General features: G+C 47.1%; 83 protein-coding genes. 20 read left to right on the top strand and 63 right to left on the bottom strand.

All coding sequences use genetic code 11. From position 1 onward, the window contains the following. Positions 1–123: 123 nt before the first annotated feature. From PAHA3_RS05050 to PAHA3_RS05030, 5 genes are all read right to left on the bottom strand, one after another. On the bottom strand, positions 124–3204 hold the full coding sequence (locus tag PAHA3_RS05050) for a X2-like carbohydrate binding domain-containing protein (RefSeq protein WP_062833747.1): 3081 nt from the start codon (positions 3202–3204) through the stop codon (positions 124–126). A 391-nt stretch (positions 3205–3595) separates the two neighbouring features. Then, positions 3596–4477, bottom strand: a complete 882-nt coding sequence (locus tag PAHA3_RS05045; RefSeq protein WP_062833746.1) for an SMP-30/gluconolactonase/LRE family protein — start codon at positions 4475–4477, stop codon at positions 3596–3598. Between the two features lie 15 nt (positions 4478–4492). Then, entirely contained in the window at positions 4493–5155 is a 663-nt protein-coding gene (locus PAHA3_RS05040; protein WP_062833745.1) for an SGNH/GDSL hydrolase family protein, read from the bottom strand. Positions 5156–5190: 35 nt separating this feature from the next. Beyond that, on the bottom strand, positions 5191–5979 hold the full coding sequence (locus PAHA3_RS05035) for an alpha/beta hydrolase (RefSeq protein WP_062833744.1): 789 nt from the start codon (positions 5977–5979) through the stop codon (positions 5191–5193). A gap of 144 nt (positions 5980–6123) precedes the next feature. Beyond that, positions 6124–6957 (bottom strand): AraC family transcriptional regulator, encoded by an 834-nt coding sequence (locus PAHA3_RS05030; protein ID WP_062833743.1) that lies wholly within the window; start codon positions 6955–6957, stop codon positions 6124–6126. Between the two features lie 128 nt (positions 6958–7085). Between PAHA3_RS05030 and PAHA3_RS05025 the strand changes: the two genes are divergently transcribed. The 3 genes from PAHA3_RS05025 (at position 7086) to PAHA3_RS05015 (ending at position 11234) form a co-directional block, all read left to right on the top strand. Continuing rightward, complete coding sequence (locus tag PAHA3_RS05025) at positions 7086–9113, top strand: beta-galactosidase (protein WP_062833742.1); 2028 nt, start codon at positions 7086–7088, stop codon at positions 9111–9113. A gap of 442 nt (positions 9114–9555) precedes the next feature. Then, the gene (locus PAHA3_RS05020; RefSeq protein ID WP_062833741.1) at positions 9556–10509 is read left to right on the top strand and encodes a helix-turn-helix transcriptional regulator; all 954 of its coding nucleotides are present in this window, start codon (positions 9556–9558) and stop codon (positions 10507–10509) included. Between the two features lie 38 nt (positions 10510–10547). Next, positions 10548–11234, top strand: a complete 687-nt coding sequence (locus PAHA3_RS05015) for an AlkZ-related protein (RefSeq protein WP_062833740.1) — start codon at positions 10548–10550, stop codon at positions 11232–11234. A 101-nt stretch (positions 11235–11335) separates the two neighbouring features. Here PAHA3_RS05015 and PAHA3_RS05010 read toward each other — a convergent pair whose 3' ends face one another. Both PAHA3_RS05010 and PAHA3_RS05005 read right to left on the bottom strand, forming a co-directional pair. Then, positions 11336–12850, bottom strand: a complete 1515-nt coding sequence (locus PAHA3_RS05010; RefSeq protein WP_201028070.1) for a UxaA family hydrolase — start codon at positions 12848–12850, stop codon at positions 11336–11338. After that, the gene (locus PAHA3_RS05005) at positions 12847–14364 is read right to left on the bottom strand and encodes a tagaturonate reductase (RefSeq protein ID WP_062833739.1); all 1518 of its coding nucleotides are present in this window, start codon (positions 14362–14364) and stop codon (positions 12847–12849) included. The genes PAHA3_RS05010 and PAHA3_RS05005 overlap by 4 nt, the downstream gene beginning before the upstream one ends. A gap of 141 nt (positions 14365–14505) precedes the next feature. On the opposite strand from PAHA3_RS05005, the gene PAHA3_RS05000 reads away from it, so the two are divergent. The 3 genes from PAHA3_RS05000 (at position 14506) to PAHA3_RS04990 (ending at position 18295) form a co-directional block, all read left to right on the top strand. Continuing rightward, positions 14506–15432, top strand: coding sequence for an AraC family transcriptional regulator (locus PAHA3_RS05000; protein WP_082762720.1), 927 nt, complete (start codon positions 14506–14508; stop codon positions 15430–15432). 182 nt (positions 15433–15614) lie between these two features. Beyond that, complete coding sequence (locus tag PAHA3_RS04995; protein WP_062833737.1) at positions 15615–17603, top strand: elongation factor G; 1989 nt, start codon at positions 15615–15617, stop codon at positions 17601–17603. A 14-nt stretch (positions 17604–17617) separates the two neighbouring features. Next, positions 17618–18295 (top strand): tetratricopeptide repeat protein, encoded by a 678-nt coding sequence (locus PAHA3_RS04990; RefSeq protein WP_036670276.1) that lies wholly within the window; start codon positions 17618–17620, stop codon positions 18293–18295. Positions 18296–18407: 112 nt separating this feature from the next. Here the strand turns inward: PAHA3_RS04990 and PAHA3_RS04985 are convergent, their stop codons facing one another. From PAHA3_RS04985 to rpiA, 12 genes are all read right to left on the bottom strand, one after another. Beyond that, on the bottom strand, positions 18408–19466 hold the full coding sequence (locus PAHA3_RS04985; protein WP_153028176.1) for a phosphotransferase: 1059 nt from the start codon (positions 19464–19466) through the stop codon (positions 18408–18410). 92 nt (positions 19467–19558) lie between these two features. Beyond that, positions 19559–20185 (bottom strand): GDSL-type esterase/lipase family protein, encoded by a 627-nt coding sequence (locus PAHA3_RS04980; protein WP_062833735.1) that lies wholly within the window; start codon positions 20183–20185, stop codon positions 19559–19561. A gap of 200 nt (positions 20186–20385) precedes the next feature. Continuing rightward, positions 20386–23553, bottom strand: coding sequence for an MMPL family transporter (locus tag PAHA3_RS04975; protein WP_062833734.1), 3168 nt, complete (start codon positions 23551–23553; stop codon positions 20386–20388). Continuing rightward, positions 23550–24008 (bottom strand): MarR family winged helix-turn-helix transcriptional regulator, encoded by a 459-nt coding sequence (locus tag PAHA3_RS04970; protein WP_062833733.1) that lies wholly within the window; start codon positions 24006–24008, stop codon positions 23550–23552. Before PAHA3_RS04970 ends, PAHA3_RS04975 begins: the two co-directional genes overlap by 4 nt. Positions 24009–24229: 221 nt before the next feature. After that, positions 24230–24667 (bottom strand): GNAT family N-acetyltransferase, encoded by a 438-nt coding sequence (locus PAHA3_RS04965; protein ID WP_062833732.1) that lies wholly within the window; start codon positions 24665–24667, stop codon positions 24230–24232. Positions 24668–24730: 63 nt separating this feature from the next. After that, positions 24731–25717 (bottom strand): N-acetylglucosamine kinase, encoded by a 987-nt coding sequence (locus tag PAHA3_RS04960; protein ID WP_062833731.1) that lies wholly within the window; start codon positions 25715–25717, stop codon positions 24731–24733. 203 nt (positions 25718–25920) lie between these two features. Continuing rightward, positions 25921–26898: an alpha/beta hydrolase gene (locus tag PAHA3_RS04955; protein ID WP_062833730.1), complete on the bottom strand. Its 978-nt coding sequence runs from the start codon at positions 26896–26898 to the stop codon at positions 25921–25923. Between the two features lie 38 nt (positions 26899–26936). Further along, positions 26937–28652: an ATP-binding protein gene (locus tag PAHA3_RS04950; RefSeq protein ID WP_062833729.1), complete on the bottom strand. Its 1716-nt coding sequence runs from the start codon at positions 28650–28652 to the stop codon at positions 26937–26939. 12 nt (positions 28653–28664) lie between these two features. Then, positions 28665–29753, bottom strand: coding sequence for a cobalamin B12-binding domain-containing protein (locus PAHA3_RS04945; RefSeq protein WP_062833728.1), 1089 nt, complete (start codon positions 29751–29753; stop codon positions 28665–28667). 283 nt (positions 29754–30036) lie between these two features. Beyond that, complete coding sequence (locus tag PAHA3_RS04940) at positions 30037–30498, bottom strand: MarR family winged helix-turn-helix transcriptional regulator (protein WP_062833727.1); 462 nt, start codon at positions 30496–30498, stop codon at positions 30037–30039. 15 nt (positions 30499–30513) lie between these two features. Beyond that, positions 30514–31074, bottom strand: coding sequence for a GNAT family N-acetyltransferase (locus PAHA3_RS04935; protein ID WP_235599370.1), 561 nt, complete (start codon positions 31072–31074; stop codon positions 30514–30516). Positions 31075–31099: 25 nt separating this feature from the next. Then, the gene (rpiA, locus tag PAHA3_RS04930; RefSeq protein WP_062833725.1) at positions 31100–31771 is read right to left on the bottom strand and encodes a ribose-5-phosphate isomerase RpiA; all 672 of its coding nucleotides are present in this window, start codon (positions 31769–31771) and stop codon (positions 31100–31102) included. A 512-nt stretch (positions 31772–32283) separates the two neighbouring features. On the opposite strand from rpiA, the gene PAHA3_RS04925 reads away from it, so the two are divergent. Both PAHA3_RS04925 and PAHA3_RS04920 read left to right on the top strand, forming a co-directional pair. Then, a complete protein-coding gene (locus tag PAHA3_RS04925; RefSeq protein ID WP_062835977.1) occupies positions 32284–34026 on the top strand; it encodes a methyl-accepting chemotaxis protein in 1743 nt (580 codons plus the stop codon). A gap of 79 nt (positions 34027–34105) precedes the next feature. Then, complete coding sequence (locus tag PAHA3_RS04920; RefSeq protein ID WP_062835976.1) at positions 34106–37780, top strand: non-ribosomal peptide synthetase family protein; 3675 nt, start codon at positions 34106–34108, stop codon at positions 37778–37780. Positions 37781–37893: 113 nt separating this feature from the next. On the opposite strand, the gene PAHA3_RS04915 is transcribed toward PAHA3_RS04920, so the two are convergent. The 3 genes from PAHA3_RS04915 to PAHA3_RS04905 form a co-directional block, all read right to left on the bottom strand. Then, a complete protein-coding gene (locus PAHA3_RS04915; protein WP_235599369.1) occupies positions 37894–38514 on the bottom strand; it encodes a TraX family protein in 621 nt (206 codons plus the stop codon). 51 nt (positions 38515–38565) lie between these two features. Further along, positions 38566–39066, bottom strand: a complete 501-nt coding sequence (locus PAHA3_RS04910) for a GNAT family N-acetyltransferase (RefSeq protein ID WP_235599368.1) — start codon at positions 39064–39066, stop codon at positions 38566–38568. 266 nt (positions 39067–39332) lie between these two features. Further along, positions 39333–39806: an RbsD/FucU family protein gene (locus tag PAHA3_RS04905; RefSeq protein ID WP_062833723.1), complete on the bottom strand. Its 474-nt coding sequence runs from the start codon at positions 39804–39806 to the stop codon at positions 39333–39335. Between the two features lie 257 nt (positions 39807–40063). Between PAHA3_RS04905 and PAHA3_RS04900 the strand changes: the two genes are divergently transcribed. Together PAHA3_RS04900 and PAHA3_RS04895 are read left to right on the top strand one after the other, a co-directional pair. Continuing rightward, positions 40064–40486, top strand: a complete 423-nt coding sequence (locus PAHA3_RS04900) for a MarR family winged helix-turn-helix transcriptional regulator (protein WP_062833722.1) — start codon at positions 40064–40066, stop codon at positions 40484–40486. 30 nt (positions 40487–40516) lie between these two features. Then, positions 40517–41857 carry an MFS transporter gene (locus PAHA3_RS04895; RefSeq protein ID WP_062833721.1) on the top strand — a complete coding sequence of 447 codons (1341 nt, stop codon included), beginning with the start codon at positions 40517–40519 and terminating at the stop codon, positions 41855–41857. 164 nt (positions 41858–42021) lie between these two features. Here PAHA3_RS04895 and PAHA3_RS04890 read toward each other — a convergent pair whose 3' ends face one another. The 4 genes from PAHA3_RS04890 to yicI all read right to left on the bottom strand — a co-directional run bounded on the left by PAHA3_RS04890 (position 42022) and on the right by yicI (position 49844). Then, positions 42022–43323, bottom strand: a complete 1302-nt coding sequence (locus PAHA3_RS04890) for an MFS transporter (RefSeq protein ID WP_062833720.1) — start codon at positions 43321–43323, stop codon at positions 42022–42024. Positions 43324–43481: 158 nt separating this feature from the next. Continuing rightward, on the bottom strand, positions 43482–46421 hold the full coding sequence (locus PAHA3_RS04885; protein WP_062833719.1) for a glycoside hydrolase family 3 C-terminal domain-containing protein: 2940 nt from the start codon (positions 46419–46421) through the stop codon (positions 43482–43484). Positions 46422–46440: 19 nt separating this feature from the next. Further along, on the bottom strand, positions 46441–47451 hold the full coding sequence (locus PAHA3_RS04880; RefSeq protein WP_062833718.1) for a phosphotransferase family protein: 1011 nt from the start codon (positions 47449–47451) through the stop codon (positions 46441–46443). 74 nt (positions 47452–47525) lie between these two features. Beyond that, positions 47526–49844, bottom strand: coding sequence for an alpha-xylosidase (gene yicI, locus PAHA3_RS04875; protein ID WP_062833717.1), 2319 nt, complete (start codon positions 49842–49844; stop codon positions 47526–47528). A gap of 172 nt (positions 49845–50016) precedes the next feature. Between yicI and PAHA3_RS04870 the strand changes: the two genes are divergently transcribed. Beyond that, positions 50017–50937, top strand: coding sequence for an AraC family transcriptional regulator (locus PAHA3_RS04870; protein ID WP_062833716.1), 921 nt, complete (start codon positions 50017–50019; stop codon positions 50935–50937). 173 nt (positions 50938–51110) lie between these two features. Here the strand turns inward: PAHA3_RS04870 and PAHA3_RS04865 are convergent, their stop codons facing one another. From PAHA3_RS04865 to PAHA3_RS04770, 20 genes are all read right to left on the bottom strand, one after another. Further along, on the bottom strand, positions 51111–52031 hold the full coding sequence (locus PAHA3_RS04865; protein WP_062833715.1) for a hypothetical protein: 921 nt from the start codon (positions 52029–52031) through the stop codon (positions 51111–51113). Between the two features lie 394 nt (positions 52032–52425). After that, complete coding sequence (gene ade, locus PAHA3_RS04860; protein ID WP_062833714.1) at positions 52426–54285, bottom strand: adenine deaminase; 1860 nt, start codon at positions 54283–54285, stop codon at positions 52426–52428. A 313-nt stretch (positions 54286–54598) separates the two neighbouring features. Continuing rightward, positions 54599–56974: an RNA polymerase recycling motor HelD gene (gene helD / locus PAHA3_RS04855; RefSeq protein ID WP_062833713.1), complete on the bottom strand. Its 2376-nt coding sequence runs from the start codon at positions 56972–56974 to the stop codon at positions 54599–54601. A gap of 256 nt (positions 56975–57230) precedes the next feature. Further along, entirely contained in the window at positions 57231–57692 is a 462-nt protein-coding gene (locus PAHA3_RS04850) for a hypothetical protein (protein WP_062833712.1), read from the bottom strand. 316 nt (positions 57693–58008) lie between these two features. Then, complete coding sequence (locus PAHA3_RS04845; RefSeq protein ID WP_062833711.1) at positions 58009–59076, bottom strand: FUSC family protein; 1068 nt, start codon at positions 59074–59076, stop codon at positions 58009–58011. A 344-nt stretch (positions 59077–59420) separates the two neighbouring features. Next, positions 59421–60146 carry an HD domain-containing protein gene (locus PAHA3_RS04840; RefSeq protein ID WP_082762719.1) on the bottom strand — a complete coding sequence of 242 codons (726 nt, stop codon included), beginning with the start codon at positions 60144–60146 and terminating at the stop codon, positions 59421–59423. Between the two features lies 1 nt (position 60147). Beyond that, complete coding sequence (locus PAHA3_RS04835; RefSeq protein ID WP_062833710.1) at positions 60148–61587, bottom strand: NAD-dependent malic enzyme; 1440 nt, start codon at positions 61585–61587, stop codon at positions 60148–60150. A 210-nt stretch (positions 61588–61797) separates the two neighbouring features. Beyond that, the gene (locus PAHA3_RS04830) at positions 61798–63870 is read right to left on the bottom strand and encodes a beta-galactosidase (protein WP_062833709.1); all 2073 of its coding nucleotides are present in this window, start codon (positions 63868–63870) and stop codon (positions 61798–61800) included. Positions 63871–63921: 51 nt separating this feature from the next. Then, entirely contained in the window at positions 63922–65007 is a 1086-nt protein-coding gene (locus PAHA3_RS04825) for a glycoside hydrolase family 53 protein (protein ID WP_082762718.1), read from the bottom strand. A 33-nt stretch (positions 65008–65040) separates the two neighbouring features. After that, positions 65041–65919 (bottom strand): carbohydrate ABC transporter permease, encoded by an 879-nt coding sequence (locus PAHA3_RS04820; protein ID WP_062833707.1) that lies wholly within the window; start codon positions 65917–65919, stop codon positions 65041–65043. A gap of 29 nt (positions 65920–65948) precedes the next feature. Further along, positions 65949–66839 (bottom strand): ABC transporter permease, encoded by an 891-nt coding sequence (locus PAHA3_RS04815; RefSeq protein ID WP_062833706.1) that lies wholly within the window; start codon positions 66837–66839, stop codon positions 65949–65951. 190 nt (positions 66840–67029) lie between these two features. Then, positions 67030–68715, bottom strand: coding sequence for an extracellular solute-binding protein (locus PAHA3_RS04810; RefSeq protein ID WP_062833705.1), 1686 nt, complete (start codon positions 68713–68715; stop codon positions 67030–67032). A 123-nt stretch (positions 68716–68838) separates the two neighbouring features. Next, positions 68839–70467 carry a response regulator gene (locus tag PAHA3_RS04805; RefSeq protein WP_062833704.1) on the bottom strand — a complete coding sequence of 543 codons (1629 nt, stop codon included), beginning with the start codon at positions 70465–70467 and terminating at the stop codon, positions 68839–68841. 72 nt (positions 70468–70539) lie between these two features. Then, positions 70540–72294 carry a sensor histidine kinase gene (locus tag PAHA3_RS04800; RefSeq protein ID WP_062833703.1) on the bottom strand — a complete coding sequence of 585 codons (1755 nt, stop codon included), beginning with the start codon at positions 72292–72294 and terminating at the stop codon, positions 70540–70542. Positions 72295–72597: 303 nt separating this feature from the next. Further along, the gene (locus PAHA3_RS04795) at positions 72598–73296 is read right to left on the bottom strand and encodes a hypothetical protein (protein WP_062833702.1); all 699 of its coding nucleotides are present in this window, start codon (positions 73294–73296) and stop codon (positions 72598–72600) included. Positions 73297–73476: 180 nt separating this feature from the next. Next, the gene (locus PAHA3_RS04790; protein ID WP_062833701.1) at positions 73477–75006 is read right to left on the bottom strand and encodes an ABC transporter substrate-binding protein; all 1530 of its coding nucleotides are present in this window, start codon (positions 75004–75006) and stop codon (positions 73477–73479) included. 131 nt (positions 75007–75137) lie between these two features. Beyond that, positions 75138–76046, bottom strand: coding sequence for a carbohydrate ABC transporter permease (locus PAHA3_RS04785; RefSeq protein WP_062833700.1), 909 nt, complete (start codon positions 76044–76046; stop codon positions 75138–75140). A gap of 17 nt (positions 76047–76063) precedes the next feature. Then, positions 76064–77050 (bottom strand): ABC transporter permease, encoded by a 987-nt coding sequence (locus tag PAHA3_RS04780; RefSeq protein WP_062833699.1) that lies wholly within the window; start codon positions 77048–77050, stop codon positions 76064–76066. Positions 77051–77235: 185 nt separating this feature from the next. Next, positions 77236–78849: a response regulator transcription factor gene (locus tag PAHA3_RS04775; RefSeq protein ID WP_062833698.1), complete on the bottom strand. Its 1614-nt coding sequence runs from the start codon at positions 78847–78849 to the stop codon at positions 77236–77238. Continuing rightward, positions 78824–80623 (bottom strand): sensor histidine kinase, encoded by a 1800-nt coding sequence (locus tag PAHA3_RS04770; protein WP_062833697.1) that lies wholly within the window; start codon positions 80621–80623, stop codon positions 78824–78826. Before PAHA3_RS04770 ends, PAHA3_RS04775 begins: the two co-directional genes overlap by 26 nt. Positions 80624–80964: 341 nt before the next feature. On the opposite strand from PAHA3_RS04770, the gene PAHA3_RS04765 reads away from it, so the two are divergent. Next, positions 80965–82374, top strand: coding sequence for a hypothetical protein (locus PAHA3_RS04765; protein WP_062833696.1), 1410 nt, complete (start codon positions 80965–80967; stop codon positions 82372–82374). A gap of 21 nt (positions 82375–82395) precedes the next feature. On the opposite strand, the gene PAHA3_RS04760 is transcribed toward PAHA3_RS04765, so the two are convergent. The 5 genes from PAHA3_RS04760 to PAHA3_RS04740 all read right to left on the bottom strand — a co-directional run bounded on the left by PAHA3_RS04760 (position 82396) and on the right by PAHA3_RS04740 (position 87360). Then, entirely contained in the window at positions 82396–82995 is a 600-nt protein-coding gene (locus PAHA3_RS04760) for a DUF4269 domain-containing protein (RefSeq protein ID WP_062833695.1), read from the bottom strand. Positions 82996–82997: 2 nt separating this feature from the next. Then, positions 82998–83204 (bottom strand): YwbE family protein, encoded by a 207-nt coding sequence (locus PAHA3_RS04755; RefSeq protein ID WP_062835973.1) that lies wholly within the window; start codon positions 83202–83204, stop codon positions 82998–83000. Positions 83205–83429: 225 nt separating this feature from the next. Continuing rightward, positions 83430–84218, bottom strand: coding sequence for a polysaccharide deacetylase family protein (locus tag PAHA3_RS04750; protein WP_062833694.1), 789 nt, complete (start codon positions 84216–84218; stop codon positions 83430–83432). A 66-nt stretch (positions 84219–84284) separates the two neighbouring features. Next, positions 84285–85223, bottom strand: coding sequence for an aldo/keto reductase (locus PAHA3_RS04745; RefSeq protein ID WP_062833693.1), 939 nt, complete (start codon positions 85221–85223; stop codon positions 84285–84287). 112 nt (positions 85224–85335) lie between these two features. Beyond that, positions 85336–87360 (bottom strand): Na+/H+ antiporter, encoded by a 2025-nt coding sequence (locus tag PAHA3_RS04740; RefSeq protein WP_062833692.1) that lies wholly within the window; start codon positions 87358–87360, stop codon positions 85336–85338. Positions 87361–87802: 442 nt separating this feature from the next. On the opposite strand from PAHA3_RS04740, the gene PAHA3_RS04735 reads away from it, so the two are divergent. Then, entirely contained in the window at positions 87803–88102 is a 300-nt protein-coding gene (locus tag PAHA3_RS04735) for a hypothetical protein (RefSeq protein ID WP_062833691.1), read from the top strand. A gap of 97 nt (positions 88103–88199) precedes the next feature. On the opposite strand, the gene PAHA3_RS04730 is transcribed toward PAHA3_RS04735, so the two are convergent. Further along, positions 88200–88682 (bottom strand): MarR family winged helix-turn-helix transcriptional regulator, encoded by a 483-nt coding sequence (locus tag PAHA3_RS04730; RefSeq protein WP_062833690.1) that lies wholly within the window; start codon positions 88680–88682, stop codon positions 88200–88202. Between the two features lie 270 nt (positions 88683–88952). On the opposite strand from PAHA3_RS04730, the gene PAHA3_RS04725 reads away from it, so the two are divergent. After that, positions 88953–90068 (top strand): FAD-dependent monooxygenase, encoded by a 1116-nt coding sequence (locus PAHA3_RS04725; protein ID WP_062833689.1) that lies wholly within the window; start codon positions 88953–88955, stop codon positions 90066–90068. Positions 90069–90216: 148 nt separating this feature from the next. Here PAHA3_RS04725 and PAHA3_RS04720 read toward each other — a convergent pair whose 3' ends face one another. The 8 genes from PAHA3_RS04720 to PAHA3_RS04685 all read right to left on the bottom strand — a co-directional run bounded on the left by PAHA3_RS04720 (position 90217) and on the right by PAHA3_RS04685 (position 102332). Beyond that, positions 90217–90450: a hypothetical protein gene (locus PAHA3_RS04720; protein WP_062833688.1), complete on the bottom strand. Its 234-nt coding sequence runs from the start codon at positions 90448–90450 to the stop codon at positions 90217–90219. Between the two features lie 212 nt (positions 90451–90662). Beyond that, on the bottom strand, positions 90663–93239 hold the full coding sequence (locus tag PAHA3_RS04715) for a beta-mannosidase (protein WP_062833687.1): 2577 nt from the start codon (positions 93237–93239) through the stop codon (positions 90663–90665). A gap of 90 nt (positions 93240–93329) precedes the next feature. Continuing rightward, positions 93330–94913 (bottom strand): helix-turn-helix domain-containing protein, encoded by a 1584-nt coding sequence (locus PAHA3_RS04710; protein WP_062833686.1) that lies wholly within the window; start codon positions 94911–94913, stop codon positions 93330–93332. Next, positions 94910–96691 carry a cache domain-containing sensor histidine kinase gene (locus PAHA3_RS04705; protein ID WP_062833685.1) on the bottom strand — a complete coding sequence of 594 codons (1782 nt, stop codon included), beginning with the start codon at positions 96689–96691 and terminating at the stop codon, positions 94910–94912. The genes PAHA3_RS04710 and PAHA3_RS04705 overlap by 4 nt, the downstream gene beginning before the upstream one ends. Positions 96692–96721: 30 nt before the next feature. Beyond that, positions 96722–97597, bottom strand: a complete 876-nt coding sequence (locus PAHA3_RS04700; protein WP_062833684.1) for a carbohydrate ABC transporter permease — start codon at positions 97595–97597, stop codon at positions 96722–96724. A 15-nt stretch (positions 97598–97612) separates the two neighbouring features. Further along, complete coding sequence (locus PAHA3_RS04695) at positions 97613–98494, bottom strand: carbohydrate ABC transporter permease (RefSeq protein WP_062833683.1); 882 nt, start codon at positions 98492–98494, stop codon at positions 97613–97615. 186 nt (positions 98495–98680) lie between these two features. After that, on the bottom strand, positions 98681–99994 hold the full coding sequence (locus tag PAHA3_RS04690; RefSeq protein ID WP_062833682.1) for an extracellular solute-binding protein: 1314 nt from the start codon (positions 99992–99994) through the stop codon (positions 98681–98683). 253 nt (positions 99995–100247) lie between these two features. Next, the gene (locus tag PAHA3_RS04685) at positions 100248–102332 is read right to left on the bottom strand and encodes an acyltransferase family protein (protein ID WP_062833681.1); all 2085 of its coding nucleotides are present in this window, start codon (positions 102330–102332) and stop codon (positions 100248–100250) included. 802 nt (positions 102333–103134) lie between these two features. On the opposite strand from PAHA3_RS04685, the gene catA reads away from it, so the two are divergent. Further along, on the top strand, positions 103135–103782 hold the full coding sequence (gene catA, locus PAHA3_RS04680; RefSeq protein WP_062833680.1) for a type A chloramphenicol O-acetyltransferase: 648 nt from the start codon (positions 103135–103137) through the stop codon (positions 103780–103782). Positions 103783–103864: 82 nt separating this feature from the next. Here the strand turns inward: catA and PAHA3_RS04675 are convergent, their stop codons facing one another. Beyond that, complete coding sequence (locus tag PAHA3_RS04675; protein WP_062833679.1) at positions 103865–106483, bottom strand: adenosylcobalamin-dependent ribonucleoside-diphosphate reductase; 2619 nt, start codon at positions 106481–106483, stop codon at positions 103865–103867. Positions 106484–106970: 487 nt separating this feature from the next. On the opposite strand from PAHA3_RS04675, the gene PAHA3_RS04670 reads away from it, so the two are divergent. The 3 genes from PAHA3_RS04670 to PAHA3_RS04660 all read left to right on the top strand — a co-directional run bounded on the left by PAHA3_RS04670 (position 106971) and on the right by PAHA3_RS04660 (position 111099). Continuing rightward, the gene (locus PAHA3_RS04670) at positions 106971–108731 is read left to right on the top strand and encodes a DEAD/DEAH box helicase (RefSeq protein WP_062833678.1); all 1761 of its coding nucleotides are present in this window, start codon (positions 106971–106973) and stop codon (positions 108729–108731) included. A gap of 3 nt (positions 108732–108734) precedes the next feature. After that, positions 108735–109928: a YqhG family protein gene (locus tag PAHA3_RS04665; RefSeq protein WP_062833677.1), complete on the top strand. Its 1194-nt coding sequence runs from the start codon at positions 108735–108737 to the stop codon at positions 109926–109928. Positions 109929–110109: 181 nt separating this feature from the next. Then, positions 110110–111099 (top strand): hypothetical protein, encoded by a 990-nt coding sequence (locus PAHA3_RS04660; RefSeq protein WP_167350844.1) that lies wholly within the window; start codon positions 110110–110112, stop codon positions 111097–111099. A gap of 106 nt (positions 111100–111205) precedes the next feature. Here the strand turns inward: PAHA3_RS04660 and PAHA3_RS04655 are convergent, their stop codons facing one another. Continuing rightward, positions 111206–111424 carry a YqzE family protein gene (locus PAHA3_RS04655; RefSeq protein ID WP_062833675.1) on the bottom strand — a complete coding sequence of 73 codons (219 nt, stop codon included), beginning with the start codon at positions 111422–111424 and terminating at the stop codon, positions 111206–111208. 195 nt (positions 111425–111619) lie between these two features. On the opposite strand from PAHA3_RS04655, the gene PAHA3_RS04650 reads away from it, so the two are divergent. Next, on the top strand, positions 111620–112408 hold the full coding sequence (locus PAHA3_RS04650) for an N-acetylmuramoyl-L-alanine amidase family protein (RefSeq protein WP_062833674.1): 789 nt from the start codon (positions 111620–111622) through the stop codon (positions 112406–112408). On the opposite strand, the gene PAHA3_RS04645 is transcribed toward PAHA3_RS04650, so the two are convergent. Next, positions 112383–113177 (bottom strand): divergent polysaccharide deacetylase family protein, encoded by a 795-nt coding sequence (locus PAHA3_RS04645; RefSeq protein WP_371327925.1) that lies wholly within the window; start codon positions 113175–113177, stop codon positions 112383–112385. The two genes, PAHA3_RS04650 and PAHA3_RS04645, sit on opposite strands and share 26 nt — an antisense overlap. Positions 113178–113592: 415 nt before the next feature. Here PAHA3_RS04645 and PAHA3_RS04640 point away from each other — a divergent pair, with 415 nt between their 5' ends. Beyond that, complete coding sequence (locus tag PAHA3_RS04640; RefSeq protein WP_062833672.1) at positions 113593–115278, top strand: carbohydrate-binding protein; 1686 nt, start codon at positions 113593–113595, stop codon at positions 115276–115278. Positions 115279–115343: the final 65 nt, after the last annotated feature.

The following is a 115343-nucleotide window of genomic DNA, read 5'->3' as shown; positions in this document are numbered from 1 at the left end:
GCAATGGTAACTCTCTATAGTTTACACTATATTTCGACAAAATAAGAAGCCCTGAATCGCCTTTCGATCATTTGGCGAAGCAGGACTCCTATTTTCAAACCTTTATTTCGTTACAATACACACTTAAGGTTCGATTCCCCACTGAAGACTTCCCGCTATATGACCGGTAACTTTGGTCCAGTCCGTATAGGAAGTCTGACTAGCTGCAAAGGAGTAATCATCGGTTTGTGTATAGTTGGTCCAATTGCTCTTGGAGATGCGAGTGTGGATTTCCGTGCTTTGTCCCGCATTCAGTGTTCCAGCCGAAGCCGTGAAGCCGATCTCAAGCACGTGGTCAGCACCTGTCCGTACTGGATTGAGTGCACTGAACGTGCCTGTTACATTCGCACTACCAGCAGTCGCCCAGTCAGCGAAGAAGTTCTGAGGCTGTTCCCCGTTAATCGTGTAATAGTATCTGATTTTCACATCGGACAGATTCAATGCTGTAGTCCCTGTATTCGTCAGTTTGAATTTGGGACTAATGGAACTGCCCGTCGCCTGAGTGTTGCTATTAAACATCTCAATGCGTATGGTTCCAGATGGTATAGCTGTCGTGTCTTTAATGAGCAGATTCAAGGTCGCAGGAGCGCCTGCGCTGAATTGAAAGGTTAGCGCCGCTGCGCCATTTGGCAGTGAAGCCAGGTAATTTTTACTTAAAACGACCTCATTGCCTGTTAACGTGTAATCTGTACCTGAAACCAGCGTTGCATTCCCGTTGCGAATGGATGCAAGTGTATTGCCGTTAAGTGTTAACGTGACTGGAATATTAACCTGATTGTCTGCTTTACGATCAAATTCGGCTGTAACCGGTGTAATCACCGAGTTGGTCACTGGTGTACCCCCGCCGTCACCTCCGCCATTGTTACCTCCAACACGGTCAGCATACAAAATTCCGCGGCCATTCGTTCCGAGATATACTCTTCCATACAGACGCGGATCACCCGTAATCGTGGTTACACGAGCATACTGATGCTGATCATCGTTGATCCGGACCCAATTGGCCCCACCGTCATCGGAACGGAAGAATCCACGTGTTCCATCGATCTGTGCAACCGTGTATAACGCGACAACGCTTTGCCCAGGGGCAGCTTTACCAAATCCGATACTATCTGCTTCCTCTACATTGGCAAGCTTCGTGAATGTCGCTCCTGAATCCGTGGAATGCCATAACCCGTAAGGACCTTCTTCCTCACTACCGCCAGCAAACCACAGTTCGCCTTCAACACCCGGAACAGCATCCAGATCTGCATTTCCTTCGATCGGAAGTCCGGTAGCCGCCGAGGCAGTGAAGGAAGCTCCACCATTTACACTCACATAGATTTTACCCGCTGCAAATCCATAGAATTTGTTTGGATTTACACGATCCGAAATCACTTTCGCCTGTGCAGGTATCCCCGTACTTGCCGTCCAGGAATTACCGCCAGTCGAATAATGTACGCCTTTGTCTGACGTGCTCCATACCAATCGGTTACCATTTGCAGAGATGGCTACAGTACCGCCTCCAGTTGTGCCAGCAGGTTCTGCATTGGCTTTATACCATGTAGTACCTCCATCACTGGATAAACCAATGGATTTCGCATTTGGATCAGCAGCATAATCTGCTTTACCTACGCGAACCATCGTATTCGGACTTAACTCTGCAAAATCCAGACTTTCTGTGGAAGAATAGTTCGGGCTCGTAAATATGGTAGCTGGAGCCTGATCCAGATTGTTATGACGGAATCCTGAGACATCCCCCACTCCACTTAACAAATGTGCACCACTTGGCGGGCTGATTAGATCCAGCACAGCAATCTCCTCAACACCCTTCGCCATCACTGAAATATTGATTTTCTTATCATCATCCCAGTCCGTCAGGTTCTTCGTTCCATAGATCGTAGCACCCGTTCCATACATCATGCGATCCGAATCAAACGGATCAATCTCCAGATCACCGATCATCCAGCCCAGTTTTGGAGATGGTTCAGGCGGGGCAGGCGTGATACCAAATGTGAGCCATGGCGCTGCCGATATATCCTGTGTATACCGCAATTTCCGGTTCGGATATCCTTCGAATTCCCATATGCGGGTCCACGTCGCTCCACTATCTGTACTGCGGAACAAGGTAGCGTCCGGCCACCAGGAATTCAATGTCGCAACCATCAATGTACCTGGATTCTGTGCATCGACAGCCAACCCGCCATATCCAAAATAATTATCCGTGCTGCTGCTTGGCACAGGACTAATGTTGGTCCAGACACCTGTCGATGTGTTCAGTTTCCAAACGTCACCTTCCTCCCCATCATAGGGTCCAACACCATCGCTATACGTAATATAAAGGCTTCCATTGGAATCAAGCACACCATGATGCGGAATAAAACCCGTAGGTTGACCAGCAATAGCTGACCAGGTCAGGCCACCATTCGTGCTGCGATATACGCTTTGAGCTTTATCCGCAACACCCACATAGATTGTCTGGGTTGCCTGCCCTGCCGAACCTGTTGTTTTGTCAAACGTAATCCATGCCAGACCTACGATGTCACTGGTATATTCATTCGAAGGATCTTGCACATAGTTTCCCGGATTCGGGAAGCTTGTTACTTCGTTCCAAGTCACACCGTAATCGGTACTTTTCCAAAGTCCGTGACCACTTCGTGCACCGAAATACAGAATACTGTTATCGTTCGGGTCCACGGTCAGACGTTCTCCCATCGAACGTCCCGGCATGTTGCCGCCCACTTTGAACGGAAGTGTTGTGGTCTGCCATGTATCTCCCCGGTCCGTAGAGCGCAAGATGGAGCCATTATTTTTGTCCCATGAATTCGTATACGTCCCGACTGCCATATACACCCGATCGGGATCAACCGGATCCGTAGCCAGTGCGTCTACACCGTTTTTGTTCCAGTCATCCCACCCGACAAAATCAGTTAACGGGATCCAGCTCTCGTTAGCCGCATTCCAGCGATAAGCTCCCCCGATATCTGTACGGGCATAGATCAGATCCTTTTCCGACTCGTTGAAAATAATGCCCGGTACAAATCCGCCTCCTGCACCAGTCACTACATTTTTCCACTCATAAGCTTCACTCGGTGCAGCTGCTGTGGTTCCAGCAAGTCCTCCCAGCGAAGCCGTTACCACGGCAACCGTTAGACTCATGATCCGTAATTTCCCCATAAACGTTCTCATTTTTACTCAGCCTCCTCTTCAACTCGGTAACTGCATTCCGGTCTTCCCGCTGTCTCAGCATGCTGATAATGGCGTGTCAGACGAATTCATGCATTCAGATTACAAGAAATATCACCCCCTTTCAGCCCTTTTATTAAGCGCTTACAAAACTACTCTTCATTCGTCGTTATATGGATAATTCTTTCAATAAATAACATTCGATAGCAAAAGACAAACACCTCTGTCCAAAATCCTATTTTTGTAAAATATTTTCAGTGTTTTATCTTGTTTACACAACAAAAAAGATGCTGTTTTAGCAGCATCTTTCGACATTTCATATAAAAGTTTAAAAAATAGCATCGTTTCTTTCCTGGCAAACCAGGCAGAAGTTCATTGCATGACTGGCAACCGTTTATTTCTGGCTACCATAAGCGTGAGTCTCCTGGCCTTTAACCCCTGGTCTGATGACAAAAAGTGAGCCAGCATCAGGTGTCTCCTTCAGACGTTCTTCCTTAATACCGGTACGTGCTGTTGTAATGTACAAATCTTCAAGCTCCGGTCCACCAAAACAGCAGGATGTTACTTGATCTGCGGGCACTTCGATCTGCTGTAACAGTTCTGATGTATCCGGGTTCCAGCGTGTGACTCTTCCTCCGCCCCAGTGCGCAACCCACAGCATGCCCTCACCATCGACCGTCATGCCATCCGGAAAACCGAATTCCTCGGGTATGTGAATGACGCTTGTCCGATTCTGTATCGTCCCGGCTGCCAGATCAAAATCAAACCGGTCAACAGCACGTGTCGGGGTATCAATGTAATACATGGTCTGCCGATCCGGACTCCAGCCCAAGCCGTTGGATGTAGACACGTCTTGTACCATCGTGCGCACAGGTTGTCCTTGTTCCAAACAATACAGTGATCCTGCTTTACTCTCATTATTCAAGCTCATCGTGCCTGCCCAGAATCGCCCTTGTGCATCACATTTTCCATCATTAAAACGATTGGTATCCTTATCTTGTTCAGGGTCCTCAATGGCATGTAGCTCACCCGTAAGCAGATTATACGTATGGAATCCACTGCGTAAAGCAACCACAACCTCGTCACCACGATACGGAACAACTGCGCCGACATGTTCACCGACATCATAAGTCTGATCCTGCCCTGTAACCGGATCATACACATGCACCTTGAAGCTTTCAATATCTACCCACAATAATCGATTGTTCTCCGCATCCCAGCTCGGGCCTTCCCCCAGTAAGGCCGGGGTTCGCACTGCTACAGTTACGTTGCTCATGCCATCACGTCCTTTTTAAGATTTGACGCCGCCTGACCATTCGAATCCGATGGCATCCAAGAATGCTTTGGACAGTACCATATGGCCTGTTGCATCCGGATGTACTCGGTCATAAGTCAAGACAGCCGTATAGAAATGATCCCAAAATGGAGCAAATGCAGCCTGTGTATCCACATACACCGCATCATACTCGCTGGCTACCCTGCGTACCGCTTCTCCGTAAATATCCATCGTTGCCCGCATCGGGTCTTCCGGATTGGCCTCAAGATAATAAGGAGACATCAGTATCAGACCCTTCAGATTGGGACGAACCGAAGCCACCAGTTCACGCAATGTGGATTCGTATTCTTCCAGAAACACATGGGAGTCTGTTGACAATGGGTTGTCAAACTGACGCCACACATCGTTAATGCCGATCATGATCGTCAACCAATCTGGTTTTAGGTCCAGCACATCACGATCCCAGCGCTGTTTCAGATCACGAATCGTATTCCCACCATTACCCACATTCTGGATACGCAACATCAATTCCGGATAGATAGACCGCAATAGTGCATGGACTTGCGCAACATAACCATGGCCCAGACCTGAACTGCCCTCGCCTACAGGATGTTCCCGACCACAATCCGTAATCGAATCTCCGATAAACAGAAGCTTGTCATTTTTCTGAAATTTCATCGTCATTTCTCCTTCGCTCCAAAGCGCTAATATGATTACCAGCCTTGATTTTTAAGCCAAGTCAAGCATAGATCAGACCAGGCTCGAACCGCGTGGTTGTCTTCAGCCAATCCGAGACCATGTGAACCTTTCTCAAAAACATGCAAATCATAGGGAATCCCATGCGCACCCAAGGCAAGGGCGTAACGCAAGCTATTCTCCACAGGTACAGCCTGGTCATCGCTGGTGTGCCAGATGAACGCTTCTGGAGCATCCGCTCTCACCTGTTGTTCCGCACTGAATGCCTTGATCTGCTCGGCAGACGCGTCAGATCCAAGCAAATTTTCACGGGAACCAGCATGTCCATAAGACTCCATCGTAATGACCGGGTAACAGAGGATAACCCGATCGGGGCGTGAACTTTGACGTTCAATGAGGTCCTCATGATCCGGTTGTCCCTCGTCATACAACGTTCCCAATGTTGCTGTAAGATGTCCGCCTGCGGAGAAACCAAGTACTGCAATCTTGGCAGGATTGATGCCGTACTGCTCGGCATGTGCACGAACATGACGTATGGCACGCTGACCATCTGTTATCGGTGCAGGATGCTGGTGAGGTGCTACCCGATATTTCAGGACAAATGCGCTTATGCCTGCACGGTTTAACAGTTCGGCTATTGGAGCACCTTCGTGATCCGCCAAAAATCCGTAGCCACCACCTGGACATACAATGATAGCGCTCTCGGAACCGGGCTGAATAAATGGAATCAAATGTGGCATTTCGTCTTCATGGCCTTGCGCTGCATAAGGTGCAGTATGGTCCCATAAGGGTATCGTTGTTGTCATCTTCAATCATCCTCTCTAGGTAGAACGGATACAAGGTGTCCGTTTAAACGTTTTCGAATCTCAGGAATCGATACCATCATAACGGCAATGACCCTCATGCATCAATACCTTCCTGGCATCACTTTTTATTCAATTCGTTACAGATTAGTATAAATTCCGGAATTGTTCAGGAGTGACTCCCTCTATCCTGCGAAAGGTAGCTACAAAATGGCTTGAATCCCGAAAGCCCACCCGAACTGCAGTTTCCCGGATCGTCAGGGCAGTATCCCCGGTCATGATTTCCTTGGCTTTGCGAATACGCAGCAGAATGAAATAACTATAGGCTGTCATGCCAAAGGATTGTTTGAATAAGGTGTTCAGATGTCTGGATGAGATCCTCGTGACGTCAGCCATATGTTCGAGACCAATCTCGGGATTCGCATAGTGCTGTTCCATGAATGCAATGAGCGGAGCGAGCCTCTCGACGGCATGAGAGATCGAAGACCGATTGCCTGTCATGCCATATTTTTTGAGTAAAATCAGAAATCGGTATATACCCGCTGACGCTTCGAGTCCCGACAAATCCTGATCACTGCTGATCGAATCCAGCACTTCCTGGCCGTAATCGTTGAACGGGCTGCTCTGCTCCCACTGATAGAACGCCGCTTCACCCAGACCCAGCGACTCCATAATTCCCGGACACTGGGAACCGCCAAATGTAATGTAAAGTGTCTCCCACTCTCCTTGGGCACGCACATATTCATGTGGCTCATTCGGGGGCAACAAAATACCTGATGCTTCCGCCAGTATGACCGTGGACCCAGCAAACTTGAATTCTCCCGCTCCCTTCACGGTCTGAAGCCAGTGGTAACATGGATACCCCACAGGTCTGGATACCTTCTCCTGATTGCCATTATAGCCAAGGCTCTCGATATAAAGCGGCAGCGGCTGATCACGTGATGTCATGAAATATCGTTGATGTCGTGGTGAGATAAACATGAGATGCCCCCTTGGATATAAGCCGAATTATACTTCCGTATTCTTATATACGTCATTACTTTTATTATATTTTAAAAGTCATATGTATCATATAGTATAGGATTATTCTTATACAAGAGGTGAACACATTGATTAGCAGCAAACTACCCAAAATGTTCTACGGGGGCGATTATAACCCGGAACAGTGGGATCACGAAACGCACCTTGAAGACTTGCGTATGTTCCAATTGGCAGGCATTGATATTGCCACAATCAACGTATTTTCATGGGCACTGATTCAGCCTGATGAAGTTACTTATCATTTTGAAGAACTCGACCAACTTATTAATCGTCTATATGAAAACGGTGTCTATATATGCCTAGCAACGAGCACTGCTGCCCATCCGGCCTGGATGGCGAAGAAATATCCAGACGTACTTCGTGTAGATGCCGATGGACGCAAACGCAAATTTGGTGGGCGCCATAATTCCTGTCCAAACAGCCCGACCTATCGCAAATATTCCGAGAAGATTGCAGATAAACTGGCCGAACGATACAAGGATCACCCCGCTGTTCTCGTATGGCACATCTCCAACGAATATGGCGGTGACTGTTACTGTGACAACTGTGAGAAAGCATTCCGCGTCTATCTGAAAGAACGCTATCAGACCCTGGAACAGGTCAACAAAGCATGGAACACGAATTTCTGGGGGCATACCTTCTACGATTGGGACGAGATTGTTCTACCAAGCAACCTGAGCGAACACTGGGGTAACAACAATTCAACGTTCCAGGGAATCTCGCTGGACTACTCCCGCTTCAACTCCGACAGCATGCTGGATTGTTATCGGTTGGAATACGATGCAATCAAGAAACACATTCCCGACTCCGTCGTGACTACCAATCTGATGGGATTCTTCAAGCAGTTGGACTATTTCAAATGGGCAAAATATATGGATATCGTCTCTTGGGACAGCTATCCTGGTCTCGCTACACCCGTCAGCTTCACAGCAATGGCTCATGACCTTATGCGCGGACTGAAAGATGGTCAACCATTCATGCTGATGGAGCAAACACCAAGTCAGCAGAACTGGCAGCCATATAACTCATTGAAACGCCCTGGTGTCATGCGTCTGTGGAGTTACCAGTCTGTTGCGCACGGGGCTGATACCATTATGTTCTTCCAGCTTCGCCGCTCCATCGGTGCCTGTGAGAAGTATCATGGTGCAGTTATTGAGCATGCCGGACACGAGAATACACGTGTATTTCGCGAAGTCGCTGAGCTGGGCAAGGAATTGCAGATCCTTGGTGACACCACGCTGGATGCATCTGTTGAATCCAAAGTAGCGATTGTGTTCGACTGGGATAACTGGTGGGCCATCGAAAAATCAAGTGGACCTACGGTTGCCCTGAATTATGTGGATCAGATTCATAAATATTACGCCGCTTTCTTCCGCCGCAACATACAGGTAGATATCGTCAGTGTGGATACGGATATTAGCAAATACGACATCGTTCTTGCGCCTGTGCTTTACATGGTTAAACCAGGATTTGCCGACAAACTGGAGAAATATGTTGAAGCAGGTGGAACATTCCTGACGACCTTCTTCAGCGGCATTGTCAACGAGAACGATCTCGTGACCACTGGTGGGTATCCGGGAGAACTCCGTAAACTGCTCGGAATCTGGGTGGAAGAGATTGATGCCCTGCTGCCTGACCAAAAGAACCGCATAGTCCTCAAAGAAGCTTACGGCGATCTTCAAGGAGAATATGGCTCCGGCATGCTGTGTGACCTGCTGCACAGTGAAGGAGCCGAAGTCATCGCGGAGTATGGAGACGACTTTTATAAAGGCATGCCTGTTGTAACACGTAACATTTATGGTCAAGGTGAAGCCTGGTACGTTGCATCCGACCCGGATGAACGTTTCCTCGATGGTTTGCTGGGACAGCTTGCAGCAGCCAAGAATGTAGAGTCCCTACTGGAGACACCGGAAGGTGTCGAAGTAAGCGCACGTACCAAAGACGGCAAACCCTACCTTTTCGTCATGAACCATAACGCTTCCACGCAATCCTATGATCTTGGTACAGCCAAGGCACTTGATCTGCTCACCAATCGCGAGCTTTCGGGAAGTGTTGAGATTGAAGCCCGTGGGGTACAATTGCTTGAAATGAAATAAGGTATTTCGCTATATGGGTCATAATGGAAGCCTATATTGCAAAGGAAAAGCACGTGATACAAAGTGTCACATGTACATCTCTTTTAAGCTTATTTTTGTCTTCAGTGAGGATATTGGTATAGATTCCATACCTTTATCGTCTTCTGTAAGCCAAAAGCTGCTACTTCCCGTATCCGTCTACATCGGATACGGGTTTTTGGCATTATCTGTGGTATTTTTGATAGAAGGAAATATCAGTATGTAAAGCGAATTGGACGAGACACACATTTTAATGAAGCCCGCCGGAACTTGCTTGTGTGAACCATGTAGCTGATCCATTGGAAAATAATGATGCAGCTGAAATATTGGTGACACTCATGATGTCACTTATAAGCTGTTACAATAGAATTATAACTACGACATCACTTTCCGGCGGGGCAATGAACGAAACGGAGTGGCTGACATGAACAGAACAAATCGGCTTGCCGCCATCGTTATGGCATTACAGCATGGTCACGAAACAGCACACTCATTGGGCGAGAAATTTGAAGTTTCCCGTCGCACCATTCTCCGGGATATTCAGTCCCTCTCGGAGATGAATGTGCCTATTATTGCCATTTCCGGTCCGGGAGGCGGCTTCAGACTTATGGAGGGTTACGTATTGCCCCCATTGCAGCTGGACCCGGTTGAGGCAGCGACGCTCATATTCGCTCTTGAGGGTCTGAGTCGCTACGCCGACACGCCCTTTCATGAGAAACGCTGGACCCTGATGAACAAAGTTAAGGCCATCATTCCGGATGATATCATGTCGCGTATCGATCCCATGCTCCAACAGCTGCATCATCATATTCCAGACCGCAATTACATCCTTCCTCATCTGGACGCGCTGCTGGCATGCATACCTGAACATGGATGGATCAATGTGCTATATCGATCCGTATCGCGTCAGCGATGGTTGCATATCTGCCCTTCACGGGTGTATGCTTCCTCCGGCTTCTGGTACTGTGAAGCATATTCCATCGAACATGGTGAGCAGCGTCTGTTCCGGGTCGACCGAATTATCGATGTCAAGGCGATCGAACCACAGGATACACAGGTGCTGAACGAACAGGCACAGCAACAGCAGAGCAAGCCGATCCCTCCAGAACAGCCGCCAACTCGGGTGACGGTGCGACTGAGTTATCGGGGGATGATTGAAGCCGAACAGGATGAGCATATCGGCGAAAAGATGATTGAAATTGCCCCGGATCTCTGGGAATTGTCATTCATTTGTCCACCAGGAGAATGGGACTGGGCCGTACGATTCTTTTACCGCTTGGGACGTGAAGCTGAAGTGATTGAACCTCTTCAACTTCGCAGCGAGATTCGTCAGCATGCCGAGGAAGTGAGCCGGATATACCTTGCTTCAACCAAGTAATCGCTTCACCATACTGCATAAAGGAGCCTGCTGATATCATGACATATGAACCCGTTGTAACGTACGAAGAAGCAGTACAGCGTATCCAGTCTATAGGACTGCTGCCTCTTGCTCCCCTATTTACCGAATACCCTTCACTGTCATCGCTAACCCCCAAAGAACATTGGCACAAGGATGATGATTTGGATCCCTGGTTATGGCGTTCACGCCTGGCCGAAGAGGGCATTGCTGCATATGGAAAGTTCGTCAAAAAGAAAGCGCTTCTTGTCTCGAGTGAATACTTCCCTTGGGTACACCGACTGCTTGCCGACTCCAGAACCATCGAGGAACAGTATGAGGCGGGTATACTGTCCCGTGAAGCGTTCAAACTCCATGCGTTAGTTGCAGAACAGGAAGGCATCGATGGACGTGCCCTTCGTTCTCAAGCAGGATTCGGAGCAAAAGAAGATAAAAAAGCATTTGACCGTGGACTTCTCGACCTTCAGGGCTGTTCAGCCATTGTGATTAGTGGCACCAAAGAAAAAGAAGGGCTCGCAGAAGGCAAAGTCGCCTGGAATAGCTCTGCGTACGAGACTGCTGGTCACTGGATGGAACGTCACGGCATTCAGCCGTTTGAAGGAACTGTTGCCGAAGCGCGTGAACTGCTGGTGGCTCAACTGCAACAACATGCTTCACCAGCGGCATTATCAAGCATCGCCAAAGCCCTTGGCATCCGTGGGATCTAAATAAAGCCAATTCCGGTTGTAGTGCACATTTCAACCGGAATTGGCTGCGGTTCACCAGATAATGCATCGCAGACGATAAACAACATCCAGCCAGATTGGGTTCAGAGAATTACGCCATCCTTGAATATGGCAATCTCCCGGAATCCATGCTGCTCACTGAGTGTGTGTGACCGTCCTGAAGCAATGTCAATCAGTTGGCTGAACAGCTGTACTTTCACCTCATCCATCGTGCGACCCTCCAACAGCTGGCCTGCGTTGAAGTCAATCCAGTGTTTTTTGCGATTCGCCAGATCGGATTGGGTCGCAATCTTGACAGTAGGTACCGGACCTCCGAAGGGAGTCCCTCGCCCTGTTGTGAAGAGCACAATATGTGCACCGGCTGCAGACAGTGCCGTAACAGACACCAGATCATTACCCGGTGCTTCTACAATGTTCAGACCGTTTTGAGTTACACGTTTGCCATAGCGCAGCACGTCGACTACCGAAGAACGTCCTCCCTTTTGTGTACATCCAAGTGACTTTTCCTCCAGCGTTGTGATGCCGCCAGCCTTATTACCAGGAGAAGGATTTTCATAGATGTTCTGGCCATGGTTCACAAAATATTGTTTGAACCCATTCACAAGGTCCACCAAATCGTGAAAGACCTGCTCATTGGCAGCCCGATTCATTAAAATCGTCTCCGCACCAAACATCTCCGGAACTTCCGTCAGAATCGCCGTACCACCGGCAGCCACCAGCATATCAGCAACTGCACCGACCAGCGGATTGGCTGTAATACCGGATAAACCATCGGAACCACCACACTTCAAACCAATTTTGAGTTTACTGAGCGGAAGCGGCTGCCGCTGTTCATGTTCAGCGATCTCCACAAGTTCTTCCATCAGTCGAAGCCCTTCCTCAAGCTCGTCATCTGTTTCCTGCGCTTTGAGAAACCGTACTTTGCCTCGGTATTCCGGAGCAATACATTCACGGAACTCGTCTACTTGGTTGTTTTCACAGCCCAGACCGATGACCAGCACGCCCCCTGCATTCGGATGTTCCACCAAGGAGGCCAGCAACTGTTGGGTATATTTCAGGTCATCACCAAGCTGTGAACATCCGAATGGATGCGGAAAGTGATATACACCATCTACCCGACTTCCAAACTGGGACTGACCCATACGTGCCAATGCTTCACACACTTTATTAATACACCCAACCGTATTCACAATCCAGATTTCATTACGGATACCGGCTTCACCATTAGGACGTAAATATCCATCGAATGAGCGTAGATGTTCCGGAGGCATATCCGTCTGAACCCGTGCTCCCGGTTGGTACTCATATTCAAGCAAGCCGTGCAGACCCGTCTTCAAGTTGTGACTATGAATCCAGCTTCCCTGCTCAATCTGCTCTTTGGCAATGCCGATGGAGAAACCATACTTCATCACATCATCACCCGGTGCCAGGATATGCACAGCAATCTTATGCCCTTTGGGCACGTCATCCAGCAAGGTAAAAGAAACTCCGTCTGGCAGTGTAATGCGTTCTCCTTTGGCATAATCCCGAAGCGCTATAATGACGTCATCCTGTGGTTGAATGGCAATCCAGTCATTGATTGTACTTGTGGTGTTCATTTCCCTTCACCTTCCAACAAACTAATTTCACGAACAAGTGCTGCACGCAGCCCTTCTCTTGCATCCAGATTTTCGCCCCAGATCAGGGTATCCGACAACACAGCCGCTACCCGCTCAGCCAGTTGGTTCTGATTCCTGTTAAGCGTGTCATAACCTTCCCAGTGTGCAGCCAAAGCGGCCAGGACATCCGGATCATCCCGCAGCAGAATGTCCTCCCCATTCAGTCGTTGTGCTTTGTAACCTTCTGGCGTATTTACAGGACGATAGAGACACAGTAATCCCGCAAACCCCTGAATTAAACGTTCTGGCCAGCTTCCCTGGTTTAGCTCATAGGATAATAGTGTAGGCAGCACACGCACCTTGAATTTTCCGATCGTATTTAATGCAATATCTTGCAATTTGTGATCAATGTACGGGTTAAGGAACCGTTCGAATACTTCTTCTGCGTACTGATCCAGCTGATGATCCGGCATATCCAGAGCAGGTACGATCTCCTGATGTACAGCTTCCCGGATCCACGGGCCAAAGTGCGAATCTTCCATCGTTTCTCTCACATGTTGCTTGCCTTGCAGAATTCCGAGTGATGACATTAGGGTATGTGCACCATTCAAAATCCGAACCTTGCGTATCTGAAACGGCTTCAGATCTTTCACCCAATGTACATTGAGGCCCGCTTGCTTGAGTGGTAGCTTTTTGTCCAATGATTCATCACCCTGAATGGCCCAGAAATGATATGGCTCTGCCGTATTAATCAACTGGTCCTCATAACCCCAGCGATTCGTCAGGGAATCGGCTTCCTCCTGGGTCGGCGCACCTGTGACGATTCGATCTACCAGATTGTTCAGGAAATGATTATGGTTCTCGATCCATGAACGGAAGCCATCGGAATACCCATAATCCTCACTGTGACGGAGGACACAACTGCGCAGCACATCACCATTGCCTTCGAGCAGCTCGCATGGCAGATGAATCAAACCTCTGGATGGGTCCCCATCAAATTTCAAGTATCGCTGATGCAGGAAAACCGTTAATTTCCCCGGAAATGATTGGACGGGTTCACCCTCGATATAGTCTGCCTGCATATATTTCAATCCTGATTCGGTTGTATTCGAAATAACGAACTCAAGTGAAGGCAGTTCCGCCAAGTTCAGAAAGGCATCCCATTCCTCATACGGATTGATACACTGTGAGAAAATGGAGATCAACTCTGTCCGCTCAACCGGCTTCCCTTGAGACAGCCCACGCGTGATCATGGTATATAACCCATCCTGATCGCGAATCTGCTCCAGCTTGGCTTTGCCTCCAGGCCGTGGCTGAGTAACAGCTACACTCCCATGGAATTTGCCTTGTCTGGCACTCTCATGAAGCATCCAGTCTGCAAATCCCCGCAAGAAATTACCTTCTCCGATCTGCAAAACCTTCACGGGACGCTCCATAATCTCCTTGCACTTGCGCTGACCGTCGTTCCCGAGCAAATTCAGCTTCAATCTTGGCCGTTTCGTGCTTGCCGACATGGACACTCACCTCATCGATTATTTGTACACTCTGAATGCCGCCCAAAGGCTTAGCACCCTTATATTGTAAACGCTTTAAATTCATTGTATCATCAATAAAAGGAAATTAAATTGCTTATATTGCGGTAAATATACTCTCTCATGACTAGCTATAACATCTCGTTGAAGACGCTGGTTTGGAAAGGAGTCTCTATGGAGCGTTCACCTGTTCGTACGACTATTCAGGCAGAATCCGGTATTCCGTTCCGCTTGGTGTACAGCGATACAAAATCCCCTCAGAACGAATTGCCGGATCACCTTCACGATTGGCATGAGATTATCTATGTATATCGTGGTCAGGGCAGCATCTTTATTGATACAGGTCTTGAGGATATGCAGGAAGGAGATCTGTTCATTATTCCAGGCAGTACGGTTCACCGCGCCTTGCCGGATGCAGGCAACCCTGTCACATCTTCCGCTTTGTTCTTCAGCCCGGGATTGCTGGCATCGACCGCCGGGGGAGCTGCTTCTTCCTTGCTGAGTCTGTTTGAACGTTGTCGCAGACAACGGGTGTATAAGAGGCATCTGGACACAGAAGAGCAATCACAGGTGGCCGCCCTTATTGATGATATTCAGACCGAATTTCAGCTCGGACATCATCTGAGTGCACATGCGGCCCTGTTAAGGCTGCAACTATTGCTTATTTTTCTGGAACGTCTGGAAGCCTCGGGACCTGCGAATCCGAGTAAATCTACTCCCGGTCCCTCGTGGCTCTCTTCTACGATCTCTCATATTGACGATAACCTTCGGAATGGCCTATCCCTGCATGAACTGGCCCAGTACGCCTCTGTATCCCCTGCTCATTTCAGCCGTGCCTTCAAACGATACACGGGCATGACTCTGACGGATTACGCATTAGCGCGAAGGGTCATTATGGCGAAAGAACATCTGGTGCAAGGCGATGAGACAATGGCAGCCGTAGCTGATGCTTGCGGGTTTGACAGCCTGCCCCACTTTTACCGTCAATTCAAAAAATTAACCGGCACAACGCCCGCAGCCTACCGTAGAACCATGAACAGTTCACGTTAAAATAGAAATAGCCCAGAACATAGGTGCCGGGTCTAGGGCGTGTCTGAAAACTCCGCAAGTTTTCAGACACGCCCTAATCATATATATCCACATATTCTTCCATATGGAAGATGTGGTATGATAATCTGGATTATTAATTGTCGGAAACATTGCATTCCGTTGTCAGAGGAGCTTAACATTCCATGTTAAACGAATTGAATCGCAGGAATATCGGCATCTTCGCCCATGTGGATGCGGGCAAAACAACTACCACCGAGCATATGTTATATGAAAGTGGTGTCGTCCGCAGTCCGGGACGCGTGGATGACGGAACAACAGCCACAGACTCGCTGGACATTGAGAAAGAACGTGGCATATCCGTTCAAGCAGCTATGACCTCTCTGATCTGGAAGAACACCATCATTGACCTTATTGATACGCCTGGGCATATTGATTTCAGCTCCGAAGTAGAGCGAACACTGCGCGTAATGGATGGCGCTATTCTGATTCTATCAGCAGTGGAGGGGATTCAGTCCCAAAGTGAAGCCATCTGGCATGCCCTTCGTTCACTTCGCATTCCTACCATCATCTATATCAATAAAATGGATCGGATTGGCGCGTCTGCACCAGCAGTAATGGAGCAGATTCGTTCCACCCTGTCTCCCTTCGCTTGCGAAATCCAAACGTATCAACTTCATGAAGAGTCATTTCATGGCATCGACTCCCTATGGAATGAGAATCAAGATACGCTGTCCGGTGGTACACCTTCCATTCCAGGTCTGTTCGAGATACTTGCCGAGCTGGACGAAAAAGTTATGGAAGCCTACATTCAAGAGACTGCGTTATCCCAAAAGGATCTAAATGAAGCATTCCTGCGGTATGTGCATAAAGGTGAGATGTTCCCTGTCTGTTACGGTGCTTCCGGCAAAGGAATTGGCGTCACGGCATTGCTGGATGCAGTCCTTGCATTTCTGCCTCCACCTGCACAGCCAGTGGATTCTCCCGTATCGGGTGTTGTGTTCAAGATTGAACGTGACCGCACGATGGGACGCACGGCCTACGTCCGCATGTATGGTGGTAGTCTCCACAACCGGGATACCATCTATAATTCGACGCGGGAGCTTGAGGAGAAAATAACGCAGATTCGCCGCATGGATGGACGGAAATGGGCAGATACCGGTGCCGTTCACGCGGGGCAGATCGCTACGCTGTACGGACTAAGTGACACCCATGTGGGTGACATTATCGGCAATCCTGAGGGTGTACCTCCACTGCCACAGATGGCTGTGCCTTTGCTGACCGTACAAGTACATGGCAAGGACCCGGCACGTTACCCCGATCTTGTGGCTGCATTACAGGAGTTGACGGACGAAGACCCCTTGCTTGATCTGCAATGGTTGCCGGAGGAACGAGAGCTGCATCTCAAGGTTATGGGAACTATTCAGCTTGAGATTTTATCCAGCTTGTTAATGAGTCGTTTCGGACTGGATGTCGTATTCGACCCGCCATCCGTCATCTATAAGGAAACGCCACGTGCAGCAGGAGAAGGTTATATTGCCTACACGATGCCTAAGCCCTGCTGGGCCATCCTACGCTTCAGAATTGAACCTTTGCCTCGTGGAAGCGGTCTGATCTATACCTCAACCGTAAGGACAGATGATCTGCTGCTACGTTATCAGAATGAAGTCGAACGGCGGATTCCCGAAGCACTGTCTCAAGGCATGCTCGGTTGGGAAGTAACCGATCTGCGAATCACGCTGGTGGAAGGGGAACATCATGTCTGGCATACCCATCCGCTTGATTTTGTCGTAGCCACGCCGATGGGAATCATGGATGGATTGGCGAGAACAGGTACCACTTTGTTAGAACCCCTCCTTCAGTTCAGACTGACGGTCCCGGAAGAATATGGCGGAAAAGCCCTCAGCGATCTGGTATATATGCGTGCAACCTTCGAAGCCCCCGTCATTGGTAGCGGACGTTGTATTATTGAAGGAGTTATGCCTCTTGCCACCTCAATGGATTATCCGGTGAAACTGCGTTCCGAGACAAGTGGCCGCGGGGTGCTCACGACTTCATTTGCCGGATATCAGGAATGTCCTGCAGATGTGACTCATACTCGCAAACGCAGAGGGGTTAACCCGCTGGATCAATCGAAGTATATTTTAAGTGTACGAAACGCGATTACATCATAAATGGAGTTGACTTTGTGCTTATTAAATTTCTTATCTTTGGCCTTCTATGGCGGATTATAGGTAATCCGTTCATTGCCATTCTGATTTTACTCGTAATACTATACTTCCTAGATCGTCGCTATGTTGGCGTATTCCCAAGCTTCACGAAACCCCTCAAGCGTATGCGTAACATCTCCCGGCTTCGCCAACAGCTTGCCATGAGTCCCAATGAAGTTTCTTCCAAACTGGAATTGGCTCGCCTGCTGATTGAGCGCAAACGTTACAGCGAGGCACATGCGTTATTGCTTGAACTGGAACGCCCCTATGAGCAATCAGCTGAGTATTGGGAGGCATTAGGGACGACTGAGCTTCATTTGGGCAACATCGAAAAAGGCGAACGTCATATTCTGCAAGCCCTCGAGATCAACCCCAGAGTCAAGTATGGACGTCCGTATCTCACCCTTGCTGGAGCCTTTAAAGATACGCATGAGGACAAAGCGCTGGATTATGTGCATCAGTTTCAGGAAATTCATTCCTCATCCAGTGAAGCTTATTATCTGCTCGGCTCAGTTCATCGTTCCCTCGGACGCAATGCAGATGCGAAGCAGGCTTACGAGCAATCCTTGAACGTGTACCGTTCATTGCCCAAATACAAGAAACGTCAGGAGCGCCGTTGGGCTGTCCGCAGTTGGTTCCGTAAGCGTGGATTGTAATCTCGTTTGATTCACGCAATAACACGCGTTTATCACTCTTCTAACCAATAAAGTGCACTGATCTCTGCCCTCGTTTGAGCAGAAACAGTGCACTTTATTAATAGCAACGATATTAATACACCAATATCTCACGCAGTTGTTCTTCATGATGACGCATCCAGTCGATCCGCTGTTTGAGCTTCACAATCTGATCCACAGCCACTTCCGGCTCATCTGTACCCTCGAACATGCGACTGATGAAATGCAAGACCACATCCAGACTGCGCAGCAAAATCAATTGAGGTATGGCCAGCAACTCTTCCGGTTTCAGGCTGACCTGTTCCCGAAATCCCCTGATCAGTCCCTCCTGTGCCTGCCACATCCAATCTTCACTCTTGTCCATGGTAAGGAGGTCAGACATCGGAACAGCCAGCTCCATTACCCGCAAATCCCATGTCGCAAATTCAAAATCCAAAATGGCACAGATTTCACCCTGCTGATCTGCCAACACATTCGAGGCATTCACATCCCCATGAACCAATTGATGCGGCAACTGTTCCATACCCCGCAGGGCTTCAAACAGTTCTGGCAGCACATGCCTCAACTGCTTCAGTTCATTCGAGCATGCGACCAATTGCTCCGGTGGTGATGTGCATAGCTGTAATAATCGTTCTGGTGAACAGAGCGGATACGCATCCTGAATTCGATAGTATGGTGGATACACAGGTTCAAGTGGTATATCCAGCGTAGCCATAACAGAAGACAGGGCCCCCGCCGCTTTACCGAGCCCTATCAATTGATCTGGTGTATGCCAGATGGGATTGACGCCTTCCCGATAATGAAACAAAGTCACGATTTTGGTGTGACCTGTGAGGTTTTCTTTTACAGCAAGGAATGTACCTCCCTCACTAGATAACCGTCCTACAGGTGAAGGTGTATCAAGCTTAAAGTTCGAACGTTGGAGGGCTTCCAGCACCTCGTGTTCAAAGGCGATTTTCATCGAATCATTATGTGTTTCATATTGTCTCATGACGTAATTAGCCCCGTCTACATGGAGCATGTAGGTAGAATTATTCATCCCACCCTTTCCACGCTCACCTTTCCAGTCCGATGTGAAACCATATAAGGCCAACACTTCGGATATGCGCTGCTGCTCTGAATGATGGAGGGAACCGGAATCGATGTTTTGCACCAAATATTAACCCCTTTATCTCACATAATGGAACTGTCCTCTAATTATCTTAAAGGAAGTCCATCACTCGGTCTAGTTCTGTTCCAAAGTGATCAAGAGAATGGATAGTATCCGGTCCGATTAAGCTGCTCTGCAATGACACGATACCCTCTTGCATTGGGATGCACTCTGTCCCAGAACAACAGTTCACGTTCACGGCCCTCAAACCTGTCATAGACTTGAGCACACGCATAGTTGCCTGATCCCGCTCCATTCAGAAACGAATTATATTGGCGCACCCAGTACGCAGCTTCCGTCGCTTGTGGATACGGGTTGTACAATCCGATGGATCGGACCATATACTCACTGTTGCCCTTTAACTGCCGAATGTGCCGCATGATCTGGGATACATTACTACGGGTTTCTCCGAGCACCTGTGTCATTTTGCTGGCATTTGGAATGCCATTACTTGCTTTAAACGTACGAATCAAATCATTTCCGCCAATGGATATGGTAATGATATCCGCTTCACGGAGCGATTGCCGCACTCGGGGATGCGAAGAGATCATCTGCAACATTTCCCCCGACGTCAGTCCATTCACGCCCATATTTTCCATGGATACAAACGTACGAACATTCATTTCCGCCATTCGCCGATATAAAGGAACAAAGCCGGTGCCCAGCAACGCTCCTGTACCTACCGTTAATGAATCTCCTATAGCCACATATCGATATACCATCCCGTCGCCCCTCTCTGCTGTGATTTCTCTGAACAATAATGAACTGCTCTATATCTTATGATGAGCGGCAAGCCAAGGCGCGGGATGGTGTCCTTAGGCATGCACCTTTCTTTTGCACAAGACCGTGCTTCTTCTGTTGAGGTAAAAAAAAGAAAAAGCCCTGCCGCATAACGCGGCAGAGCCTAATCCATTGCAATGCATTACATACCTATGGTCCGATCCGAATCAACGGAATCCGCCTGTTCCTTGTTAGGGAACGGCCACCAGTTGGCCCGGCCAAACATCTTCACCATCACTGGGACGAAGAATGGCAGGAACAACAGAGAGTACAAGACCAGTCCGCTAAGGACTACTGTGGCAATCTGCATCATCGAGAGAACACCGGATGGATACATGGCAGCAAATGTACCGCTCAGAATGACGGCTGCGGATAGAATTACGGTTCCCATGTTCTTCATGGCGTACAACATCGCATCCTGTACCTTCATGCCTTTGTTCTCATTGAAACGGTCCATCAGGAAGATGCTATAATCCACACCCAGTGCAATTAGCATGACAAATCCGAAGAACGGAGTAACCCAGCTAATGCCTGCGAATCCGAGAATATTAACAAACACCACTTCGGTTACCGCCATCGATGTGAAATAAGCCAGTAATAAGGAAACGATCAGATACAATGGCATAATCACGGAACGAAGCAGCACGACCAGAATAATAAATGTGCCCGCCAGCATCAGCATTACAGTACGTGTATAGTCGTTATTTGAGATCTCCTGCAGATCTGCAAACGTACTGGTAACCCCACCTACGGCAATATCGGCTTTTTCAAGCGTACTGCCCTGTACCGCACGATGTACTGCCGCCTCAATGTCAGGAACACGATCAATGGCTTCTGTTCCGTATGGATTTTCGGCGAAAATAACATCAATCGTCATCGTCTTCCGGTCTTGGGACAGATACGTATCAAATACCTGTGTGAAGTCTTTGCTGTTCAGGGCTTCTTCAGGAACGTACCAGCCTGCCAGATCGGAATCCGGTGAATTTTGTAATTGCGTCAGGTAGTCCTGCGCTGAATCCAGTCCACCGGATACCTGTTTAATACCATCGACACTTTGATTCAGGCCATCTGTTAATTGTGTCAGCTGACCACTCAGATCCGAGAAGCCTTGCTGGATTTTCTCCTGTCCACCTTGAAGCTGACCAAGCCCGTTCTGGATGGAAGGTATCTCCTTAATCACTTTTCCTTGACCATCAGCGGCCTGTTTCAGACCTGTCTCAAGCTGACTGATTCCCGTTACAATCTGGCTTAGACCATCGGCAAGAGCCTTCTGTCCGGCTGCTGCGGAGGCAAAGCCTTCATTGGCCTGATTAATTCCAGCAGCGGCTTCTCCAAGCTTGGTCTTAATCTGACCCAAACCTTGAGCGAGCTGCGCTGTACCCGAACCTGTTTCACCAATCGTACCTTTGATACGCTGGTAGTCCGCATCCTGCTGCAACTCAGGATAACGCTCTTCGAGTGCTGTGAAAGATTCAGACAGACTGGTTAAAGCCGTTGAAACCCCGTTCAGCTGTTGCTCCAGTTCTCGGGTTCCATCGCCCAGTGCAGCGACTCCTGCTCCTGCCTGACGATAGGCTTCAAGCAACTGATTGTTCGCCTGCGCGAGTTGATCTGCGCTCGTTTTGGCTTGCTGAAGTCCTGCTTTCAAATCACCCGCACCTGCGGAACCATCCCGGATACCTTTTTCAATCTGTCCAAGCCCCTCACTGAGTTGCGTGATACCCGATTGCAACTGGGTGGTTCCTTTGGTCAGTTCACCTGCTCCATCAGCAGCTTCTTTTAACTGTGGTTCATTTTTACTTAGTTGACTGCTGGCTTCACTCAGACCATCACGGATTTTGTCCAGACCCGTCTTGCCTTCTCCCAGTCCATCCGATAATGTTCCCACTTGCTGTGTAACTTCAAAATCTTTGATCTCATCACCCGTAGGTCGTGTCATACTGCGGACACCTGAGATCCCAGGTACTTTCTCTACTTCCCGGCTAATTTTCTCAGCAACGGCCATATACTTCGCATTATCCATCGCTTCATCGTTCTGAATGACGATCTGACTTGGAAGTGATTCCCCCGGACCGAAGCTGTCGGAGATAATATTGAATGCTTTTACTGAATCATATTTCTCCCCAATTTCATCCAGACTGTTGAACGACAGTTTGCCATCGTAGGTTGCCAGAAGTGGAACACAGACAGCTGCCACGATGAGCAGCGCAGCCCATGGACGTTTCAGCGAGAAGCGACCAGCTGCACCATAAATCTTGCTCTCGGCATGTTCCAGTGAACCTTTCGATGGCCAGAACATTTTTTTGCCAAGCACAGCCATAAAGAACGGTACAATAGTTCCCAGTGCAAGCATCATAACTGCAATACCAACAGCCACAGCAACCGCAGAGCGGTATAAAATAAACTGGGCAAAACCGATCGCAATGAATCCAACCAGCACGGCAAGTGCGGAGAAGAGTACCGTTTTACCGGCAGTACGATAGGTAGCAATGATAGCATCCCACGTATTCTCATGATGAGCCAGTTCTTCCTTGAACCGACTGATCAGCAGAATGCAGTAATCTGTACCAATCCCGAACATAACAGCGACCATAAAGATCTGGGTAAACGTGGATATCGGGAAGTCGAGCCCATCCACCAGGAATGCAACAATCTGTTGGGATACAATGTAACTGATCCCTACCGTCAGCAGTGGTACAAACGGAGCTACAAACGAACGGAATACCAGGAACAGAATGAGTAAAATAAAGACTACTGTAATATATTCCGATTTCTTGAGCCCCTCTTGGGAACTTTCAATGGTATCCTCGTCAATCAGACCTTTACCGGTTATGTAATGCTCCACATTGACGGACTTCAATGCCTCATTCAGGTCTTCCCGCATTTCCTTGACTGTTCGATCGCCCTGATTAATGGATAGCGATGTTAGAATCGTTTTGCCGTCAGCCGAGATCATCTTCTCGGACAATTCAGGCTGAGAGAAAGGTTCCAGAATGGACAGAATGCCGAGCTTCTCCTTATCGGCCTCCAATTGCTTAATGGCCTTCTCTGCCTCTTGTTTCCCCGAGGTACCCAGACCATCGGGATTATAGAATACAAGGGCAATCTGGCTGCCCTGCTGTTCTCCTTTTTGTGCTGCAGCTTCATCCAAAATCGCTGATGCCTTGGTCGAAGAGTATCCTTCAGGAACCGAAATCTGTCCTTTCTCCCGAATCAGTTCACTCATGTTAGGGGCGGTAAACATTAATACGGCAGCTACAACAACCCATAGCCCCATTAACCACCATCGTGCTTTCAATATCGCTCTCATTCGTTCTCCTGTCCTCCTTCATGCGTTAGCAAAGCTGCAAGCTTCTCAAATGATTCAATGAAATTACGAACCTCTTCTGGTGTAAAATGAACCAGATATGGCTCCAGAATCTGCTGTATTTCCTGTTCTGTTTCCCTGTACACTTCTCTTCCAGTCTCTGTCAGAGTCAAATACACAACTCTGCGGTCACGTTCATCTCCGGCCCGATGAACCAGATCACGATCCACCAACTTGTTGACCAAAGCAGTAATGCTGCTCTTGCCTATGCACAGAAGATCTGCCAGATCAGAGGGCGTACAAGACTGCTTCTCATTAATGAGTCGAAGTGAACAGAACTGATCCATCGTCAAAATCTGTCCTACACGTTCACGTATCTGGGTATCAAACCGTTTGGTTACCAGGAAAGAAGCATCCAAATAGCGGTTAACCAAACTTCCAGCATCGGGTGTGCTCATTCTTCATTCTCCTTTCCAAATACATATAGTTCACTTAACGAACTATTCTTCTGTGAAACTATTCTATAATGAAACAATCTCTTAAAGCAATACTTTTTTCCTGCTTTTTTGATGAAAACGACAAAAAAAACAGGACGTCCGACTCAGCTCATTGCCAAATCCAACATCCTGCTTTAATGATAATCGGTTTTCTATGTCAGACAGTAGAGACTGCGTTCGCGTTACTCTTCGTCTGTATCTTCCTCTTTTTCAAGCACACAACGGAACCGCTCCACACCTGGATACAGTTCGCCCAGACTATATACGACGAATCCCGTATTCCGATAAAACTCCACGGCCTCCAGATCCGTCTCTGCTATCAATGTGTCGGGATTGTATTTCTCCAGCAATTGTGAAATCATGCCCCGACCATAATTTTTGAAGCGGTTCTCCGGCAGAATGGCTATATGGTGGATGGTGATCTCGCTTGAGCCAGTATGCTCATAACCGATCAGACCGATCAATTGCTCCTCTGCTTCGTATCCGGCCAGATACAGTTCGTCATTCTCTACATATTGTTTTAACGCACGTTTCAGATGATCCGGGTCAGGAAAGACCGAGTAAGATAACAGCTCCTGTACTACCGGCTCTTCTATGCGTGATTTCAAATTAATTAACACCTTTATTCCTCCTATACCTTGCTTGTTTCCGTTATCGTATTGTAGTCGTTAGCCTCTCAAAGTTCAAGTCGTATAACGATTCAGCTCCGATTGAAGCACTGTCGGGATGTTATCCGATACGTTGATCTGCGCCAAATGATAGGCATCCAACAGTGCACCGCCAACTGCCGGCAAGTTGCTTGTTATGTATTGGATTTTTTTCCCTTCGGGCCTATAGGCAGCATCAAGTCCTTTCTGAACAGCCTCCACCATGTACGGTGAATTCAGACAGCTTCCGGTAAGTGCGATAGACACTGTTGGCTGATTGAAACAGCATGCCAGCATGAGGATACCGACAACAGCCGTATCGGCAGCAGAGTCACATACCCTAACCGCGAGGGGAATATTCCGGGCAGCTGCTTCAGTCACCAAAGGTGCCATTTTCCCAAACCTCCGATTGGTAGCCTGTTTATTTTCAGCAAAACCAGACACTCCCAGCGCAGCAAGCTCCCGGATCGAGCTTACATGCCAATACGTTAAAACCTGCTCAATCCATTCTTGATCCTGCGACTCATAACGTCCTGCCAGTATGGAATGAACCGTGTCGTAAGCCAGAAAACGTGCTGCTGTCGGCGCATAATGACCAAACTGATCGTTGCGGAGCCAAGCGCCCCGTTCCGTCCTGCCAAGGATCAGAGAACCTGTACCTCCAATAGCGACAATACCCGGCTCACCGTCGAAAGCCGCAGTATGTGCGATATGCGTATCATTTACTGCACTGATTCTGCCAGTAATCTCCGTTCGAGCAAGTAAGGTTTCAGCCCAAACCGTATCTTCAGACCGATCCAGACCTGCCATGCCTGCTTGAATAGAGGCGATCTGGTCTGGCTTGAGCCCAGCCTTGGTTATGGCTTCAGCGATACCTTCCAGCACATTTTGCTCAGCACGGGTATCGTGATAACGGTTGCAACCACCCTTTTGCACATAGGATAAAAGCTTCCCGTTCTGATCGGCGACAGCCACACGCGTGTGGCTTCCTCCTCCATCCATCCCAATCACGTATGTATTCATTCTTAACTAATCCCCTTCCCAACGGAACAATAAGAGTGCCGGGCTATTACTAGGTCCCGGCAGAGAGTTTATTGCTTTTGTACAGCAAAACGAAGCAGTTCACAACGAAACTGTGTTGGTTCATCATACTTTGCTTCTTCAATCGTCGCGATCGCCTCAGCTGTGGACAGATTCAGTTCAATTAACGGCTCAATGTCACGGTTTCACTTGGCTTCTGAACTTTCGGATACGAAGTTCGAAGGTGAAAGGTTCTTTTCTAAGAAGGATTCCACTACCGCTTCATATCCAGTACGATCGACTTGAAACGCTGTACCATGACCCGCACGGGGAACGGTCAGCAATTCCTTTTCGGTTGGGCAAGCTTCATACAACCTGTACACCATTTCCGTTGGTACGAACGTATCGGCCTCACCATGGATGAACAGCACAGGCACGTTGACTTTGGCAAGTTGTTTGAGAGCGGATGCCTCTTTGAAGGAATATCCTGCTTTCCATCTGGAGATCAGACTGGTGACAGGGATAAAAGGAAATGCAGGAAGCTTGTATAATTGCTTCAACTGGAACGTCAGTTCTTCTTCCACAGATGTATACGCACAGTCAGAGACAATCGCTTTAACCTGAATCGGCAGGGCTTCACCACCTGTCATCAGTACGGTTGCTCCTCCCATGGATATGCCGTGCAATACGATTTCTCCTTGTGTCCCCACTTTTTCAAGCACCCAGTTGGTCCACTGGACATAATCCTTCCGATCTAACCAGCCGAAACCAATAATGTCACCTTCGCTCTGTCCATGACCCCGATCATCCGGCATTAACACGTTATATCCATGCTTCTTCCCATAGAATCGGGCAAATCCGGCCATCTCTCTGCCTTTCCCCGAATAACCATGTGCCAGAATAACCGTCTGATCTGACCCGCTATTGGAACTAAGCCATGTACCGTGCAGTTTTAATCCATCATGCGATTGAATAGATATCTCTTCTGCAGGCTGAGCATCCAGCCACTTTAGGTCAGCAGCACTGCTGATAATTTCATTGTCCGGTTCTGGCATCAGATTTGGGTTGTCCACCAAAAACGTTTTGGGCGTACGCCGAATGGCAGTTTTGAAAAAGTAGAGCCCTCCTGCCCACAGAAGAGCAAGAACGATCAAGATCAGTGCCGCAAGTACGTAGAATAACATGAACGTGCCCTACCTTTCTTTCCTAGCTTAAGATGTGATCAATCTTTACTTACTCGTTGCAGCGCAGCACATGCCGTTTGATACGCGGGAAGCAAAGCGTCGAGCAACGGTTCTGCTTTACGCGACTGGCCTTCCTTCGCGAACTGCTCGATCTGAGAGAATAAAGTCGCTAGATAACGAATTCCCAGACTCAAACTCCCTGATTTCAAATCATGTGCTACCTCCCTTGCAGCAGTATGGTCCCCTGAGACAATATGTCTGCGCAACACTTCGATCTTGCCAGGGGTGTCTGTACGATACATGTCCAATAACATACCGAGGAGTGTACGACCACCATCGGTGTTTAATTCCGCAATCTCATGCACGATGCTCATATTCAGCACCTCTGTAGGTTCAGCCGATTGCTGCCACTTCTGGATCATTGTACTCAGAATCTCGAGCGTAAACGGTTTGCCAATGAAGTCATTCATCCCAGCTTCCCTACACTTGTCTTTCTCTCCTTGCATGACATTACCAGTCATTGCGATGATTGGCGTGATATGACGCATTTCATCCATTTCTATCGAGCGGATTTTGCGTGTTGCTTCCAAGCCGTCCATTAGTGGCATCATATAATCCATGAGAATCAAACTGTATTTTTTGCTGAGAAAAGCAGCTACTGCCTCTTCCCCATTTAAGACGGCATCCACTTGGGTAATTCCCAGTTTTTTGAGCTGCAACATCACAAGTTGCCGGTTAATGACATTATCATCGGCCAGCAAGACAGATACGGAAGGGGCTTCATCACGTACAGGTTGACCCTGAATCTCCTGAGACGCAGATGTGCTAAACTCGTGAACGGACTGGTTATCGTGTTTCTTGCCCAGTACAAGTTCGAACCAGAATGTTGATCCTTCACCCTCTATACTGTCCACTCCAATCTGACCTTCCATGAGGACAACAAGCGATCTGCAGATCGATAGTCCAAGACCTGTTCCTTCATACTCCCTCGAACGTCCTCGTTTTGTCTGCATATAAGGTTGAAATAGTCGGGTCTGATCTTCTTCCGAAATACCAATGCCCGTGTCTTCAATTTCAAATCGAATCGTTTGTGTACTCTCATCATCTTTAACAAGAGCCACTCGTATCCCTACAGAGCCTTCTGATGTGAATTTGTTTGCATTCTGAATTAGATTGATCAAAATCTGTGTAATTCTCGTTGAATCCCCTTCAAGAGGAGAAGAGATTCTGGGGTCACAATCTACCGATAACTGATTTCCGTTCTTTCTGACTTGGGGGTCGAGCAAACGAACAATATAATTGATCGACTCTTGCAGATGCACTTCTCCAAGTTCAAGTTGCATCTGACCTGCCTCAAGTTTGGACACATCCAGAAGATCCTGAATCAGCTTAAGCAGTAGTCTGGCAGCATCCTGTATAACGGAAACCGAATTCTCCTGTTCTTCAGACAACGGAGACAGCTTAAGCATCTCCGCCATCCCCAATATGCCATTTAATGGCGTACGAAAATCATGACTGATGCCTGCAATAAATGCGCTTTTGGATTCCCCTGCATCTACTGCTTGCTGACGTGCAGCTTCAAGACTGTTATTGTTCTTCGCAAGCAGACGCTGGAGTGTCACCAGTTCATTATTCATATCCGAGAATTCCGCAAGCGTCCGTTCCTCTTGCTCTTTGCTCCGGATCATCTGATCCGATAACTGCTCAATCGTTCTGCGTAGCCTCTGTATCTCTCCATTCTCATTAGACAACACATCATCCCTCTCCTAATCCCTAACCATGTCTAGATGATTACATGTAGCTGGCTGCGCCAATAATTGTTCTGCAACCGCAACTGCCTCATCGGCTCCCGGAGCATAACCGTCGGCTCCTATCGTTTTCCACAACTCCTGATCAATATTAAAGGGATATCCCCCAACCATAATCTTCACATGTGCCGTTGACGGATGATGACGAATCAGATGAATCAATTCTTTGGCCAGATGAAGGTGGTACGTCATCGTAACTGAAATCGCAACCACATCGCCTTGATGTCGTTCTATGGCCTCTACTACACTTCCATTGGGGACATTGGCTCCCAGATAGTGCGTATCCCAGCCTTCCATCTCGAACACATCTGTGAGCATACGCAGTCCGATCTCATGTTGTTCACTGCCTACACAGGTGGCAACTAACCTTTTATCCTGACCCGTATGAATCAACCAGCGAGAATAGAGACGTGATATGAATGACTGGGTCGCTGCCGTACAAAAGTGTTCTTGCCCCACACTGATCCGATGGCATTGCCACAATCGCCCCACTTCATATTGGGTGGGCTGAAAGATATAACGATAAATATCACGAATCGTCACCCCAGCCTCTAACTGAGCTTCAATGATCTCAAAGGCTTCTTTCCTTTTATTCTCAAGCAAACACTGCAAGTACGATTGTGCGGCCTCTCCATATGGCATAGATTCGTTGATATAACCCGCCTGTGACTCCATTTGTGTTGTTCTATATATTCCCATCTCCAGATAATCGAGCAGAAGCGCCTTTGACGGATGGTCAAATTCTTCTTCCAATGTCTCTTTGATCAGATTGAGATTAATTGCCAGGTCTTCTTGTGATACCTGATAACCTTCAAGCAGAACTTTCAGCCAGGCAATGTAATGAGTAAATAGGCCTGGACTCTGTACGAGCGCACTTTCTGCCAAATAGTTCAAGCTATACTGCGAATCTTGTTTGGTTCGCATTTTTCCGTTCTCACCAAATCGCTCAAGTAAATCGGGTTGTCTGAGATACTGTTTCTCCGTTATTTTATCAGCTAAGTTCCCCGATTCCTGGAGTAAACGTTCTCCTGCTTCTTGATGACTCATAGATGCACCCCTCCTCTACCCGCATCACATTGCATCATCATTCGTAACTAATCCAGAATGAGATCAATGTTAACTAACTTACAATCGGGATAGGTTCTTCCACTTGATCCAATCCATCCATTCCGCTCTTAATCGTCCTGTTCCATTATACATGAACTTTTGATGATCATGTATTTTACCGTATATTGTATAGAACAATCTTCCTATATTATGGAGGGCCTTGCAAGTCAGTCAGCCAGTATATGTCTATACTTTTCGAGTTACACAAAAAAACTGACCTGCGTTATGAACGCAAGTCAGTTTTCCCTTCTGCTGCCAGTCCCAGCTTCTTCAACATCTTAATCGCATCCACTTTCTCGGAAGGGTCAAGCCCTTCCAAAGCATCAATGATAACCTGATGATGTTGAGGAAATATCTCTGTAAACAATTGCCTTCCTTCCTCGGTTAATTCAGCGTAAATAACACGCCGATCTTCCTTGGATGGCCGACGAAACAGCAGATTTTTATTCTGCAACTTATCGACTACATACGTAATATTACCACTGGACATTAACACCTTTTCACCGATCTTTTGCAAAGCCTGTGGTCCCTTATGATATAACAAATCAAGCACACCAAATTCTGTCGTATTCAGTCCGTGACTCTGGATGTCCCGATTGGAACGTGAGGTCACAGAATTGTAGGCCCGAACAAGAACCACGAATAATTGTAACGACAGCTCCCGGTTGTCCTCCGTGTTCAGCATTTCAATAATCCTCCATCAGTTGTTTACATTTCGGCTCGCATTAGAGGACAGCTTCTGCTCCCACTCCCCGCGAACGATACGACACTTCCGCATTCGCCCCTCCACCTGTAATCCGGCTTTTACAGCCGCACGCATCATTCGTTCATTACCGGACCAAGTAGTCAATCCAACCCGAACCAAAGGCAGATGTTCAAACAAATGACTTGACCACATGACAAGTGAACGTGTGCCAATCCCGCGTCCCCTCTGGGCAGATCTGTATATTACAATCCCCATTTCCAGCCACATGGATGACTCATCTTCTATATAATAGCTGATCGTGCCTACAATTTGTTTGTCGGATTCAATGATGCGGATCGATACCGGTTTGGAATCACTTGGATCAACATTCATACGTTTCAACATGCCTTGTTCGAAACTTTCATAACTTTCGTGTTTGAGTGGGTAATAGGGTGCATCCCATTGCTTCCATTCAGGTACGTCATCACTGTAGATCAATTCATAGAGTTCTTTCAGATCCTTGTTCTCCGCACACCGAAGAACAAGTTCACCATCGACGAGTGGTAGTTCTTTCATACGATGCAAAGCACCCTCCTCCGTATTAAGAACGATGAAGTTCTTCGATACTACCGTCCGCATTAGCAAGAATGACTGTGCTTGCCATATCAACAAATAGTCCATTATCAACTACACCCGGTAACATGTTCAGTTGAACATTCAGGTCCGCAGCATGATCAATCGCTTCCATATGGCAATCCGCGATCAGGTTTCCATTGTCTGTCAGGTAACGCCGCTCTCCATCCATCCGCCACTGTGGTTGACACCCCAGTTTTTCGAGCGCCTGGAAGGTCCACTCTGAAGCAAATGGAACAACCTCAACTGGCAACGGGAATTTACCCAACTTTTGCACTGCTTTGCTGCCATCCGCTACAATAATTAATTTGTCACTATTGGCCGCCACGATTTTTTCACGCAAAAGAGCCCCGCCGCCACCTTTAATCAGGTTAAATTCGGGATCTACTTCATCTGCGCCATCAATGGTCAGATCCAGACGACCAATCTGGTCAAATGGAACAATGGGAATACCCCATTCCCGTGCAAGCTTGTCCGAAGCTTCCGAAGTGGCAACCGCTTGAATATTCAAGCCATCGCGTACCCGCTCACCAATTCGGCAGATGGCATAATAAGCTGTTGAACCTGTACCCAATCCAACCTTCATGCCATCTTCAACATATTCTGCCGCACGCTCCGCTGCTATCTGTTTAAGATTCATCTATAAACCCCCGCCTGCTCATAATTTGAGAAATGCATATGTAGTTATTATAGATAAAACCGCTTCCGATGTATATCCGTGCCTTCTGTTGCATCTTTGCATCTTATTTTTTCCAATGTTTAAGGATGTATTTTTACCCACCATGTTATAGAATACAGAATGGAGCTAAAAAATGGGAAATTTTTAAATAAACAGTTCTAAATACCTATAATTCGTCTGATATGTCCATAAATACGTAAAATATTAAAAAAAATTTAACGATACTATTCAATTTAACGACATTTTATACGACATATTAATTATAGATGTGTTTTAATATTTAGACACCTATGGTTCATACGGTACATAAGTCTCTACGAAAGCGACTAATAAACCAAGACCATGGTCGCATAAATTTCCTTTTGGAGGGGATCACGGAATGATCTAGTTCACTGTACCAAAGCAACCCTAAAGTTTCTTAATTTAAAGAAGATCAGGAGTGGAATTTAGTGAAATCATTAAGTTGGAAAAGCATGTCGTTTTTCTCCAAAAACTTGTTACTCTCATTTACCAATATCATTATCATCGGGGTAGCACTGATTGCAAGCAGTTACTATTTTCAAAAAACAGTTCTGGTTGATCAGCTACATGGACAGGTGGAACAAATTACCAAAAAGTGGGCTGAAGATATCAATCCCACCGAAGTACAAGCTGCTATTGCGGAAGGCAGCTATGATGGAGCGACACAAACAAAATTACGAGCGTATTTCGATGAAATGCAAGAATATTATCCTAACATTGCACAAGCCTACATCTTCGGTGTTGAACTCGGTGGCGATAACAAGAGATTAACTTCGCTTGTAGCAATGCCGACCAACCTAAGAGAAGCTTTTCAAAGTGAGAACGTAAATATCGGTGACATGTATGAGCAGCCAGTCGTTGTAGCCAATGCACTGAAAGAAATGCTCAATACGGATCGTCCAACATTCACAACGTTCTATTCTGATGATTTCGGAACATGGACAACCATTGCATATCCAATTAAAGACAGCAACGGAAAAATATTCTCCTATTTTGCCATCGATGCAGATGCAACAGCCGTACCGGCAGGACTGAACTCCTTGCTCAAGAACGGAATTATCATCTTGGTGGCTTTCTTGCTATTATTCCTGATTATCCAATACCTTGTGGTTAAAAACACACTTTCCCCTATCCGTCACTTGATCAAAGGAATTGATGACGTAAGTCGGGGTAATTTGAATGTCAACATTCCGACAGGCAAGGACGATCTGGGACTCGTTAACGAGAAGTTCAACACGATGGTTCGCAAAATCAACGATACTATCGTAAAAGTGCAAATTACATCACAAGAAGTGAATCAATCGGCCAAAGAACTATATGAAGTTTCTGAACGTAACAGTGAAAATGCAGATTCTATCAATAACAATGTTACCCAAATCACATCCAACATTCGTTCACAGGAACAGGCAACCCGTGATAGTGCACGTGCCATGTCCGAGATGGCTACTGTAATCCAGACAATTGCCAGCAGCTCCGCAAGTGTAGCGGATGAAGCCTATGAGATGGAACGTCGTTCACAACAAGGTAACAGCGTTGTCCGTCAGGTATCTGAGCAGATGAATCTGATTACGGAATCGGTTAAGAATACCGCTTCTGCCATTGAGGTTCTAGAGAGTCGTTCACAGGAAATTGGCGATATTCTGAATATTATCTCGGGAATCTCAAGCCAAACGAACTTGCTTGCCCTTAATGCATCCATTGAAGCAGCACGTGTCGGTGAAGAAGGAAGAGGATTTGCAGTTGTCGCAGGTGAAGTACGCAAACTTGCCGAGCAGTCTGAACAAGCGACCAGCCAGGTTGGCGTATTGATCCAAGAGATTCAAGCTGGAATTAAACAAGCTGTACGTGCTATGGAACAAGGTACGTCAGAAGTAGATACAGGGCTCAGCGTAGCCGATCAAACAGGACAATTGTTTGAGGATATTTTAGAAGCAGCGAAAAAAGTGTCTAATCAGATTCAGGAAGTTTCAAGCGCAACAGAAGAAATCTCTGCAGGTACGGAGGAAATGACCGCTACAGCAGATGACTTGTCTTCAAGCGTAAGTAAAACAGCAAATAGCAGTGAACAAATCTCCTCATCTGTTGATGAGCAAAAAGCATCTTTGATTACACTGGTAGACTCCTCCACACGCCTTAATAGCATGTCTGAGGAACTCCAGGAACTGATCTCTCATTTTAATGTAAGCAAACAATAATTCAAATCCACAAACATTCGGTTTGAACCAAGGAGGAATAACTGAAGTGATTGAAAACCAATCATCATCTTCCCATTCCATGGAATCTAGCTTGCCGGTTCTGCAGATTCCACTGGATTTCGGGCGACGTCAACAATCATTCTCTTATCAATCTGCTCAAATTACATTACATGCTTCTCTGAGTCGTGATCTTAAACAGAAGTTTGGAGAACAGATGGTGTACCCGGTACTCCTCTCAGCTTATGCAGCCTTGTTATTCCGATTGTCAGCTGAACAGGAACTTGCCATAGGTGTGCTAGCTCCCGATCAGGCAGCTTCCTATCTCTCATTACAGATTCAAGGCAAATTGACCTTTGGCGAACTATGTCATCAGGCTTCAGAGCAGCTCAAGATTGATTACACGCTGCAAACCGGTGGATATCCTGAAACGTTGTTTATGCTGAATAGTGTACAGTTGCCTCAAGCTCCACAAATATTGAATTGGAACGTTCGAGATGATCAGAACTTGCTCATTCTCGATCTGTTCTATGATAGTTCACTGTTGAAAGAATCTACCGTGCTGAGATATGCAGAATACTATCAGACTCTTCTACTCGCCCTCGTGCGTGACAGTGACAAAACCATCGGTGCGGTGGATATACTTTCCGCCTCAGATCGATTGCTGTACCGTGAAATGAATGATACTTCCGTTCTCGAACCAGCGAATCAGACGGTTCATGGCTGGTTCGAAGAAACGGCAGCAGCATATCCGGATTCGCCAGCGATTACATCGCCATCTACAAGTTATACGTACAGAGAATTGAATGAACGAGCTAATCAGGTGGCACGTGTTCTAATATCCAATGGATTGCAGAAAGGTGAATTCGTCAGTATCTTTATGGATCGAAGTCTGGAAACCATCATCTCCCTGCTAGGTATTCTAAAGGCAGGTGGTGCGTATGTTCCGATCGACCCTGAGCATCCACAAGAACGTAACAGTTATATTGTGGAAGATACGGCGTCATCATTCGTTCTGACAACGGAGGCTTCTTATGACCAAGCTTCCAGCTTGTTCTCCAGTATAGCTACTGTCCGCCAGATTCTCGCTGTGGATGGTCGTCTAGCCGGGTTCGCAGCAAGCAACCCCAATCTCGATATTCAGCCAGATGATCTTGCGTATATCATCTATACGTCAGGTTCAACAGGTAAGCCCAAAGGTGCGCTGATTGCCCATCGGGGTGTAACCAATCTTGGCAGTGTCGTACAGCGTGATTGTGACATTCAACCAGGTGATGTATTAACCCAGTTCGCTACATACAGCTTCGATGCATCTGTGTGGGATACCATTGGCGCCTTGTTCTATGGAGCAGAATTGTATCTGTTGTCCGCGGAAGAACGTGTATCTGTTGAAGAATTCGCTAGTGCAATTGAACGGACAGGAACAACCATTATTACAATACTGCCTACGATTTTCTTCAATCAGCTTGCTTCCTACTTATCTGATGAAGGTTTCCACAAGTTGGCCAAAGTCAGAATCATTACTGTAGCCGGAGAAGCTCTCTATGGTGAACAGGTTCGCGCCTTCCAACGCAAATTCGGGAACCAGATTGATATTGTTAATGTGTACGGACCTACCGAATGTACGGTAGCCACAGCCACTCACCGCATCAGTGAGCAGGTTCCTGAACATGTGGTGAACATCCCTATCGGTAAACCGATTCATAACTACAAAGTATACATTGTGAATGAAGAACATCAGCTCTGTCCGGTAGGTGTGCCTGGTGAGGTATATATTTCTACCCCTGCACTGGCCAAAGGTTATCTGAATCAGCCAGAACGTACAGAGCAAGCATTCATTGAGAATCCGTTTGCGATAGGTGAGAAAATCTACAAGTCTGGCGATATTGCCAAATTGCTCGATACTGGACTACTGGAATATGTCGGTCGCAGTGACTCACAGCTAAAAATTCGTGGTCACCGGATTGAGATCGGGGAGATTGAAGATCACTTTGCGCGTCTGGATCAGATCCAGAACGTTGCCGTTATTCCGAAGAAAGAATCTGACGGACAAAATATGCTGGTGGGTTACTTTACTTCGAAAGATGGCAGCACCCTTTCTGTAGCGGATATCAAGGCAGAACTGACGGAAAAACTGCCTTCTTATTTTGTACCAAAATGGATCTGTCAGCTGGATGAAATGCCGATTGCTCCGACTGGGAAAATCAATCGCAAAGCGATGGTATCCCTGCCTCATGTGGAACGACATGAAGATCGCCCTGATCGGGTCATGCCTGAGACGGAAACGGAATCCATTATCCTGGACGCATGGAAAGAAATTCTTCAGCACGATGACTTCGGTGTCGAAGACAGCTTCTTCAATGTAGGTGGTGATTCACTCCGGGTCATTCATGTACTGGTCATTCTGAAGCCGCATTATCCACAGCTGAAAATTGCCGACTTCTTTGCCGAGAAAACAGTCCGTGCTCTCGCTCGTCGTGTTGGAGTACTGTCTCAAAGTACAGCAGAAGTTACACATTCAGCGGTGATGGATGGCATGATCACACAATTATCCGAACATCCTGTGGAACTGGCGTCCCAGTTAGGGTATCCGGTCATTCGTGAACCTGAGCATGTGTTACTGACCGGAGCGACCGGTTATCTGGGCTCTCATGTGCTGCAACAGTTAATTCTGAATTCCAGTACACGAATCTACACGCTGGTTCGTCGACCATCCAATGGAATAACTGCAATCGAACGTTTGACTAAAGTGCTGGAAGGTTATTTCGGCAAACAACTAACTGATCAACTCTCAGCTCGCGTGGAGATTATTGAAGGGGATCTCGAACAACCCAATCTTGGTCTGTCGGCTGATCAAACGGCTTATGTCCAGGAACGAATTGACCGTGTCATCCACTGTGCTGCAGACGTACGTCATTTCGGGGATGCTGAGCAATTCGCCAAAACAAATGTGGCTGGAACGGTCGCATTGCTGGATCTGATTCGTAGTAAACCTGGGGCTTCATTCCACCATGTATCCACGATGGGTATTCCAGAAGATCTCGCACTTAGCGGACAGTGGGAATCCTCCCTGCAATATGATCGTTTCCCGGCTGACTTGCATGTGGACAACCTGTATTCGGACAGCAAGCTTGAAGCTGAGAAAGTGCTCATGATTGCCGCAGAGGAAGGTGTACCTGTCAGCATCTATCGTGCAGGTAATCTCACTTGTCACTCTGAGACTGGACGCTTCCAATCCAATATTGACAGCAACGCCTTCTATCGTATGATCAAAGCGATGTTATTGCTTGGCAAGGCTCCTGCTGCTGACTGGATGGTTGATTTTACACCTATCGATTATGCGAGTGAAGCCATTGTTCATCTGGCCTTGCGTCAGGATACAGCCGGTCGTGTATTCCATATCTGTAATCCAGAGCCAATCCGCTATGATGAACTGATCCGTTCTGTGAATCGGGCTGGTTATGCAGTCGAAACACTATCTTTCGCGGAATACACACGTTGGTTGTTTGATGCAAACATCAGCAAAGAGCCCGAAGCTCTTCAGTTGGCTATTGCGCAGCTTGAAGGCGACGGTGCTAAAGATTCAGCTTATGTCTATGCCTGCCCTGTCACAACTGCTTATGTGGAACCTGCCGGAATCTCATGTGCGAAAACAGATGATCGCTTCATCTCCGCCATGTTAGACTACGCCGTTCAGATTGGTTATTTCCCGTCTGCAATCCGGCGCCATAACGGCACTTCTACAGCAATGGAGTAAGTTCACTTTATCATTAGCATTTAATTAATATAGTTACACGAAGAGAAGCCACCTTCATCGTCATTCACTGACGACAAGGTGGCTTCTTTGCTTCGTGTGCCTGGATTCATCTTTTACATCCAGCGGATTATTGCAATGATGGCGAGATGCGCTGGATAGAAATAGCGCCATACCCAACGCGGGCCCTTCATGCGGAATCCTGCTTGGTAATACTGAGCAATGGCTATACCGGCGGTTGCGAGCACACTATACATTTGCACAGAGCTGTTATGCAGCAGAAGATATAGTGCATTCAACACGACATGCGCCACGACAAGTACAGGACCTTGGAAATAACGGAATAACAGGACCAATAATAACCCATACATCCCGTAATCCATCTGGCTAATTTCCATGAACCAACCTGCTCCAATTACAATCGGAATGCTCAGTAGGCGGGATCGCAGTTTATCGATAACGAACAGGACCAAAAGAGCTGACCACAGGGTCCATACCACATTCAAGGAGTAATGATTAAACGCGGCCATGAACGGTACTTGCGATATAATTGCAATCCAGAACAGCCGCCATATGTATTTTTGTACGTCTCGTGTATGTTTATACCCGATATACACTGCAAAAGCATAGATTGGAAAAGCGATACGACCTATAATCCTCAACTCTATAATATGTGGAAAAAAGACAGCCCCTATATGATCAATCAACATCGTGATCATGGCAATCCACTGCATCATGTTGCGACTCCCCCTCCCTCTTTCCCGACTTCACGGGCCTGCCATTCATGCTTATAGACTAAGTTCATAATACATGAATTTGGTATCCAGTGCATATCCTTCGGATTCATATAAAGCTTGAGCTTGCTTGTTACTTAATTCAGTCGAGAGCGATATACGAAGAACTCCACGCTCAGATGCCAATCGCTTGGCCGCTTGCAGCAACTTCCTTGCTATACCTTGCTGACGATAATCAGATTGAACATACAGATCATTAAGCACCCAGATGGGCCCCATCGATACCGAGCTGAAACTGGGATACAGCTGAACGAATCCGGTACAATTCATGCGCTTCGAGAGTGGCGTACCGTCGCTTTCAGCTGTCCCCTGATCACTTTCCACATCGGTTTCTGCTACCAAAATCACCGATTCATGGCTTTCCATTCGTTCTTTAATATACTGACATGCTGCCTCAACATCTGTATTTTGTTTGTAGAATATCCGGTATTCATTGAACAATCCCCCCACTTCATTACAATCAGGGAGGCCTGCTTGTCTGATTCGGTGCTGCACTTCCTTCAACTCCTTTGGGATGGAGACAATCGTCCCATCGTTTGTGTGTATACCTATTGTAAAACAATCCCTTCCCTTTCCCCATTCATCATCTGCATCAAAGTTTGTAGTATCTTGGACATGGACTCGCTATTCGTTCATACGCACTTCCAGTTTGCATCTTGCTTATCGGTCCATGGCAATTCTGTGTGTTTTGTTATATTGACTTCGAATTGGAAAAAATAAAAAGGCGACCAAAGCATCCGTTGCTCCGTCGCCGTAAATATTCAGTTCGATTCAGCATTCTGCTGTTGCTGACCAGAATCAGCATCAGGAAAAATGACGCCTTTCTTCAAAATCAGATTGGCATATTGTGCACGCTCCCCGGTTGCAACAATCACATAGGCGCGCGAAGCACGTTCATAAAAATCAAATCGCTCTTCATGATCAAAAGCATCCGTAATGCCTTCGTATTCTTCAATCAACCTGCGGTAGTCTTCCCATATGATCGGTATCACCTGATCCCCTTTCACAACCTGCATGACAGCAGCCGGACGCTCGGCATAGGTATCCAGTGGATATAATTGCAGGATGGCTTCCAGCAGTTCGACGACTCCCAGTGCATCACAGCGTACCAGTCTTTTCGCGTGACTGGCTGCCGGAAAATTGCCATCAGCTAGAACCAGCTCGTCCCCATGCCCCATTTCAGACATGATTTTGAGTAGTTCGGGAGGGATTATTGCAGGAATATTCTTTAGCATACACAGCTCTCCTTGGTCTTCTCCAACATCGGTTAGAGCGAATTGATTTTCTCCATTCTTCAAGCACTGTGGACATGGATTCCATAGAAGCGGTTTCATTTCCATTCTAACAGTATTTTTGGATCATTGCATCGCGTACACATATGTTCGATATAAGAATATTTCATTTTGACAAAAATACTTGTTTGCCATATAGTTGTTATAACAACTAATTGATTGGAACATTTTTATTATGGAAAGCGAGGTCTCGCAATCACATGGACTATACACTGGAACAATCTGTTGGATTCATGCTGGGTTTCACGCATCGTAAAGCTGTAGCTTTACTTGCTACGCGGTTCAAACCTTATGATATTACGACAGAACAATTTTCTGTCCTTTTTAATGTTGACCGAGGTGAAGGTGTGAATCAGAAGGAGCTCGCTGCACGTGTCTTCAAAGACCAACCCACCACTGCCCGGATTATTGATCTGCTTGAAAAGAAAGGCTGGGTAGAACGCCGGACTAGCGAACAGGATCGCAGAGCCTATCTGTTATATCTCACCAAGGAAGGCAAAGCGTTAATCGATATCCTCGTTCCGATTGAAAGAGAAATGAATAAAGAACTTGCTGAAGGTATATCCGAAGACCAGATGGAAGCATTTAAACATACTCTTTCCCTCATTAACCGCAACTTGTAATGAATCACAACTCAGGGGGAATATATCATTATGAAAGAAAAATCTACACAAGTTAGGCTATGGACCACCGATTTTATTCTGCTAATGCTGTGCAACTTCTTGCTGTTCTTGCAGTTGCACATGATCGTCTCTCCACTTCCGTCCTACGTTCAGGAACGGTTTCACGCAAATGCGTTTGAGGTCAGTCTCTTCACCTGTCTGTTTGCCCTAAGTGCCATTGCAGCCCGTCTCTATTCCGCGAAAGCATTGGAGAAGGGCCTTCGTAACGCTATGATCTATATAGGACTTTCCATAGCCCTGCTGGCAACACTCGGCTATTATTTTGCTGCAGGTATAGCCGTGCTCTTATTACTGAGAATGTTGTTCGGTATCGGGTTTGGTATGAGTAGCACCGCTTTTCCAACGATGGCCTCGGACATTGTGCCCGTTAAACGAATGGGTGAAGGCATGGGTTACTTCGGGCTATCGACTAGCCTGGCTATGTCTATGGGTCCAATTATAGGGGTCACTCTGCTCCAAGGTGCAGGATTCGTAACCCTGATGTTATGTACTGCGGGTGTGCTCGTTGTCATCTATCCACTGAGTTATTCGCTGACGCGCAAAAAAGCCAGCAGAACCGATAACAGTGCGAACATTATGCCACAGGCTACAACCAGCGCTTCAGGATCGCAATCGAAGCAGAAGACACCTTTCAACCGCAAGCTGATTCTGCCCAGTGTGCTGAATTGCCTGTTATCCATCACGTATGGTGGGCTTGTTGGATTCATCGTCTTGTATGGCAAGGAAGCCAATCTGGCCAATCCTGCGCTGTTCTTTTTGTTCAATGCACTCGCCGTGTTACTGGTTAGACCATTTGCAGGACGGATCTATGACAACAAAGGTCCCAAAGCGTTGCTCATTCCAGGGGCCATATTTATTGCTATCGGGCTCATTCTGCTCTCATACGCAACCTCCATGTCCACCCTGTTCATTGCTGCCTTTATCTACGGGATTGGTTATGGTTCCATGCAGTCTTCTCTCCAAACCTGGATGATTCAGGTGGTCTCTCCTTCACAACGGGGGATGGCTAACGGCATGTTTTTGAACTCGCTGGATCTGGGTATTGCGACTGGTGCACTTCTACTTGGTGCCATTGCGTCCTTGACCAGTTATACCGATATGTACCGTTATTCCGTGATGTTCATGATTTTGTTCTTGCTTATATATCTGGTTCAGGGAAAACGAAGCGGCAGCTTCTCCATTGAACCTCATGCTCTGCTCGCTCATACTCATATCCCTGCAACGGAATCACCTCAAGATCAATCCAAGAATTCAGAATCTGGAGCCGGCAATACCGAAACTAGCCAGTCGAATACGAGCAAACACGAATGATTGGTTAAAGTCATTCTGCTCATAGAAACGAGAAACGCGTTTACACCGAGAAAGCAAACTCATCTGCTTTCTTAGGCGTAAACGCGTTTTTTTAACGGAACAGATTCGGTTGTTTAACCTTAAGGCAGTACTGGAATGAAAGTGGCTTATCAGCAACCATCTATTTAGAAGGGACTTTTTTTGCGACCTATTGGACCATACCCTCTACTCGTCTCGATCATATCCATATGTGTTTCATCCTTTTTTGGCTCGCTTCCTGAAGTAGGCTGGTCGCCGTGATCCGGCTTAACTGCGAACAATGTGAGCAATCCGCCCACTGCGCCGGACGCGGCGAGCACACCAAAAAGCAGAAAATGATGAGATCCGATCAGCAAAGACACTACAGGTGGACCAAGAGATACGCCAATGAAGCGCATGCTGCTGAACAGAGCTGTAATCGTGCCCCGCTGTTTTTTGTCCACTCCCTCTGTAATCAAGGCATCCAGACACGGCAACGTTGCGCCTATTCCGGCGCTTCCCAATGTGAATAGACCTACTACAACATAGATATTATCGAATAAACCTATAACGCCAAGGGATACCGTCAGAAGCGCAAGCCCTGTGAAGCCAAGCCATTTCATTCGTGTTTTGTTTTTGCCAATCCACTTCCCTGCCAGGAATGAAGACAGACATAACGCTGCCAGCGGAATCGCAAGGACAAGTCCTTTGAGAACACCTTTCAAGGCGAATTCGCTCTCGAGTGTCTCGGACAGGTAATATAACACACCAAAGATGACAAACATGCAAATACCACCGATTGCAAACAACGCATACAACCAGCGTCCCTTTTCTTTCAGTACGTCACGAATGGAAGCCACAAATTCAGGAAAGGTGGGAGGCTTTTCTTTTTTTCGGGGTGTTTTCACCAGGAAAATAACCAGGATCAACGAAAGCACACATAGTACAGGAATAGCCATAAATGGTGCATACCACAACCAGACGGCCAGCGCTGCACCCAAAATTGGACTTATTACTTTACCAAATGTATTGGAGGTCTCGATGATTCCCAGGCTTTTACTTACCTCATTCTCATCATTGAACATGTCCCCAACCAATGGAATGACAATAGGGAACGCACCGGCTGCGCCAATTCCTTGCAATAACCTGCCACCCAGAATGGTCCAGTAGGCTATATTTCCATTGAGCATCCATGCTGCCACGCCAGCCACAGCACCTCCGATGGCTGCAATGACGAGGCTGGGAATGATCACTGCTTTTCTGCCGAAACGATCCGACAAATAACCTGCGAGAGGAATAAGCAGGATGGCAACTACAGCGTAGACTGTAATGAGCATGCTGACCTTGAATGCAGATACCTTCAATTCACGTTCAATCTGTGGCAGGATCGGTATAAGCATGGAGTTACCCAAGGTCATAATTAAAGGGATGGAAGCAAGTGCGACGAGGTCCCACTTTTTATCGTTCATACCACAACCACCTTTACAGGTTCTACACACAACAGCATTATTGTGGTTGTTTCGGAGGTTGATTATGCAGGACATGCTGGATGTTACCGCTTGTTCACACAAAAAAGCTGCCCTGCACGTATTCGTGCAAGACAGCTCCTTTGGTTCAATATTTACAACTACAACAACCTAAAGTGCCGTAACGCTGCTCCACCTTTGAAAATAATATACAGCTCATTCACATCATGTGGCGCCTCAAGCGAACACTGAATTGTTGTCCACTTGATATCTTTCCCATTCACACTGCCTCCAGGTCCGGGAACTTCACACACACCAAGCAGATCGCCCTCCGGTCCTCCAGAACGAATCTCCAGTATCCCCACTTCTCCAAAGGCTGCAACTCTGGCTTCAAATCCGTGCAGTTCCTGAACAGCATTATGGTTGAAAGAGATCCAAGATGACTGACCATCTCGATATAAGGGTTCTTCCCGAGTGATTGCCCGAACTGCGGAACGTCCTTCCAGACATTCATCCAACAGAACACCTGCACAAGCATCATAATTCTCGGCAAAGGTAAGCAAGTGCAGCGGACGATCAGGAATCGTCTCACCTTCAATCTCAATGTCAGCCGACTGGCCTATATCTGCGGAAGAACGCCCTGCAAGGATGGCCCACGTCGCTGTCTCCAGGCAGTATCGATCTCGGGTAACATCCCATAGCGCCAGCTTCTGAACAGGAACCTCGAAACTTATCGTAACACGCGTTCCTGCTTTGACATGAACACGACGGAAAGCAAGCAATTGCTTCTGAGCGCGTTTCACACGTGAGGTATGTGCAGATCCATAGATTTGAACGACTTCATCACTGTCACGTTCACCCTTATTGTATACCTCCACTTCAATCTTCAATTGATCAGTGGTGGCTTCCGCCGTAGTATCACGACTTACACGAATCGCCTCGTATTCGAATTCCGAATAGGTCAGACCATGACCAAATGCATATTGTACCGGTCCCTCATGATACATATAGGTCATTTCATTCTGTATGATGTCATAGTCCATCATGTCAGGGAGCTGGGATTCATCTTCATACCATGTCATGTTCAATCTGCCTGCCGGGGCATAATGACCTAACAGCACATCCGCAAGCGCATTCCCCAATTCCTGACCTGCATGTGTCATATAGACGATTGCCCGGGCAATATCTTTCAACTCCTGCAAGGCAAATGGATAACTGCCCATTATGACAACCACCGTATTAGGATTGGCCTCACACACGGCTTTGACAAGTGCGACCTGATCTGGGGGAAGCAACAGACTTGGGCGGTCAATTTCTTCTTTGCCGTTGATATATGGACTATTGCCGACAACAACGACAGATGCCTGGCTATGGCGTGCTGCATTTACGGCCTGTTCTATTCCGCATGTCACCATATCGATCTCGAAGGTCGCAGATTTTGTTGTGTTGCTTGGTAATTGACTTGTACATCCAGAGTCACTGTTTTCATGCAGAGTTGTACCGGTCGCTTGTTCTGTCTGCGGTGGTATTGGTGATAAAACAGAACGTCCCTGATATTCGCTCAGTCCAACGGGAATGCTATTCCATGTCAGCAAGATGTTGCTCCCGTCCGTTTGGGGATCGAATTGTACAACTTCCTTCACGAACCAGCCACCGATTTCTGGTGCGTTCGCCTGATAGATGCCTTGCTCGGTTAAACTTACATATCGATTATTGTTCACACTTCTCAGCGTATGACTTCCCCAGCCCCAATCCTGATGTACGAACTGGGCTGCAGGTGCACTACTCTCTGGTATAGCAGCGAGTGTGCCTTCGGCACCGAGGGTTATAACCTGTCCGTCTGATGTCTTCAGACCAATACGGTCATTCCCATCGGCATAGGTCACGTCTGCTTCAGGTAGCCGATTGCGCAATCCATCGAGGATGGATACACGATAAGGCAGTGTGCCACTGTACCAATCGGTATAGACAACATCCGCAAGTGGTCCAATGACACTGATCTTCTGCAATGCTTCTGGTTGCAAAGGAAGCAAGCCATCATTTTTTAGCAAAACAATTGATTCGGCAGCAGCACGATAACTGAGTTTGGCATGTTCTGGTGCACATAATACCGACTCAGGTATGGAGGCATAAGGATTACGTCCCGACTGATCCAGTTGTCCAAGTCGCATCCGGACACCGAAGATGTTGCGGATCGCTCGGTCCAGATCAGCTACCTCCAACAGATCCCGACCCAGAGCTTCCTCCAGAGCAGATACGACAAGATCAACTTCATCTGTGAGACAGTCCACCCCTGCCTTCAACGCACCTGCTGCTGACTCGGCATGGCTGGTATGGTAACCGTGATAATCGACCGTCTGAGACAGGTCCCCACCATCACATACAATAAAACCAGGCATCGACCACTCACCCTTAACCACATCATTCACATATGGGCTTTCAATGGCAGGTGTACCGTTAATGGAATTGTAAGCTGTCATCATGGACAAGGCTCCGCCTTCCACGAATGGTGTCTCAAATGCTTTTAAATAATATTCACGCAGATTGCGCGGATCAATGCTGGATGAACAATTTAGCCGATCTTTCTCATTATTATTGGCAAAAAAGTGTTTCAATGTAGCGACCATTTTCAGATAAAAAGGATCGTTTCCCTGCATGCCTTTGACGAGTGCTGCCGACATCTCTCCAGTGAGGACCGGATCTTCCCCGTATCCCTCCTCCGTTCTGCCCCAGCGTGGATCACGTTCCAGGTCAACTGTAGGTGCCCATAATGTTAACCCGTGAACCTCAGGATCACGGTGATGGTATGCCCTCGCTTCATCGCCAATAACGGAACCAATCTCCCGCATGAGCCGCGTATTCCAGGTACTTGATAGACCGAGAGGTTGCGGAAACACCGTTGCCTCCCCTTTCCACGCCACCCCGTGGGCAGCTTCGCCCCCAACATTGTAGGCTGGAATGCCAAGTCTTGGTACAGCTGCTTCGCGCGTAGGAATTAGTCGAATTTTCTCCTCCGTTGTCAATCGTGCAATCAGATCATCCAACCGTTCCTCAAGTGAAAGTGATGCGTCCCACATCGGGTATTGATGATACTCCTTCATCCTTCATTCCTCCTACAAATTAGTTGTGTTCAAGTTGCTTCCATTGATCCAGTAAATCCAGTGTACGCTGGCGATACTTCTGACCATCTTCGGGTTGAATGACCTGATGTTCATGAACGTAGGCATTAAAATACGAAGACAGTATTCGGTACGCAAGCCTGCGTGCCTGTCCATCAGCTGATGGATCGAGTGCACGATTATATCCTTCATGAAAAGCCACCGATTCTGTTGACAATATGGCTTCAAACTCCCTGTCGGCAAACATGGAACGATCTCCGTCGATGATGGCCGCAATATTTAGCTCACCGTTTTCCACATGAACAAGTACGTTAGCTTCCCACAGGTCCTTATGAACGAGTACCGGACGGGTCACCTGATCGAATAAGTCTTTATTTTTAGTGAAGATAGCTGTGATTTCTTCCCCCACACCTGGCATATACTCGGCTTGTTTCGCTTTAAGTGCCGTTTCTTCTGCAAAAGAGTGCAACACCTCGGACCATTGATCCGAGCCTTTAATTGAACCATCCCCCTGCGGCCAGCCAAACGATGCACCCTCGATCTGATGCATGGTGGCCGTATAGACGCCAAGCTGATGGTACAATCGCTCTTTGTCTGTCTCCGAAATCGATGAATGATCCAGCTGCTTACTAGGGATAAACGCCATAAACATGTAGGTTCTCGGAATAATTGATCCACTGTCATCACAGGTGATAATGTTTGGAGCAGGGATGCCTGCCTTGCGGTAATATTCATACACGATCGGTTCAGCCGCCATCATCGTGCGTTCGAACGAAAAAAGCGGATCACTCGCAGAACCGGCCGCCATCTCTGCCCGCTCTGGAGCCAAACGTAAAATTACATCCGTATATGATGCGTTTTCAAGTTGAATCCGATAGGTTGTATTAAAAAGTCCACCTTGCAGAAGTGCAAACTCTTTCACTTTGGTAGCGTTTCCAAAATTTTTCTCCACCAAGTGGTGCAGCACCTCTGCTGATATCGTGCAGTGCAAACCGGAATTTGTTGTGCTCATTTCATTCAATCTCCTATCATCGTAGACAAACAGACGGCACCTTGCGGCACCGTCCTTTCTTCTACTATATCATTTTACAGTTGAATTGTAAGCGAGGTTGCGCCTGTTGCTGCCGTAACGACAACACCATTTGCACCAGACACTTGGGAACCACCTTCAACACTGGAGACACTCTCAATGCCGCGAAGCACGATGTTCCATGGTTTGCCTGCGCCTTCAGCACGAACTTCCAGCACTGATCCATTACGTGTAACGTTTACAGTCAGCTCCTGTTCAGCAGCTTGGTTCACAACGACAGCTTGAGCCGTTTGACCGTCAGCCAGTTCGAACAAGTGCAGGGACACATCATTGGCAAAGTCATAATCCGGTTTGCTATCTACAGCACCGACAGCGATCAGACTGTTTGGCTTAACCATCATTGGCAGTGTTTTGAAGTCATGGTTTTCACTGATCCAGCGTCCACCTTGTACTTTCGCTCCTGTCAGATAGTTCGTCCAAGTTCCTTCAGGCAGGTAGTAACGCACATCGCCTTCCTTGTTGAAGATTGGAGCCACCAGAATCGAATCACCGAACATGTATTGCGTATCCAGGCTGTATGTTGTTGGGTCCTCTGGGAAGTCCAGAAGCATAGCGCGCATCATCGGAATACCTTTTACGGTCGACTCCACCGCAGAATTGTACAGGTACGGCATCAGGCTGATTTTGAGTTTCGTAAAGTCACGGACAACGTCCACGGATTCCTCGTCAAACAGCCAAGGCACACGATACGATGTACTTCCGTGCAGGCGGCTGTGAGAAGATAACAGTCCGAATTGTACCCAGCGTTTGTAGACGTCAGGGCTCGCTGTGCTTTCAAATCCGCTGATATCATGACTCCAGAATCCGAAACCGGAAAGTCCGAGCGAGAGGCCGCCTCGAAGTGATTCAGCCATGGATTCATACGTTGAAGAGCAGTCGCCGCCCCAGTGAACCGGGAACTGTTGACCACCTGCTGTTGCAGAACGTGCAAACAGGGCAGCTTCGTTTTTGCCAATTTTCTCTTCGAGCAATTCAAATACAGCTTTGTTATAGAGCTGTGTATAATAGTTGTGCATTTTAACCGGATCAGAGCCATCGAAGTACACGACATCTGTCGGAATTCTTTCGCCGAAGTCTGTCTTGAAAGAATCTACACCTTGATCAAGCAGGACTTCCAGCTTACTCTTATACCAATTCACAGCATCCGGATTCGTGAAGTCAACCAGAGCCATACCTGCTTGCCACATATCCCATTGCCATACGCTGCCATCCGCTGTTTTCACCAGATAACCGTTCTCCATACCTTCATCGAACAAGTAGGATTTTTCTGCAATATATGGATTGATCCAAGCACAGATTTTAAGACCCTTTTCTTTCAGACGTGCAAGCATGCCTTCCGGATCAGGGAACATCGCTTCATCCCATACGAAATCAGACCATTGGTATTCCTTCATCCAGAAGCAGTCAAAATGGAATACAGACAGCGGAAGATCACGTTCAGCCATGCCATCTACGAAATGGTTAACCGTTGCTTCATCATAATCCGTTGTGAATGATGTTGTCAGCCAGAGACCAAATGTCCATGCTGGTGGAAGCGCTGGTTTACCTGTCAATTTCGTATAATTATCAAGCACATCCTTAGGATTGTCACCGCCGATAATGAAGTATTCCAACGTCTCGCCTTCTACGCTGAACTGCACTTTAGATACATTCTCGGATGCAATCTCATACGATACGCGTTCAGGATGATTTACAAAAACGCCATATCCTTTATTGGACAAGTAGAACGGAATGTTCTTATAGGACTGCTCACTGCTTGTACCGCCGTCCTCATTCCAGGTATCGACGATTTGGCCATTCTTAACAAACGGCGTGAAGCGCTCACCAAGTCCATAAACGTATTCACCAATACCAAGATCCAGCTGTTCACGGAAGTACGCTTCCTTGCTCGGTCCTGTAATATAACCAGCTGCTCTTTGACCGCTACCTGTAATGCGTTTTCCTTCATACAGGAAGCTGACGTCCCAACCGTTTGTTTTGTCGATTTGAACTTCCAGGTTGCCGCTTTTCAAAACAGCACCTTGTTCATTTTTCGAGATGTCAACGTTTGCATCTTGCGTGTTAAGCTCAAATACAGGCCCTTTTTTCACTCCGCCTTTATGATGATTCAAAGTTACACGAATAACGTTAGGCATAGGTGAGCTGTATGTTGCTTTCAGCAATGTACCGTTCAACGTGTCGCCTTTGGTGCGAATATATTTAGTTGCCGCATATACGGTCAAAGAATTATCTTTTTGCACAATATCACGAATGTCAGTCGGGTTTTGAATTTGGTACCCTTCACGAGTCATCCAGAATCCATCAGTAAATTTCATGTTTTCTTTCCCCCTTCGGTTATACTATAATAATATTGATATTAATAATGAATTTCTTCTCTTATTTTGACCAAATATATCACGATTTTGATATTAACCATCCGATTCTTGAACATCAGCACCAAACTTCGGAAACGATTACATTAATAATGCAGTAAAAGGAGGCGTTGATATGGAACGTGAACGATTACGGGAAGACCGAATTCACGGCAATGCCATGTATCCAGTCAGTGTGTACCCGGATATCCAGCAACTTAATGGAGATAGCATTCTCGATTGCCACTGGCATGATGAGATGGAGTTCACTATGGTTACCAAGGGCTGTGCCGTCTTTCAGATTGATATGAACACCGTTGAGGTTCAAGCTGGAGAAGCGATTTTCATCAATCGAGGTGAGATTCATGCGGGCTATCTGAAGGGCGATGTTCCCTGTGTATTCTCTTCTATTGTGTTTAATCCCGAGCTGCTCGGCAGCCGCACTTTCGATACGGTACAGGAGAAATTCATCGGTCCACTGGTGCGCAAAACCGTGATTCCCCCTTTTCATATCAAGGCAGATGAGGATTGGGGACAAGAAATTCTCGATCACCTGAAACGCATATTTGCGGACCATGCTGCTGGAACAGAAACGTGTGAAATGTCAACGAAAGCATACCTGTACCTTGTATTTGCCCGAATGTTCGAACATATGAGACCTGCTCCGCTCAAAGGTACTGTGGCTACAGGGAGTCATGACAAGGTAGAGCGGCTAAAATCCGTGCTCGGCTATATCCACAAGCGTTATCCCGAACCATTGAAGCTGAAAGAACTGGCCGATGAGGCCAATATGAGTGAAGGACACTTCTGCCGTTTCTTCAAACAGATGGTGCAGAAAACCCCTGTAGATTATATTAACTATTACCGCGTTCAACAGGCCTGCGTTCAGCTTGAGAATACGGATCACAAAATTGTCGATATCGCGATGGATGTGGGTTTTGAGCATCTAAGCTACTTCATCACTACATTTAAAAAACATAAAGCCACAACACCTTCACAGTATCGCAAAATGTTCTATGAGAACGTAGCCATGGAATCTGCCCTGGTTCAGGTATAGAAGAAGAAGGTGCTCACAGCTTATCAGCTGCAAGCACCTTCTTTATCTTCTGATCTTCTTTCCTGCGAACGAGTGAGCTAATGCTCTGATCTGAGCCACATAGGCTCAGTTAGAAATCATCTCATTGGCTGCTATCGGCATTAAGCTTTGAAGCTTACAAGTTTCTCAGTTTCTCACTTTTTCAACGTCTTCCACGAAGTGTATTCATGCACGGAGAAGCCGTTAAAAGATGCATGGGCTGAAGCCATTTTTTCGACCAATTTCAATTGTGCTTCCATATAAGCAGATCCCTCTTCATAAAAAGTAATGAAGTCGCCTTCCTTACTTTGCTTCGTTTCCACGGCTATGGAAATCGTCTTGCCCAGCAGAGCCGCTTCCGCAAGCTCATCCTTCGCTACACTATAGATCGCAGCAGCTGTATCGCGGTATGCCATGATAGTGATGGAGTCAAATTTGCGGATCATCCAGCTGCTAACTGCCATCGTTGAACCCGGAATTTTGTAGTTATCCAGCCAGAAAGGCAGATCAGCGGCTACCGGCATCTTCATCCGTGATGCTCTTCCAACAATATACTCCACATTGCCTTGCCACTGCGTAATTACACTAGCCTGATTGATTTTCCATTGCGGATGCACATGTGGCTCAATATCCAGATGAATACCTGCAAATTTCTCATTAGGCAGAGCCTCTGCCTGATACGCTTCGATCCAGTCCAGGAAAGAAGCAATCTGTTCCCGACTTTCCGTCAGCCCCCAAGCTGATCTTCCATCCATAACGTCAACCGCAATATTCTTGGCTCTCGCCTGACGGATAAAGCTTTTATAATCCGGAATTTTCACATCCCGGTTCATTTGCAGATAGATCGTATTAATCTTGTTCGTTGCCGCAAAATTCAATACCTCTTGAGGATTACTTCGAATTTGGGTCGTGTCCCACACCCACGTCGCTCTTACCGGCACATCAAGGTTCCCATGAATTGTTTCATAACTATCCACAGAACCAATGGCAACGGCTTTCGAAGTATAGGCTGTGCTCGCACACAGGATCAAACAACTGAGTAATAAGATAAAACGGTAACCCCTTTTGCTTTTCATATTTGTACACTCCCTCTGAAGTTATCAGCTCTGACGTGCAAATCCGGATGAAATTGTGTCGTTTCATATTCATTTTATGGAGACTTATTTCAGTACGACGAATTTGGATTGCTTCTATATGCAATATCATCTCTAAGACTTACGACGAAAGAATCATATAACTATATTTCGGGAATTCGTAGTTCTGTATGTATAGTTCTAAAGTCACAATTATCAGCTATTTTCTAAATTCGCCCTACTTTCTTCATGACTTCAGTCATTATTGCCATATGTGCACCAAGCTCCAGAAGACCTAGAAAGCGTTTTCTCCAGAAACGCACAAAAAAAACCGCCCTAAGGCGGCTTTGCATGTATCTTAAGTTAATGATGCTTTTGCTCTAATAGACATTTCCGTTCATTCATTACCCGATGGAGTTACCGATGTACCGTCCACCACTTCATCAAAAAGGGACACCAGTTCAATGCCTTCTGCAGAGATCCGCACAAGTCCCTTGTCAGACAAACGCAGCTCCGGAATCACAACCAGTGCCAACAAGGAGAGTGTCATGAATGCATTATTCAACGTACAGCCTGCGGATTGTAAAGCTTCACTGACTGCTGCTGATTGGGCTGCAACCACTTCGAAAGACTCGGTTGACATCAAACCTGCAATCCGCAGCGGGAATTCAGTTACACCTGTAGCCGTTACCACGGCTACCCCACCTTGCATGCGAATGACACGGTTACCAGCCTCGGCCATCAAAGCATCATCATTACCGATAATCAAAAGGTTGTGGCTGTCATGAGCAACCGTCATCGCAATCGCCGCTGGCGATGTGAATCCGATGCCTCCAACAAGCGCAACCGCTCGATTCCCGGTTTGCTTGTGACGCTCCAATACCGCGATTTTGCAAACTTCCCCTGAAGTTGAAACCACAACCTTGCCGTTTTGCACCGTGACAGGCAGGTGTTTCTCCTTCGTATCCACATGGTTCTCTGTAACATGAATGATTTTGGCACCAATCGTACCCTCTGTAATCGGTGCAGCCAGCTCCAGATCCTCTGCCTGAATATTAGCTTCCAACTTCACCGTATTCAGTGCTTCTTCAGGATATGTGAAGCTATCCCAGGCCGCTGTCATTTTCCCATTCTCGGCCACAACTTGCCCGGCAGCAATCGTCATCCCCACACGTACATCCGCCAGACGGCCGTCCAGCAGAATAATGTCAGCTATATTGCCGGGAATAACCGCACCGATGTCGCGCGCAACACCAAAGCGCTCAGCCGTGTTAATGGTTGCCATCTGGAAAGCCGTGACTGGCTTCACACCTTGGGAGATTGCCAGACGAACAACAAAGTCCATATGCCCTTCTTTGAGCAACGATTCAGAGCTTCGGTCATCAGTCACCAGCATCATACGGCGTGTGTCCAGTCCAAGCTCGGTACAGGCTTTGATCGTCTCTGCTACATCATGCCATGCCGAACCTTGGCGCATCTTCGCGTACATCCCGAGTCGCAGACGTTCGACCACATCTTCCTTGGTCACACATTCATGATCCCCTGTTACGCCACTCGCTGCGTAAGCTGGCAGACGCCAGTCATCTGCTGCCCAGGTAAAGTGACCGTCTGCCACTTTGCCTGCCCGCAGAGTCGCCTGTATCTCACCGATCATCGTCTCGTCCCCGTAGACGACCCCTGGGAAGTTCATCACTTCCCCAAGGCCAATCATGTCCGGCCCCCAGGAAAGAGCCTCAGCCACCTCTTCTGGCCCTATATAGGCACCCGTTGTCTCCAGTCCCGGATGAGTGGAAGGCACACAGGAAGCCACCTGCATATACGCAGCCATCGGTGTGGTTCGTGCTTCATCCAGCATCAGTCTCAGTCCTTTGAGACCAAGCACGTTGGAGATCTCATGTGGGTCGAAGAAACCTCCGGTCGTGCCTGAAGGCAATACCGCTCTCGCAAACTCGGTTACTTTCATCTGTGTACTTTCGATATGGCAGTGTCCGTCCAGCAAACCAGGAGCGATATACTTGCCGTTTGCGTCTATAATCCGGGTATGTTCTCCAATGGTGTGACTTACATCTTTGCCGACATAAGCGATTCGAGCTCCCTGTACAGCTATGGACATCTCAGGCAAGATCTCACCCGATATTACGTTCACCAGCGTACCTCCCCGAATGACCAAAGTCGCTGGCAAATCTCCCCGGGCTGTAGCGACCAGATCCGGTACACAATCGGCCATAAGCGGCCGTTCAAAAGATGATTTATTCATATGGTTGCCTCCTTTAATAAACGATCCCAAAAAAAATATATTGTTACGATTATATGAGTCTGGACCTCATGTGTAAAGAAAAATCACATCCATTGTGTCTCAATACAAATTATGAAGTCATATTTATCCACTGAACCCAATCCTTACGAATTCACGTCAAGTTTTTTAATCAATCCGATCAACTATACCTGGCTGGAACCTCATCTCGTATACTTCCTCACGAAGCTAGCTTCTTCCTGATCTATGTATCATATACAGAAAGACTCCCGTTTCTGTGAACGGAAGCCTTCTTCATGCATATGAACGTGTTATGTCAGTCCACTTGCGCAGCAGACACTTTGCCAAGGTCATACCATTCTTCAGACTGGGCGGTAATGAACGGACTCGGTGTGCCCACACAATAGACGTGAAGCAGATGCATCGCTCGCGTACAAGCCGTGTAGAACAACTTGCGTTCATGCTCCTGGGCATACTGCTCTGCAGAGCCGTCATAGATCAGGACAGCATCAAACTCCACACCTTTGGCCAAATACGCCGGGATGACATGAACACCCTGCTCAAAAGCCAGCGTCGTTTTCTTGATTAACTTCGGTGCTGTGGGCAGTGCCTTGCTCAATGCAGCATGTACATCTCTGCTCTCTTCGGCGGTCTTGCAGATAACTGCAACTGATTCGTACCCTTCCTCAATCAAATGCTTCAGGTCTGTCGTGATGACATTCATATGACGCTCCGAATCAGAAGAAACGATCACTTTAGGCTTCTCGCCGCTACGGTTAAATGGAATAATCTCTTCCCCTCCAGGCACCATACCACGGGTAAACTCCACGATCTCCCGGGTAGATCGATAACTTCTGGTCAGCTCAATTACTTCCGTATTGTCTGGTCCGTACAGATTAGTCAAGGGTCCTGTTCCACTAAGCACGGAAGAGTGGGCATAGATTGCCTGATTGAAGTCACCAAGTGCTGTTATTTTCGCCCGTGGGAACAATCTCTTCATAAAGGCTAGCTGAAATGCAGAATAATCCTGTGCCTCATCAATAATAACATGACGAATGTTGGAGTTAATGTGGAATCCAAGCATAAGCTCACGCAGGTACAAGTACGGCGTAATATCTTCATAGGCCAACTCCTGAAGCTTCAATCTGCGTAAAGTCATCTTACAGATTTCATCCCATTGAGCAGGCAGCGCTTCATCACCAAGCAGTCGTACCATCTGAGCCTCATCGTTGAACAGATGTGCATATAATTGTCTTATATCAACGAATCGTAAGGACTTGATCCATTTTCGCAATGGTTTGAGTCGGTCACTGACCACCATACGCGCCAGAATTTCTCTTTCCTGCTCGAAGTCATTAAACGTATGGGTCTTTCCTTTTTGCTTGCGTTTCAAGCGCTGATAGGCACGTTGCAGATCCTCTGGCTCCATCAGATCAAGCTGTTGATCGACCCAAGGCGCATCCAGTTCACCTTTACCAAAGGCAGACAGTTCTTTCAGCATCCAGTCCCGCAACATCTCTAGTCGGCTCACCAGCTTCACAGACGACTCGAAACTGTAGAACTTCTCAGCCATAGCCTCCGAGGTGACAATCGCACGGCCCTGGAAGCGAACCGGCTTGAATTTCATGCCACCTGACAACATGCTTTCCTTATAACGTGTAATCACCTTGAGGAAAGATTCGGATGACTTGAACCGAATGCTGGACATGCGAACATCGTAATCGGGATCTTGCGTGCCCGTAAGTACATATTCGAGCTGAATAAACGGATCTTCCAGTTGATACTCACGACCCAAACGGCGTTCCAGATACTCCTGGAAGGTCGTTTGCAACATGTTTTCCTCCCCGAGCTCAGGCAGTACCGTAGAAACATAACTGTTGAACATTGGGTTCGGCGAAAATAGAACCATCTGATCCGCTTGCAGATGCTCGCGGTATTTATAGAGAAGATAGGCCACACGCTGGAGCGCTGCGGATGTTTTGCCACTGCCGGCTGCGCCCTGCACAATGAGCATGCGTGTCCGGTCATTCCGGATAATCCGGTTCTGCTCCTTCTGAATGGTCGCTACAATACTCTTCATCTGTGCATCCGAAGTTCGACTGAGCACGGCCTGCAACAACTCATCGCCAATCGTAACCCCCGTGTCGAACATAAAGCGGATCCGTCCGTCCCGAATGACAAACTGCCGCTTCATCTCGATATCACCGCTAATCTCCCCACTGGGCGTATGATACGTGATCGGGCCCGGCGCCCCATCATAATACAGGTTGGAGATTGGCGCACGCCAGTCGTAAACCAGAAAGGATTCTTCTTTTTCATCCAGCAACGATGCGATCCCAAGGTAAATGCGTTCTGCATTTGGATATCCATCTTCTTTGAAATCAATCCGGCCAAAATACGGTGAATGATGCAGTCGTTTCATTTTGTCCAACGCTGCCGCTGTATTCAGATGGCTTCGCTCCCGATCGGACAATACCTGTGACTGCTGTCGCATGCTGGTTGAAGTTTCACCAACATCGTCTGCTTCGCTAAAGTTCATTGTGACTTCGTCCCAGAAGTCTTTTCTCATGCCAACCACTTCGTCCCGGAAGGAACCTACTTCATCTTCTAACGTTGTGATCTTGCGCTCAATCTGATCGGTCACCGTGTTGACCCGTTGTTGTTCCTCACTCCACTGCTGCTCTGTACTCATATGTTAATAGCCCCTCTTTCCCCGGATTGTGTCCTCAAAATCCCATTTGACAAGCCCGAAAAGGCAATGGTATAATTATTAGAAAGTAAACATTTTAATTTTATGTTAATTAGTTCTAATTTTCTGAAAACCATTTTTTATTCTACCAGTGACAACGTCCCGATGCAAGCGGAGGCGTTTTTTGTTGTTTTCTTATTCTTCATTATTTCATTATTACCCAATCACCGGGTCCTCAACTGACTTAGCAACTCCATTTCTACTTTCGTAATTCTTCAATCGTCTCTTTCCAGCGGGTAATCGCTCCAAGTTCATCTTTTAATTGAAAAGTAATGCCTGAAGTGATCTCCGCATATGGCGCGTGATCCACACGTACATGAAGCACTTTGGCTTCAAAACGATCTCTCGGATGAATAGCCCCCTTCATCTCCGGCAACCGTTCTACTTCTATACGGATATGCAGCAATCGATGTCCTTGAACCGCAATCAAGGTAGCCTTGCCTGTTTTGCTCATGTTCATACTGGTTTGTGTACCTTGCCACAGAGCCAGTCTAAGTCGATGCGGACTTATCGCAATGACTTCGCCCATACTAATCATTGCCTGATGCGGCCACTGATCCTCAGATATGGTCAGCAGTTGCATGGCTTCATGCTGTTTATGCTCCAGATTTGTGCCACTCAACCATTCTATTAGTTCAGCGTCCAATTCCTCTATAATCATGTGTCTATCCCTCTATTCGTTAAAATTCATTCATGCCATTCAGCCGTATGTATGACAAAACAACCCGGACGCGTTTGTCCGGGCTATGTTGTAGTTCCATTGTATATGATCGCGAAGCCGATGTGCAATTCGCACTTAGAAGTTGTTGAAAAAGTCTAATTTTGATTACGAATCATGCCTAACGGCATCATCAGCATCGAATATGAAATTCAGCCGAAATGTCCGTTGCTCACGTAGTTTTCCTACGCTCCGCTACTCCATTTCTATCTTCATTCCATCTTCTTGGTACTGAAAACCAGACTTTTTGAACTTGAATTTAAGGCCACTTAAGCCAATTCAAAATTTTGTCCTGTGATTCTTTATCTTCACTGGAGCTGTGCACATGTTCGGCAAGTCGATTCAGACGTTCCAACTGATACCCGTAATCATAGATCGCAGCCGCCACGATGGATAATCGTAACATCCCGTCTTTGTCGATATCAAACTCGGTAATCGCCTGCTCCATGAAACGATCATTGTCCAATACAAACTGTGCGGCCTCTTCGCCGTTCGGTTTCAGCTTATCCTCGAACTTGAGCAGTGCATGCTCATGGAATTTGATAACCAGTTCCAGATGGGAGTCAAAAAACAGATCCATGGCTGGTGTCCGTGGTGCCTGGAAATAGTGGCGTTCCACCGAATCCAGCACCTCATATCCTTTTTGCAGACTCAGCAGCATCTGTTTGTAGACCACCATCTGCCGGGTTTCGCTGAATTTCGAACGCTTCATCTTCTTCTGTTCCTCTTCGAACAAGTTATACTTGTCGGACAGAGACTTAATGGAACCGCCCAGGTTGTTTTTCTCCTCCCGGAATACAACTTCCTTAATCTCATCCGAAATCGAGGTTCGCAGAAGCAACGACATACCACTGAAGACACTCTGGATCTGCTTCACGAACTGAACCTTCGGTTTCGGAGGAAATACCGTAATGTTGATGAGAAACGCCGATACAATACCAACCAGTGTCAACAGAAAACGATTGAGTGCAAAGTGCCAGTCACCTGAGGCTTCCATAATGGATACAACCGTGACTAATGTCAGTCCAACCGTCTCGCCCATATTCAATTTAAGACATATCATGATAACAAGTACAATAATTAATCCAACAGCGATTGGCTCATTGGACAACACCATACCTCCCACGAGAGCCACAATAGCTCCGAGTGTGGTCGTTTGCAGCTGATCCAGGAAGTATTTCCAGGAACGATAGATGGAAGGCTGCATGGCGAATATAGCCGCGATTGCGGCAGGCACGGGAGATTGCGGGTTCAAGAACAGGCTGCTAAGGTACAAGGCAAGCGTGACCGCGATCCCCGTCTTAAGTACACGTGCACCAAACGACATGGTGGTGACCCCTCCTCTTTACCGAACCTGAAATTTTACATTTGATAATCATGTTCATTATTACCCCATATTTCTTTTTTTGCCTGAATTCATTCAGGAGAACGATTTATTGTACCATGGAAGACCTTCCGTTGCCATGTCATAAGTCGTAAACCTTATCTTAATTCATTTCATCACTCACTATAAACAGATTATTAATTCATTTATGTATGTTAATACACATTATTAACCCCAAATGATAAACCTAAAAAGAAGCAAATCTTCAAAATGGATTTTCGCCACTTCAAAGATTCGCCTCTGTTACTTATTCAACCTCTGTGTATCGTCATGCTTATCATGCCTGTCTAACGGTCCGTGCCCTCCCATTCCCTTTTGAACTGGTCCACGAATTGCACCATATAATGATGACGCTGCTCCGCCAGTTCCTTGCCATAGGAGGTATTCATCAGATCTTTGAGCTTGAACAACTTTTCGTAAAAGTGATTTATCGTTGTGCTGCGCCCATTGCGATATTCCTCACGGGTCATGTGCTCCCGTGGGGGAAGGGATGGATCATACATCTCGCGCCCCCTCGCTCCTGAGAAGGCAAAGGTGCGTGCGATCCCAATCGCCCCCAGCGCGTCCAGACGATCCGCATCCTGTACTACTTGTGCTTCGAGCGAACTGACCGCAGGACGCTGGCCTCCTGCATACGAGATGGTACTAATAATACCCACAACCGCTGCGCGTGTATCCGAATCAAGCGGCTGGGTATCCAGCCAGGCATTCAGTTTCGCCATCCCGGCTGCCAAACTCTCATTCAGCTTCTCATCCGGTACATCATGTAATAATGCAGCCAGTTCACAGACAAATGGATCTGCACCCATGCGGTGAGCGAGTTCGACCGCAAGTGCAGTTACCCGTTCAATATGCGGCCAGTCATGACCATCCGTATGCTTGGACGAGTCCCCTTGTACAAAAGATCGGGCAGCACACAGTACAGCCTCTCCTACGGCTGTTCCATCTACATTGCCCAGGTGCTCTTGTCCTTTTACGATCTGGCTAGATGGTTGAAGAGGGTTCTCTGCCATCTTAAGATTCCCCACCTTCACGAGACTGCTCACGTGGAATACGCCGCGCTACACCCGTCTTAACAGCTGCTTCAATGACGCGGTTACGCATTGATTTGACTACTTTATCATTGAACACACTCGGAATAATGTAATAACGTGTACGCTCTTCATCCGTAATGGCCGAGGCAATCGCTTGAGCGGCTGCCAGCTTCATTTCTTCATTAATTTCGGTAGCCCGGCAATCCAGAACTGCCCTGAAGATGCCAGGGAAACATAACACGTTGTTGATTTGGTTTGGATAATCTGATCGTCCTGTCGCCATAACAGCTACAATGTCCTCCACCAAAGCAGGCATAATCTCAGGTACCGGATTGGCCATCGCAAACACGATTGGATCTTCGGCCATAGTCTGTACATCTTCACGAGTTAACAGATTGCCGCGTGATAAACCAATAAACACGTCCGCTCCACGAATGACATCACGCAGCGAACCAGTTTCCAGTTCCGGGTTGGTGCGAGCCGCATAGTCACTCCAGACTTCATTCTCATAGGTTTGTGTCCGTACAATCGCACCTTCACGATCAACACCAATAAGTCGGCTCGCTCCCGCAGACAGCAAAATATTACTGCATGCTACACCTGCTGCACCAATACCGCAGACCACGATCTTCACATCCGTGATGGACTTGCCTACCAGTTTGAGTGCATTGATCAGACCGGCATATAACACAACCGCCGTGCCATGCTGGTCATCATGAAATACCGGAATGTCCAATTCCTCGTTCAGACGACGTTCAATCTCGAAACAACGCGGTGACGAAATATCCTCCAGATTAATGCCGCCAAAACCAGGTGATATCGCTTTCACAGTACGAATGATTTCCTCGGTATCCTGCGTGTCCAGGCAGATTGGGAAGGCATCCACACCTGCAAACTGTTTGAACAACATGGCCTTACCTTCCATGACGGGCATCGCTGCACGGGGACCAATGTTGCCCAGTCCAAGTACCGCACTGCCATCGGATACCACGGCTACCGTATTCCGCTTGATCGTCAGCGAGAAAGCTTTCCCCGGTTCTTCCACAATGGCCGAACATACCCGAGCCACATCCGGGGTATACACACGTGACAGATCTTCCCGATTCTGAATCGGGGTCTTCGGTGTCACTTCGATCTTGCCGCCCAAATGCAGCAGGAACGTTCGATCTGATACGTTAATGATGGATATACCTTTGAGCTGGCGTACGCCTTCTATAATTTTGCTGTTATCCTGTGCATCTGTTACCGCGACGGTCAAGTCGCGCACACTGACATCCTGATTGGTCGAAATGACGTCAATGGCAATGATGTCTCCACCAGCTTCCGAGATGGCCGAAGCCACTTCGCCAAACTTGATATCTTTAGTTGTCATTTCCAGCCGAATAATAATGCTGTTGCCGTCCAGATTTCTCTGATTCATTTCAATTCCTCCCAGACTGAAAGTCTTGAGTTACAAGTTACCTGTTTGTCTTCGCTGCGCGGACACGTTTATCCTTTATCTTGTCCAGAAAAAGTGGTTCAACAGCCAAAAACATAAAATAAAAAAGACACCCCAAACACCGATAACAGGTGTTCAGGGCAATCTCTTCTTATACTACTATCGTTTATTCAATAATAAATGGAATGTATATCATTTTCGGGCAGCCGGTCTGCGAAGGACACGAATGTCGTATGGTTGCAAGCTGAGACTGGCTTCCACAGCATCACCACTGAGCAGATCCGTATAGGACTGTCCATCTAGTACAACCAGTTTCTCATCTGGTGTATAGTTCTGTACAAACACATAATCAGCCGTACCATCTGTACGCGTATGTGCCGTTGTGCCGGAAGGCAGCTCCGTTTCAAGTCCACGTTCAATGTTCAGGTCAGCGATCAGTTGCGCATAGAAATCATCATAGAATGGCGCTTTCAGACGCGTCGCCACGTAATACGCTTTTCCTGAACCCAACTGGTTAACCGTCAATGCCGGACGTCCGGCATAGAAGTCAGAACGGTACGTAGCCAATGACTGTGCGCCTTCCAGATGAATCAGATCACACAGTTCAATTGCATCATACGCTGTATTGAGCTGAAGCTCATTGCCCTGCACAGGAATGATTCCGTTCAGATCACGATCATGCAGTCCGTCAATTTCTTCAGACCAGATGCCAAGCGTCTTGCGCAGTGGACCTGGGAATCCGCCCAGGAAGCACAGATCATTCTCATCAACAATACCGGACCAGTAGGTCGCTACAAACGTACCACCTTGCTCCACAAACTTCTCAATGCGTTCGCCGACACCTTCACGTACCAGATAGAGCATTGGAGCAATCAGCAACTTGTACTTGGACAGATCTGCATCCATATCGATAACGTCTACAGCAACTCCCTTTTTCCAAAACGCTTCATAATGCTCTTCTACCGTCTGCTCATACTTTACACCGATATTGCGCGGACCCTGTGAATCATTAACAGCCCAGCGGTTTTCCCAATCGAATATGATCGCCACTTCTGCCGGAACCGCTGTTCCCACAATAGCTTCCATGCCTTCAAGAGCTGTACCTACGTCCGTCACATCCTGGAACACGCGAGTGTGCTCCGTTCCAACGTGGTCTACCACTGCGCCATGGAGTTTCTCACTGGACCCCCGGCTCTTTCTCCACTGGAAGTACTGTACACTATCGGAACCATGTGCCACAGCCTGGAGAGAAGAGAGCAGATGCATACCAGGTTTTTTCAACTTGCTAACCTCTTGCCAGTTGGTTGAACTTGGGGTACTTTCCATCAGCAAGAACGGTTGTCCGCCTTTGATGGAACGAACGATGTCATGCATCATTGCGATCCGGGAGGCCTGTTTTGCATCTTCATCTGCGTCATGCCATGTTGGATAGCTGTCCCAAGACAGGAAATCCAGAATATCGGCGAACTTCCAATAGTTCAGACCACCATAGAATTCCATCAGGTTCGTTGTAACAGGCAGATCTGGATTCTGAGCTTTCAATGGTTTCGTTTCGTGCACGATAAAATCAGCTGTCTGATCGGTAACGAAGCGACGCCAATCCAGATTCATCGCGTGTACCTGTGTCTCACCATGCGGAGCCGGAGATTCCACTTGACTCCAGTCTGTAACCGTGTGACTCCAGAATGTGGTCCACCACGAATGATTAAGTTCATCCAGTGTCTTATACTTGTTCTGAACCCAGCCTCGGAAAGCTTCCTGACAGTAATCACAATGACAGTCTCCACCGAATTCGTTCGAGATATGCCAGCCGATTATAGCCGGATGATCTGAATAACGTTCTGCCAGTTTTGTATTGATCGCAGTGACTTTCTCACGGTATACCGGTGAAGTATAACAATGGTTGTGACGGAAACCATGTAGGTTGCGGACCCGTTTCTCAGAGACACGAAGTACTTCCGGGTACTTGGCGGACATCCAGGCAGGTCTCGCTCCACTTGGTGTAGCCAGGAATGCATAGATACCATTGGCTGCAAAACGATCCAACACCTGATCCAGCCATTCAAACGTATATACGCCTTCTTCCGGCTCAAGGGATACCCAAGAGAAGATACCAATGGACATCACGTTACACTTGGCAAGCTTCATCAAGCGAATATCTTCTTCCAGAACTTCAGGATAGCGGAGCCATTGCTCCGGGTTATAGTCTGCGCCATGCAACATGTGCGGGGCTTTGGAACTTACAGGTGGAAATTTGTATGTCATAAGGACAACTCCCTTGCTTTTGAATTACAATTTGTATTGAATACAACGATATTACACGTATGTCTCTGCATCTGATTCTTCTGCAGCAGCGAGCGCTGTAAACGATTCCAACTTACGACCTTTAAAATCAAACATCGTGAGGTTACCCCAGTTATTCGGATGTCCTACGGACCATTCTTCCTTACTAGGTATCCAGGCAGGTTCCCAATAATAGAATCCATGACCCAAACCACCAGGAACTTCGCGAATGATCTGCAACAGATCCTTCAGATATTTGGTCTGACCTTCTACGCTTGCAGGGTAGCCTGGCAACAACAAGTCTTCCTGATTCAAAATCCATTCGATGCCTTCCGGCTGTTCAAGCGTCCACGGATAAGCGGTTTCAACGACATTGACAGGTTTACCATAACGCTCAGCCAGATCATGCAGATTGTCACGTAGCGCGTCGAGTGTGCCATGCCACCAAGGATAATACGAGAGTCCAATGATATCGAACTCCACACCCAGTGCTTCAAAGCGATCGTAGAACTTGCGGCTCTCGGCGTTATCTCCACCACGATCAATATGTATCATAATCTGGATATCGGCGTCAACGGATTTGACCGCAGCAATTCCATACTTCACAAGGCCTGCAAAACGCTCCCACTGTTCATCCGTATCGTGCTCTTCCCCACCGACACGTCCCTCATTCCATAACATGCCTGGTGTAATCTCGTTGCCGACCTGCACCATGTCTGGAAGAGCATCATGTTCCTTCAACGTTCTCAGGACATCAGCGGTATACGTGCATACCGCACGTTGAAGCTCCTCATAGGAGAGATGTTCCCATGCCTTTGGTTTCCACTGATTAGCTGGATCGGCCCACCGATCGGAATAATGGAAATCCAGCAAAAACTGCAAGCCCTGCTCCTTAATCCGTTTCGCTACTGCCACCGTCCGCTCCAGATTGCAGAACCCACCTACAGGATCATTCCAGATCCGCAGCCGTATGGCGTTAGCGTCATTGAGCTTCAGGATGGACAGCAAGTCTTGTTCCTTGCCGTCCACATCACTGTAGGTCCCACCATGTTGTTCTATCTCGTCCATAAAAGATACATCCATTCCAAGAACGAATGTCTTTTCCTCCAAGTTGCTCACTGTATCAGCCTCCATTTAATTTGTGATACAGGCTCAGCCTTTAACTGAGCCCAACGTCATACCTTTAACAAAGAAACGTTGCAGGAACGGATACACAATCAAGATTGGTGCACTTCCAATGAAGATCTGTGCCGCTCTTACCGTCGTTTGAGAGAGAGACTCCATCTCTTTTGGATTCATGCTCATGCTGCTCATGTCACGTCCGATAATGACCGTTTGCATAAATGTAGCAAGTGGATAATCCTTGGCATTATTCATATAGAGCAATCCATCAAACCAGGAGTTCCAGTGAAAAACCATGCTGAACAATGCAATGGTTGCAATCGACGGCAAGGAGATCGGCAGGAAGATACTGAACAATGTTCTGAAATGGTTGGCTCCATCCATCAGCGCCGCTTCCTCTAGCTCTTTCGGAATACCGCGGAAGAAGTTCAGCATCAGGATGACAAGGAATGTGTTAACTGCCCCTGGGAGTACCAGTACCCAGAAGGAATCCATCAGCCCGATTTTCTGGATAACCATATAGAATGGAACAAGTCCTCCATTGAAAATCATGCTGAATACGAAAATCCAGGAGTAGATTGTTCTGCCCTTGAACTCACTATTTTCTTTGGACAACGGATACGCCGCCAGGAACGTAATCAGCAAGGTAATTGCTGTACCAATCACTGTACGTAGGAGTGAAATCCAGAGCGAGTTCAAGAAAATTGGATTGTTCATCGTCTTTTTGTAAGCTTCAAGTGAAAAACCTACAGGCCAAAGGTTGACCAGATTGGCATCCGCAGCAGCCTTCGTACTAAAAGATACTGCCAGTACATGAATCATCGGTACGATACACATGATGGCGATCAAAATCAGAAAGCAGGTATTGACTATATTAAACACGCGATAAGGCAATGATTTATGATACATCGTGGTCCCTTCTTTCTCTGTTCATTCGATTAGAATATGCGGTATCCAGCGTATTTTTTGGCTAAGCTGTAAGATACGAGAATCAAGATCATGCTAATGACTGATTTGAACAATCCGATCGCTGTTGCGAAGCCCATCTCACCATTTTGCATCGCAGAACGATATACGAATGTATCAATGATGTCACCCGTTTGATATACGAGCGGGTTGTACAGGTTGAAAATCTGGTCAAATCCGGCATTCAGTACGTTACCAAGAGCCAGTGTACCTACAACCATCAGCATCGGCACGAGCGAAGGAATGGTAATATGCAGTGTCTGTTTCCAGCGTCCTGCTCCGTCAATTTCTGCTGCTTCGTACAATGCTGGATTAATTCCGGCAAGGGCAGCCAGAAAGACAATCATGTTATAGCCAAATTCCTTCCACACATCTGTCAGAATGACCGTAGATCGGAACCAACTGTTGTCTCCGAGGAAGAAATATGGTCCAAGTCCGAAAGTTCCCAGAACCCGGTTTACCAACCCTCCGGTTGACAGCAGATCTATCAAAATCCCGCCCAGAATGACCCAGGACAAGAAGTGAGGTAAATAGACAAGTGTCTGAATGGTTCGCTGTACAGCCATCTTGCGAACCTCATTCAAAAGAATGGCAAAAACAAATGGAATAAATAAGTTGAAAATCAGTTTAAGTACAGCAATAATTAATGTGTTCCAGATGACTTGTAAGCTGTCTTCACGTTCAAACAAATATCTAAAGTTGTCCAGCCCGACCCATTCAGAGCCGCTAATCCCAAGCCATGGCTTGTAATTCTGGAATGCCATAATGATCCCGCCCATAGGCACATAACTGAAGATGATCAGAAAGATAATGGCTGGCAACAGCATAACGTGGAATGGCCAAGTGCGTTTCAAAGTTCTCATGATTGCTCCCCCTGTATTTCTTCCTACTCAAGTACTCCCTGAGTGGCTTATAATGCGATTATATCAACCTTTTACGGGGTCCAAACAGCACATAAAAGCAATATAAATGGCACAAATTCAACCACTTTGCTTCAGCCTGAACAAACCAAAAAAAGCGCCCAGACGACGATCGTCTGGGCGCTGCTTAAAACTATTTTTTCACACCGTCATACCATTCGTTGACCTCTTGTGTGATCTGGTCACCGCCACCGGATTTCCACGTTTGTACAAAGGTATCAAACGCATCAGCCGGATTTTTGCCATAGATAATTTCGTTAAATGCCTGATTCTCGATTTTGTTCAGGTAGTCCAGTTTGGATTTCATCGTCTTCGTTGTCGGACCTGTGAACATGTTTTTGAATGAAATTTCTTCTTGGCTCAGCAACACTTTCGCTGCCGCTGGCGTTTCTTTACCATAGTTAACAGCAACATCTTTCTCCAACTTCGTTTCCGGCTCTTTGCCGTCCGCCAAATTCAAGAGTGCTTTCATTTGTGCATCTGGAATACGAGCACCGTCACGAACAAGCAAATAACGTACAACGTTCACGTATCCGCCTTCGATCTCGTCAATCGGCATTTGTTTTCCATTAGCGTCCAATTGATAGTCATAGCCTGCAAACAGACCGTTATCATAAGGGCTACCTGGTGCTGGGTCTGCATAATTGTCGAACAGGTAGTTTTGATACGTGAAGAATGCCTCAGGGTGTTCCATATCTGCCTTGATCAACGTAACACCATTAACGAACTGTGTACCGTGACGCATCGCTTTACCTTCAGGGCCAGTTGGAATCTCAATTGGTTTCCAAACAGCACTTGGTACATTTTTCGCTGTATCCAGAAGTGGCCATCCGCTCATCCAGTAAGGACCTGGAATAATGCCGGCTGTACCTGCAACTGCTGGCTCTGCCGTTTTGTTTTCATCCCATAGAGCTGCTTCTTGCGGGATATAACCTTTTGTGAGCCATTCGCTCAATTTGGTCAAACCTTGCTTCATACCTGGATTGATAGAACCATACTCCAACTTGCCATCCGCAGCCAGATTCCATTGGAACGGCAATGTTCCGTATGCTCCGAAGATCCAGGATGGGTCTCCCATCCATGTGTTCATGGATGTTTTGAAACCAATGCTGAGCGGGATGACCTTATCCGGAGACAATCCATCCGGGTTTTGGTTTTTGAATGCATCCATAACGGTTTCAAGCTCATCGATTGTTTTTGGAGCTTCCAGCTTCAGCTTATCCAGCCAATCCTGGCGAATCCAGAGCAAGTAATCATTGTTGTATGCATAGTCCAGAACAGGGATACCCATTCTTTTGCCATCACGACTATATTGGTTCCATACGTTAGGGTCTTGCTCCATTGCTTTCTTCCAAGTGTCCGAAGCATATTTGTCGAACAGTGGACCCACTTCCTGATACATACCGGAATCAATCAGATCTTGGGCAAGCAGGTTATCACCTACGGTTACGATGTCAGGCATATCTTGACCAGAAGACATCGCCAAGCGAAGTTTGGTTGCAAATGCCCCATTCGTATCTGTTACAGACCATAATGAACTGATATTAATACCGAATTGATCCTTGGCCCACTTGGTTGCCACGTTATTTTCCATGGATTCACCATTTTTAAACTTCAGCTCAGGGTCAATTCCCCATGCAGTCGTAATGGTTACTTCCGGATCATATTTTTCTTTGTATTCGTTTTCAACTCCAGATGTACTTGGTGTGGCACTATCTCCGCCCCCACTGCCTCCTGAACATCCTGCAAGAACGACAGTTAGACACAGCGTTGTAGCGAGAAGCGTCAAGAATCTCTTTTTCGTTGATTGCGCTCTCATGTTGTTCCCCCTTAAATCGTTTTGGTTACCCTTTCATTATAGGCTGACCAGGCCTTTGAGCCTATGATACGAAATCAAGATTTCTGCACCTTTGCCAACCTATATTCTGGAATGTTGTTGAAATTATGCCTGATCCCGAAATTCATTGGGTGTCATGCCATAATGCTTTTTGAACATTTTGCTGAAATATTGCGGATTTTGATAGCCGAGCTCACTCGTGATCTCATATATTTTTTTGTTGCTATTCTTGAGCAAATACAGCGCACGCTCCATGCGCATACGAATCATATAATCCCCAAGACCTTCCCCCGTCTCTGCCTTGTAAATCTTCGATAGATATACAGGGTGCAAATATACCTTGTCCGCAATCATCTTCACCGACAGATCCTGCCCAGTATCTCTAGTCACCAGTTCCTGAACCTGCTTGATCACATGTCTGCGGCTCTGCACACCTTCCTGATCAGACAATTCTTCCTGAAGTTTCGCCAGCATCTCGGTTGCCCATCGCCGCAGCTTCTCAGGAGACTGAATTAACTGATGAGCAAGGAGCAGATCGAATCCCGCATGATCAATCTCATGTACCAGATGCCCCTGTTTATGGGCGATGTACATAAATGCATTGGTTACGGACAGATACATCTCATACACATGTTCTCTCGACAAACGTACTTGTTCGGCTGCATCAAAGACCGTGTTCAGCTTGCGTGCTGCCGCTTCCCATTGCTTGGTCTCAAGCAATTGCGGAAGTACAGGCGGCTTGTACAGCTCTTCGAGTGCCTGCGTCGCATCATTGTCGGGTCGTTTGCTAAGTGCCTGATCCATGTCCATGTATATAATCTGGTGTTCTTCCGGTCCGGAAAGGACAAGGGAACCCAGACTTTTTCTATACGCTGCTGTCAACTCATTAAAGGGAAATGATGGTGTAACCACCATGGACAGATCTCCCTGCAAATATCGAATGACATGCTCACGGAAGGTTTCAGCAGAGATCCTCAACGTTTCCAAGTTCATCTGTGGAGCTTCAATCTGTCCCTGACTCTGTAAAAACATAACCAGACACTCATGGGGTCCGCGACCAAACCACACGTTAAATTGCTCTCCGAGTACTTCCTCCGCTATATTACCTACAGCAAAATCCATTAGATCAAGGGACTGCTGGTCCATTGACGAGAATCGTCCTGTAAGACGAATCAGCATCATCACTGCCGGTTGTTCCGGATCAATATGGATCTCATATTGTTGCAGTTGTTCCCGGAGTGCCCGCGCCGTTATCTCACGACCAAGCAGCAGATCATGCATGAGATTTTCCCGTAAAATTTTATAGTCAGACTTCCGGCTGTATAAAAGCCGGTGATATTTATCGAATTCATCCCACTCATCACGAAGAGATGTGATGGCTGCTGAGACCGATCCCATAAACTCATCATCGTTAACGGGTTTGAGGATATAATCCGCTGCCTGCAATTGAATGGCTTTCTTCGCATAAGCAAAATCACTGTGACCCGTCAGCAAAATACATCGAATATGAGACCAGCGCTTGCTTACCTCTGCAATCAGATCCAGTCCCGACATGCCAGGCATTCGAATATCCGTGACTACGATGTCTACTGCATTCTCCTCCATAATCTCTAATGCTTCTTTTCCTGAAGCTGCTCGCAGCACGGTCGTTACCCCAAGTTCTCCCCAGGGGATCGTGAGTTCCAGACTTTCTGTTACATACGTTTCATCATCTACCAGCAGTATATCTATCAAGCTAGTCACTCCCTATCTCGTTCGTTCTACAGTGGATTCTATTTTTCAACATGCGCTACATATTCCAGATGTTTACTCTTCGTTCTCCAGAAGATACTCCTGCTTGGCAGGCCAAGACAATGTAACGCGTAATCCACCAAGTTCCGATTCCGTTATATCAATCCCTGCCTGCTCCCCATATCGAAGCTGGAGTCTTTGATTCACATTCCACAGGCCACAGCCCATCTCCTGATCCATCGTTCCCCTGAGCTTATTCGAAAGTGCCTCACGCGCCTCTTGCGTCATGCCTTGCCCATCATCTTCTACGACAAGAACCATGACACCGCCCTGTTTTTCCCCGGATACTCTTATTTCTCCAGCTTCCGCATCCGCTTCAATACCGTGAATCACCGCATTCTCCACCAGTGGCTGCACGATCAGCGGTGGGACTTCCTGTCTCAGCATCTCTTCGGACAGATCAAGCTTGTAATGAATGCGGTCCATACGCATCCGTTGGATCTCCAGATAACAGCTGACAAATTCAATCTCCTCTGTCAACGGTACCACGTCCCGTTCTTGTCTTGTTGTATACCGATAATATCGCGAGAGGTTATGCGACATCGCTACAACGGCGTCCATGCGCTTCAGCTTCGCCATACTCGTAATGAAGGAGAAGCAATTATAGAAGAAGTGCGGGTTAATCTGCGATTGCAGCTGCTTCAATCGGGCTTCACGCACATGAATCTGTTCCAGGTAAACGTGTTCAAACAACTGCTGGATCTGCTCCACCATCAAGTTGAAACGTTCGGACAGAAAACTGAATTCATTGCGGCCCTTCGGCTTAATCCTCACCGAATAATCTTCCTGCTTTAAGCGCTGGAACCCACGAATGAGTTGTTTCACTGGCACCTGCACCTGAACATATAACAAGTACGCCACACCAAAACTCATCAACAACAAACAAATCATGGAAGAATAGAACAACATATTCGATTGATGAATGGGCTTCAAAATATCTGATAGAGGCATATAGTCCACCAAATACCAGCCTGTTGTACTGGATTTCACAGTGTTGACCATGTAAGGCTCGTTCCCGATCACCACTGTACGATTATCCACGTCCTGAAGTTTATGGATGGACAGTTCTTCCATCAACTGATTCGTTAGTGAACGATCTGAAGTCCGGTTATAGATAACTCCCGATTCTTCTCGGAAATAGAATGGATCATGTCTGCCATCGTCCTTGAATTTGTCGAGCATATCCCGAATGTTGTCACTATCAAACTCCAGTTTGATAATCGTTTCCGCATTATTAACCGGGTCTTTAATGCCGTATGGGGATACCGTAATCCAGCTAAACATGAACCGATCATCTTCCCCATCCTGAATTTTGCGTACATCCCAGCCGGAACTGATATTTTCCCTTAGCGCTTCTTTATCGTAAGAACGTGCGTCCCTTTCGGAAACCACCCTGCCCAGCGAAGGGGAATACAGATATAACTTTGTCGCCCAATTGGATGAACTCTCCTGAATACTCAGCTTATTCTGAATACGCTTAACCAAATTAATAGCATCTAGGTCAAAATATTTACTGTCCGCATAAATTCGTCGGAAGCTCGCAATATCAGGATCATGTATGAGCAGGTTCGGCCATGAGGATAACAGCTCGATGTGTGTGTTCACCTGATTCTGGAAAAATTCAAGCTGGTTGCTATTGGATCGATTCAACTCATCTCTGAGAACAGCTGTCGTTTTGTGATTGGAGTACCAGTACAGAAGCACAACTGGAATTAGCATAATTAGAATTAGAATGACCATTTTGGAAAACAGATTTGTCCGATATGACATCTTTTCATCTCACCTTGTCTTTATTTGTCGTGACATTAATTGTAATGATGTAAGCGGTAAAGACAAACTATTTTTTTGAGACAAACTGATTCCCATTATCTAGCGTAAGCGTTACCAATTCAAGGGGAAAGGAGACAAAACCAATATTTCTGCACTAATTACAACTTCCACGCAAAAAAAGAGCCAGCGATTAGCCAGCTCTCTATCCCGATTTCAGTATACATCTTTAATCTTTCTATTCAAAATAAACCTTATTCTAGTTCTGTTTATGTACTAATTCTGTTTCTTCTACAAAGGTATAAACTATGGAATATCATAATCAAACACCGTATTCGCACCATCCACGCCTACATCCAGCACAATATCCATAAGTTTCCCATTGACGAGCAGCGGAGCTTCCGCTTTCCCATAAAACTCCAACTCGCCCGTAAATGTTCCATGGCGTCCAATCTCAATATGTACTGGTCTTAATTGCACAGACTTCAATGCTTCATAGAGTGGGTCGTCCTTAAACTTGTAACTGCTCGCGAGATCAGGCAATAGCACAGCGGACACGGACGCTCTGCCGTAATTTTTGAGTGTCAGATCACAGGTTGCTCGGGTCTCACCATTACTTCGGACATTATAAGAACAGGAGCTTGTATTCTGTACATAGGATACACCATCAATGCCTTCAGCTCCCCACTTGGCTACATACATGAATTTATCCGTCATGTACGAATAACTGAGAACGATAGCGAGAACGATGATCCATAACCCTTGTGCAAGACCCGGGAACGACTTTCCAATCTCTTTGCGAGTAAGGTAGAACCCACACGCGAAGATCCCCAATCCGAGGAAAAGTGTGATATGAACACCACTTAAATAAGATGTAGTATACGGGGATATACCTATTGCTGACAGCATGGTATCTCCAACAGAAAAACCAAGATGGTGGTTAAATGTAAAGATGATTGCAAAAAGCAATAAAGCCCCAGAGAACACAAGTCTGGTTCTCGACACACGAACACCCCCAATCAACCACCTGATTATATCATATTTTTCCTAATTATGATTAACAATCCAAATCAAAAAACAACAATAAAAAGAACGTCTTCGGTTATTCACCGAAAACGTCCTCCATATTCACCGCTAACAAGAGCTTGTAGTAACACCCGTCTCACTGTGATGGCTGATAATCATTTATTGCTTAGCCAAGAATGCATCAAGTTGTTCTTGTTTGGCAGCAATGATTTTATCAATGCCTGCTGCTTTGAGTTTCTCCAAATATTTCGGGATCATCTCGTTCGGATCTACGGCACCCGATGTCATACCTGGCTTGAACTGTTTGTTCACGTTGTTGACCGCTGCAATTTCATTTTTGACAGATTGGCTGTTGAACGTAAAGCCCAGTGCTGGCGACTTCACACCTTTGGCGTTAAACTCTTTGAACTTTTCCCATTTCTGCGGATCTTCATTATCCCAGAGGAAGTTCAGGAACTGGTTACCCAGCTGCCACTGTGCACCTGGATTATAGGTACGACTGTTGGCATCAACCCCGTCAGGAAGAGCAATGATATTATCCTGTCCGTCTTTTTTCACATAATGTGTGCCTTCAATTCCGAAGTTCAGCAAGTTGTTAATTTCCTTGTCGGAATGCAGCAGGTTAATGACCTGCATCGCTTTCTCCGGTTGCTCTGAAGAACGGGAGATCGCGAGCATTGCTCCAGATGCATCACCCGTCGTAATGGTCGGCTGTGTCATCTCAATCTGAGTCAGTGGGAAACCCACATACCCTTCTTCTTCTTTATCCTTGCCTGGCTTCATACCATCCGTCCAGAGAAATGCTTTTCCAGCCTTCGCCTGGTCTTTCGGGAACACATTGGAAGTCGCAGCATCACTGTTGATATATCCCGCTTGATACCACTTGCGAGCGAGTTCCGCCGCTTCTTTGAATTCCGGGGTCTCCACTTCATTCAGCACCGTTGTTCCGCCTGCTGTTTTGGAAATTACTCCAGGTACGGAAGCATCCCCGAGATAATCCCAATCCAGATTCTCCAACAGCCCGTTACCATTGGTATTGGACATATAGAATGGTGTAATCGCTGGCTCATTTTCCTTGATTGTTTTGAGCAGCGGCTCCAAATCAGCCCATGTCTTAACAGCTGTCAGGTCCAGGTTATACTTGTCAGCCAGATCTTTACGAACCAGCACGCCACGTGTGGCAGCAAGTTCCTTATTTGTAGGAACACCGTAGTTCACGCCATCCACCTGCGAACCTTCCAGAAAGGCAGGGTCCAGGTTTTTCTTGATATCCTGACCATGCGCATCAAGCAGATCATTCAGTGGCAAGAATGCGCCTTTGGCTACATTCACCGTGTAGTTCTGCCAAGCCGCTGTGAAGATAATGTCTGATTTTTCGCCCGAGGAGATCATGAGATTCAGCTTGTTATCCCACTGTCCCCAGTCAATCGCATTGATCTTGAGCGTGGCCCCGATCTTCGGTTCCATCTTCTTGTTGATCTCGGCTTCCACCAGAGCGACATCCTTCTGTGGTGTCCCCGGGTAGAAAAGCGTAACTTCATAGGGCTTGCCTCCACCCTCACTTGCTCCTCCGCCTTCGGCTGCTGGTGTTGTTGTTCCACCTTTGTCTGATGAGCAAGCTGCCAGCACCAGGCTCAGCGCCATAACCGTTGCCATCATGCGTGACCATACCTTTAATGATCTAACCAATTGAACCCCTCCTGTCATGTGTTAAACCGTACAGCACTTTCCCCAATTCACAATTAAACCCATAGCAACTTCTATATATGCCCTTTCAGTCCATCTTCATTTACCATGCCCACTCCGCTAACCGGCCAGAGTTATCCTTTCACAGCGCCAACCGTAAGACCTTTGATGAAATAACGCTGGAAGAATGGATAGGCCAGTACAATTGGACCAATACCGACCACAGCCATCGCCATTTGCAGTGTTTTGTTCGGCAGATTCAGCAATCCACCCTGCGACGAAATCTGTGAAGAGACGTTGGAATTGGTTGTAAGATATTGAATATCGAGCAGCGTCCGGTACATAAGGTACTGAAGGCTGATCGTCCGGTTATCCGATATAAAAATCATACTAAGGTACCAGTCATTCCAGTAATTGAGTGTACTGAACAACGCGACAGTTGCCATTACCGGAAGGGACAGCGGGAGCACGATACGTGTAAACGTTCTCAATTCTCCTGCACCATCAATTCGAGCCGATTCCAGAATGGATACCGGTATGGAGTTCGCGAAGAATGTACGCATGACCAGTACAAAGAATGGGGATAGCAGTAGTGGCATAATGAGTGCCAGTATGGAGTTTTTCAGATCCAATACGTTGACATAGACCAGGTACCAAGGTACCAGACCCCCATTGAATAACATTGTGAAGAAGATGAAAAAGGCAAACCAACCACGATAAGGCAGATCTCTCCGTGAGAGCGGATACGCATACAGTGCAGTCAGAGCGACACTTGTAATGGTACCCACAACGGTAACGATAAAGGATATACCATAGGAATGGAGGATCTGATCCATATCTCTGAACAGAAACTCATAGGCCGTCAGGCTGAACTTCTCTGGAATAAGCTTATACCCATTTGCTATAACTGTTGTCTCGTCCGAGAATGAGATGGCGAAGACAAGCAGGATCGGCACGATACAGGCAATGGCATAGAATATAAACATCGCATGAATAACGGATGCGGAACGCTTCGATACGGCTAGTGGATCACGTGATTTCACAGCTGACTTGCCTCCTCTCAAAATAATGCATTATCTTTATCCATCCGCCTAACGATGGTATTGGATACAAGAACCAGTACGAATCCGACGACCGCTTGGTACAGACCCGCTGCGGATGACATCCCGATATCTCCACCGATAAGGAACGTTCGATATACATAGGTATCCAGTACATTCGTTACAGGGAACAGAGCTCCGGATTCCAGTGGAACCTGGTAGAACAGACTGAAGTCTGCATAGAATATACGGCCTATTTGCAATAACGTCATAATGACGATCAACGGTACGAGAAACGGAACGGTGATGAAGCGTATCTGGTGCCATTTGGTTGCTCCATCGAGTATAGCAGCTTCATAATATTCTTCATCGATCCCCACGACAGCTGCCAGATAGATGACGGCATAATATCCGATATTCTTCCACGTGTTCACCAGTGGCAAAATATACGGCCAATACTTCGGCTCGGAATACCAGTCGATCGGCTGACCGCCGAACATCTGTAGAATGGTAGAGTTCATGAAGCCTGAATCCTTGCCCAGGAAAGCCAGTACCAGATAACTGACCACAATCATGGACAGGAAGTATGGCAGTAGCATGAGCGATTGATACAACTTGGACATCGCCTTGTTCTTCACTTCATTAAGCAGAATAGCAAGCCCGACACCTACAAAGAGATTGAGTGCAATAAACACAGTGTTATACGCGAGTGTATTCCGGGTAATTTCCCATGCATCACTGGTCGAGAACAAATATTTGAAATTGTCCCATCCACTCCACGGGCTGCCCCAAATACCATCAGCATAGTTTACATTTTTGAATGCGATCAGAACGCCGAACATCGGCATATAGTTGTTCACCAGCAGAAACAGGACGCCTGGCAAGAACATGAGGTACAGCACCTTGAATTTGCCAAGATTGTGCCACACAGACTTGCGCTTTCGGACCGTTCCTCCCGGTACTTCCGATATCCGTACTCCCTTACCCGCCTGGGGTTGTGTCTTCATAACTTGTTCTCCCTCACTCCTCTTGAATTCTTCCTCAGGATGAAGCTCCGTTGTGGCTCCTGTGGTTCAAGTATACGGCGGGGCGAGCAAGACCTCTATCTGCTGTGGTGACCTGTTGACTTATCAAATTATGACTTTAGTGCCAAAATAAACAAAACAAAAGGCGCAGCATGCTGCGCCATGAGTTATACGGTACGTGACTGTTTGCGGAACTCCTGTGGTGTAATACCTGTGCACTTTTTGAACATTTTGGTGAAATGCGAGTAATTGTAGTAGCCCACCTTGCCAGCGATATCCGTCACTTTGACGGTGGACTGGGACAGTAACGTCTTCGCTTTGGCTACCCTGCCTTGCAGGATAAACTCGGACAAGGACATCCCCTTCTCCTTCCGAAACAAACGGGATAGGTAGGCAGGATTGAACCCGGCAAACGCTGCAAGTTCCTCTCGCATGAGTTCTTCGCCAATATGCGTTTCGATATAAATACACAACTGATCCACAATGGTCATTGGGCTGTGATCGTCCGGGTACAACACCGGGATGACACGATCAATCAGATCAGACGTCCACAGCTTCAACTGTGGCAATGACCTTGTGACTACACTCTCTTCCGGCTCCCGTTCCCCTGGATACAGACTGCGTATGGATACATTTTTCTGATGAAGCAACGGATAGACCACATGCAACATCGCATGATAGTAGAGACGCAGCATCTCAGGAGACAATCCCTCCTGGGCAGCAAGCAACTCAAAGATCTCATCCACACGTTCGCGCAAATCCCCAACTTTACCCGTTTCAAAAAGAATGGATAACTCCGAAAACCATGGAATCGGCAAAAAGCGATCTTCCTGATCTCTACCCCGTTCATCGTAGACAAAGACTTCTTCAAGCTCCTTAATATTGCGCCGCTCCATATCCATCAGTTCATTCAACATGCCTTGCAGCTCCGTTACAGCCACCGGAACACCAACATAACAGGACAACCGGCAGTAGAAATACGTACCACATTCCTGAATGTACACCTGACAACGTTCTGCCACTTCGCTCGCACTTGGTATCATGCCATCTTGCTCGTAAGCAAGCACAATATTCAATCCACTATGATCCTGAAACACCTCACCCGGCTTGTCGCCAAGCAACATTTCTCTCGCTGCATTACGAAGGGCATACTCTAATACCTCTTCATCACGTAAATCAAATTCACGCACCCACTCCTCTACCGAGATCACAATGGGTAACACACGTGCCTGTGGATCAATCTCGGCACCATACAATTCTGCGAGCTCTTGCAGCCGTTGTTTGGTTAACGTGATGCGCTGAGAGATAGCATCTTTCCAGAAACGTTCTGTCAGTAGCGGTTTATGGGTTTTCCAGCGTTTGTATACGGTCTCATAAACTTCGTTGGTACGTGTGCGCTGCTCTCCATCCTTGATCTTCTCCACCGCCTGGCTTACCACCTTGATCAAATGATCTGCCGGAGCAGGCTTCAATACGTAATCAAAGCTGTTCAGCTTAATGGCCGTCTGAGCATAATCGAACAACGCATGCCCTGTCAGGAAAATCGTCAGCATGCCTGGATCATGTTTCAGCACCCAGCTCTGCAGATCAAGCCCTGTTTCGCCAGGCATCTCAATATCACAGATCATGATATCGATGGCACTTGTCTTCAGGACCTTTCTTGCCTCTTCTGCATCACAAGCACTGAACACCTGGTCAATGCCGGCCGCATGCCAGTCAACACCTTCCACCATCGCTTGTAATGCATACACTTCATCATCCACGATCAACAGGTTCCGCATAGGCTCCCCCTTCTTCCTCTTCGGTCTGAGCGGGTAAATCAATGATGACTGCAGCGCCGTTATCCGCCTCATTTCTAAACTGTAAGCTGGCTTGATCACCATACTTCACTAACAGCCGATGAGCCACGTTCCATATACCGATATGCTGTCCACCCGGGTCTTCAGCGTATTGTCCCTGCTGTAAACGTTCCAGCAGTTCCTCATCAAATCCGACACCATTATCTACAATCATCAGTTGAAGCACCGTCTGTTCGAGACAACCAGATACCATCTTCCCACGGCAAGCCACAATCCGAATGAAAAATGGCTGCGTTCGCCGCTGAAATCCGTGAATAATGGCATTCTCCACAAAGGGCTGAATCGTCAATGGCGGAATCACATACTTTCCGAGATCCGGTTCAATATCCAGTTCAAAATCCAACCGGCTTGGAAACCTCAGCTTCTGAATTTCTAAATAATGACGAATGTGCTCCAGCTCTTCATCCAGACGAATAACACGTTTGCCTGCACGCAGGCTGAATCGGAAATAATCAGCCAGATGGCCAGCCATCTGCTGCACCAGCTCATGCTTTTGCAAGGAAGCCAGACTATGAATAATATTAAGTGAATTCAGGTAAAAGTGAGGATTGATTTGCATCTGTAATTGTTTGAACTCTGCCTCGCGCGTCCGTAATTGTTCCTCATACACATCAATCTTGAGATGCCGGATCTCGCTGGTCATCTGATTGAAGCTTCGCGTCATAAATTCAAGCTCCGAGGAAGATGGCGGCTCCAGCTTCACATCGAGATCTCCGCGGCTCACCCTTCTCATGCCCCGGATCAGTGAATTCATCGGACGGAATAACAGTTGTCGCAAAAAGATCAGTGCAGTAACCAGAATTACCGCGGCACCAATGGGAAGCAGGCGAATGATCTGCTGGAAGAACGGGAGGTTACGCATCATGTCCTCCTCAGGCAGTAGCACGATATAATTCATCTCGGACATGGCTGAGGCAATGCCCAGCATCAAATATTGACGTGCCTCCCCCTTGTTCATAACTTCAGAGATCACCTGATACGGGTCCTTCAGACCGGGAAGATGTGCGGCAGCAAGCTTGATCTGTCCAGTGTTCAATGTGGAATCGGATAACGCCCCACCGTCGGATCCAACAATGACTGCGCCTCCTCTGTCACCGGATTCTGTGAACTGTTGTGTGTGGTTCAGTGCATTCATATCAACCAGTGCACCGGCATAGAACTGCTGGTTGATTCGCACCGTTTTCACCAGCGCATTCCACGTTCCCCCACGCACGATGCTCCATTCCGGCTTCTGGATATCGCCTTCCAACTGCTGCATCTGGACTGGCATACTCTCCTGCACAACCGACTTTTTGACATCGTAATTGCCCGAAGTGGCGAGCAGCAGATCATCATTGACGGCATCATATAGAAAAAAGGAATCGATCAGATTATAGAAACCGATATCTGTCATGAATTTATTCATAATGCGTTGCTTCGCAATGATATAATCACCACTGCCGTATTCCAGAAAAAACAAGGAGATAATATCCGGGTCCCGCTCGCCCAGACTATATAAATACCGATTCGTCTCCTGTAATACACGTTCATTCTGCTCCACACTCTTGGCAAGATGATTCATATTGGTGAGAGATACCTTGTCACGTACGACTTTCATGGCGTAGACGTTGTTGTAATAGAGCAGCATGAACAGTGGTAGCATGATCAATGTAAGTCCCACAATAAACTTAAAACGAAGTGAACGGATTAAACTCATAGATTATGGATTCCCGCCCTTTTAGTTCAACATAGTTTTTTCTATTTTCTTCCTTATGATGGCATGTTTATTGTAATCACCCCTGGTTGCCATTGTCTATGCGGTCCCGTGACCTGCACATGTCAATTCTGGTGACTTCTATCCGCTCCAAGTTTGGATAACACGCTTCATATTGTAATAAATTCTCCAGTTGTAAAAAAAATCCTTCATTTATAGCTCAGAACACTCTCCCTAAAAATAAATACTGCGGCAAGCCCCGAACTCCACGAACGCCCGATCTTGACATGCATACGATATATCACTCCTCGGGTTTGTCACCAGGATGTAGGGAGGCCTGTTCGATGAATATTCAACTCACTGCGTTACACTATGTCTACCTGGCATTTATCGTCTTGATCATTGCGGTAATGATCCGGCGCAGGGACACCACCATCATCTGTGTCGCGGGTATTATGACCATTGGACTTCTGGCAACGGAAACCTTAAGCGGGTCAGTCGCTGGGATCTTCAGCAGTTTTATCTATGCGACGAAAGAATTGCTAAGTACGATCTTCATCATCTCGATCATTGTGGCGATGAGCCGTGTTCTGATCAGAACTGGCATTAATGAAGTCATGGTGACACCTGTCACCCGGTTTATCCGTTCTCCTCAGGTGGCATATTGGGGGATTGGACTGATCATGATGGTCGTATCGCTCTTTTTCTGGCCTTCTCCGGCGGTAGCCCTGGTTGGTGCTGTACTGCTTCCTGTAGCGGTACGTGTAGGGCTCCCTCCGATCGGAGCTGCCATTGCGATGAACCTGTTCGGACATGGGATTGCACTGTCAGGGGATTACATTATTCAGGGGGCTCCCAAACTTACAGCTGATGCGGCGGGTATACCGGTTACTTCCGTCATGACGGCCAGCATACCTCTGGTCATTGTCATGGGAACGGTATCTACACTTACAGCCTTCTGGATGCTGCGCAAAGAGATGAAATCAGGTACAGTGACAACGGTACCTCCCTCCTCGTCAGAGGCTGTGTCTACTTCTCTACCTGGCAATCTGTCAGTCGAACGTCAAGCCATGTCACCCCGTTTGCAAAAAGCATTCGCTCTGCTTATCCCTCTGTTATTCGCAGTGGATGTGATTCTGATGTTTGTATTGAAGCTGCAAGGTGGTGACGCAACAGCTCTGATTGGCGGGACTGCTGTGGTTATACTGATCGCTGTCACCCTGGCCGCACATCGACATGCGGGACCAGAAGAAACGACCAACTATTTAATAGAAGGATTTCAGTTCGGTTTCAAGGTATTCGGCCCGGTTATTCCGATAGCCGCGTTCTTTTATCTGGGGGATGCTGCCATTACGGAGTTGTTCCACAATCCACTTCCTGAAGGTTCACACGGAATCGTGAATGATCTCGGGGTTGCACTTGCTGGACTGGTGCCACTGAATGATACGGTGGGAGCCATTACAATGACGGTGACCGGAGCAGTCACGGGGATGGATGGTTCGGGATTCTCAGGGATTTCCCTGGTTGGCTCGATTGCGTCCATGTTTGCAGGGTCGGCAGATTCCGCTCCTGTGCTGACCGCACTCGGTCAGGTCGCAGCCATATGGGTAGGTGGCGGAACCTTGATTCCATGGGCATTGATTCCTGCTGCTGCGATCTGCGGAGTCAGTCCTTTTGAACTTGCAAGACGCAACCTGAAGCCTGTGCTGCTGGGACTCGCGGTAACGACGATTTTAGCCATCTTTCTGATCTGACCAAAGGTTAGGTTAAACCGTTTAAAAAGACGTGCGTGAACGTGCCCAGTTCCAGAGATCTTCACGCTTCATCTCTGCCAAATGCAGCATGTCCACATAGGGATCTCCCCGTAGTCCAAGTACAGAAGCGAAAGCAGGCTCCGTCTTCCACCCTGCCTGTTTCAGTCTGTGGATCTCACGGTGTCCCGCGTCTCCCCACAGTTGTAACAATCTCCACTCCACGATCATATGTAGGTATGCATTCTGCCTGTTAACTGGAACGGATTGGGCAAAAATCTCCATAGGCCAATGTCCCACTTGCAAATTACAAGTCACATAAGGACGTTGGTCTGGAATATCCCCACCACGTACACATTGAAACTCAGCAACGGCTCCGATTCGATTGTGTATATCAGCTACAAAGGCATCCAGATCCTCTGCATAACACAGTAGATCCAGATCACTGCCCGGAATATCAATATCAATCGGTACTGTACCTGCCGGATACGGGTGGTAGTCAGCTAATATATCAAGCAGTCCACTGCTCTTTAACAAACGGTTTGCGTCCTGCTGACGTTCGTTACCTGTAGATAGATGGGCCATTACATCTGCGGTAGTGATCATCTCCCCGCTTTTGACCACAGTTAGTTCGAGCCTCCTGCAATGACCTGTTTCACACGTCCTACTTGGCCGCTCGTCAGTCGTACTTTGATTCCGTGTGGATGCGTAGGGGACTTGGTTAACAGATCCTTCACAATGCCACGTGTCAGCTTGCCTGTAGCTTGATCCTGCTTCAGCACGATGTCCACTTCCAGACCTGGTTTAATATTTACTCGTTGTTGTCCATTCATCATATTCACTCCCTCTATGTTGTAATTCATATCATGTATACTATATAACCCTTAATCACAAAGCTCCATCTATTGTAGACGTTTTGGTTTCAAAACGAAAGCTATGCGGACAACAACCTCCTACTTCTAGTTCTATATTTATATGGAGACATATGGGAGAGCAATATAAAAAAACCGCTGGTCCCTTTATATCGATGCCAGCGGCTTTTGATTCAAATGTCATGTTCAGGGCTGTACATGTTTCAACAAAGACGAAGGTGAAGTTCCATCCTTCGCGGCTTCGCGTGCCTTCACAGCAAGTAGTTCAGATACCGTCACAAATCGATATCCCTGCTGCTGCAGTTTAGGCAGAATCGTTTTAAGTGCTGCTATCGTATGCGACTTGCCTTCCACCTTATCGTGAAAAAGTACAATATCCCCATTACGTGCGTTCTTCAACACTTTGTTAACGATAGCCGATACACCTGGAGAAGCCCAGTCGCGTGTATCCTGATGCCATGACCAAAGGACAATGGTATACCCTTTTTGTTTGGCAGCCTGAATGACCATGTCATTGTAGTAGCCGCCCGGTGGCCTGAACAACAAAGGACGCTCCGCACCTGCTTCAATGATGGAACTTTCCGCTGCGTTCATATCGTTCATGTACTTATCCGCGCCTGTTGATCGGACTGCATACGTGTGCGCATACGTATGATTGGCGATTTCATGCCCTTCGAGCTGCTCCTGCCTAATCAGTTCAGGAAATTTTTCTGCCCATTTTCCAAGTACAAAAAAGGTTCCTTTGGCTTGATATTGCTGGAGCAACGCCAGAATCTGCGGGGTCTGAATCGGATCTGGTCCATCATCAAACGTCAGGGCGATGAGTTTATCCTGTGTGGGAACCTCCCACACGATCTCTCCTCGTTCCTCATAATACTGACGGTTCTTCTGTACAGGCTTCGCATACGCAGAACTGCTGCCCAGCACAATAATCAGCGTGAACAATCCGATGAATCGGGCTGCCTTCAGGTTCATGTTGTGTCCTCACTTTGTCTTCATACGTAAACTCCCTGTTAGCATTTCCCGATTCACCCGAACTAATTAACGAAAGATCTGATCCACAACGGCGATTTCGTCAGCAGTTAGCTCTACATTCAATGTTTTCAGATTATTAATAACCTGCTCCGGTTTCTTGGCGCCCGGAATCAGTGCATCAATGGAAGGCTGGGTCAGGTACCAGGCCAGAACCAGATGAGCGACCTCAACATCCTTGGACTGTGCAATGCTGCGCAGTTGTTCTACTTTATCCAGATTTTCAATGAAAGCCTGACCTGTGAACAGCGGATTCTTCGCGCGTCCATCCTGGAATGTGGTATCACGATTATATTTACCGCCCAGCAGCCCCGCTGCCAGAGGGAAGTAAGGAACAAAAGAAATGTCATGCTCAGCTGTATACGGCAACAGCTCTTTCTCCGCTTCTCTTTTGAACAGATTATATTCAGATTGCAGTACGTCTACATGCCCGTCCTTATTGGCTTCACGCAACTGATCGATGGAGAAGTTGGATACGCCAATGGCCCGGATTTTGCCAGCGTCTTTCAACCGTTTTAACGTGTCTACTGCTTCATCCTTCGGCGTATGTTCATCCGGAAAGTGAATGTAGAACAGATCAATGTAATCGGTTTGCAGACGTTTCAAAGCTTCATCTACAGCCGCTTTCAGGAAAGCAGGTGAGTTATCCACGACAATCTTGCCATCTACAAATTTATGGGCCGCCTTGGTTGCAATAATCGTATTCTGACGTTGACCGGTTTCCCTCAACACTTCACCGATCAGTCGTTCGGAATGCTCCGGTCCATAGATGTACGCCGTATCCACAAAGTTAATGCCTTGTTTCAAGGCTGTACGAACCACTTCCTTCCCCGTCTCATCATTCAGCATGTCAGGATAGATATTATGTCCTCCTACTGCATTCGCACCCAGTCCAATGGGATTCACGATCAGATCCGTCTTGCCCAACCGAATTTGTTGTTCTGCCATGTCTCATCTCTCCTTCACTGATCGATATAAGTACATTTTTGCAATGATGCGTGTTGCTTGTTACATATTATATCAAACGCTATAGCATATTTAAAATATCGGGTTTGTCGGATTAGGTGTTTTTTAACGCAGTCGCTTCCACATCGTTGATAAACCGGCGCAATTTAGCAGCTACATCACGATTAATTTCGCCGTTCTCATACAGCTGTTGCACCGTATTGCGCTGTTCCTGAATCGCCACCATCTGCAATTCGAGCTTCTCCTGATTGAACGGATCTTCCGTTATGCCCTGGTTCCAGGTGCGCAATTTGGCAATTACTCGCTCATACTTGGCAATAACCGACAACGCCACGACTCGATTCCCATCATTCATATGGGCACGAATGGCCTTAATTGCCGCTTCAGAGGTGCGCAGCTTCACCTGACGGAACAGTTCTGCATTTTCAAGCATAAATGGTTGGTTCGGTTTCTGGGATCGATTGGTGAACAGATGTCCTAACACACGCCCGATCTCGCTGATCGAAGTCATGATCTGAGTGTTGGTGCGATTCGCCAGCATCATTTCCTTACGATCCAGCCAGCTGTCACATTTGAAGGCCGCATCAGAAGCAATCGCATTTTCGTCCAGCATCACTTCGATTTCTTTACGCTCGGCACGAGTGGCAATCAGGTTGATGGCTGTTTCTTGTTTTTGAATATCTTTGAGCTTACCGGCGGTCAGCTGACCTGCAGCCTGTCTAATGTACTTGGACAAGTCGGAGACGACCGCCAGTGCCGCAGCTTTGTTCTCATCGTTCATTTCAGATTTGACAGCTCGGATTGCCGCATTCAGCATAATGTCATGTGCTTTCCGTTCTGACTTCTGCGGTGTTTCTTCTGTGGATTTACCATCATCCTTAGCCAGAACCGGAAGAAACACACTTGCAGCAATCAGGGAGAAGAGAATAACCCCTGCTGCCAGGAAAATGATCAAATCCCTCTCAGGGAAAGGCGATCCATCCTGAAGCACGTAGGGAATGGAAAAGGCACCCGCCAATGTCACAGCTCCCCGCACGCCGGAGAGGGAAATAATCGTAATTTCCTTCAATCGCGGTCTGCCAATAGAGGATTTGGTACGCAGCAATTCATTCCCCTGCCAGAACAGATAGATCCAGAGAAAGCGCAGGATTAGCAGAAGCACTGAGATCAAGCCTACATATCCCAACACCTGCAGATTATTAAACGAGACATTTTCAAAAATGGTACTCAGCACATCCGGGACCTGTACGCCCAGAATGACGAACACCAGACCGTTCAGGATGAATAAAATGACAGACCATGTGCTCGCAGATACCACCTGCATCTTCAACTGAACCGATTCTGCGCGGTCACGTTCAATGGCGTGAATGATGCCACCCGCTACGACCGCTAAAATGCCCGATACCCCAATCTCTTCACTCACCAGATAGATGACAAACGGAGTCAGAATTTGCAGCAGCATGTGAATGGTTACATCTTCCATGCCCAGTCTACGGATCCATACCCCTAGTCTGATTAACAGAAAAGATAACAAGGCCCCGACAAGAAGCCCGCCAATCGCAATCAGAATAAAACTGAAGGTTGCATTCGCCAGGGAAAATACACCTGTAACCGTGGCTGCAATCGCGAATTTGAAGGCCACCAGGCCGGATGCATCATTCATTAACGCTTCACCCTCAAGAAGCCTATGTATGCCTTTGGGCAGATGTACCCGGCCCGCCATGGCGCCAACGGCCACAGCATCTGTCGGGGACAGTATGGCTGCAAGAGCAAAAGCAGCGGGTAACGGAATCGAAGGAATCAGCCAGTGAATGGCATACCCTGCCACGACGACGGTCACAAATACAAGCCCTAGCGCAAGCAGAAGTATCGGTGCACGCAAATTCCATAACTCATTCCTTGGTGTTCGCTTACCATCGTTATATAACAAAGGTGCGATGAAAAGCACAAAAAACAATTCCGGATTCAACGGCAAGTGTACCCCTGCAGGAAGTAGAGCTATAGCTACACCAAGCACGATTTGAATGAGCGGAACGGGAATAAAAGGTACAAACCGGTTCAGGATGTTCGATAAACCGATTAGCACCAGTAAGACAAGTACGGCAATAAATATTTCCATGATGACAATCCCTTTCCGCTATAGAAGTGGTGAAACCTTTGTTGTATAGGTTTATTTTAACATAATCCAGACTTTGTTATAAAAATGTTGTCATATTCATATACCCATTCAACTGGAATCAGACTAGTCTAAATAAGTTGAACTAATCATTTACACGACAACGGAGAGGACAGAAAAAACCTGAAAAAGCGAAGCGCTCGCCTAAAAGCTTTCTGAAAGAAAGCTGCATCGGAAGCATACGCTATCCCCGGATTTTCCCCTTCGGAAAAGGGAATCAAAAAATCTGGGGATAACAGCGATTGGAAGGTTATTCTGTCATCGTAGTGTCAGTGTAAATAATTTTTAGTTCAAATTATATAGATTGAAGAATTCTGATGGATTCTGTATATAAGATGTTACAATATGCTCAGGACAATACCCGTTTGGAAAGGAACTTGCATCTATGGCATTTGGAATTAAACGACAGGAGCTGGCTGCGTGGAAAGAACAAGTGGCTCGTGGTGAGATTGCCTACCTTACTCATTTCTGGATTGACAATCGATTTCCTGGCATCACCAGTGTAACCAAAGTCGGCTGCGCAGATCTGGAACGTCTGGAGCGTTGGTGTAACGATCATGGACTGGACCCGCGATACATTCATCGGCGGCAGCCATTCCCCCACTTTGACCTGATGGGCAGCAAGCAAAAGGAGATTTTGATCCAGGAAGGCATGACCGACCATTTGGTTCGCTTTCATTTGTAAACCAACTCAAAAACGCCAGTCTTCAAGGTTCATCCCCCCGCAAATAGGGACGAACTCATGAAGACTGACGTCTTCAAACCATCAAGTCATATATGGACTACCGATTAATCTGCTCAAACGACTTCATGTTCTCCAGCAGTTTCAGCTCAATTTTCTTCAGCATACCGAACATCTGCTGTTGCTCTTCCTCGGAAAGTGCTTGCAACAATTCCCACGTCATTCGGCCGCGATTCGCATTAAGTGTCTTGGCGAGCTGCGTTCCCTCATCCGTTAGGGACAGCCACACAATTCTACGATCTTCTTCACTGCGCACCCGCTGGATCAACCCTTCCGTTTCCAGCTGATTCAGTACAATGGTGGTTGCGCCGGAAGACAAACTGAGTTGTCTGGCCACATCCACCGCCATGCAGCGTTTTTCACGTAAAATCATGCCCAATATATGACTTTTTGTCGGATTCAGTTTGCAGTTGGTTTCGGTCTTCTGCTGCTGATCCAACACTTTATTTTTATATCTGAAGAAGGCCTCCAACAATTGATCTACATTTGCCAATTGAGAGTTTCGCTCCGTATCCGGGCTCATAAACGTTCCTCCTGCCTTTCATCATAACCTACCGTTTATTGTAACATATTTACACTATTATGTTTGTGAAAAATGCGCTTGTTTGGTATATCCTATACTTGACGGGAGGACGTGTGTTTTATTTTGCCATAGACCTCTTGCTTTCTTGCGATGGGTTTGATTATAATAATCTATATCTTTAAGTTACTTTTAGTTACTTAATGATTTTAATAAATCTGTTGTTATAAAGTAAATAAAGCGTTAACAATATATTGCAAGGGACTTATGCATATGAATCAGAATTTACAATCACCATTAAAAACGGATGTTTGCATCGTCGGCGCAGGTCCTGGCGGTGCTTTGCTATCTTATCTGCTGAATCAAAAAGGAATCTCCACGATTCTCATTGAGAGACAACCACACCTGCACAAGTCGTTCCGCGGGGAGTTACTCAATGTGGACGGCGAAGCGATCCTAAGTAAACACGGCCTCTATTCACTCATCCAGGAACGTGGAGCGCTGCTCTTGGAAGAGATTCAGTATTGGGAGAATGGAAAGATTATTCATACCGTTTCGCCAGGTAATGGAGAATCTCATGTCGGGATTCATGTACCCCAAAATCATCTCCTGGAAGCCATCGTATCACACGCTCAGCAGCACAGTACAAATGAACAAGTGTTGTTTAATACCATCATGACCGGTTTGTTACGAGACAAGAGCGGCAAGACCGTTGGTATTAATATTCGGCAAAACGGCGTTCCTGCCTCCATTGAAGCATCTGTTATTGTCGGTGCAGATGGCAGATACTCTGCTGTACGCAAACATTCCGGTTTGACTCCCGAGATTCGCAAGCACGGATATGACCTGTTATGGGCACGTATTCCGGCACCTGTAGGTTGGGAACCAGCTGTTCGGATGGCCAGTATGGATGGGCAACAGCTTGCGCTGTTCTCACAATTCGGTGGTTATGTTCAGATCGGATGGAACATTCCCGAGGGAGCTTACTCCAAGCTGCGAGAGCAGCCGATTGCTCCTTTTGTAGAAAAACTTGTATCTGCTTTTCCTTGCCTGTCTGATTCTGTAGCTACCAACATTCAGAGCTGGAGTGATTTTGTTCTGTTATCTGTTGAAAGCAGCTATTGCGAATCATGGGCACAGGACAATGTTGTGCTCATCGGGGATGCCGCTCATACAATGACGCCAACCGGTGCGTTTGGACTGAATGCCGCGCTCGAAGACGCAGACGTGCTCTCGGAACTACTTGTTCGAATTGCCGCCGATCAATTCGGGTCCATTGCATTGCTTCAGGAGCTTCAGACAATCCGCGGAGCAAAGGTACAACAGCAACTTGCACGGCAATTGGAGATGGAATCCTCTTTCCAGCAGCGGTATGAATCCTTTCTCTAAAACCCGTTAAACCAGATAAAATAGCCGATTAAACTTCAAGTGGGATACAAATACCTCCCAAATGCCCAAACAGCCGATCACTTCCTCGTGGAGAAGAATCGGCTTTTGGGCTTGTTGAAACTCTTTTATATGTAATCCTTATCCATCTTCATTTTCGTTTGCGTGGAGCAAATGAGTCCTCTCGGGATGCTCCTTCTTGATTACCATCAACGTCCTTCGGATAGGACGACGAAATGTTATCTTTTTCATATATCGCTTTCTCCAGATTGCTTAAGCGGCGCAGGACTTGTTTGCTTTTACGAACGATATATACAATACCAATGATCAACAGGATTAACATCAAAGAGAATATCATTATCCCCGGATAAAAGACAAATGACATGAATCCACCTCCTTATTGAAAACGATTTCTTTATATCATTCTAACCCGAATGAGCTAGGATGTGAACCCGACTGAAAGCTTCGCTTGTGGAGTAGGGAAAAAAGCCTGAAACGAAGACAGTATCTTCTCATCTGGTGCAAAAGCAAAAAAAAGGTGGCATCCCTGATCAGGAATACCACCTAAATCTCGAATAAGAATAGAAATCTGTTATATCACCCTTCTCTGCCGTTCATGGCACTAACTCGAAGTTCCGTCAGCGGTAGAGATGACTTCTCTGGATGACGAAGTCTTACCGTCCGGCTCTCACCGGGGAGCAGATCGAAATAGTTGTCACTATATCGGACACGCCCAAGGGGAAGCTCCAGCTTCACCAATCGTGCTATCGCACTACTGGCCGTAACCGTTACAGACTGTTCCTCTTCGTTCACATGTACACTCAATTGAGACTCCGGCAATGTCACGTCTTTAGGATCACGTAAGAAGTACCGATTGATCGGCGCTGCAAACCCTTCTGATACCAACTCAACCATTACTTCCTCCGCATGTCTGCCCTGTAGCACCTCTGCCTCAGTTAATTCAGCAATACACAGTGAGGTTTGAGATTTTACTTCAACAGCATGTGTGCTCGAATAGATCTTTTCTCCATGCAAATCATAGACATTGAGCAGTAACTGGCCTTTCAAGACGTCCCGTGTATCGTTCACCACCCACAACGCAAGCGGCTCACCCGGCTCATGTTCCAATGACAACAGGATAGGATGAAAGAATATTTTCCCATAATAAAAGGATGCCTTCGGCAGCAGTTCATAGTCGATCATGGACCAGCTTGTTCCCGGCCAGCTGTCATTCAATTGCCACACGAGCGCTCCGCTGTTACGGTGATTGATACGCCGGAAATGTTCAATCCCATAGCGCAATCCTTCTGCTTGAGTCAGCATGGAATAGTTCATGTACTCCTCTATATTTTGCGGAATGCCTGTGTAACCTTCCATCAGCAGAATGCCTTTCTGGTGATTGGTATCCTTGTTACGGTAGGCTATCTCTGGACTGCCCCAGTAAAACTGCCCTATGGGCATATTTTTCTCCAGCGTGTAACGATTCGCCGAGGCGTGCATACCGAATTCACTGCTGAACAGCGCATGATCGTTTTTGTAATTTTTGAATGTAACACCTTCGATACTGTAGTCCAGCAGCGGTGGCTCTCCGTGTTTCCTCGGATAGACCGAGCCATGCCATACCTGCCAGTTGTGACGGTCCCCGACATCCGGATCATTGGCATCCTGACCATTGCTGTCCCCGAACGGAGAAGAAGGCCAGTACGGACGAGACAGATCCAGTCGTTCCAGCACCTCAGGGATCAGCTCATGATAGATAAGTTCACCGTAGAACGGACTGGTAATATCTCCACTTGCAGACTTCATATCATAGAGCCAGTCTATCTCATTATTCCCACACCAGAGGGCAAGAGAGGCACGATTGCGCAGGCGCAGGACATTATTCTCAACCTCTTGCCGTACATTGTCCATGAAATCACGATTGAAATCCGGGAACAGCGCATTAGCGAATGCAAAATCCTGCCACACCAACACCCCTTGCCGATCACACTCATCATAGAAGACATCCTTCTCATATATACCACCGGCCCAGACACGTAGCATGTTCATATGCCCTTCCACCGACAACTCGACAAGCTCACGATACCGTGAATTCGGGATGGCGCCGATCAGATGGTCAGCTGGAATCCAGTTGGCACCCTTGGCGTATACTTTGACTCCGTTCAGAATAAAAGCAAATGCATCTTCACCCCGTTCATTGTGAAGAGCCAACTCAATCGTTCGTAAACCATAAGGCTCGCTATACCGATCCATCTCAACGCCATCTGCATACAATGTAACCTCCAGCGTATACAGGTATGGCTCACCCAGATCATGAGTCCACCATAACTGTGGTGACGTAACGTTCAATGTGGTGTCCGCCTTGCCACCCTCTACAGGTAGTTCAGTGGCACCTGCCACCTCGTTTCCGCTGCGATCCAGCAGACGAACATTACAGGACGCAACCACAGCCTGCTCACGTTTCTGTCTGCTACGGTAAGACAAGACCGACTTCACATCCGCCGTGATACGTAAGACAGCCAGCTCTGTACTGACTGACTCCGTTCGAGCATACACACTTTCCAGCTTCGCGATTGTTCGTTTTTCCAGCCTTACCGCACCCCAAATGCCCACCGTAACCATACGTGGACCCCAGTCCCAGCCAAAGTTCATCGCCGCTTTGCGCAACCATGGCCGTTCCTTCGTATACGAGGACCAGTCGAAGGTCTCCTTGTCCCGATGATGCAGGTGAAGCGGATCAAACTTGACAGCAATCGCATTCCAGCCGCTGCGTACCAGAGGCGTTACATCAAATGCATGTGACATGAGCATATTGGCCGTTTTTCCAACTTCATGGCCGTTTACGTAGACCGTTGCAAACGTATCCAATCCTTCGAACACCAGTTCAAAATGCTCCTCCGTCTCTGCATCTCTGACCAGATTAAAGGTTGTACGGTACCACCATTCCTTCTGCTCAATCCAGCGACTTTTGGCATCATTATGACCGTAGTAGGGCGGGTCGATGATACTGCGCTCCACCAGTGCGGAATGTACATCGCCGGGCACCTCAGCCCCGATCCAGAAACGATCATCCAGCGCAGCAGCTGCCACATCCATTGCCCGCTTTTCTCCAACTTCAAAATGCTGTATCTTCCATTGTCCCGATAAATCCTGACTTGAACTATGGATCTTCATCTTTATGCCCTCGCTCCCCAAGAGCCCTGAGTAATGTCACATCGAAAACGTTTGCAGAAATACAAAACAGGCTTCGCTATCTGCTCACTTCTAACTTCCGGAAGGCTTGAACGACAATGCCTCCTCGCGATATTCACTCGGGGTCTTACCAGTATGTTTTTTGAACAGCCTGCTAAAATATTTTACGTCTTCATAGCCGCTGATGGCAGCGACTTCACTGACCTTCGCTGGAGACACCGCGAGCATATCCATCGCTCTGCGTATACGCATATCGGTGACAAAATCACCGAAGGTCACACCCATTTCTTTTTTAAACAGTTCACTGAGGTGGCCTGGATGCAAATGAACATGTCCAGCTACCTGCTGTAAATTAATATCCTGTGCCAATGAAGATTCAATATAACCAATAGCCTTTTGCACATGTGCAGCCTGTCCCTGCCCCATTCGGCTATGATAGATATGCATCAGACCATACAGATGGTGGAATAGCATATCCCCGAGGTCCACAGCTTCGGCATCCGGTTCCGGCTGCCAAGGTTCGAGCCTTGCGGATTGTTCCCGCCCTATGGCTCGCATCGTGCGGGTCAGCCAGCGATGACCTGCAATGACGGCAGAGTGCAGACAAGCACTGAACGATTCTGGCGTGACTTCCGGTTCTGCCATAAGATTAGCCACAAGTTCTCGCGTCCAAGTCGTTAACGTGACCGAATCATTATCCAGCAGCAAGGTACCAAGTGTGGTCTCCTCTTCGTGCGTAAGTATGGTTTTACCACCTTGGCGATCTTGAACGTGCTCATAATGCCACATTTTATAGTCTATCAAACCTCGATATCGGAATGCAGCTGAAGCGGTTCTGTAGCTCTCGTGCAGATCTGCAGATCCAAGAACAGGCAGACCTATTGCTGCGCGCAGGGTGCACTTCAATAATTGCTCCACCCGACGTAATGCAGTCTCCAGCCTGAACAGATACTCCTGTTCTACAGGCGGCCATGAAACTACACCAATAATTTGCTGTTTCTCTACATGAGCAATGGCACCAGGCAGCACATCCTCCAGGGTATTTTGCACCGCAAATCGTAATAGTGCATCCGAGGATCGATCCCAACCCTCTGCGTGAAGAACAATGACTTGTCTGAGCATCTGTGCATCATCCAGGCCATCAACTGCTGCCTTCAGAGCATCAGGCTGTAAAAATGAAGGACAAGCACCAGATGCGATATCACCATCAATGATCCATCCGGCAAACAGCCGCTCTCGATTCTCCCGCATAAGCTGTCCCTCTCTGGATTTCTCTGCCCAACGTTCCGTGATCCGCTGTTTGGCCTGTAACACCGTCTTGATGATCTCTTCCGGCTTGCTTGTTTTGAGCAGATAATCTGTAACACCTTGGCGAATTGCCTGCTGGGCATAAGAAAAGTCATCGTATCCGGATAAAATAATGACCTCCAGCTCAGGTAGCAATCGCAGGCCTTCTTCTGCCAGTTCCAGACCTGATCTGCCTGTCATCCGGATATCCGTCATCAGGATATGTGGGCGTTCCTCAGCCATGCGTGTTAACGCCTCCTCTGCCGAAGCAGCAGGTTGAAGAAGTTCAATTCCAAGTTCAGGCCAAGCGATGACGCTGGCAAGCCCTGTACGAATAATCACTTCATCATCAACAATTAATAGTCTCATGGCGATCCCTCCAAGATTGGAATGGAAAACGAAATCCGGGTACCTCCACCAACCCTGCTGTCCACTTCGAGCTGTGCATCCGGTCCATAATGGAGCAGCAGTCTCTCATTGACATTGCAGAGTCCATAACCTCCTTGGTTTAGGTGTCTTTCCGGCTGTTTTCCTTTCCATTCCCTAATGCTTATCCTTAATTGGTCCAGCCTGTTCGGCTCCATGCCCATACCATCATCCAGCACCAGCACATTCATCCGTTCATTATCCGGATCCTTGCGAATCATAACGGTGATCGTGCCCATACCTGCTTTGGGCTGAATGCCATGAATCATCGCATTCTCAACGAGCGGTTGCAGCAACAGCTTCAACATCATTCGCTGCTCAAGCGCTGGATCTACGATATAGTGCAACACGAATTGATCCGGAAAACGAATCGACTGCACACGCACATAATGACGGATATGAGCAATCTCCTGTTCCACAGGACAGTAATCCTGACCATTATTCAAACTGATGCGCAGAAAATCACTCAGGCCCTCAACCATATCCGCGATTCTCTTCTCTTCAGACATCAGGGCAATCCAGTGAATCGAAGAAAGGGTGTTATACAGAAAGTGTGGGTTAATCTGCGCCTGAAGCACTCGAAGATCCGCTTCTTTTTTGCGAGCTTCACCTCGAATAACCTCTTCCTTCAACAGCTGAATATGTGCACCAAGCAGATTGTAACTCTGCCCAAGCCTGCCGATCTCGTCATCACTTTCAGACCGAAACAAAGGAAGTGGGCGCTCCGGATCAATTCGAGACAGATGCCGGGTAAGTACACGAAGGGGCCTCGTCACACGCCGCACGGTAAACCAGACCAGTCCAGCGCTGATCGCAGCAGACATAGCAACCGCACACCCGGTTAGAATAAGGATGTAGCGATTCTCAGACTTATACTGGTCGTATGGAACCGTTCCAACCAACGTCCAACCCGTCAGTTCTTCAGGATAATAGAGCAATGTCCGTTTATCTTCACCAGTACCATACGTGGTTGTCCCACTACCAACATCCTGAACTAACGGTGTGACCCCTGGTTCGACATCCTCCAGCTTAAGTCCAAGCCGTGATTTGTCCATCGAGGACAAGATCTCTCCCGTATTGCCGATGAGTTCCAGTCTGCCTTCTCCTCTACCCAATCCCAGAGCGGCCCATCCCTTAGATACTGCCTTCTCGTCTAGACTAATGGCCAGCCAGCCGATGGGTCGATAATCATGAATACTACGGATCGGTCGAACCAATGTGATTACATTTTGTATACCCGCATAATTCTGAACCGGATATACCCCCGTCCATTTTTTTACCGCTTCTCCGCTCGGGACAGGTGGATAAGATAAGTTTGAATTATTGGATTCATACCAGGTAGCAGTAGATAATGTGGCATCAAAACGTCCAGGATATATGGCGATGTTGGCGATATATTTCTTGGAAGCAGCCAGATTGGTCATTCTGCCCAGGATATCCACCCGGTCCAGCTCATGGTCCTCATTTTGGCTAAGATAGTGCTGAATATCCCGTTCTCCAATCAGGAAAATGGACAGGTTCTCGGCATCCTGGAGCATGTAACGAAGATTGGCTTCCACCTGCTTCAACGTATCCATGCCGGACAGTTTTGTTTTTTGCTCTGTGATGCGGGAAGAGATCAGAAAGGCGAACAGGCCCAAGGCCAGCAATGGCACAATCATTGAAGCCGTCACGACAACCGATAGCTTCCTTTGTAACGAAGATGTGAGCCAGCGTGCCAAACGTTTCTCCTCCTCTGGATGCGCTTTCGTTTACCCTTTGACTGCTCCGGCTGTCATGCCTTTCATAACCTGTTCCTGGAATATGAGATACAGGATAATCGTTGGAATGACCGACAGGGTCATGGCAGCAAGCGTTAATCCATAATCAGTCTGATATCCATCCGCAAAGTTCGCAATGGCCAGCGGTAGCGTTTTCAATCCGGTTTTGTTGATGAACACAAGCGCAAATGAAAAGTCATTCCACGCATGCAGGAAACTCAGGATCGTAACCGTCGACAACGCAGGGACAGACATAGGCAGCATGATTCGGGTAAACAGCCCCCACAGTCCTGTTCCATCAATGAAAGCCGCCTCTTCAATATCACGTGGAACACTTGTCAGATAGGCAGTAAGCACGAAAATAGCCGTAGGCAATGCAAAGGCCGTATACGGTAAGATTAATGCCCAGTACGTATTTAGCAGGGACATTTGTTTCATTAGAATAAATAAAGGGACAAGTGTACTATGGATCGGAATGAGCATGCCTACAACGAAAAACGTCATGATTAACCCTTTCCAGCGAAACTGGAAACGGGCCAGGATGAATGAAGCCAGCGCTGCAATAAACAGCGTCAGAATAAGTGATCCAACTGATACAATGAGTGAATTGCCAAAAGCGGTTCCCAGCTTGGAGCTTTCCCATGCATTGCTGAAATTGGCGACGTTCCAGTTTTCCGGCAGACCGAAGGGCCTGCTATAGAAATCTTCATTCGTTTTGAACGCACTAATCACGAGCCAATAGAACGGATACAATGTTAAAATACCATAGACCGTCAGCAGCGTCCAAACAATTCCGCTGCGAAGACGTCGAATGGGATGATCCGAGCCACTTCGTGGTGATGGCATGGTTACAGGTGTTGCGCGCATGTCAGTTCCCCCTCTCTAATGGTTCTCTTTTCGTTTGCGACTGGTTACCCACTGGCTTGTTCCGATCAGCAGCAGCGAGATCAGTACGATGGTTGTCGAGATGGCACTTCCGAAGCCATAACGGTATGTGGTAAAGGTGGAATTGTACATATACGTAGCGAGTAGTTCTGTGGCATGCGCCGGACCACCTTTGGTCATGATGTAGACCAGATCGAATGATTTGAGGCTACCCGAAATACATAGAATGATCGCAACCTGAACCGTTCCCCAGATCATCGGCAAAGAGACCGAGACCAGCTTCCGAATTCCTGAAGCACCGTCTATTTTGGCAGCATCATGAATCTCGCCGGGAATATTTTGCAGAGCCGAGATAAAGATGATCAGATACAACCCGACAAAGCTCCAGAGTAACGGCGGTACCAATGAGAAAATTGCAATCTTGTCATCGGAAAGCCATTGCAGCTTCCAACTTTCCAGCCCAAGTGCGTCCAGCAGAAAGTTCAATATCCCAATCTGCGGATGATAGATATACTGCCAGATCATACCGATAACGACAGTGGATAACACCATCGGCAGAAATACCGCTGAACGCAGAAACCGCTGCAATGGATTACTCTTGTGTAAGATGACCGCCAGCATCAGCGCTAACGGAATTTGACCAAATACAGACGCCAACACAAAGATAACGTTATTTTTCAGTGCCCGCCAAAATACAGGGTCATGCCAGATCTCAATGTAATTATCGACACCAATATATTTGGATGCCCCGATGCCGGACCAGTTGAAGAACCCATAGTACGCTGACCACACGACCGGTACAAATACAAACAATGCATAAATGATGACTGCTGGGGCCAGCCCCAGCATAATAAAACGCCGACTGCGCAGTGCGTTCATCTGTTCACTTCCCCTCCATGAATGCCTTTCCCAACCTGCGATGAGCTAGTTACACCTATACTTAAAACCCCTCCCCTGCCGGGAAGGGGTTTTAACGGATAACCAGCCACATATGTGATGTTATAAGTTCATTGTTAATTCATCGTCAAGATGTACAATCGCAATCGCTGTCTAGTTTAACGAATGTCACTGACTAACAGCATTGGCTTGAGCAGCCTGTATTTTGGCCGCAATGTCTTCGGCCTTACCTCCCATAAGCAACTCTTGCAAAGCATTATTAATCACCTCAACCGTTGCCGATCCTAGCTTGGAATCGTATACTGGCGTAATCTTCACTTCCTGCATCAGATCATATAACTCAACGAACAATGGATGCGCCTTGGTTTTGTCCAGATCAATCTTGTAACTCACCAATGTGCTGCTATCCAATGTGGCCTTCTGACCGTCCGGTCCTGCGAGCGCGTAGAATAACTCCATCGCTGCCTCTTTTTGTGCACCACTCAGCTTTTTACTTACACCCAGCCCGGTTCCTACAACACCGGATGTTGTTCTTGGTTCACCCTGACCTCCGTCCACTGGAGGAAGAATCGTAATATGGGTGTTGTTCAATACCTCTTCAGGTGCATTGTTCACCAAGTTCGCCAAGGCCCATCCGCCGTTCATGACCATCGCTGCCTTACCTTGGAAATAAAGCTGCATCATCTGCGTCTCATCGATACTGTTAAATCCATCTTGGAATGCTTTGGTGTTGCCAAGCTCCTGCATCTTGTTCAAGGCTTCAACAAATTGTGGATCGGTAAAGCTTGCACCCTCTTGTGCTGCAGCTTTCAGGAACCAATCTGTGCCAGTAATCCGGTCAGCCAGTGTACTGAATATCGTCGATTGTGCTACCCAGTTGGCCTTGTTACCAAGTGCCATGGGAATGACTTTATTTTGATTAAATGTAGCAATCGCTTGTTCCAGTTCCGCCCACGTCTCAGGCACTTTCACGTTATACTGCTTGAAAAGAGCTTCATTGTAATAAATGAAGGAACTCGGTGCCAAATTCATGGGCACGGAGTAGATATTCCCGTCCACGGTGTATCCGTCCAGTGCATTCGGGATGAAATTATCTTTCCACTCCGGCTTCGCGTCCAGCTCTGTATTAATGGGCTGTAACAGATCCCCTTTTACAAATTCCTTGGTCATGGCATCCGGCCACATCACGAACAGATCTGGCATCTCGTTGGCAGCCGCCACCGTGCGAAGCCGGGTTTTGAGACCATCTGTCGGCAGACCTTCATCCACGACTTCAATATCTGGATGCGCCGCGCGAAAATCTTCAATAATTTTGCGCATCGCAACCGCCTTCGCATCCTGTCCAGTCCAGTTGTGCCAGAGAGTGACGGTTACTTTGTCATTGCCGCTTCCTCCTTCTGAAGTATCCCCGCCAGTACAGCCAGCAAGAACAATGGAGAACAATGTTATTGCCAGAAAACCCGAAAGCCATTTTTTCAACATCTCTATATTCCCCCTTGGCGATTTGATTACACTTATTGTAAATGGTAACGCTATCATATCGTAAGGTGACGATCCACGGATGCAGGGGTGAAAAATATCGGTTCCCCTGTTAGAACTTATTTTGCCGATTTATTGTTCATAACATATAAAAAGAGCTCTCACCATGAGAGCTCTCTCTTGTTGTAGCCATCGGTAGCTTACACCCAGGCCATATATAATGTATAAGTGCTAAATCTTATTGTAAATGGAGTGATTATTGGATACTGTTTTTCACCAGTTCTGCAAAAGCTTCGGAGCCTTGCGTAGTGAGATGCACACCATCTTTTTCAAAATATTCGTCATGTCCTTCACTTGCACTGTTCCAATCAATCAGCGAGACATTACTGTATTTGGATGCAGCCTCATTCAAAGCCCTGTTCACCGTTCGTTCCCACGGACGAGGCACGCGCACAGTAACCAGATATACCTGATCTTCATCCTTCAGATCATCAAGCACAGCATTCAAGTTTTTGGAGTTAAAGGAACCATTTGTCCCAAGTTCCAGCACCACTTTGCTGCCCATTTGGTTGTTTCGCTTCAAGCCTTCCAATACATCGCCAGCCTGCCACATTTGACGGCCGACATGTCCATCCACGTAAACTCCCGATATGCTTTTCTCCAGATACGGTTTTGCATCCAAAATCACGGAATCTCCAATGACCGTATAATGAACCTTTCCATCCCCGGCAGGAGGAGCTGTTTCTTCATGTTCCTGAGCTGAATCAGGTGCATCATCCGTACCATCAGATTGGTTCACTTCAGCGTCGTCCGGAGTATCATTCTCGTTAGTCACAGAGTCATCAGCCGGCTTGTCATCAGACTGACCATCCTTGCCTGGATTTGCATAAGCGTTCTGGTCGCCAGGTTTCGATTCTGGAGTAGACTCTCCTGTCGGCTTGTCATTTTTCCCCGGATCATCTTTCGTTCCCGCTTCCGGTTTATGGCTATGAGCATCGTTCTTTTGGCCAGAGCCTGACGTCGCTGTAATAGCTGGTACAACATCCTGCCCCTGTTCCTCTGCTACAGAATTCTCTCCATTCAATGTGTTGGACATCGATACCGAATGGGAGTCGGAATTCGCTGCATGAGAGACCATCATCTGAGATACCGTATAGGACAACAGCAGAATCGTCATCAACAGACCCGCTCGCTTCCACCATACATTACGTATACCGATCGATGACCGCCCTCTTCCCCATAAACGGGACCAAGAATCGCGGAATCCGTTGTACCGGATCGGGTTTTCAATATATTTAAGGGACAATGAGGCCAGTACAACCGTTGCAGCAACCTGTAAAATGATTCGCACAGGATGCGCTCCTCCCGTATCCACCGCGGGATTCGTTAAAATAATAACCGGATAATGCCACAGATATAATCCGTAGGATCGCTCTCCGATCCAGCGTAGTGGCTTCGCTCCAATAATACGTGCCAGGAAAGACGATGGGTGTGCCAATACCGCTACCAGCAACGTCGTTGCGATAGCCTGAAGCACCATACCCCCTTGATACAGAAACGGATCGTATTCACTGCTGTTCAGCATCATATAGATCAATAAAGCAAGAGCAGCCAGCCCCGACACATCAAGCACAAGCTGGTTCATGCCAGACAGAGAGCTCGACAGCTTGCGACTAGGCCACACCACGGCAAGAGCAGCACCTGCCAGCAGTGCAAATGCCCGCGTGTCTGTTCCATAATATACACGGCTCGGGTCCAGATCCGGATTATACATGATGGCCATTGCGCCAGCAGACAATTCAGCTGCGACGACAATGAAGACGACCAGCCATCCCTTTCTTTTGAACACTACGATTGCTGCGATCAGTAGAAGAGGCCATAAGAGATAAAATTGCTCTTCCACAGCCAGTGACCAGAAATGTCCAAACGGAGATGGAGGGCCAAAACTTTCGAAATAGGAAACGTTGTGAAAGATATACCACCAATTGCTTATGTATAATACACCCGAAACGATGTCACCACGCAGCGCAGCGAGCCGGGATGGATCTGAACAGGCCAGCCAGATCATCACCACAGCTGTCATGGTCAGCATGCCTGGAAGCAGGCGTCTTACCCGTCTTACCCAGAAATCACCGAGAGAAATGCGTCCATGTTCCTGCCACTGTGACACGAGAATATCTGTAATCAAATATCCCGATAGAACAAAAAATATACCTACACCGAGCAGTCCGCCCGGAATAAAATCCAAATTCAGATGATACGCGATTACCGCAAGTACAGCGATGGCTCGTAAGCCGTCAAGTCCGTTCATATGTCTCTTACTATTTAAAGATTGTGACATGCATGCCCCTCCTTGCTACTGTGAGTCAACAACATTGGTGTTGGGGGCATAAAGGAACTCCTGATCGTTCTGGTTGTCATTAACATACGTATTGCACCTTCCATCTTTCATTTACAACATAAAGAAGACGTATTGCCTGTCCATTAAGTTTTAATCATTACGATATTCTTTATATTCATTCGTGAGTTCACGTTTAGCATTATACGCCCGAAATAAGCTTCATACTTTACAGTAGTAGTTACAAATGATGAAACCGATGTAACCTTTCCTGCCAGCTCATATAGCTGTAAAATCATACTCTAATTTTGTCGTTAAATATAGTGCTTTTCATCGAGTGGCTAAAATTACCTGTCCGGCTTGCGCGAACCCGCATACCCACGCACACATCGATTGAAACAATTGAATTCATAACAAAAGGCTGCCGACTTGCTCAACAGCCAATATCCATTATAAACCTATGTCAGACCGGATTGAAAGTTTTGCTCATAATTGCTTCTTCTTGCCTAGGACCCTAGAGGTGGAACGGGTGAATCTTTTCTTCTGTCCTTGCATCCATGATCCGGTATGTTAAGCGCCCTGTGTACATTGGGATTTGCAACTCCGATCGAGGGCTGGCAGGAAATGAACACCGAATACTCCACTCTTCTCGATGAGTTCATATGAATACGTTTCCTTATCATGTTATACTGAGAGGGATCAATTTCTAAAAATACGATACTGGGAATGTGATAGGATATGGTCAAATCAGTCAAATACACCTCCTAAATGAAGGCATTATTCAAATTTAGGAGGTTATAACGATATGTTTAATCCAATCGAGTTAGATCAGTGGGATCGTAAGCCATACTTTGACCACTATTTGAATCAGGTCAGATGTACCTACAGCATAACTGCTAATGTGGATATCACCCTATTGATAGCCGAACTTAAGCTTAAAGGCATGAAGTTCTATCCAACTCTTATTCACATGATCTCTAAGGTCGTCAATACACACAGGGAATTTCGGACCTGTTTTGATGCCGAGGGGAGGTTGGGCTACTGGGACGTTATGTCTCCGAGCTATACGATTTTTCATGAGGACGACAAAAGTTTCTCCACGATTTGGACGGCATTCCATGAAGATTGCCAGACGTTCCACAGTCGTTATATGGAAGATATGAAGAATTACAAGGACCTCAAGCAATTTGTCGCTAAACCCAATGAACCGCCGAATACGTTTCCTGTTTCCAGTATTCCCTGGGTAAGCTTTACGGGGTTTAATCTGAATATTTACAATGAGGGAACCTACCTGTTACCCATTTTCACGATGGGGAAATATGTTCAACAAAACGATAGAGTCTATCTTCCCTTGTCCGTTCAGTTACATCACGCCGTTTGCGACGGCTACCATGCTGGTGTTCTATTTAATGAATTGCAGTCACTTGCAGATCGCTGCCATGAATGGTGTTAGTTAGCTAAAACACGAAAAGGCATTCCTAACTCTTGATGGAGTCATGGAACGCCTTTTCTCTTTCTCTTTTTTCTAGTGATACTTAATTGCACTTGCTGTACCCACAGTTGCTGCATGTTTTGCATCCTTCCACATTCATCAAGGATGCCGAGCCGCAGGAAGGACATAAATCTCTCGATTCGATAAAGGTTTTCTGATCCTCCACTTGGTTCTGTTCTTTCAATGCTCCAGTTTCGTTCTCCTGCACATTGCTCTGCACATGACTTTCCAATGCTTTGGCGACTGCATCTGCAATCGATTCCACCCGATTGGCTCCGAAGCCAATCGCTCCTGAACCTCCGATTCCCTTGAGATGTTTGATCAACAGTTCAACCTTATGCCCATGATCTCCGTATCGCAGGAACAGTGAGCATACCCGACCGAGTGCCTCAGCCATCGCGAACACATCCGATCCTGCTTTGCCTACGTTCAGGAAAATTTCACCCGGGGTTCCCTCCAGATCATTGATTGTAATGTATGCCATGCCGAATGGCGTATTGATTTTGTATGTCGCACCGCGCAGTACCTGAGGACGACTTCTATATTGTTTATCCAGCACTGTAGCAGACGAAGAGGTTTGATTGGAAGAAAGAGTCTCCACATCAACCTCGCTATTGAAAGCTCCAACACCTGCCTGCCCTCCGATGTTATTCGGTTTATCTATTGCAGATACGTCAGTCTTCTCTCCTGCTTCCGCCGTATTCAGATTTTCTGCCTTTGTCTCTTCCTTCTTCGATGTGGATAATACCTGTACATCCCTGCTACCATCGCGGTATATCGTAACTCCTTTACAGCCAAGGTCGAAGGCCAGTTCGTATAGCTCTGCCGTATCCTCCACTGTAAAATCAGCCGGACAGTTGGCCGTCTTCGAGATTGAGCTATCCACCCATTGCTGAATCGCGGCCTGCACCCGGATATGGTTCTCAGCCGACAGATCCATCGCTGTCACATAATAGTCGGGTAAAGCTTCACCCGGATGTTCATCCAGCCAATCTTGTGCAATCGGTACGAATTGTTCATCATAACCTAGACGGCTTTGACGGAAATACTTGAAGGCGAAATACGGCTCAATACCTGTGGATGTGCCCACCATCGTACCAGTACTTCCCGTTGGCGCCTGAGTGATCAGAGTGACATTTCGAATGCCCTGTTTACGAATGGCCTCTCCCACTTCAGGGTACGTCGCAACCATGTTTTTCATGAATCCACTCTGTAAGTACGGTTCAGCTTCGAAAGCTGGGAAAGCTCCCTTCTCTGCTGCAATCTCTGCCGATGCCAGATAGGCCTCCTTTGCCATGAATCCATACAGTTTATCCAGAAAAACAAGAGATTCAGGACTGCCGTATCGAATACGCAACTTAATCATCAGCTCTGCCAGTCCCATGGTGCCAAGTCCAACCCGGCGTTCACGCTGCTGATTCAGTTTATTTTCCTCAAAATGATATGGTGTTGCATCGATGACATTGTCCAAAAATCTAGCCGAGATGCGAGTGGTTTCCGCCAGTTCATCCCATGCCACATCATGATTCGTTTCATCGTAGAATTTGGACAGATTAATGGCAGACAGATTACATACACCCCAACCAGGCAGGCCTTGTTCCCCGCACGGATTAGTACAGATGATCGGATTGAAGTACCAGCTGTTGGACATCTGGTTATAATACTCCATGAATACAACACCGGGCTCTGCCGATTTCCAGGCTGATTCAATAATGGTATGCCAGATTTCGCGAGCCTTCAGCGTTCGATAGTGCACCACCGAATGACCTGCAGCTTTCCACTGCTGCATATCCCCGTTCCACTCGGTGTCGTAGTCCGGATCGTTTGTATCGGGGAAAATCAAATCCCAATCTCCATCCTGCTTGACAGCCTCCATAAATGCGTTGCTCATACATACCGACAGATTGGCATTGGTCACCTGCCCCATCGTTTGTTTCACGGTAATAAAATCAAGCACATCCGGATGCCAGTCATTCATCATCAGCATGAGCGCACCCCGGCGGCTTCCGCCCTGTTCAATCAGTCCTGTCGTATAACTGAACAATCCACCCCACGATACGGAACCGCTGGATGATCCGTTGACACCTTTGACCACCGCTCGGCGAGGACGCAAAGAGGACAAATTAATGCCAACGCCTCCCCCACGTGCCATAATTTCTGTCATCTCGCTCAAAGTCCTCATGATGCCACCCCGACTGTCCTGCGGAGACGGAATGACATAACAATTGAAGAGTGTCAGCTCATCGCTGGCCCCCGCACCCGCAGCAATGCGACCACCAGGAACTAACTTCCAATCTTCCAACACGGAGCGGAACTTGGACTCCCACGTTGCCTGCTGATCCGCAGTGGATTCGACAGAAGCCATCGCTTTGGCAAGACGTTCCCACATCTCTTCCGGTGTTTTTTCTATGTTGAGTGTCAGTTTCTCCAGGTTTGTCTCGATCATCTCTCCGCTTCGAGTCCTCACTTGTACAAGCTGACCCTGACGTTCTATGATTTCGCCCACTTCCTTGGTTGGGAACTTGGGATCATCCTTCGTTAATACCAACACAACATCCCCGACCTTGGCATGATTCGAATCAGCGTCCTTCCAGGCGTATCGGTCCAGAAATATTTTTTCGCTAAGTCCTTCTAATTGGTACGATCGTTGGTTCGATTTCATCGCTACATTCAACCTCCCTGGATTCAAGCTCCATTTTCACTATAAGAGTAAATTATGATTAAACACCACATATAGTGATTTAAATCAAGTATAATACACCATATATTGATTTTCTAGATGACTTTTATCACAGTCCTTATTTTATAGACTCCTCTGCTCGGACAAACTTCTTCACACACTCTCAAACTCACGTATACAAAATCTGTGAATTTTTTGGGACAGAAAAAACCTGAAAAAGCGAAGCGTTGGCCTAAAAGCTTTCTGAAAGAAAGCTGCATCGAAAGCATACGCTATCCCCATATTCCCCTCTCCAGAAAAGGGAATCAAAGAAATCTGGGGATAACAGCGATTGGAAGGTTGTTCTGTCATCGTAGTGTTCGTGCAAATAAACTGTAGTTCAACTTATATGGTTATGAACTGACTCTCATTCGTCCATACTATTACCTACGAATAAAACGTCATCACGTATGGCAGGGGAGGAAGCACCATGAACCGGAAAAACCCGCACCACACGAATCAACCTGTAGCCGAGCTGCCTGTTCCGTTGGAATTTGATCGGAGCTGGATTAATCAATTGGAATCCCGACTGGATAAAGGAGGTCCTTGGGGAGATTACCGACTCTTCCAACTCGGTATTCAAGCCGAAGAAACCAACCTGATTCCCAATTTTGACGAGATCCAATGTTTGAAGCATCTACAAGGCCTTACTCCACTCCCTCACCAGATGGACACTGCACGCAAAGTATTATTTGAAATGTCAGGCCGGGCCATTCTCGCCGATGAGGTGGGTCTGGGCAAAACCATTGAAGCCGGTCTCATTCTGAAAGAATATATGGTTCGGGGTCTCGTATCCAAGGTACTCATTCTTGTGCCAGCCTCTCTTGTGCTGCAATGGGTACGAGAGTTGAATTCGAAATTTGGCATCCCAGCCATTGCCCAGAAAAAGGCCTACTCCTGGCAGAATGAAGTGGTTGTTGCCTCCATGGATACAGCCAAACGTGATCCGCATAAAGATATGCTGCTAAATACCGATTACGATATGATCATTATTGATGAGGCCCACAAGCTCAAAAATAAGAAAACAACCAACTATCAATTCATGCTGAAATTGCGCAAAAAGTATTGCCTGCTGCTCACAGCTACACCTGTGCAGAACGATATGAGCGAGTTGTTCAATCTGATCAACCTGCTGAAGCCGGGTCAGCTGGGTCGTCAGGGTGACTTTGCAGCCAACTTTGTCGTCGACAAGCGGGTTCCGAAAAATCAGGAACAGCTTAAGAACGAGTTATCCAAAGTCATGATTCGCAACCGCCGCGGCGAAGGCCCCGTTCAATTTACCAAACGGAACGTCTCCAACGTGAATCTGCAACTATCGCCCGAAGAACAAGCGCTATACGATGGCGTGACTTCCTTTGTTAAAGACCAGTACCAGGAAGCTGGGGGCAACCTGAGCAGCATGCTCTCCCTTGTTACATTACAACGGGAAGTGTGCAGCAGTCGGGATGCTGTATTCGTAACACTGGTGAATCTGTCGAAGAAACTTCCGCTGGATTCTCCCCTTCGAGACAAGATTTGGGAACTCGTTGCCCATATTAAAGCGATCAAGGAGAATACCAAAGCCGAGAAAACGATGGAACTGGTTCGGAACATGAATGAAAAAGTAATTATCTTCACCGAATACCGGGCCACGCAGGAGTATCTGCTAAACTATTTCCGCAACAACGGGCTTACGGCCGTCCCCTATCGGGGTGGCATGAATCGGGGCAAAAAAGACTGGATGATGGATCTCTTCCGCGGGCGTGTGCAGGCCATGATTGCAACCGAAGCGGGTGGTGAGGGCATTAATCTGCAATTTTGTCACCATATGATCAACTTCGATCTGCCTTGGAACCCTATGAGGGTAGAGCAGCGGATCGGTCGGGTGCATCGGTTGGGACAGCAGAATGACGTGAACATTTTCAACCTGTCCACAACCGGAACCATAGAGGAACACATTCTGAATTTGCTGCATGAGAAGATCAATATGTTCGAGATGGTGATCGGCGGGCTGGATGTCATTCTGGAACGGCTGGAGAAAAAGGAGTCTATTGAGAAAAGTTTGTACAAAATCATGTTGGAATCACAAAATGAAGAAGATATTCGCCGCAAGATGGATTCACTTGGACAATCGCTGAGCTCCATTCAGCGTGAAGTCGCGGATGAGGGCCCTGCTGTATCCGGGTTAGATCTTCGCAAAGGAGGTAGCTGATCCATGACCATGTCCCCCCATGAAGTGCAGGCTTATGTTCTCACCTATCTGGAATCACTTGATTGTCAGATTATGGAGCGTTCCCCTGCCCATGTGACGGTCAAACTCTCGCCTGAAGCGGACAAAGCGTTGACGAACCGCCCCTATTATTGGGGGTTTGTGGAGCGAACCGGAGCACCAGCTGAGACCATGTCTTTCACATTTATATTCGATCCTGACAGCTATCAGCAGGCCATTGAAGCAGCAGAAGCCAAAGCGGCGCAAACATCACCTCCGGTTGTAACTGACCCTGCGGGTACCAATGGCGTAACCAATGGGAATACCCCAGGTGAGCCACCGAAGGATACCATTCTGGGTCGTTACTTCGGTATTACGCCATCTCTGCCCCAGCTGGGACCAGGGCGTATATTGCGTGAAGATGTGGTATACGGCAGTCGCAGACTACAACAGATTTTCGGTGCAGCCCGTGAAGGCGGTGCCTTCGTGAATCTGTTCGAACAGGCAGCCAAACGGCAATTGCGTGCTACAGCGCCAGCCGTATATGAACCTTGGCTCGGTGTCTGTTTCAAAGTTGAATTTGCCTGTGACTTGAAACGGGAGGAACTGCATTTTCTCGGCATCTCCCTTCGCTCAGGTGAAATTATAGAGAAATTCGGCACGAAGCTGAATCGACGTGACCTCAGTCCGAGGCTCGCGGAGAACATGCATGTGCAGACAGCTAAAGTTTCGTTATCCGATGCAGGTGCTGCTTTGGAATCTCATTTGACGAACCGCTTGCAGAAACTCGATTACAGCTGGGCAGAGAAAGCTCAAGAGCGACTTGATCTGGAGCTGGACGTGTTGGACACATATTATGAAGCGGTACTCCGGGAAGATATGCCTGAAGTAGAATCCACGGAGAACTTAACCTCCGGCACGGAGACCGGACATTCTGATCGCACGACACCTGTACTCCTGAGACCCGTTATTGCATTAACTAACGCTGAATCCATTGGAGCAGATGTAGAACTGGCGGCAGAGGCCGCAGTACAGATCGACACCGAGACAGATGCCGAAGAAGAGAAAGCGAAACAGGCGGCTATCGATCGTGAAGCCATGAAACTGCAATATGAGACACGCCGAACCGAAATGATCTGGCAATATGAGCCCAAAGTGAAAGTAACTGCGATTAGTAGCGGCATGTTTCACTTAAGATAGACGAAACATAGACGAAGACACTACTTTTCCTGCAAATGCTGGCAAAAGTAGTGTTTATTCATGATCAGCCGCCCGACAGGATGCAGCAACCTTTGCATAGCCTGTACCCTAGAATGAAATTAGGACCGACCAGGCAATGGATAATGGAAAAGAAGGTGTTAACTTGAAACGATTCTTTCATATGCGATGGAACAGTGTTCGTAGAACAACTTGTATGACCTTGGGCGTACTCAGTTGTGTTGCCCTTTTCTCCTTTTGGTCGATTGCAAATGCTGAACAACAAAAAACAACCTCACTCGTGCTCGCATCACCAACAGGGGACAGAACCAAACTTCTTGCCTCTGCGAATGACAAATTAGCTCCCACAGCTGTACAACGGTTTGCAGAGCAGCAAGCTGTTGCCCTTGGTACGGCTAACGCCGAAGCACATTGGAAGAACGCCGAACTGGACTTCTACCCTCTGGGTCCGGGTACACATAGCTGGCTCGTGCAAGCTGAGTTTGAAGGCAAACCGATCGGTTATATGATTATTAACGCCACAGATCAGGGACAACTGCTGCTTAGTGAATATGGTCAAGGAGAGTCCTCACCGTACAACAGTGAACTTCTTGGACAAGCCTTGAATCGACAAGATGTCAACCTTGAGACGTTACTTGCTAGCGGAGGAGAGCTACATCTTCGTTATGCTCTTCCCCTGCTGGCTTATTGGAAAGTGGAACAACGGAATCATCCATTACTTTATATTGATGCTACGAACGGAGATGTATTACCATCAGAGTTCCTGGACCAGCTAGAGGCTGACTCCAAACAGGTCTCTGCCAGCATAACTGATTTAGCCACAACTTCATCTTTATCAGTCGATCCACTGCATCTGCGACCTGTATTCAATCCAGCTGACAATCTGTTGTGGATTACATCCAAGCCTGTTGCTACTGACCGTGTACAAGATGTGATACAGCATGAAAAGAATCAAGAGATTGTTTTCTCAACAGATGATCGTAATGTCTTATATGGCGGTCCTATGCCCGTTAGCGGTTATCAGCTATGGCATAGTGATCAGGACGCAAAGTCTATTCCGTATGTAGCGATTGGCGGCAATACGTCCATTCAACGCTTTGTGCCTTTGAGCACATTGCAACAAGATGGTCATTTTTACATCGTGAAACCTTGATCAACTGGGAACTCTTAAGACAACAACAAATAAGACGCCTTCCCATGTTTCAAAGGGACTGCGTCTTTCTTTTGGTTTTACGTTAGCGAAATCAGGTTAGCGGTAGTCACCCTTTACCCGAAGAACTTCGTTTGTGAGGCTGTGACTCCATCGCTTTTTCCTTTTTCCCCACCCACAGAGATACAGCAAACGGAATCATACCGAACCATTTCATTGCCCACGGCTCTTTCTTTTTGGCGCGGCCTTTCCGCTCATCCTTGGGTGTATCGATATAATGAACAACACGCTGCGTAATGTATTTTACCAACTCATCACTTTTGGCCATAACCTCTGCCTCCTTCGCTCCTGCTCATTCACGGAGCTTACGATAGTTCTATTGTGTGCAGGATGTGCAATGGTTAAACATTTTTTTGTTGAAAGAAGTATGAAAACCCTCAAAATGCACAGTCTAATGCCAAAGGTATCCATACAGTCATTAATCTGCATCCGATACCTATTTCATGAAGGAGTGTGTATTCCCATGTATAAGCTGCTGACCGCTTCGGTGGCGTTGCTAATCAGCTTCCATTGCCTCCCCATCCTGCCCCACCATGTTGCTCATGGAAAAGCAGCCTATCTTGATTTTGCCTTATCTCAAAGTTCAGCTCAGTCCACTCCGTCCCAGAACAGTCCATCCATGCTGCCGGTGACCGATGGAGATGCTTATCGTTCCAGTCATCATGCCTTTGCAGCTCCGGTTATCCTGCTTGACGTAGGCCATGGAGGAATTGACGGTGGTACGTCAGCCCAAGGTGTGCTGGAAAAAGATATTAACCTCGCCATTAGCCAAAAGGTGTATCTTCTGCTTCGCAGCAAAGGTTATGCCGTTATCATCAACCGACTTGGGGATTATGCACTTAGTGATGAGAACCGCTGGCTGAACAGCCGCTCCCGTCATACCAGGGATCTTGCCCAGCGTAAAAGTCTCAGCGAAGAAGTGAGTACAGACATCGTAGTCAGTATTCATGCGAACTGGAGTCCCAGATCATCTGCACATGGCCCGGTGGTGCTGCACCAGAAGGAAGGCAGGAGCTACTTGCTAGCCCAATCCATTCAGAACGCCATGAACGAATTGTATCGGACTGGACATGGTGTCGTATGGGGCAAGCCCTTTTATTTATTAAATTACGTGAAGCAACCTGCCGTCATTGTCGAAACCGGATTTTTGAGTAATGCGGCAGATCGTGCCAGAATGAGTGATCCCGCTGAGCAAAAACGAATCGCCCAATCCATTGCCAACGGCATTATTTATTACCTGTCGGTAGTGTAGGAGCAGCATGCCAGTTCCACACTTCGCGTACCAGATCACCTATACCGACAAACTCAACCTGACCCTGGAGACGGGAAACAGAATCACGAACCACAGCAGATGTGTTTAACCCCGTTTGGCCCACATGACCAATGACAACACAAATATTTTTGTCAATTGCGCGCTGAACAGCCAAATCCATTTGCTTGCGAATGTGCTGCTTGGAGTTTTGATCATCCAGAAAAACGTCATTACCCACAGGTGGCATATTTTTGGAGATCGCAAGTTCCCCTACCACGGAGCGAAAATTCGTACGGCTGTCTACAAAAAAGAGGCCTCGCTCCTTGCATACATCAAGCACAATCGACATGATGCGTTTGTCGGAAGTGATTTTGGAACCCATATGATTGTTCATGCCAATGGCGTGCGGTACATCATCAATCGCTTTCTCCACGCGTTCCCGTACTTCTTCATCGGTTAGATTGGATGTGATTGCACCCGGGCCCAGCCACTCAGGTCTTCCTTTCTTGGGTTCCATGGGCATGTGCACGATCACATCCATTCCCTTTTCATGCGCAGCGATCGCATCTTTCTTCGTTGTTGGCAAAAATGGCATCACCGCTACCGTCAGTTTGATTGGCATCGCCAAGATCTCTGCCGTTCCCTTCATATCGTTACCAACGTCATCAATGATGATCGCCAACCGTTTATGATTCGATGGGGACTCAGAAGCTGCGGCTGTAGACCCTCCTGCCGAAACACCGACGTAAATTACAATCAAAAATGTCATGAAACTGGCCAAAAATCGATAATGCTTTCTCTTTTCCTTCATCATGATTCCCTCCCCTTAGATCTGTGTTCTCATTGTTTGATAATGAAGGGAGTTATATGTAAGCCAAAGCCTTCCTTAAATATCGACATCCCCCCACTGGACAACTCCACTTTCGAATGAGCAGCGCTTTTCCATTCAACCTTCTTCTTTTCAGACAAGAACCGTCATTGAATATATCGATAATAGAAATAAATTAGAAAAAATACTGTAATTTGTCAGGTTTTCAGTTCAGGAATAATTTAGTAGAATCAACAATTGAAAGAAGCTAAAGTGCTTTATATTTTCCTATGATTTAAGGGAGGAGGTTTTGAAAGGGTTTACATAAATGAAATGCCAGACCATCAGCTATTTTACTATTTGCTATTTGAGGAGGATGAAAGTAGTGAAATTCAAATTAAAAAAGACGATTAACGTTTTATTGGCCTGCTTAACAGCTCTGCCCCTCATGCTTAGTCCTACACAAGTTTCGGCAGCAAGTGATGCCACCATTAATTTATCTTCTGAAAAACAACTCATTCGCGGTTTTGGTGGTATCAACCATCCGGCATGGATCGGTGACTTGACTGCCGCGCAACGAGAAACTGCTTTTGGCAATGATCAGAACCAGTTAGGCTTTTCTGTACTCAGAATCTACGTCGATCCAGACCGAAATAACTGGTCTCGTGAGGTTGCCACAGCCAAACGTGCTATTGAAAAGGGTGCTATCGTATTTGCATCCCCATGGAATCCTCCGAGCGACATGGTTGAAACCTTTAACCGCAATGGAGATACCAATGCCAAACGCCTGAAGTACGACAAGTATACTGCATATGCACAGCATCTTAATGACTTTGTAACCTACATGAAAAATAATGGCGTGGACCTGTATGCCATTTCGGTACAAAATGAGCCGGACTACGCACATGACTGGACCTGGTGGACACCTCAGGAAATCCTTCGTTTTATGAAAGAAAATGCAGGCTCCATTCAAGGTACAAAAGTGATGGCACCCGAGTCCTTCCAGTATCTCAAAAACATATCTGATCCGATTCTGAATGACCCACAGGCGCTCGCTAATATGGACATTCTGGGGGCACACACGTACGGGACACAGATCAAAGATTTCGCATATCCACTCTTCAAGCAAAAAGGATCCGGTAAAGAACTCTGGATGACTGAAGTCTATTATCCGAATAGCGATAGTAACTCCGCGGACCGCTGGCCCGAAGCGCTTGACGTGTCCTATCACATGCACAGCGCTATGGTCGAAGGTGATTTCCAAGCTTATGTATGGTGGTACATCCGCAGACAGTATGGTCCGATGAAAGAGGACGGAACGATTAGTAAACGCGGTTATAATATGGCTCACTTCTCCAAATTTGTACGTCCAGGCTATCTCAGAGTAGATGCAACCAAAAACCCGGATACGAACACATTCGTTTCTGCCTACAAAGGGGATAACAAGGTTGTCATTGTGGCAATTAACAGAAGCACTTCTGCAACGAGTCAGAAATTTGTTTTGCAAAATGGTAATGCTTCCACGGTATCCTCATGGGTAACCGATAGCAGTCGCAATCTGGCAAGCGGAGCACCAATTACGGTGTCCAATGCAACCTTTACTGCTCAACTCCCTGCTCAAAGTGTAACTACGTTTGTCGCTAATATTACGGGCGGTGGCGGTAATACGGGGAGTGGCACTACGTATGAAGCAGAAACAGGAACGACTCTCTCCGATGCTGCAATTGAGACGATCTATCCTGGCTACACAGGCTCAGGGTATGTTAATTTCAATGCGTTGACGAACTCAGGCATTCAATGGAATAACATCAACAATACGATAAGCGGCACCAAAAACGTAAAGTTTCGTTATGCGTTGGAAAGTGGCACCCGTAACCTCGATGTATTCGTAAATGGGACCAAAGTAATCAGCAATACCCCATTTACTGCAACGGGAAGCTGGTCTACCTGGGGTGAAAAAACAATTCAAGTACCCATGAACTCGGGAACCAATACCATTAAAGTGGTAACGACCGGTGCTGAAGGTCCGAATATCGATAGTATCCACGTGTCCGCTCAGTAACCCATTAGACGATGCATGTTTTTATGGGCAAAGCAAAAAGGTTCCCCAAAGGCGTTAACCTAACA

The sequence above is a fragment of the Paenibacillus amylolyticus genome, from assembly GCF_001570725.1.
Classification (GTDB): domain Bacteria; phylum Bacillota; class Bacilli; order Paenibacillales; family Paenibacillaceae; genus Paenibacillus; species Paenibacillus amylolyticus_A.
This window is presented reverse-complemented; position numbering and strand designations above follow the sequence as displayed.

What these genes read in the sequence shown, in the direction of transcription:
- PAHA3_RS04845 (WP_062833711.1), bottom strand. Translation starts at nt 59,076, where the DNA reads ATGTCGTTTGGTGCACGTGTACTTAAGACGGGGATCGCGGTCACGCTT.
- PAHA3_RS04920 (WP_062835976.1), top strand. Translation starts at nt 34,106, where the DNA reads ATGGAATCTAGCTTGCCGGTTCTGCAGATTCCACTGGATTTCGGGCGA.
- PAHA3_RS04780 (WP_062833699.1), bottom strand. Translation starts at nt 77,050, where the DNA reads ATGAAGACACAACCCCAGGCGGGTAAGGGAGTACGGATATCGGAAGTA.
- PAHA3_RS04830 (WP_062833709.1), bottom strand. Translation starts at nt 63,870, where the DNA reads ATGACATACAAATTTCCACCTGTAAGTTCCAAAGCCCCGCACATGTTG.
- PAHA3_RS04980 (WP_062833735.1), bottom strand. Translation starts at nt 20,185, where the DNA reads ATGGTATATCGATATGTGGCTATAGGAGATTCATTAACGGTAGGTACA.
- PAHA3_RS04815 (WP_062833706.1), bottom strand. Translation starts at nt 66,839, where the DNA reads ATGAGAACTTTGAAACGCACTTGGCCATTCCACGTTATGCTGTTGCCA.
- PAHA3_RS05035 (WP_062833744.1), bottom strand. Translation starts at nt 5,979, where the DNA reads ATGACAACAACGATACCCTTATGGGACCATACTGCACCTTATGCAGCG.
- PAHA3_RS04670 (WP_062833678.1), top strand. Translation starts at nt 106,971, where the DNA reads ATGAACCGGAAAAACCCGCACCACACGAATCAACCTGTAGCCGAGCTG.
- PAHA3_RS04660 (WP_167350844.1), top strand. Translation starts at nt 110,110, where the DNA reads ATGCGATGGAACAGTGTTCGTAGAACAACTTGTATGACCTTGGGCGTA.
- PAHA3_RS05020 (WP_062833741.1), top strand. Translation starts at nt 9,556, where the DNA reads ATGAACAGAACAAATCGGCTTGCCGCCATCGTTATGGCATTACAGCAT.
- PAHA3_RS04880 (WP_062833718.1), bottom strand. Translation starts at nt 47,451, where the DNA reads ATGAGCACAACAAATTCCGGTTTGCACTGCACGATATCAGCAGAGGTG.
- PAHA3_RS04695 (WP_062833683.1), bottom strand. Translation starts at nt 98,494, where the DNA reads ATGAACGCACTGCGCAGTCGGCGTTTTATTATGCTGGGGCTGGCCCCA.
- PAHA3_RS04895 (WP_062833721.1), top strand. Translation starts at nt 40,517, where the DNA reads ATGAAAGAAAAATCTACACAAGTTAGGCTATGGACCACCGATTTTATT.
- PAHA3_RS04735 (WP_062833691.1), top strand. Translation starts at nt 87,803, where the DNA reads ATGGCATTTGGAATTAAACGACAGGAGCTGGCTGCGTGGAAAGAACAA.
- PAHA3_RS04850 (WP_062833712.1), bottom strand. Translation starts at nt 57,692, where the DNA reads ATGATTATAGAGGAATTGGACGCTGAACTAATAGAATGGTTGAGTGGC.
- PAHA3_RS04885 (WP_062833719.1), bottom strand. Translation starts at nt 46,421, where the DNA reads ATGAAGGAGTATCATCAATACCCGATGTGGGACGCATCACTTTCACTT.
- yicI (WP_062833717.1), bottom strand. Translation starts at nt 49,844, where the DNA reads ATGAAATTTACTGATGGATTCTGGATGACTCGTGAAGGGTACCAAATT.
- PAHA3_RS04870 (WP_062833716.1), top strand. Translation starts at nt 50,017, where the DNA reads ATGGAACGTGAACGATTACGGGAAGACCGAATTCACGGCAATGCCATG.
- PAHA3_RS04675 (WP_062833679.1), bottom strand. Translation starts at nt 106,483, where the DNA reads ATGAAATCGAACCAACGATCGTACCAATTAGAAGGACTTAGCGAAAAA.
- PAHA3_RS04720 (WP_062833688.1), bottom strand. Translation starts at nt 90,450, where the DNA reads ATGTCATTTGTCTTTTATCCGGGGATAATGATATTCTCTTTGATGTTA.
- PAHA3_RS05045 (WP_062833746.1), bottom strand. Translation starts at nt 4,477, where the DNA reads ATGAGCAACGTAACTGTAGCAGTGCGAACCCCGGCCTTACTGGGGGAA.
- PAHA3_RS04700 (WP_062833684.1), bottom strand. Translation starts at nt 97,597, where the DNA reads ATGCGCGCAACACCTGTAACCATGCCATCACCACGAAGTGGCTCGGAT.
- PAHA3_RS04945 (WP_062833728.1), bottom strand. Translation starts at nt 29,753, where the DNA reads ATGAGTCATCAAGAAGCAGGAGAACGTTTACTCCAGGAATCGGGGAAC.
- PAHA3_RS04915 (WP_235599369.1), bottom strand. Translation starts at nt 38,514, where the DNA reads ATGATGCAGTGGATTGCCATGATCACGATGTTGATTGATCATATAGGG.
- PAHA3_RS04710 (WP_062833686.1), bottom strand. Translation starts at nt 94,913, where the DNA reads ATGAGACTATTAATTGTTGATGATGAAGTGATTATTCGTACAGGGCTT.
- PAHA3_RS05030 (WP_062833743.1), bottom strand. Translation starts at nt 6,957, where the DNA reads ATGTTTATCTCACCACGACATCAACGATATTTCATGACATCACGTGAT.
- PAHA3_RS04935 (WP_235599370.1), bottom strand. Translation starts at nt 31,074, where the DNA reads ATGAAAGAACTACCACTCGTCGATGGTGAACTTGTTCTTCGGTGTGCG.
- PAHA3_RS04800 (WP_062833703.1), bottom strand. Translation starts at nt 72,294, where the DNA reads ATGTCATATCGGACAAATCTGTTTTCCAAAATGGTCATTCTAATTCTA.
- PAHA3_RS05040 (WP_062833745.1), bottom strand. Translation starts at nt 5,155, where the DNA reads ATGAAATTTCAGAAAAATGACAAGCTTCTGTTTATCGGAGATTCGATT.
- PAHA3_RS04925 (WP_062835977.1), top strand. Translation starts at nt 32,284, where the DNA reads ATGTCGTTTTTCTCCAAAAACTTGTTACTCTCATTTACCAATATCATT.
- PAHA3_RS05015 (WP_062833740.1), top strand. Translation starts at nt 10,548, where the DNA reads ATGACATATGAACCCGTTGTAACGTACGAAGAAGCAGTACAGCGTATC.
- PAHA3_RS04750 (WP_062833694.1), bottom strand. Translation starts at nt 84,218, where the DNA reads ATGAACCTGAAGGCAGCCCGATTCATCGGATTGTTCACGCTGATTATT.
- PAHA3_RS04975 (WP_062833734.1), bottom strand. Translation starts at nt 23,553, where the DNA reads ATGAGAGCGATATTGAAAGCACGATGGTGGTTAATGGGGCTATGGGTT.
- PAHA3_RS04665 (WP_062833677.1), top strand. Translation starts at nt 108,735, where the DNA reads ATGACCATGTCCCCCCATGAAGTGCAGGCTTATGTTCTCACCTATCTG.
- PAHA3_RS04745 (WP_062833693.1), bottom strand. Translation starts at nt 85,223, where the DNA reads ATGGCAGAACAACAAATTCGGTTGGGCAAGACGGATCTGATCGTGAAT.
- PAHA3_RS04970 (WP_062833733.1), bottom strand. Translation starts at nt 24,008, where the DNA reads ATGAGCACACCCGATGCTGGAAGTTTGGTTAACCGCTATTTGGATGCT.
- PAHA3_RS05050 (WP_062833747.1), bottom strand. Translation starts at nt 3,204, where the DNA reads ATGAGAACGTTTATGGGGAAATTACGGATCATGAGTCTAACGGTTGCC.
- ade (WP_062833714.1), bottom strand. Translation starts at nt 54,285, where the DNA reads ATGAATAAATCATCTTTTGAACGGCCGCTTATGGCCGATTGTGTACCG.
- PAHA3_RS04655 (WP_062833675.1), bottom strand. Translation starts at nt 111,424, where the DNA reads ATGGCCAAAAGTGATGAGTTGGTAAAATACATTACGCAGCGTGTTGTT.
- PAHA3_RS04905 (WP_062833723.1), bottom strand. Translation starts at nt 39,806, where the DNA reads ATGCTAAAGAATATTCCTGCAATAATCCCTCCCGAACTACTCAAAATC.
- PAHA3_RS05005 (WP_062833739.1), bottom strand. Translation starts at nt 14,364, where the DNA reads ATGTCGGCAAGCACGAAACGGCCAAGATTGAAGCTGAATTTGCTCGGG.
- helD (WP_062833713.1), bottom strand. Translation starts at nt 56,974, where the DNA reads ATGAGTACAGAGCAGCAGTGGAGTGAGGAACAACAACGGGTCAACACG.
- PAHA3_RS04685 (WP_062833681.1), bottom strand. Translation starts at nt 102,332, where the DNA reads ATGTCACAATCTTTAAATAGTAAGAGACATATGAACGGACTTGACGGC.
- PAHA3_RS04740 (WP_062833692.1), bottom strand. Translation starts at nt 87,360, where the DNA reads ATGGAAATATTTATTGCCGTACTTGTCTTACTGGTGCTAATCGGTTTA.
- PAHA3_RS05000 (WP_082762720.1), top strand. Translation starts at nt 14,506, where the DNA reads ATGACTAGCTATAACATCTCGTTGAAGACGCTGGTTTGGAAAGGAGTC.
- PAHA3_RS04995 (WP_062833737.1), top strand. Translation starts at nt 15,615, where the DNA reads ATGTTAAACGAATTGAATCGCAGGAATATCGGCATCTTCGCCCATGTG.
- PAHA3_RS04810 (WP_062833705.1), bottom strand. Translation starts at nt 68,715, where the DNA reads ATGAGAGCGCAATCAACGAAAAAGAGATTCTTGACGCTTCTCGCTACA.
- PAHA3_RS04645 (WP_371327925.1), bottom strand. Translation starts at nt 113,177, where the DNA reads ATGACATTTTTGATTGTAATTTACGTCGGTGTTTCGGCAGGAGGGTCT.
- PAHA3_RS05010 (WP_201028070.1), bottom strand. Translation starts at nt 12,850, where the DNA reads ATGAACACCACAAGTACAATCAATGACTGGATTGCCATTCAACCACAG.
- PAHA3_RS04775 (WP_062833698.1), bottom strand. Translation starts at nt 78,849, where the DNA reads ATGCGGAACCTGTTGATCGTGGATGATGAAGTGTATGCATTACAAGCG.
- PAHA3_RS04835 (WP_062833710.1), bottom strand. Translation starts at nt 61,587, where the DNA reads ATGAATCAGAGAAATCTGGACGGCAACAGCATTATTATTCGGCTGGAA.
- PAHA3_RS04940 (WP_062833727.1), bottom strand. Translation starts at nt 30,498, where the DNA reads ATGCTGAACACGGAGGACAACCGGGAGCTGTCGTTACAATTATTCGTG.
- PAHA3_RS04960 (WP_062833731.1), bottom strand. Translation starts at nt 25,717, where the DNA reads ATGAATACATACGTGATTGGGATGGATGGAGGAGGAAGCCACACGCGT.
- rpiA (WP_062833725.1), bottom strand. Translation starts at nt 31,771, where the DNA reads ATGAATCTTAAACAGATAGCAGCGGAGCGTGCGGCAGAATATGTTGAA.
- PAHA3_RS04640 (WP_062833672.1), top strand. Translation starts at nt 113,593, where the DNA reads ATGAAAGTAGTGAAATTCAAATTAAAAAAGACGATTAACGTTTTATTG.
- PAHA3_RS04730 (WP_062833690.1), bottom strand. Translation starts at nt 88,682, where the DNA reads ATGAGCCCGGATACGGAGCGAAACTCTCAATTGGCAAATGTAGATCAA.
- PAHA3_RS04955 (WP_062833730.1), bottom strand. Translation starts at nt 26,898, where the DNA reads ATGTTATTCTACGTACTTGCGGCACTGATCTTGATCGTTCTTGCTCTT.
- PAHA3_RS04900 (WP_062833722.1), top strand. Translation starts at nt 40,064, where the DNA reads ATGGACTATACACTGGAACAATCTGTTGGATTCATGCTGGGTTTCACG.
- PAHA3_RS04770 (WP_062833697.1), bottom strand. Translation starts at nt 80,623, where the DNA reads ATGAGTTTAATCCGTTCACTTCGTTTTAAGTTTATTGTGGGACTTACA.
- PAHA3_RS04765 (WP_062833696.1), top strand. Translation starts at nt 80,965, where the DNA reads ATGAATATTCAACTCACTGCGTTACACTATGTCTACCTGGCATTTATC.
- PAHA3_RS04715 (WP_062833687.1), bottom strand. Translation starts at nt 93,239, where the DNA reads ATGAAGATCCATAGTTCAAGTCAGGATTTATCGGGACAATGGAAGATA.
- PAHA3_RS04755 (WP_062835973.1), bottom strand. Translation starts at nt 83,204, where the DNA reads ATGAATGGACAACAACGAGTAAATATTAAACCAGGTCTGGAAGTGGAC.
- PAHA3_RS04820 (WP_062833707.1), bottom strand. Translation starts at nt 65,919, where the DNA reads ATGTATCATAAATCATTGCCTTATCGCGTGTTTAATATAGTCAATACC.
- PAHA3_RS04840 (WP_082762719.1), bottom strand. Translation starts at nt 60,146, where the DNA reads ATGGCAGAGAACCCTCTTCAACCATCTAGCCAGATCGTAAAAGGACAA.
- PAHA3_RS04890 (WP_062833720.1), bottom strand. Translation starts at nt 43,323, where the DNA reads ATGAACGATAAAAAGTGGGACCTCGTCGCACTTGCTTCCATCCCTTTA.
- PAHA3_RS04725 (WP_062833689.1), top strand. Translation starts at nt 88,953, where the DNA reads ATGAATCAGAATTTACAATCACCATTAAAAACGGATGTTTGCATCGTC.
- catA (WP_062833680.1), top strand. Translation starts at nt 103,135, where the DNA reads ATGTTTAATCCAATCGAGTTAGATCAGTGGGATCGTAAGCCATACTTT.
- PAHA3_RS04650 (WP_062833674.1), top strand. Translation starts at nt 111,620, where the DNA reads ATGTATAAGCTGCTGACCGCTTCGGTGGCGTTGCTAATCAGCTTCCAT.
- PAHA3_RS04865 (WP_062833715.1), bottom strand. Translation starts at nt 52,031, where the DNA reads ATGAAAAGCAAAAGGGGTTACCGTTTTATCTTATTACTCAGTTGTTTG.
- PAHA3_RS04690 (WP_062833682.1), bottom strand. Translation starts at nt 99,994, where the DNA reads ATGTTGAAAAAATGGCTTTCGGGTTTTCTGGCAATAACATTGTTCTCC.